The organism is Chryseobacterium sp. JK1, from assembly GCF_050632815.1.
In the GTDB taxonomy this organism is placed as follows: Bacteria; Bacteroidota; Bacteroidia; order Flavobacteriales; family Weeksellaceae; genus Chryseobacterium.
Genome location: NZ_JBODRU010000001.1, coordinates 346029 through 461371 on the forward strand (window position 1 = coordinate 346029; position 115343 = coordinate 461371).

The 115343-nt window shown below is 35.9% G+C and carries 113 protein-coding genes, 1 pseudogene and 1 riboswitch (2 of these 115 cut by a window edge); of the genes and pseudogenes, 70 read left to right on the plus strand and 44 right to left on the minus strand.

Annotated elements, in window-relative coordinates; genetic code table 11:
• Positions 1–668: the 5' portion of an AraC family transcriptional regulator gene (locus ACQ76T_RS01580; protein WP_431341599.1), read on the minus strand. Its footprint begins 115 nt before the window's first position; only the first 668 of its 783 coding nucleotides appear in the window; it begins with the start codon at positions 666–668; the stop codon falls past the left edge of the window.
• 75 nt (positions 669–743) lie between these two features.
• Between ACQ76T_RS01580 and ACQ76T_RS01585 the strand changes: the two genes are divergently transcribed.
• Positions 744–1898: an MFS transporter gene (locus tag ACQ76T_RS01585; protein WP_431341600.1), complete on the plus strand. Its 1155-nt coding sequence runs from the start codon at positions 744–746 to the stop codon at positions 1896–1898.
• Positions 1899–2015: 117 nt separating this feature from the next.
• Here ACQ76T_RS01585 and ACQ76T_RS01590 read toward each other — a convergent pair whose 3' ends face one another.
• Entirely contained in the window at positions 2016–2822 is an 807-nt protein-coding gene (locus ACQ76T_RS01590) for a DUF4197 domain-containing protein (RefSeq protein WP_431341601.1), read from the minus strand.
• Between the two features lie 192 nt (positions 2823–3014).
• Between ACQ76T_RS01590 and ACQ76T_RS01595 the strand changes: the two genes are divergently transcribed.
• From ACQ76T_RS01595 to ACQ76T_RS01670, 16 genes are all read left to right on the plus strand, one after another.
• Positions 3015–5264, plus strand: a complete 2250-nt coding sequence (locus ACQ76T_RS01595; protein WP_431341602.1) for a glycoside hydrolase family 20 protein — start codon at positions 3015–3017, stop codon at positions 5262–5264.
• Positions 5265–5282: 18 nt separating this feature from the next.
• Positions 5283–5915: a Crp/Fnr family transcriptional regulator gene (locus tag ACQ76T_RS01600; protein ID WP_431341603.1), complete on the plus strand. Its 633-nt coding sequence runs from the start codon at positions 5283–5285 to the stop codon at positions 5913–5915.
• Between the two features lie 165 nt (positions 5916–6080).
• Positions 6081–6644, plus strand: a complete 564-nt coding sequence (locus ACQ76T_RS01605) for a YeeE/YedE family protein (RefSeq protein ID WP_431341604.1) — start codon at positions 6081–6083, stop codon at positions 6642–6644.
• 25 nt (positions 6645–6669) lie between these two features.
• A complete protein-coding gene (locus tag ACQ76T_RS01610) occupies positions 6670–7158 on the plus strand; it encodes a DUF6691 family protein (RefSeq protein WP_431341605.1) in 489 nt (162 codons plus the stop codon).
• Positions 7159–7281: 123 nt separating this feature from the next.
• Positions 7282–8274 carry an isoaspartyl peptidase/L-asparaginase family protein gene (locus ACQ76T_RS01615; protein WP_431341606.1) on the plus strand — a complete coding sequence of 331 codons (993 nt, stop codon included), beginning with the start codon at positions 7282–7284 and terminating at the stop codon, positions 8272–8274.
• A 61-nt stretch (positions 8275–8335) separates the two neighbouring features.
• Positions 8336–8893, plus strand: a complete 558-nt coding sequence (locus ACQ76T_RS01620) for a hypothetical protein (protein WP_431341607.1) — start codon at positions 8336–8338, stop codon at positions 8891–8893.
• Positions 8894–8921: 28 nt separating this feature from the next.
• Positions 8922–9584: a copper homeostasis protein CutC gene (locus ACQ76T_RS01625; protein ID WP_431341608.1), complete on the plus strand. Its 663-nt coding sequence runs from the start codon at positions 8922–8924 to the stop codon at positions 9582–9584.
• Positions 9585–10866: 1282 nt separating this feature from the next.
• A complete protein-coding gene (locus tag ACQ76T_RS01630) occupies positions 10867–11253 on the plus strand; it encodes a GxxExxY protein (protein ID WP_431341609.1) in 387 nt (128 codons plus the stop codon).
• Entirely contained in the window at positions 11246–13714 is a 2469-nt protein-coding gene (locus ACQ76T_RS01635; protein WP_431341610.1) for a beta-mannosidase, read from the plus strand. The genes ACQ76T_RS01630 and ACQ76T_RS01635 overlap by 8 nt, the downstream gene beginning before the upstream one ends.
• A gap of 154 nt (positions 13715–13868) precedes the next feature.
• On the plus strand, positions 13869–14729 hold the full coding sequence (locus ACQ76T_RS01640) for a hypothetical protein (RefSeq protein ID WP_431341611.1): 861 nt from the start codon (positions 13869–13871) through the stop codon (positions 14727–14729).
• Positions 14730–14801: 72 nt separating this feature from the next.
• Positions 14802–16073, plus strand: coding sequence for an SPFH domain-containing protein (locus ACQ76T_RS01645; protein WP_431341612.1), 1272 nt, complete (start codon positions 14802–14804; stop codon positions 16071–16073).
• Positions 16074–16078: 5 nt separating this feature from the next.
• A complete protein-coding gene (locus ACQ76T_RS01650; RefSeq protein WP_431341613.1) occupies positions 16079–16426 on the plus strand; it encodes a hypothetical protein in 348 nt (115 codons plus the stop codon).
• A gap of 186 nt (positions 16427–16612) precedes the next feature.
• Entirely contained in the window at positions 16613–17521 is a 909-nt protein-coding gene (locus ACQ76T_RS01655) for an AEC family transporter (RefSeq protein WP_431341614.1), read from the plus strand.
• Positions 17522–17793: 272 nt separating this feature from the next.
• Entirely contained in the window at positions 17794–20241 is a 2448-nt protein-coding gene (gene priA, locus ACQ76T_RS01660) for a replication restart helicase PriA (RefSeq protein WP_431341615.1), read from the plus strand.
• A 162-nt stretch (positions 20242–20403) separates the two neighbouring features.
• On the plus strand, positions 20404–21873 hold the full coding sequence (gene dacB, locus ACQ76T_RS01665) for a D-alanyl-D-alanine carboxypeptidase/D-alanyl-D-alanine endopeptidase (RefSeq protein ID WP_431341616.1): 1470 nt from the start codon (positions 20404–20406) through the stop codon (positions 21871–21873).
• An 83-nt stretch (positions 21874–21956) separates the two neighbouring features.
• Positions 21957–23888: a M1 family aminopeptidase gene (locus ACQ76T_RS01670; RefSeq protein WP_431341617.1), complete on the plus strand. Its 1932-nt coding sequence runs from the start codon at positions 21957–21959 to the stop codon at positions 23886–23888.
• 49 nt (positions 23889–23937) lie between these two features.
• Here ACQ76T_RS01670 and ACQ76T_RS01675 read toward each other — a convergent pair whose 3' ends face one another.
• Complete coding sequence (locus ACQ76T_RS01675) at positions 23938–24816, minus strand: cupin-like domain-containing protein (protein ID WP_431341618.1); 879 nt, start codon at positions 24814–24816, stop codon at positions 23938–23940.
• A 156-nt stretch (positions 24817–24972) separates the two neighbouring features.
• Here ACQ76T_RS01675 and kbl point away from each other — a divergent pair, with 156 nt between their 5' ends.
• The 5 genes from kbl to gldG all read left to right on the plus strand — a co-directional run bounded on the left by kbl (position 24973) and on the right by gldG (position 30396).
• Positions 24973–26169 (plus strand): glycine C-acetyltransferase, encoded by a 1197-nt coding sequence (gene kbl / locus ACQ76T_RS01680; protein WP_431341619.1) that lies wholly within the window; start codon positions 24973–24975, stop codon positions 26167–26169.
• A gap of 481 nt (positions 26170–26650) precedes the next feature.
• A complete protein-coding gene (locus ACQ76T_RS01685) occupies positions 26651–27301 on the plus strand; it encodes a hypothetical protein (protein WP_431341620.1) in 651 nt (216 codons plus the stop codon).
• A 93-nt stretch (positions 27302–27394) separates the two neighbouring features.
• Positions 27395–27946, plus strand: coding sequence for a CopD family protein (locus ACQ76T_RS01690; RefSeq protein ID WP_431341621.1), 552 nt, complete (start codon positions 27395–27397; stop codon positions 27944–27946).
• 46 nt (positions 27947–27992) lie between these two features.
• A complete protein-coding gene (locus tag ACQ76T_RS01695) occupies positions 27993–28721 on the plus strand; it encodes an ABC transporter permease subunit (RefSeq protein ID WP_431341622.1) in 729 nt (242 codons plus the stop codon).
• Positions 28722–28725: 4 nt separating this feature from the next.
• Entirely contained in the window at positions 28726–30396 is a 1671-nt protein-coding gene (gene gldG / locus ACQ76T_RS01700; protein WP_431341623.1) for a gliding motility-associated ABC transporter substrate-binding protein GldG, read from the plus strand.
• 43 nt (positions 30397–30439) lie between these two features.
• Here gldG and ACQ76T_RS01705 read toward each other — a convergent pair whose 3' ends face one another.
• Positions 30440–30811, minus strand: coding sequence for a helix-turn-helix domain-containing protein (locus ACQ76T_RS01705; RefSeq protein WP_431341624.1), 372 nt, complete (start codon positions 30809–30811; stop codon positions 30440–30442).
• 200 nt (positions 30812–31011) lie between these two features.
• Here ACQ76T_RS01705 and ACQ76T_RS01710 point away from each other — a divergent pair, with 200 nt between their 5' ends.
• The gene (locus tag ACQ76T_RS01710; RefSeq protein ID WP_431341625.1) at positions 31012–32409 is read left to right on the plus strand and encodes a phosphatidylinositol-specific phospholipase C; all 1398 of its coding nucleotides are present in this window, start codon (positions 31012–31014) and stop codon (positions 32407–32409) included.
• Positions 32410–32463: 54 nt separating this feature from the next.
• Here the strand turns inward: ACQ76T_RS01710 and ACQ76T_RS01715 are convergent, their stop codons facing one another.
• The 3 genes from ACQ76T_RS01715 to ACQ76T_RS01725 all read right to left on the minus strand — a co-directional run bounded on the left by ACQ76T_RS01715 (position 32464) and on the right by ACQ76T_RS01725 (position 34497).
• Positions 32464–33282, minus strand: a complete 819-nt coding sequence (locus ACQ76T_RS01715; RefSeq protein ID WP_431341626.1) for a DUF2314 domain-containing protein — start codon at positions 33280–33282, stop codon at positions 32464–32466.
• Positions 33283–33320: 38 nt separating this feature from the next.
• Complete coding sequence (locus ACQ76T_RS01720) at positions 33321–33959, minus strand: hypothetical protein (protein ID WP_431341627.1); 639 nt, start codon at positions 33957–33959, stop codon at positions 33321–33323.
• 109 nt (positions 33960–34068) lie between these two features.
• Positions 34069–34497 carry a DUF4268 domain-containing protein gene (locus ACQ76T_RS01725; protein WP_431341628.1) on the minus strand — a complete coding sequence of 143 codons (429 nt, stop codon included), beginning with the start codon at positions 34495–34497 and terminating at the stop codon, positions 34069–34071.
• A gap of 261 nt (positions 34498–34758) precedes the next feature.
• Between ACQ76T_RS01725 and ACQ76T_RS01730 the strand changes: the two genes are divergently transcribed.
• The 3 genes from ACQ76T_RS01730 (at position 34759) to ACQ76T_RS01740 (ending at position 36565) form a co-directional block, all read left to right on the plus strand.
• Positions 34759–35166, plus strand: coding sequence for an RrF2 family transcriptional regulator (locus tag ACQ76T_RS01730; RefSeq protein WP_431341629.1), 408 nt, complete (start codon positions 34759–34761; stop codon positions 35164–35166).
• 132 nt (positions 35167–35298) lie between these two features.
• Complete coding sequence (locus ACQ76T_RS01735) at positions 35299–36186, plus strand: sulfite exporter TauE/SafE family protein (RefSeq protein WP_431341630.1); 888 nt, start codon at positions 35299–35301, stop codon at positions 36184–36186.
• A gap of 88 nt (positions 36187–36274) precedes the next feature.
• Positions 36275–36565, plus strand: coding sequence for a putative quinol monooxygenase (locus tag ACQ76T_RS01740; protein WP_431341631.1), 291 nt, complete (start codon positions 36275–36277; stop codon positions 36563–36565).
• 126 nt (positions 36566–36691) lie between these two features.
• Here the strand turns inward: ACQ76T_RS01740 and ACQ76T_RS01745 are convergent, their stop codons facing one another.
• Both ACQ76T_RS01745 and ACQ76T_RS01750 read right to left on the minus strand, forming a co-directional pair.
• Positions 36692–37978, minus strand: coding sequence for a T9SS type A sorting domain-containing protein (locus ACQ76T_RS01745; RefSeq protein ID WP_431341632.1), 1287 nt, complete (start codon positions 37976–37978; stop codon positions 36692–36694).
• A gap of 272 nt (positions 37979–38250) precedes the next feature.
• The gene (locus ACQ76T_RS01750) at positions 38251–39063 is read right to left on the minus strand and encodes a T9SS type A sorting domain-containing protein (protein ID WP_431341633.1); all 813 of its coding nucleotides are present in this window, start codon (positions 39061–39063) and stop codon (positions 38251–38253) included.
• Positions 39064–39156: 93 nt separating this feature from the next.
• Between ACQ76T_RS01750 and ACQ76T_RS01755 the strand changes: the two genes are divergently transcribed.
• From ACQ76T_RS01755 to ACQ76T_RS01800, 10 genes and pseudogenes are all read left to right on the plus strand, one after another.
• On the plus strand, positions 39157–41271 hold the full coding sequence (locus ACQ76T_RS01755; RefSeq protein WP_431341634.1) for a TonB-dependent receptor plug domain-containing protein: 2115 nt from the start codon (positions 39157–39159) through the stop codon (positions 41269–41271).
• Positions 41272–41282: 11 nt separating this feature from the next.
• Positions 41283–42368, plus strand: coding sequence for an HmuY family protein (locus ACQ76T_RS01760; RefSeq protein WP_431341635.1), 1086 nt, complete (start codon positions 41283–41285; stop codon positions 42366–42368).
• Between the two features lie 31 nt (positions 42369–42399).
• On the plus strand, positions 42400–43278 hold the full coding sequence (locus tag ACQ76T_RS01765; RefSeq protein ID WP_431341636.1) for a heme/hemin ABC transporter substrate-binding protein: 879 nt from the start codon (positions 42400–42402) through the stop codon (positions 43276–43278).
• Positions 43262–44302, plus strand: a complete 1041-nt coding sequence (locus tag ACQ76T_RS01770) for a FecCD family ABC transporter permease (protein WP_431341637.1) — start codon at positions 43262–43264, stop codon at positions 44300–44302. The genes ACQ76T_RS01765 and ACQ76T_RS01770 overlap by 17 nt, the downstream gene beginning before the upstream one ends.
• The gene (locus tag ACQ76T_RS01775) at positions 44302–45075 is read left to right on the plus strand and encodes a heme ABC transporter ATP-binding protein (RefSeq protein ID WP_431341638.1); all 774 of its coding nucleotides are present in this window, start codon (positions 44302–44304) and stop codon (positions 45073–45075) included. The genes ACQ76T_RS01770 and ACQ76T_RS01775 overlap by 1 nt, the downstream gene beginning before the upstream one ends.
• A gap of 2 nt (positions 45076–45077) precedes the next feature.
• The gene (locus tag ACQ76T_RS01780) at positions 45078–45728 is read left to right on the plus strand and encodes a class I SAM-dependent methyltransferase (protein WP_431341639.1); all 651 of its coding nucleotides are present in this window, start codon (positions 45078–45080) and stop codon (positions 45726–45728) included.
• Positions 45729–45732: 4 nt separating this feature from the next.
• Positions 45733–46761 (plus strand): hemin-degrading factor, encoded by a 1029-nt coding sequence (locus ACQ76T_RS01785; RefSeq protein ID WP_431341640.1) that lies wholly within the window; start codon positions 45733–45735, stop codon positions 46759–46761.
• A 149-nt stretch (positions 46762–46910) separates the two neighbouring features.
• On the plus strand, positions 46911–47783 hold the full coding sequence (locus tag ACQ76T_RS01790; protein ID WP_431341641.1) for a ChaN family lipoprotein: 873 nt from the start codon (positions 46911–46913) through the stop codon (positions 47781–47783).
• A gap of 614 nt (positions 47784–48397) precedes the next feature.
• The gene (locus ACQ76T_RS01795; RefSeq protein WP_431341642.1) at positions 48398–49027 is read left to right on the plus strand and encodes a peptide deformylase; all 630 of its coding nucleotides are present in this window, start codon (positions 48398–48400) and stop codon (positions 49025–49027) included.
• Positions 49028–49244: 217 nt separating this feature from the next.
• A pseudogene (locus ACQ76T_RS01800) lies at positions 49245–49547 on the plus strand (peptide deformylase); the annotation flags it as partial.
• A gap of 11 nt (positions 49548–49558) precedes the next feature.
• Here ACQ76T_RS01800 and ACQ76T_RS01805 read toward each other — a convergent pair.
• The 5 genes from ACQ76T_RS01805 to ACQ76T_RS01825 form a co-directional block, all read right to left on the minus strand.
• Positions 49559–49993, minus strand: coding sequence for a hypothetical protein (locus ACQ76T_RS01805; protein WP_431341643.1), 435 nt, complete (start codon positions 49991–49993; stop codon positions 49559–49561).
• A gap of 294 nt (positions 49994–50287) precedes the next feature.
• The gene (locus tag ACQ76T_RS01810) at positions 50288–50887 is read right to left on the minus strand and encodes a hypothetical protein (protein WP_431341644.1); all 600 of its coding nucleotides are present in this window, start codon (positions 50885–50887) and stop codon (positions 50288–50290) included.
• A 202-nt stretch (positions 50888–51089) separates the two neighbouring features.
• Positions 51090–51515 (minus strand): organic hydroperoxide resistance protein, encoded by a 426-nt coding sequence (locus ACQ76T_RS01815; RefSeq protein WP_431341645.1) that lies wholly within the window; start codon positions 51513–51515, stop codon positions 51090–51092.
• Complete coding sequence (locus ACQ76T_RS01820; RefSeq protein WP_431341646.1) at positions 51516–51950, minus strand: MarR family winged helix-turn-helix transcriptional regulator; 435 nt, start codon at positions 51948–51950, stop codon at positions 51516–51518. It abuts the gene before it with no gap.
• A gap of 31 nt (positions 51951–51981) precedes the next feature.
• Positions 51982–52614, minus strand: coding sequence for an NAD(P)H-dependent oxidoreductase (locus ACQ76T_RS01825; RefSeq protein WP_431341647.1), 633 nt, complete (start codon positions 52612–52614; stop codon positions 51982–51984).
• 208 nt (positions 52615–52822) lie between these two features.
• On the opposite strand from ACQ76T_RS01825, the gene ACQ76T_RS01830 reads away from it, so the two are divergent.
• Together ACQ76T_RS01830 and ACQ76T_RS01835 are read left to right on the plus strand one after the other, a co-directional pair.
• Positions 52823–54049, plus strand: coding sequence for an MFS transporter (locus ACQ76T_RS01830; protein WP_431341648.1), 1227 nt, complete (start codon positions 52823–52825; stop codon positions 54047–54049).
• Positions 54050–54137: 88 nt separating this feature from the next.
• Entirely contained in the window at positions 54138–54890 is a 753-nt protein-coding gene (locus ACQ76T_RS01835) for an SDR family oxidoreductase (protein ID WP_431341649.1), read from the plus strand.
• Between the two features lie 20 nt (positions 54891–54910).
• Here ACQ76T_RS01835 and ACQ76T_RS01840 read toward each other — a convergent pair whose 3' ends face one another.
• The 14 genes from ACQ76T_RS01840 to ACQ76T_RS01905 form a co-directional block, all read right to left on the minus strand.
• Positions 54911–55222, minus strand: a complete 312-nt coding sequence (locus ACQ76T_RS01840) for a hypothetical protein (protein WP_431341650.1) — start codon at positions 55220–55222, stop codon at positions 54911–54913.
• 66 nt (positions 55223–55288) lie between these two features.
• Positions 55289–56248 carry a protein-glutamine glutaminase gene (locus ACQ76T_RS01845; RefSeq protein ID WP_431341651.1) on the minus strand — a complete coding sequence of 320 codons (960 nt, stop codon included), beginning with the start codon at positions 56246–56248 and terminating at the stop codon, positions 55289–55291.
• Positions 56249–56491: 243 nt separating this feature from the next.
• Entirely contained in the window at positions 56492–57625 is a 1134-nt protein-coding gene (locus tag ACQ76T_RS01850) for a DUF4932 domain-containing protein (protein ID WP_431341652.1), read from the minus strand.
• Positions 57626–57701: 76 nt separating this feature from the next.
• Positions 57702–58430: a lipoyl(octanoyl) transferase LipB gene (gene lipB / locus ACQ76T_RS01855; RefSeq protein ID WP_431341653.1), complete on the minus strand. Its 729-nt coding sequence runs from the start codon at positions 58428–58430 to the stop codon at positions 57702–57704.
• A gap of 31 nt (positions 58431–58461) precedes the next feature.
• On the minus strand, positions 58462–59196 hold the full coding sequence (gene trpA / locus ACQ76T_RS01860) for a tryptophan synthase subunit alpha (protein ID WP_431341654.1): 735 nt from the start codon (positions 59194–59196) through the stop codon (positions 58462–58464).
• A 73-nt stretch (positions 59197–59269) separates the two neighbouring features.
• Positions 59270–60448 (minus strand): tryptophan synthase subunit beta, encoded by a 1179-nt coding sequence (trpB, locus tag ACQ76T_RS01865; RefSeq protein ID WP_431341655.1) that lies wholly within the window; start codon positions 60446–60448, stop codon positions 59270–59272.
• A 4-nt stretch (positions 60449–60452) separates the two neighbouring features.
• Positions 60453–60998, minus strand: coding sequence for a GNAT family N-acetyltransferase (locus ACQ76T_RS01870; RefSeq protein ID WP_431341656.1), 546 nt, complete (start codon positions 60996–60998; stop codon positions 60453–60455).
• Complete coding sequence (locus ACQ76T_RS01875; protein WP_431341657.1) at positions 60995–61507, minus strand: hypothetical protein; 513 nt, start codon at positions 61505–61507, stop codon at positions 60995–60997. Before ACQ76T_RS01875 ends, ACQ76T_RS01870 begins: the two co-directional genes overlap by 4 nt.
• Positions 61508–61521: 14 nt before the next feature.
• A complete protein-coding gene (locus ACQ76T_RS01880) occupies positions 61522–62196 on the minus strand; it encodes a phosphoribosylanthranilate isomerase (protein ID WP_431343704.1) in 675 nt (224 codons plus the stop codon).
• Between the two features lie 52 nt (positions 62197–62248).
• Complete coding sequence (gene trpC, locus ACQ76T_RS01885; RefSeq protein ID WP_431341658.1) at positions 62249–63022, minus strand: indole-3-glycerol phosphate synthase TrpC; 774 nt, start codon at positions 63020–63022, stop codon at positions 62249–62251.
• A 49-nt stretch (positions 63023–63071) separates the two neighbouring features.
• Positions 63072–64058: an anthranilate phosphoribosyltransferase gene (gene trpD, locus ACQ76T_RS01890; RefSeq protein ID WP_431341659.1), complete on the minus strand. Its 987-nt coding sequence runs from the start codon at positions 64056–64058 to the stop codon at positions 63072–63074.
• A 38-nt stretch (positions 64059–64096) separates the two neighbouring features.
• The gene (locus ACQ76T_RS01895) at positions 64097–64699 is read right to left on the minus strand and encodes an anthranilate synthase component II (RefSeq protein WP_431341660.1); all 603 of its coding nucleotides are present in this window, start codon (positions 64697–64699) and stop codon (positions 64097–64099) included.
• Between the two features lie 60 nt (positions 64700–64759).
• Positions 64760–66184: an anthranilate synthase component I family protein gene (locus ACQ76T_RS01900; RefSeq protein WP_431341661.1), complete on the minus strand. Its 1425-nt coding sequence runs from the start codon at positions 66182–66184 to the stop codon at positions 64760–64762.
• 252 nt (positions 66185–66436) lie between these two features.
• Positions 66437–67081, minus strand: coding sequence for a hypothetical protein (locus ACQ76T_RS01905; RefSeq protein WP_431341662.1), 645 nt, complete (start codon positions 67079–67081; stop codon positions 66437–66439).
• Positions 67082–67318: 237 nt separating this feature from the next.
• On the opposite strand from ACQ76T_RS01905, the gene ACQ76T_RS01910 reads away from it, so the two are divergent.
• The 4 genes from ACQ76T_RS01910 to lysS all read left to right on the plus strand — a co-directional run bounded on the left by ACQ76T_RS01910 (position 67319) and on the right by lysS (position 70712).
• Positions 67319–67537: a hypothetical protein gene (locus tag ACQ76T_RS01910; protein WP_422691574.1), complete on the plus strand. Its 219-nt coding sequence runs from the start codon at positions 67319–67321 to the stop codon at positions 67535–67537.
• Positions 67537–67914 (plus strand): c-type cytochrome, encoded by a 378-nt coding sequence (locus tag ACQ76T_RS01915; protein WP_431341663.1) that lies wholly within the window; start codon positions 67537–67539, stop codon positions 67912–67914. Before ACQ76T_RS01910 ends, ACQ76T_RS01915 begins: the two co-directional genes overlap by 1 nt.
• A gap of 3 nt (positions 67915–67917) precedes the next feature.
• Positions 67918–68817, plus strand: a complete 900-nt coding sequence (rlmF, locus tag ACQ76T_RS01920) for a 23S rRNA (adenine(1618)-N(6))-methyltransferase RlmF (protein ID WP_431341664.1) — start codon at positions 67918–67920, stop codon at positions 68815–68817.
• Between the two features lie 197 nt (positions 68818–69014).
• Positions 69015–70712, plus strand: coding sequence for a lysine--tRNA ligase (lysS, locus tag ACQ76T_RS01925; RefSeq protein WP_431341665.1), 1698 nt, complete (start codon positions 69015–69017; stop codon positions 70710–70712).
• Between the two features lie 36 nt (positions 70713–70748).
• Here the strand turns inward: lysS and ACQ76T_RS01930 are convergent, their stop codons facing one another.
• The 3 genes from ACQ76T_RS01930 to ACQ76T_RS01940 are packed head-to-tail and all read right to left on the minus strand — an operon-like array spanning position 70749 to position 73618.
• Positions 70749–71264, minus strand: a complete 516-nt coding sequence (locus ACQ76T_RS01930) for a ClbS/DfsB family four-helix bundle protein (RefSeq protein ID WP_431341666.1) — start codon at positions 71262–71264, stop codon at positions 70749–70751.
• A gap of 9 nt (positions 71265–71273) precedes the next feature.
• Complete coding sequence (locus ACQ76T_RS01935; protein ID WP_431341667.1) at positions 71274–72278, minus strand: cytochrome d ubiquinol oxidase subunit II; 1005 nt, start codon at positions 72276–72278, stop codon at positions 71274–71276.
• Positions 72275–73618, minus strand: coding sequence for a cytochrome ubiquinol oxidase subunit I (locus ACQ76T_RS01940; RefSeq protein ID WP_431341668.1), 1344 nt, complete (start codon positions 73616–73618; stop codon positions 72275–72277). Before ACQ76T_RS01940 ends, ACQ76T_RS01935 begins: the two co-directional genes overlap by 4 nt.
• Before the next feature lie 378 nt (positions 73619–73996).
• Here ACQ76T_RS01940 and gyrB point away from each other — a divergent pair, with 378 nt between their 5' ends.
• The 7 genes from gyrB (at position 73997) to ACQ76T_RS01975 (ending at position 84281) form a co-directional block, all read left to right on the plus strand.
• Positions 73997–75931 carry a DNA topoisomerase (ATP-hydrolyzing) subunit B gene (gene gyrB / locus ACQ76T_RS01945; protein WP_431341669.1) on the plus strand — a complete coding sequence of 645 codons (1935 nt, stop codon included), beginning with the start codon at positions 73997–73999 and terminating at the stop codon, positions 75929–75931.
• Between the two features lie 82 nt (positions 75932–76013).
• Positions 76014–76427 carry a DUF5684 domain-containing protein gene (locus ACQ76T_RS01950; RefSeq protein ID WP_431341670.1) on the plus strand — a complete coding sequence of 138 codons (414 nt, stop codon included), beginning with the start codon at positions 76014–76016 and terminating at the stop codon, positions 76425–76427.
• A 285-nt stretch (positions 76428–76712) separates the two neighbouring features.
• The gene (locus ACQ76T_RS01955) at positions 76713–78635 is read left to right on the plus strand and encodes a transglutaminase domain-containing protein (RefSeq protein WP_431341671.1); all 1923 of its coding nucleotides are present in this window, start codon (positions 76713–76715) and stop codon (positions 78633–78635) included.
• 5 nt (positions 78636–78640) lie between these two features.
• Positions 78641–80533, plus strand: coding sequence for a DUF3857 domain-containing protein (locus ACQ76T_RS01960; RefSeq protein ID WP_431341672.1), 1893 nt, complete (start codon positions 78641–78643; stop codon positions 80531–80533).
• 2 nt (positions 80534–80535) lie between these two features.
• Entirely contained in the window at positions 80536–82467 is a 1932-nt protein-coding gene (locus ACQ76T_RS01965; protein ID WP_431341673.1) for a DUF3857 domain-containing protein, read from the plus strand.
• 94 nt (positions 82468–82561) lie between these two features.
• Positions 82562–83386 (plus strand): DUF3298 domain-containing protein, encoded by an 825-nt coding sequence (locus ACQ76T_RS01970; RefSeq protein WP_431341674.1) that lies wholly within the window; start codon positions 82562–82564, stop codon positions 83384–83386.
• 43 nt (positions 83387–83429) lie between these two features.
• The gene (locus tag ACQ76T_RS01975) at positions 83430–84281 is read left to right on the plus strand and encodes a diacylglycerol/lipid kinase family protein (RefSeq protein ID WP_431341675.1); all 852 of its coding nucleotides are present in this window, start codon (positions 83430–83432) and stop codon (positions 84279–84281) included.
• 127 nt (positions 84282–84408) lie between these two features.
• On the opposite strand, the gene ACQ76T_RS01980 is transcribed toward ACQ76T_RS01975, so the two are convergent.
• Both ACQ76T_RS01980 and ggt read right to left on the minus strand, forming a co-directional pair.
• Entirely contained in the window at positions 84409–85689 is a 1281-nt protein-coding gene (locus ACQ76T_RS01980) for a dicarboxylate/amino acid:cation symporter (protein WP_431341676.1), read from the minus strand.
• A gap of 194 nt (positions 85690–85883) precedes the next feature.
• Positions 85884–87572 (minus strand): gamma-glutamyltransferase, encoded by a 1689-nt coding sequence (ggt, locus tag ACQ76T_RS01985; RefSeq protein ID WP_431341677.1) that lies wholly within the window; start codon positions 87570–87572, stop codon positions 85884–85886.
• Between the two features lie 317 nt (positions 87573–87889).
• Between ggt and ACQ76T_RS01990 the strand changes: the two genes are divergently transcribed.
• The 8 genes from ACQ76T_RS01990 (at position 87890) to ACQ76T_RS02025 (ending at position 95003) form a co-directional block, all read left to right on the plus strand.
• Positions 87890–88711, plus strand: coding sequence for a tetratricopeptide repeat protein (locus tag ACQ76T_RS01990; protein WP_431341678.1), 822 nt, complete (start codon positions 87890–87892; stop codon positions 88709–88711).
• A gap of 55 nt (positions 88712–88766) precedes the next feature.
• A complete protein-coding gene (locus ACQ76T_RS01995; RefSeq protein WP_431341679.1) occupies positions 88767–88940 on the plus strand; it encodes a hypothetical protein in 174 nt (57 codons plus the stop codon).
• 63 nt (positions 88941–89003) lie between these two features.
• On the plus strand, positions 89004–90173 hold the full coding sequence (locus tag ACQ76T_RS02000) for a hypothetical protein (RefSeq protein ID WP_431341680.1): 1170 nt from the start codon (positions 89004–89006) through the stop codon (positions 90171–90173).
• Complete coding sequence (locus ACQ76T_RS02005) at positions 90170–90889, plus strand: methyltransferase domain-containing protein (protein WP_431341681.1); 720 nt, start codon at positions 90170–90172, stop codon at positions 90887–90889. The genes ACQ76T_RS02000 and ACQ76T_RS02005 overlap by 4 nt, the downstream gene beginning before the upstream one ends.
• A gap of 9 nt (positions 90890–90898) precedes the next feature.
• Positions 90899–92263, plus strand: a complete 1365-nt coding sequence (locus ACQ76T_RS02010) for a methyltransferase domain-containing protein (RefSeq protein WP_431341682.1) — start codon at positions 90899–90901, stop codon at positions 92261–92263.
• A 311-nt stretch (positions 92264–92574) separates the two neighbouring features.
• Positions 92575–93540, plus strand: a complete 966-nt coding sequence (locus ACQ76T_RS02015; protein WP_431341683.1) for an NAD-dependent epimerase/dehydratase family protein — start codon at positions 92575–92577, stop codon at positions 93538–93540.
• A gap of 84 nt (positions 93541–93624) precedes the next feature.
• Positions 93625–94377, plus strand: coding sequence for a polysaccharide deacetylase (locus tag ACQ76T_RS02020; protein ID WP_431341684.1), 753 nt, complete (start codon positions 93625–93627; stop codon positions 94375–94377).
• Between the two features lie 2 nt (positions 94378–94379).
• Positions 94380–95003: a hypothetical protein gene (locus tag ACQ76T_RS02025; RefSeq protein ID WP_431341685.1), complete on the plus strand. Its 624-nt coding sequence runs from the start codon at positions 94380–94382 to the stop codon at positions 95001–95003.
• Between the two features lie 23 nt (positions 95004–95026).
• Here the strand turns inward: ACQ76T_RS02025 and ACQ76T_RS02030 are convergent, their stop codons facing one another.
• Both ACQ76T_RS02030 and ACQ76T_RS02035 read right to left on the minus strand, forming a co-directional pair.
• The gene (locus ACQ76T_RS02030; RefSeq protein WP_431341686.1) at positions 95027–96232 is read right to left on the minus strand and encodes a metallophosphoesterase; all 1206 of its coding nucleotides are present in this window, start codon (positions 96230–96232) and stop codon (positions 95027–95029) included.
• 66 nt (positions 96233–96298) lie between these two features.
• The gene (locus ACQ76T_RS02035) at positions 96299–97366 is read right to left on the minus strand and encodes a 3-oxoacyl-ACP synthase III family protein (RefSeq protein WP_431341687.1); all 1068 of its coding nucleotides are present in this window, start codon (positions 97364–97366) and stop codon (positions 96299–96301) included.
• A 101-nt stretch (positions 97367–97467) separates the two neighbouring features.
• Here ACQ76T_RS02035 and ACQ76T_RS02040 point away from each other — a divergent pair, with 101 nt between their 5' ends.
• From ACQ76T_RS02040 to ACQ76T_RS02075, 8 genes are all read left to right on the plus strand, one after another.
• A complete protein-coding gene (locus ACQ76T_RS02040) occupies positions 97468–98037 on the plus strand; it encodes a hypothetical protein (RefSeq protein ID WP_431341688.1) in 570 nt (189 codons plus the stop codon).
• Between the two features lie 3 nt (positions 98038–98040).
• Positions 98041–98772 carry a bifunctional demethylmenaquinone methyltransferase/2-methoxy-6-polyprenyl-1,4-benzoquinol methylase UbiE gene (ubiE, locus tag ACQ76T_RS02045; RefSeq protein WP_431341689.1) on the plus strand — a complete coding sequence of 244 codons (732 nt, stop codon included), beginning with the start codon at positions 98041–98043 and terminating at the stop codon, positions 98770–98772.
• A gap of 3 nt (positions 98773–98775) precedes the next feature.
• Entirely contained in the window at positions 98776–99558 is a 783-nt protein-coding gene (locus ACQ76T_RS02050; protein ID WP_431341690.1) for a porin family protein, read from the plus strand.
• Positions 99551–100000, plus strand: a complete 450-nt coding sequence (locus ACQ76T_RS02055) for a hypothetical protein (RefSeq protein ID WP_431341691.1) — start codon at positions 99551–99553, stop codon at positions 99998–100000. Before ACQ76T_RS02050 ends, ACQ76T_RS02055 begins: the two co-directional genes overlap by 8 nt.
• Complete coding sequence (locus ACQ76T_RS02060) at positions 100000–100287, plus strand: cell division protein ZapA (RefSeq protein WP_422691596.1); 288 nt, start codon at positions 100000–100002, stop codon at positions 100285–100287. Before ACQ76T_RS02055 ends, ACQ76T_RS02060 begins: the two co-directional genes overlap by 1 nt.
• Before the next feature lie 231 nt (positions 100288–100518).
• Positions 100519–102084, plus strand: coding sequence for a ribonuclease Y (gene rny / locus ACQ76T_RS02065; protein WP_431341692.1), 1566 nt, complete (start codon positions 100519–100521; stop codon positions 102082–102084).
• A gap of 73 nt (positions 102085–102157) precedes the next feature.
• Positions 102158–103399, plus strand: coding sequence for an MFS transporter (locus ACQ76T_RS02070; RefSeq protein ID WP_431341693.1), 1242 nt, complete (start codon positions 102158–102160; stop codon positions 103397–103399).
• Positions 103400–103577: 178 nt separating this feature from the next.
• Positions 103578–103751, plus strand: a complete 174-nt coding sequence (locus tag ACQ76T_RS02075) for a hypothetical protein (protein WP_431341694.1) — start codon at positions 103578–103580, stop codon at positions 103749–103751.
• Positions 103752–103831: 80 nt separating this feature from the next.
• Here the strand turns inward: ACQ76T_RS02075 and ACQ76T_RS02080 are convergent, their stop codons facing one another.
• The 4 genes from ACQ76T_RS02080 to ACQ76T_RS02095 all read right to left on the minus strand — a co-directional run bounded on the left by ACQ76T_RS02080 (position 103832) and on the right by ACQ76T_RS02095 (position 108130).
• Positions 103832–104767, minus strand: coding sequence for a YeiH family protein (locus ACQ76T_RS02080; RefSeq protein ID WP_431341695.1), 936 nt, complete (start codon positions 104765–104767; stop codon positions 103832–103834).
• A gap of 199 nt (positions 104768–104966) precedes the next feature.
• Positions 104967–105842, minus strand: coding sequence for a LysR substrate-binding domain-containing protein (locus ACQ76T_RS02085; RefSeq protein WP_431341696.1), 876 nt, complete (start codon positions 105840–105842; stop codon positions 104967–104969).
• A gap of 230 nt (positions 105843–106072) precedes the next feature.
• Entirely contained in the window at positions 106073–107380 is a 1308-nt protein-coding gene (locus ACQ76T_RS02090) for a voltage-gated chloride channel family protein (protein WP_431341697.1), read from the minus strand.
• 30 nt (positions 107381–107410) lie between these two features.
• Positions 107411–107478, minus strand: a riboswitch (Fluoride riboswitch).
• A gap of 184 nt (positions 107479–107662) precedes the next feature.
• Complete coding sequence (locus tag ACQ76T_RS02095) at positions 107663–108130, minus strand: acyl-CoA thioesterase (RefSeq protein ID WP_431341698.1); 468 nt, start codon at positions 108128–108130, stop codon at positions 107663–107665.
• 121 nt (positions 108131–108251) lie between these two features.
• On the opposite strand from ACQ76T_RS02095, the gene ACQ76T_RS02100 reads away from it, so the two are divergent.
• Both ACQ76T_RS02100 and ACQ76T_RS02105 read left to right on the plus strand, forming a co-directional pair.
• A complete protein-coding gene (locus tag ACQ76T_RS02100) occupies positions 108252–108605 on the plus strand; it encodes an arsenate reductase family protein (RefSeq protein ID WP_431341699.1) in 354 nt (117 codons plus the stop codon).
• A 4-nt stretch (positions 108606–108609) separates the two neighbouring features.
• Positions 108610–109059 (plus strand): hypothetical protein, encoded by a 450-nt coding sequence (locus ACQ76T_RS02105; protein ID WP_431341700.1) that lies wholly within the window; start codon positions 108610–108612, stop codon positions 109057–109059.
• Between the two features lie 78 nt (positions 109060–109137).
• On the opposite strand, the gene ACQ76T_RS02110 is transcribed toward ACQ76T_RS02105, so the two are convergent.
• The 4 genes from ACQ76T_RS02110 to idi form a co-directional block, all read right to left on the minus strand.
• The gene (locus ACQ76T_RS02110; RefSeq protein WP_431341701.1) at positions 109138–109668 is read right to left on the minus strand and encodes a hypothetical protein; all 531 of its coding nucleotides are present in this window, start codon (positions 109666–109668) and stop codon (positions 109138–109140) included.
• Between the two features lie 96 nt (positions 109669–109764).
• Positions 109765–110841: a glycine cleavage system aminomethyltransferase GcvT gene (gene gcvT / locus ACQ76T_RS02115; protein WP_431341702.1), complete on the minus strand. Its 1077-nt coding sequence runs from the start codon at positions 110839–110841 to the stop codon at positions 109765–109767.
• Between the two features lie 9 nt (positions 110842–110850).
• Entirely contained in the window at positions 110851–111321 is a 471-nt protein-coding gene (locus ACQ76T_RS02120) for a hypothetical protein (protein WP_431341703.1), read from the minus strand.
• Positions 111322–111323: 2 nt separating this feature from the next.
• Positions 111324–111833, minus strand: a complete 510-nt coding sequence (gene idi, locus ACQ76T_RS02125) for an isopentenyl-diphosphate Delta-isomerase (protein ID WP_431341704.1) — start codon at positions 111831–111833, stop codon at positions 111324–111326.
• A gap of 324 nt (positions 111834–112157) precedes the next feature.
• Here idi and ACQ76T_RS02130 point away from each other — a divergent pair, with 324 nt between their 5' ends.
• Together ACQ76T_RS02130 and ACQ76T_RS02135 are read left to right on the plus strand one after the other, a co-directional pair.
• Entirely contained in the window at positions 112158–112568 is a 411-nt protein-coding gene (locus ACQ76T_RS02130; RefSeq protein ID WP_431343705.1) for an LNS2 domain-containing protein, read from the plus strand.
• Between the two features lie 100 nt (positions 112569–112668).
• The gene (locus tag ACQ76T_RS02135; RefSeq protein WP_431341705.1) at positions 112669–113628 is read left to right on the plus strand and encodes a D-2-hydroxyacid dehydrogenase; all 960 of its coding nucleotides are present in this window, start codon (positions 112669–112671) and stop codon (positions 113626–113628) included.
• A 74-nt stretch (positions 113629–113702) separates the two neighbouring features.
• Here the strand turns inward: ACQ76T_RS02135 and mscL are convergent, their stop codons facing one another.
• On the minus strand, positions 113703–114083 hold the full coding sequence (mscL, locus tag ACQ76T_RS02140; RefSeq protein ID WP_431341706.1) for a large conductance mechanosensitive channel protein MscL: 381 nt from the start codon (positions 114081–114083) through the stop codon (positions 113703–113705).
• A gap of 223 nt (positions 114084–114306) precedes the next feature.
• On the opposite strand from mscL, the gene ACQ76T_RS02145 reads away from it, so the two are divergent.
• Positions 114307–115343, plus strand: partial view of an NAD(P)H-hydrate dehydratase gene (locus ACQ76T_RS02145; RefSeq protein ID WP_431341707.1) — the 5' portion only. It continues 481 nt past the right edge of the window; 1037 of the gene's 1518 nt are visible here — the first part of the coding sequence; it begins with the start codon at positions 114307–114309; the stop codon falls past the right edge of the window.

The following is a 115343-nucleotide window of genomic DNA, read 5'->3' on the forward strand; positions in this document are numbered from 1 at the left end:
TTTCCGTCCACTAAAAGCTCTATTGATCTCTGAAGCCGCCACTGCTGCCTCCATTCCTGATAAGAAAGCCCTGTCTCTCTCTTGAAAATGCGGGTAATGGTTTTTTCAACCCCTCCGATTTCTTCTGCAAGTTTTTTTAACATAGGAGGCATCGAAATGCGTTTCGTCCAGTTTTCTGCTGATCTTTTCAAACGCTTATCTTTTGGCATCATAAGTGAAAGATTTTCTTCAGGGGCAGCATTGATCTCATCCCAAAGAACATTGATAATATGCTCCTGATCTTTACAGAAAGAATTCCAATCCCAGAAACATATTCTTTCAATAACTTCTTTTAAGAGTGGATTTACGTTCAAAACCTTAAGCCCTGAATGTACATATTTTCCAGAAATACTTTCATCAAAATAAATAGACCTATAAGCAACAATATTCCTGAAATTCACTCTATGAACTTCACAAGCCGGGATCCACAGCATTCTGAATGGAGGTAGTACAAATTGCCTGTCAGAAGTAGTCACTGTCATACATCCTGATGGTGCGTAAAGGAGCTGTGCTTTCGTGGTGTGATGATGAAATCCGGAGTCGTGCATGATCATATCAGAAGCAATTCCTACTACTTTTTCTTTCATTGAATCTGCGTCGAATTCTTCGTTCTGCTTCAATATAGCCATGTCTTATTTTTGATGTTTTTTGTTTTTATATCATTATAAATATACATCAGAAATTTCAAAACTTTGCAGAAAAAAATGAAAAAGACAAATCCTATCTGGTTACTGACGCTGCTCGTGATGCTTCCCCAGTTTGTAGAAACTATTTACAGTCCTGTCTTGCCGATGGTACAGGAGCGATTTGGAGTGAATGAAGAATCTACTACACTTACAATCAGTTTATATTTTATTGCATTTGCTCTCGGTGTAGCATTTTGGGGTGTACAGTGTGACAGAATCGGAAGGAAGAAGGCGCTGGAATATGGATTAATCACGTATGGAATAGGAACTCTAGCCGCCGTTTTTGCTCCATATTTTATGATTCTTCTTAGTGCTAGAATTATTTCTGCATTTGGAATTTCGGTGGGTTCTATCGTAACGCAGACCATTTTAAGAGATACTTATGATAAGGATAATATCAGCAAAGTGTTTTCCTGGATCGGGATTGGTTTATCCATCAGTCCGGTGGTAGGGATGCTTACTGGCTCGATATTGGGCTCTTCTTTAGGGCATCAAGGTGTTTTTATAACACTTTGTTTTTTGGGAATATTCTTTTTGATCCTTTCTAAACAAAAAATTTCAGAAACCCATCATTGGAGAAAACCCATTAATATTAGCGTTTTGACGGATCTGCTAGGACGAATGCTTCGTGATCATGCGATTATTAAATGCTGTTTGCTGATTATGAGTTTTAATGTTCTATTGTTCTCCTATTACTCATTGGCTCCGTTTATTTTTAAACAACATCATTACTCTTCTTATGTCTTCGGATACAGCAGTATTGTACTGGCTGGCGGAACTTTCGCAGGAGCAAAACTTAACAGATACTTGCTGTTGAGAAATACTGATCCCGATATTTTAATAAAAATAGGAGTATTAGGAGCTTTTATTTCCTCTTTTTTTGTGTGGATATTATTGCGTTACGGAATAGCCTTTCTGATTCCTTACTTTTTTATTGTAACAGCATTCAGTATTACGATTCCGAATATTTTAAGCACTGCATTAATCAGATATAAAGAGGAGACAGGAAGTGCCGGGGCTTTGTTCGGACTAATGTATTATATATTGATAGGAGCCGGATTGATAAGTATAGGATATATACAGAATTTAGGAATTTCCTGCCTTATTTTTTCGGGAATTGGAATAGGAGCTTTATGCATGATGAATCCAGGGGAAAAAAAATCAACCACTTAAAAATCATGCTTTTTCGATAAAATAAACTTTTTAAATAATGCATAAAAATAAACAGCTGCCTCGCAAATGAGACAGCTGTTTACTATACCTATTTTATCTGAATTTCACCTTGTGAAATTATTTTCCATCCTGAGCTCCAAAGACTTTCTGAAGAATACTTGTGGTTCTCATAGCAGGAGTATTTCTTATTCCGCTTTCTTTATCAGCAACCATCTTGAAGACCCCATTGATGGTCTCTGTTGTAACATACTCATTAAGATCAGTTGTTACAGATTGTCCCGTGAAGGTGTTGTATTTTGAGATCAGATTCTTCCATACCGTGTCGGCACCTACTTTTCCAAGAGAAGCTTTTACTTTAGGTTGAAAAGCGGTGAACAGTTGACTTTGCGTTTTGCCCTGTAAATAGGAAGTAGCGGCATTGTCACTGCCTAATAATATATTTTTGGCATCAGTAATGGTCATGGAAGTGATAGCTTTGGTGAAAATAGGAGCGGCTTCTGTTACAGCATCTTCAGCGGCTCTGTTGAGAAGTTTTACACCTTCATCAGCAAGGCTTCCCATTCCGATAGAACGTAGCGTAGTATCTATTTTCCTTAATTTTTCCGGCATGAGAATCTTTACCGCCTCATTTTTTAGAAAGCCATCCGTAACAGCCAGTTTCTTTACTCCATCTATAACACCAATATTTAGCGCTTCCTTTAATCCTGATGAAATTTGGGAAGACGTAAGATTGCCTAAATTGGCAGATGAAATATTAGAAGATGTAGTAGGTGAAGGAGTTGTCGTAGTTCCTTTTGTTTTTACCGGGGTATTCAGATCTACACCTGTTTTGTTTTTAACAGTAGACTTTATCATGTCTAATAACTGTGCCTGTGTAGAAATGGAGAACAACAGTCCGGTAGCCAAAAAAATGCTTTTTCTCATCGTATTTTTTTTTGCAAATTTAAAACTAAATTTTTTAATCGGCATATCCTTAGCAAAAAGCAAACCACAAAATTAATTCCCTGGAAAAGCGATTCCAGATTGATCATATTTTGTATATCTCAGTTTTAATAATCCAATATGAGTTATAGGTTTTAGAAAATAATTATCTTAGCTAAACCTTAATCTCATCTCATGATACGGACCTTTTTATTATTTTTTGTATTGATTTCGAACGTAATTTTTGCCCAAAATAAATTGAATGTAATCCCTTATCCCCAAAAAGTTGAATTTTTGCAGGGTGAATTTACCATTCCTGAAACCCTGATGCTAAGCGGAAATTTACCAAAAGAAGAAACAGAATATTTCAAAAAACGTCTGGGATCTGCTTTGAAGTTTCAAGATGTTAAGAAAAATGAGGAAGCTCAATTGAGTCACTCCCTAATCTCCGGTGCCGAACAGAAAAAAGAATATTATTCGTTGGAGATTTCTCCTAAAAACATTCAGATCAGATCTTATACCCCACAAGGATATTTTCTTGCCCTCCAAACTCTGATTCAAATTATGGAACAGTATAAAGAGACAAAGAAAATTCCGGCCATGAAAATTGAAGACCAGCCAAAATTTGCATGGAGAGGAATGCATCTTGATGTTTGCCGACACTTTTTCACAGTAGATGAAGTAAAGCAGTATATTGATTATCTGGCCATGTATAAACTGAATACTTTTCACTGGCATTTAACAGATGATCAGGGATGGAGAATTGAGATTAAGAAATATCCAAAACTTACTCAAATAGGTTCAAAACGTAAAGAATCCATGATTGGAGCTTATGTAGACAATACCTTTGATGGAAAACCGTACGGACCTTATTTTTATACTCAGGAACAGATAAAAGAGGTGGTGAAATATGCACAGAAAAGACATATTACTGTCGTTCCTGAAATCGAAATGCCGGGACATGCTTTGGCCGCATTATCAGCTTATCCTGAATTGGCCTGTACCAAAGGACCTTTTGAGTCCGCTACAAAATGGGGTGTTTTTGATGATGTGTTTTGTCCTAAAGAAGAAACATTCAAATTTCTTGAGAATGTTCTGGATGAGGTCGTTCAGTTATTTCCTTCACAATACATCCACATCGGTGGCGATGAATGCCCGAAAACCCGATGGAAAGAATGTGCGCATTGCCAGGAACTGATCAAAAAAAATAATTTAAAAGATGAACATGGCCTGCAAAGCTATTTCATCCATAGAATTGAAAAATATGTCAACAGTAAAGGACGAAAAATCATCGGTTGGGACGAAATTTTGGAAGGAGGACTGGCACCCAACGCCGCTGTAATGAGCTGGACAGGCGTAAATGGAGGTATTGAAGCGGCAAAGTCAAAACATTTTGCAGTAATGACTCCGGGTGCATACTGCTATTTTGATCATTATCAGGGAGATCCACAATCGGAGCCTAATGCTTTTGGTGGTTTTACCCCGCTGGAGAAAGTGTATTCTTACAATCCTATTCCATCAGAATTGAATGAAGAACAGGCAAAATACATCATGGGAGTTCAGGCCAACTTATGGACTGAGTATATTCTGGACTTTAAGCAGGTACAGTACATGATTTTTCCTAGATTGCTGGCTCTTTCTGAAGTAGGATGGGGAACATCAGATCCTAAAAACTACAAAGAGTTTGAAAACAGAGTGATCAATCAATTCAAAGTTCTGGATAAAATGAATGTAAACTATGCCAAGAGTATTTATAACATCTCAGGAAAAGTAGTTCCGGCTTCCAATGGTATTGCTTATGAACTTTCTACCTCACAAAACTTAGACGGGATCAGATATACCTTAGACGGAACCGTTCCAACAATCCATTCAAATATCTATAAAGCATCTGTTCCCATTCCTAATTCTCTGACGATAAAATCAGCTTATTTTGAAGATGGCAAACTGAAAAGTGCGGTCTCTTCACAACCGTTTATCATTTCAAAGACGACCGGAAAAAATATAACCTTAGAGCAACAGCCAAGCGAAAATTATTCTTTTGGTGGAGCTTTCACCTTAGTAGATGGGATTATTGGAAACAGTAAGCAACTTGGAAAAACATGGTTGGGCTTTCAGGGAAAAGATGTAGTGGCTACAATAGATTTCGGGCAGAAAACAGCTTTTACAGAAGTGTATTTCAATACCCTGGAAAATAAAGGAAGCTGGATTCATCTTGCTAAATCAGCCAAAATTTTTGTTTCTGATGATAATAAAAACTTTAAACTAATTAAAGAAATAGGGAAAGACGAAATTCAAACCGCTCAAGGAAAAATTAAATTGAATGTAGGAGTGCAAAATGCAAAATATATCAAGGTAATGATTGAAAATGCAGGTATCATTCCGGCAGGAAATCCGGGAGCAGATTCCAAAGCATGGTTATTTGTTGATGAAATTGGCGTAAACTAGTACAATACACTTTATATAATGCAGGATTCTATTCTTTTTTCAGAGTTTTCCTCTTCACCAGATCTTGTTGAAAAGCTATACCAGTATGGAATCACAAAGAACTATCCTGAAGGAGATATTATTTTAAACGAAAATGCTTCCATACGTTCTATTCCTATAGTGATGAAAGGAATACTGAAAGTGATCAGAACAGAAGAAGACGGCCGTGAAATTTTGCTGTACTACATCAAAGCTGGAGAAAGCTGTATTATGTCTTTTCTTGGCGGAATGCACAATGAAAAAAGTATCGTAAAAGCTGAAATAGAAGAGGATGCAGAAATCCTTTTTCTACCTGTTGATAAGGTTTCATTATTCATCAAGGAGTACCCCGAATGGCTGGATTATATTTTCAGGCTTTACCATAAACGTTTTGAAGAACTTCTGGACATCATCAATGCCATTGCTTTCAAAAAAGTAGATGAAAGGTTGCTGAATCTTCTTCAAAAAAAATCTGAACTTACCCATTCCGATACCATTAACACGACCCACGAGCAGCTTTCCAATGAACTGGGAACAGCAAGAGTCGTAGTATCGAGACTTCTCAAACAGCTTGAAGAAGAAGGACGATTGAAACTTGGAAGAAATAAAATTAAGCTTCTGAAAGATATTTAATTATAAAATGAACTTCATTTCATTAACGATCTTCAAATTCTCTTTTTTCTGAAAGGGAAGTTCTGTTTATATTTAAACGTTCTCCTTATGTAACAAAAGTAACTGTACCTTCAATAAAATATCATTTTGTTTGCCGGACTATATTTCAAATATAATAAATACAACATGTTAGAACTCATAAAAGAACCATGGCCATGGTATATTGCAGGTCCGTTGATTGGTCTTACCGTTCCCGCGTTGCTATTGATGGGAAACAAATCCTTTGGAATAAGCTCTTCGCTGAGGCATATCTGTGCAGCCTGTTTACCTGCCAATATCAATTTCTTCAAATACAACTGGAAAAAAGAAGCCTGGAATCTGTTTTTTGTTTTCGGAATTTTCGTAGGAGGAGTTATTGCAGCCAATTTTTTGATCAATCCCTCAGAAATTGTAGTTAATCCTCATCTGAAAAATGAATTGGCCGGCTATGGAATTACAGATTACAGCAATCTTGTTCCAACGCAGCTTATGAATTTTGAAAGTCTTTTTACACTCCGGGGATTTATTATGATGATTGTGGGTGGTTTTCTGGTAGGCTTTGGAACCCGTTATGCCGGGGGCTGTACAAGCGGTCATGCTATTATGGGACTTTCCAATCTGCAATGGCCCTCATTGGTAGCTACTATATGCTTTATGATAGGAGGATTTTTAATGGCCAACCTCATATTACCTGTCATTCTTTCCCTGTAAATTTAATTTTAAAACCAATCAAGAAATGATAAAAGAAAGAAATGAATTTAATGCTGATATAGATACTATTTGGATCAATAAAGAGAATTCTCAAAATAAATGGTACCATCAATTAAAATATCTTGCAGCAGGAATTATCTTCGGAATTATTTTTGTGAAGGCTGAAGTGATCAGCTGGTTCAGAATTCAGGAGATGTTCCGTTTGCAGTCTTTTCATATGTACGGAATCATTGGAAGTGCTGTATTGGTAGGTATGGTTTCAGTATGGATTATTAAAAAGTTTAATATCAAAACAATTTCAGGCGATCCCATTACTTTAGCTCCTAAAAAATTCAATAAAGGCCAGATTTATGGAGGGTTGATATTCGGTTTTGGCTGGGCCATTACCGGAGCCTGTCCCGGACCACTCTTTGCGCAGATCGGTACGGGGGCATTAGCCGTTTCTATCACCCTTCTGAGTGCTGTAGCTGGAACCTGGGTGTATGGATATTTTAAAGATAAACTGCCTCATTGATAGGGAACTTATCTCATTTTTAAATTCGGAAAAGTAAAAAAAGACTGTGGAGATTGATCCACAGTCTTTTTTACTTTTCTACCCGCTGAAAAATCATTAATTTGTGAGCCTAATCAACCTGATATGCAAAGTAGACGAAACTTTATAAAAAAAACAGCAGCAGCTTCTCTTGCCCTTGCTGTAAATCCTTTAGATGTAATGGCTTCCGGATTACCAGATGATAATAAACTGGCCAATAAACCCATTGTACTTTCCACCTGGAATTTCGGTTTAAAAGCCAATGAAGAAGCCTGGACTGTTCTTGGAAAAGGAGGAAAAGCCCTGGATGCCGTAGAAAAAGGAGTTCGTCTCGTAGAATTAGACCCAAAAGAAAGAAGCGTTGGGTATGGAGGACGCCCCGACAGAGATGGAAGGGTAACCCTTGATGCCTGTATTATGGATGAAAATTATAATATAGGTTCAGTAGCTTGCCTTGAAAATATCAAAAATCCAATCTCCGTGGCAAGGGCTGTTATGGAAAAAACACCACACGTGATGTTGGTTGGGGATGGAGCCTTTCAGTTCGCCATTTCACAAGGCTTTAAAAAAGAAAACCTTCTTACTCCCGAATCTGAAAAAGAATGGAAAGAATGGCTGAAAACCAGTCAGTATAAACCTATTGCCAATATTGAAAATCATGATACGATAGGAATGATCGCTTTAGATGCCCAGGGAAATTTATCCGGAGCATGCACAACTAGCGGAATGGCATTTAAGATGCATGGGAGAGTAGGAGATTCTCCTATCATTGGAGCCGGCTTGTTTGTAGATAACGAAGTAGGGGCAGCAACGGCAACAGGTCATGGCGAAGAAGTCATAAGAACAGTAGGAACTCATCTCGTAGTTGAATTGATGAGACAGGGCCGCAATCCACAGGAAGCTTGCAAAGAAGCGGTTGAAAGAATTGTAAAAATCAATCAGAGAAGAAACAAAAATCTGAAAGATATTCAGGTAGGATTTATTGCTTTAAATAAGAAAGGAGAATATGGTTCTTACTGCATTCAGGACGGCTTCAACTTTGCCGTGTACGATCAGAAAGGAAACCGCCTTGAAACACCTGGATTTGCTTTAAAGTAAGCTGCAGACTGAAAATATAATATTGAAAACACCCAACTTCAAAAATAGAAAGAAACAGAATATGAAAAGAACGATTATCGCATCATTATTTTTGATTATAGCCTGTAAGGAAGAAAAAAAGGAAGTTCAGTCTATTGCTGAGCCACAAAAGATAGAAGAAAATATAGGGGAATCAAAACCTGAAGATAATGAGTCCGAGCAAGCGAAAAAATGGCTGGAAAAAAGTATTGTAGACTATTTTAAAGCAGATCTTGGAAACCTGGATAAAGCGATGCGAAAAATGACAACCAAAGGCTATTATGACTACAAAACAGATGCTACGAATGTAGATCTGGATGTTGATGGAAGTCTTACAGAAAAAGAATTTGAAGATAAATGGAAAAAGAAATTTGATGTTTCAAAAGCAGGAATCGGGATAGGATTTCTTATTTCCGCGCAGGATTGGAATCATATTGAAGTGGGGAGCTGTGAGTTAAAATCATCTTCGGGAAATGAATATATTTTCAATGTCGTTCTTACGGATAACGATTTTAAAGCTAAATATCCATCCGTTATAAAAGTCATAAAAGATAATGGTTCTTTTTTAATTGCAGACGTTTTGCAGGAAGAGCCTAAGTAGAATACAATAGAGAATAAAGAATAATAGAATGTCAAAAATAGAAATAGCCTGCTTCAATTCAGAATCAGCAATGATTGCTTTTGAAAACGGAGCAGACAGAATAGAACTATGTGATGGACTAAGCGAAGGAGGAACAACTCCAGACTTTACAATCACTCAGCAACTTAGGAAAAAAATAGATATTCCTGTTTTTGTGATGATTCGCCCGAGAGGAGGCGATTTTACCTATTCAGAATCGGAGTTTGAACAAATGAAGAGCGATTTGGTTCATTTAAAAACCTTACAGGTAGATGGTTTTGTTTTTGGGATTCTGGACAAAAATGACGGAGTAAATATAGAACAGAATAAAACCTTGGTAGAGTTGGCTGCTCCTCTTCCCTGTACTTTTCATCGGGCTTTCGATCGTGCTCGGACATTGGAAGACTCCTTAGAGAAAGTAATACAATGCGGTTTTAAAACGATTCTTACTTCAGGTCAGAAGCCGAATGTATCCGAGGGAAAAGAGAATTTGAAAAAACTGGTTGAACAGTCTAATGGTAGAATCGAAATCCTTGTAGGCGGAGGTCTGCGTTCCTCAAACATCGACGAATTGAGGGGATTTACTAAGGCAAACTATTTTCATTCCTCTGCAATTACTGATGGTGGAAATTATGCTAATCCTGCCGAAGTGATTGCTCTGAAGAATAAGTAGCGATTATTTAAACGCAAAGTTTATTAAAGTAAATTAAAATAATAAGTAGCAAAGATTGATCAATAAATTGATTGTATAAAGCATATGTATATGGGGCTTAAGCGACTTGTTCGCTATTCTTTGCCTCTTACAAGTAGGAATAAAAAATATAATCTTTGCGTTAAAATTAACTATCAACAAAACACAAAATTGCTTATTGAAAAAAGTATACATTTGCTTTATATTGAGAAGAAGCTTACTTTGGAAATACATCTAGTTTTTTATTCTCAAGTTTAATTATTTTAACGCAAAGTTTATTAAAGTAAATTAAAATAATAAGTAGCAAAGATTGATCAATAAATTGATTGTATAAAGCATATGTATATGGGGCTTAAGCGACTTGTTCGCTACTCTTTGCCTCTTACAAGTAAACATAAAAATATAATCTTTGCGTTAAAATTAACTATCAACAAAACACAAAATTGCTTATTGAAAAAAGTATAGATTTGCTTTATATTGAGAAGAAGCTTATTTTGGAAATACATCTAGTTTTTTATTCTCAAGTTTAATTATTTTAACGCAAAGTTTATTAAAGTAAATTAAAATAATAAGTAGCAAAGATTAATCAATAAATTGATTGTATAAAGCATATGTATATTGGGCTTAAGCGACTTGTTCGCTATTCTTTGCCTCTTACAAGTAAACATAAAAAATATAATCTTTGCGTTAAAAATTAACTATCAACAAAACACAAAATTGCTTATTGAAAAAAGTATAGATTTGCTTTATATTGAGAAGAAGCTTACTTTGGAAATACATCTAGTTTTTTATTCTCAAGTTTAATTATTTTAACGCAAAGTTTATTAAAGTAAATTAAAATAATAAGTAGCAAAGATTAATCAATAAATTGATTGTATAAAGCATATGTATATTGGGCTTAAGCGACTTGTTCGCTATTCTTTGCCTCTTACAAGTAAACATAAAAAATATAATCTTTGCGTTAAAAATTAACTATCAACAAAACACAAAATTGCTTATTGAAAAAAGTATACATTTGCTTTATATTGAGAAGAAGCTTACTTTGGAAATACATCTAGTTTTTTATTCTCAAGTTTAATTATTTTAACGCAAAGTTTATTAAAGTAAATTAAAATAATAAGTAGCAAAGATTGATCAATAAATTGATTGTATAAAGCATATGTATATGGGGCTTAAGCGACTTGTTCGCTATTCTTTGCCTCTTACAAGTAAACATAAAAAATATAATCTTTGCGTTAAAAATTAACAGCAAATAAAAACACAAATGACAGAAAATGAATTATCCTATAAAATTATAGGGGCTGCTTTAGAAGTTCATAGAAACTTAGGCGTTGGTTTACTGGAAAACGCTTACGAAGTTGCTTTAGCTTATGAATTAAAAGAACTTGGTTTTAAAGTCGAAAGTCAATTAACACTTCCTTTAAAATATAAAAACGAATTAATCAAAAACGCTTATAGAATTGATTTGATTGTAGAAGATAAAGTTATTATTGAAATAAAATCTGTTTTGGAAATCCATCCAATTTTTTATTCGCAGGTTTTAACTTATTTAAAATTGACCAATATTAAACTCGGTCTTCTCATTAACTTCAATACCCCTTTAATTAAAGATGGAATCCACAGAATTGTAAACAAAATTATTGATGAATAAATCTTTTCTTTTTGCTCTCCTTCTCGTTCAGAACATCCTTTTTGCCCAAACCTCAGAACGAAATTTATCTTCTGAACACTGGATTTTTAAAAACAGTAAAGATCAAAACTGGCTGCCCGCAAAAATACCGGGAACTGTTCATCTGGATCTCATGAATAACAAGGTCATTCCGGATCCTTTTAAAGATGAAAACGAAAAAAAAGTACAGTGGATAGAAAATGAAGATTGGTACTATCAGACTGAATTTACGATTTCAGCTCAGGAATTGAAAAATGATAATATAGATTTGGTTTTTAATGGATTGGATACATTTTCTGAAATTTATCTTAATGATAAGCTGTTGAAAAAAACAGACAATATGTTCCGGACATGGAATATTCCGGTGAGACCATTTTTAAAAGCAGGAAATAATACGTTAAAAATCAGGTTTATTTCAGCTGTAAATACAGGAAAGGAATTGGCGAAAAAAGTTCCCTTTACGATGCCGGAATCGCCAAGAAGTTTTGTGAGAAAAGCTCAGTATCAGTTTGGATGGGATTGGGGACCAAGATTGGTAACAGCAGGAATATGGAAAGAGGTACAACTGGAATTCTGGAATAATGCTAAAATTATTACGGTTAAAGATATTCAGAATATGTCGGCGGAAATCTTTAATGATTTCCATTTTGAAGTAGAAATCGAAGCCCAAAAGGAAGGAAAGTACGCATTGGATATTAATAAAACCCATAAAGAAATTACACTCAAAAAAGGGCGGAACACAATAACTGTTCCTTATGATATTAGCGGAATGAAGCTTTGGAATCCTAATGGCAGAGGAGAAGCTCATCTTCATGAGTTTGCGGTGAGGCTTTCCCAAAACCGTAAAAACGTTGATGCCAGAACTATCAGGATAGGATTAAGAACCATAGAACTGGTTCAGGAAAAAGATGAAAAAGGAAAGTCTTTTTATTTTAAAGTTAATGGAAAACCATTATACATCAAAGGAACCAATTGGATTCCGGCAGATAGCTTTTCACCTCGAATTAGTAAAGAGAAATATCAGAAACTCATTAAGGATGCTAAAGATGCCAATATGAATATGATCCGTATCTGGGGTGGAGGTATTTATGAAGACGATGAATTTTATAAAGCCTGTGACGAAAATGGAATTTTGGTGTGGCAGGATTTTATGTTTGCAGGAAGTTTTTATCCGGCAGACGAAGCATTTCTCAATACTGTAAAAGAAGAAGTAAAAGATCAGGTTAACAGGCTTCAGAATCATCCGTCGATTGCTGTATGGTGCGGAAATAACGAGATTGATGAAGCGATTGTCAATTGGGGATATCAAAAACAGTTCAAATATTCCAAGACCGACTCTTTGCAGGTTTGGAAAGATTATAAGAAGCTTTTTCATGATGTAATTCCTAAGGCACTGTCAGAAAATCTGAAATCAGATAAAAATATGTATTGGCCAAGCTCTCCATCAATAGGATGGGGGCACAAAGAAAGCCTTACAGAAGGAGATTCCCATTATTGGGGCGTTTGGTGGGGAGAACAGCCTTTTGAAATCTATAATGAAAAAGTAGGACGTTTCATGTCCGAATATGGTTTTCAGGGAACTCCAACGATTGAAACAACAAAATCAATGTTTTCCGAAACTCCTGATCTGAGTTTGCAGAATCCCACAATCCGGGCCCATGAAAAACACGCCAGAGGATGGGAGATCATCAACGAATATTTGAAACGTGATTATAAAATTCCTACAGATTTTGTTCAGTATAATTACCTTTCACAGGTATTACAAGCAAGAGGGATGCAAATCGCTATTGAAGCCCATCGTCGTGCAAAGCCCTATAATATGGGAACGTTATATTGGCAGCTTAATGACTGTTGGCCTGTGGTTTCCTGGTCTTCCATTGATTATCTCGGAAATTGGAAAGCCTTTCACTATCAGGCTAAAAGAAGTTTTGAACCGATACTTGTATCTGTTGCAGAGCGGGACAAGAACTATGATATTTACCTGATCAGTGATCTGATGAAAGAATTAAAAGCCGATGTTACATTTGAATTGATTGATTTCAAAGGAAAATCACTTTGGAAAGCCAGTCAGACAGACCATATAGAAGCTGATATAAGTACCAAAATAAGAAGCATCAGTACATCAGAACTGGCTCCGTTTGATTTGTCTGCTGCTGTTTTAAAGATCAGTGCTGACAAAGATGCCCACTTTGAGAAACTCTTCTTTTTTAAGAAACCTAAGGAACTAAAACTTTTAAAACCTGAAATTAACATTAAGAAAATATCACCAACAGAAATTGAAATTTCAACAGATGTTCTTGCAAAAGAAGTTTACCTGATTGGAGATGCACATTTTAGTGATAATTTCTTCGATCTGTTACCAGGAACATCAAAAAGAATAACTCTTTCGAAATCTCTTGGAAAAATTGATATTTTGAGCCTTTGGGATGTGATGAAAAATTAGAAAGATATATTGAAGAAATTTTTAGTACAAAAAAGGATTGGCTATTTGCCAATCCTTTTTTGTTGTCTTATGAATGAAAGTCTGATTACGGGAACCCGTAAAAATTCACAAAGGCTTTTTTATAACATTGTAAAAAATTACTAATATCTATCGTATGTATAACGAAAAACTGGAAAGACTTATTGAACTGGCTTTAGCTGACGGAGAATTAACCGAAAAAGAAAAACAGGTACTTTTTAAAAATGCCGAATCTGAGGGAATAGACCTGGACGAATTTGAAATTGTTCTGGAAGCCAGACTATTTGAAAAAACCAATGATAAAAGCGCAACCTCTGTAGCCCCTCATTCTGATAAACTTGGAGATATCAGAAAATGCCCTGCCTGCGGAGCCATTGCTGAAAGTTTTGCTACCAAATGCTCAGATTGTGGAACAGAATTTAGAAACATAGAAGTTTCAAGCAGTGTGATCAAATTTTTTGAAAAACTGGATGAAATAGAAGCAACCAGAGATGGTAATTTCTATGCACAGAATGTTTCAGGAAATATCGGTCTTTTCACCATTATTACCTGGCTGTTTTTTTGGCCGGTACTTATATTTTTCAAAGGGCTGCAATTTATCATCAATAAATCCAAACCTGGTAAATGGTCTACCACCGATGCCCGAAAAGAAGAACTGGTTCTGAATTATCCTGTTCCGGTTTCTAAAGAGGCAATACTTGAGTTCCTTACATTATCAGCAAGTAAAATAGATACAGCGTCTTATTTCTCTTTGTTTTCTGAACATACAAAGTATAAAAATGCATGGAATAGAATATGGCTTAAAAAAATAGAGCAGATTAATTCCAAAGCATCTATTTCTATGAAAAGCGATACAGAAACTTATAATGAAGTACTGGGTATTGTAGAAAACGCCAGAAATATTAATAAAGAAAATGACAGAAGGGTTTTCAAAGTATTGGGATCAGTGGTTGCCGTAGTGATGATACTTTTTATTTGGGGAAGTATTTTTAGTTAAAAGGTTTACTGTTGAAAATAACAATCATTCAAAGACTTTGAAAATATATACTTATAAAGCTTAAAGAAAATCATGAGACTATTTGGAAATAAAAAGGAAGGCAGTATGATGGATGTAATCCGTTGTGACGAACAAGAATACCTGGTATGGAAATGGAGACCCTCCGGAGATGCCAATTCTTCCCATAAAGAAAACAGCATTCGCTATGGGAGCAGTTTACGCGTAAAAGAAGGTGAAATGGCTGTATTTTTTTATACACAAAATAACGGAACCATTCAGGATTTCATACATGGCCCCCACGATCAGACGATTCAGACGGCAAACTTTCCGGTACTTTCCGATATTGTAGGAACGGCATTCGGAGGAGGATCACCGTTTCAGGCAGAAATTTATTTCATTAACCTTTCCGGAAATATACAGATCAAATTTGGAGTTCCTTATTTTGACATGTACGATCCTAGGTTTATGGATCTTGGCGTTCCATGTGCTGTAAGGGGGACATTAACTTTTAATCTGACTGACTACAGGAATTTTATCAAATTAAACCGTTTAATCAATTTCAATCTGGATGATTTCAAAGCGCAGATTAAAGATTTTTTTCAGAGAAAGATTAAATCGGTACTTATCAGCGCTCCGCAGGAGTATAACATACCTGTCATGCAGGTTGAAAGAAAAATAGATGAGGTAAGCGATATTATCCAGATTAAATTGAAAGCAGAGTTGGAAGAATATTTTGGTGTTAATCTGAAACGTCTGGATATAGGAATGATTGAACTTGATAAAGAACATCCACACTACAAGCAGCTTAAACGAGCAACCGCAGATCAGCAGACGAAATTTACCGAATTCAAAACAAATATTGAAATTGAAAACCTTTCTGAAGTAACCCGAATCCAGCGAAAAGATATGGAGTTGGGAGTGGAAGGGAAGCATTTTGCCGTTCATCAGCTGAATCAGCACGCAGATGTTCTTAAAACTGCAGCCTCCAGTTTGGGAAACATGGGCCATGTAGATATGGGTCACGGAGATGGACTCAATGCAGCCGGGCTGATGGTGGGAATGGGCGTAGGAGCTTCTATGAGAAACCAGCTTGGAGGACTTATGGAAAATATGACCAATATGCCACCTCCTGTTCATTCAGAACCCATGTTTCATATTGCTTTAAATGGTCAACAATCCGGGCCATACAGTACGGACGCTCTTAGGCAGCTGGTACAGTCGGGACAGTTTTCTATGAACCATCATGTCTGGAAAGAAGGAATGTCAGGCTGGGAGCTAGCTGGAAATGTTCCTGAAATGACCAGAATATTTAATGTAACACCACCACCACCTCCATCAATTTAATAATTATGAGATTTGATTTTGTAAAAACGATCATAGCCATTGCTGTCAGTTGCTTGATTGCCTATGGATTTTATTCTTTAGATACCAACCATAATAAAGAACTGTTAACTGTCGGCAGTTTGATTTTTCTGATTCCCACATTAATGCTGACTATCGGAATCCAGTTTAATCTGCCCCGAACAACTTCGCTGATCAAAACTATTTCCGGAGTTTTTTTTGGAGTAGCCATAGTGAGCAACCTCGCTTTTTCATTGATAAGTTTCAATGATCCGGCATTGTATATTATAATATGTGGTGTTTTGTTCCTGGTTTATACCTTAATTGCTTATTCGATCACGAAGGCAGCACAATAAATTAATGCATCTTATAACATTGTATTCAATGGATAGAAAAGCAAATCAACCTTATAGGCTTCAAAAACCTATAAGGTTTGAAAATAAGAAACTCAATTTTAAAACAAATCGTACCTAAAAAAATATAAATTTTACCGTTCCAACTCAAAAATCAGCCGTAACTTTGCCTTATATTTCTTTAACGTTATGGTAAATTTTGTTCTGATTGCAGTGTGCATAATTGCAGGAATGATATTCAAAGCAACAAAATCTATCCACCCCGATGCCCATAAAGGGATCAATACCTGGATTCTTTATCTTGCTCTTCCGGCAGTTTCATTCAAATACCTGCCCAAAGTACATTGGACCATGGAAATGCTGTTTCCTATTGTGGCCACATTCCTAATTTCAGTGTTCTGTTTCTTCTTTATGATGTTGTATAGCAAAAGCAGAGGATATTCAAGGCGGTCCAGAAGTACTTTAGAATTGGCAAGCGGGTACAGCAACACTTCTTTCATCGGATTTCCTCTTATCAGTGCATTTTACGGAGAGGGGCTGTTAAGCATTGCCATTATCTGCGATCAGACGATGTTTTTTACTCTTTCCACTCTGGGAATTATTGCAGCCGTAAAGGGAGGCAGCAAATCAGGAAAAGTAAGTGCTATGTTTATTCTTAAAAGATTGATTACATTTCCTCCCTTAATTGGATGTATCTCCGCTTTAGTTTTATCTCAATTTATAGATTTCACAGCAGCAGAGCCATTTTTTGATAAACTGGCAGCCACCGTAAGCCCTTTAGCTTTATTTTCAGTAGGATTGCAGCTGAAGTTTAACGGGTGGAAAAAGCTCATTCCACAAATGTCGATGTCAATGCTTTACAAACTGATTTTGGCTCCGGCAATTGTTCTTGGCCTAGCGTTATTATTGGGAATAAAAGGAGATGTGGCCAAAATTACCATCTTTGAAGCGGCAATGCCTACCTTGGTCACTTCAAGCATTATTGCAGAACAGTTTAGGCTCAATACAAAATTAACCAACCTGATCATTGGAGTCAGTATTATTGTAGGGTTCTTTACCTCTGCGTTTTGGTATGAGATGACGCAATTACTTTTTTAACCATTTATGAATACTTTCTGAATTTGTGCTGTTCTTTTATCCACACGCTTTGTCATTCCATAGGAATCCGGCCTGTAATATTATTGTTTTTGATCAATAAAATTCTAGACAGTAAAATATCTGAATGGTTTAGATCTTAGGGAATGGACAAAAGAAAATAGAGAATACAATACAGTTTTTGGTTTCCAGGCTTTGTTAAACATCGTGAAAGAACATCTGTAAAGTTGCAATTCTGTAAAGAAAAATCTAATTTTACACTTTAAATATTACCCTTGCAGTACGCCCAAATTGTTTTACCCCTGAATTTAAAAGGATCTTTCACCTACAAAGTTCCGGAAGAACTAATCCCTGAAATTCAACCTGGAATGCGGGTGCTGGTACCATTTGGCGGAAAAAAAATCTATACAGGAATTGTATTTGATCTTCATGATGATGCACCGGATAATTTCGTTGCAAAGGAAGTCATTAGTATTTTGGATGATAAAGCCATACTTCCTGAAGAGCAGATCAACTTCTGGAACTGGCTTTCAGACTATTATTTGTGCAACCTTGGTGAGATCTACAGATTTTCATTTCCTTCTTCCTTAAAACTGGAAAGTGAAACCTATTTAAAGCTAAAACCAGGAGCCGTCATTGATTTTGAAAATCTTGATGTGAGTGAAATGTACCTGATTCAGGCATTGGAAGTAAGACAGCTGATCAACCTTACCGATATTGAAGCATTTATTCCCAAAAAAGAAATTATAAAGACCATCAATTCTCTTATTGATCTTCAGTATATTGAGATTGATGAGAAAATTGCTGAAAAATATAAAGCCAAAGAAGTGGCTTATGTCAGAATTCATGATGAGGTTTTGAAAAATCAGAACCTTACAGACATTCTTTTAAAATTAAATAAAGCTCCGAAACAGAAAGATCTTTTTCTTTTTATCATTGAAAAACAGACCGAGCATCCGGATACTCCTATAAAAAAAGCAGATCTGTTTGAAGATGGCTACTTCGGAAGCTCCCATTTTAGAGCTCTTGCAGATAAAGGCCTTGTAGAGGAATATTATATGCAGAAAGACAGAATCGAAAGCTATGAAGGAGAAATAGAAGAGCTGGAAGAACTGTCTGAACAGCAGAAAATTGCCAAATCGGAAATTGATGAAGCTTTTGAAGAAGGCAAAAATGTCCTGCTCCACGGAGTTACTTCTTCTGGAAAAACTCATATTTATTTAGAAAAGATTGAAGAATGTATTCAGGAAGGGAAAAATGTTCTCTTTTTACTTCCTGAGATCTCTCTTACCAAGCAGATTACTCAGAGGTTAGAAAAGAAATATGGTAAACAGCTCGGTTTTTATCATCAAAAACTGACTGATTTTGAAAGAGTGGAAGTCTGGAAAAGAATCAGACAGAATGATATCCGTATTTTGATTGCAACACGAAATGCTTTGTTTTTACCGTACCAGAATCTAGGACTTATTGTTGTAGATGAAGAGCACGATTCTGCTTACAGACCGAGAGAGGTTACCCCTTACTTTAATGCTAAAGATGCAGCCCTGGTTTTGGGTGGTTTTTATAACGCCGGAGTTATTTTAGGCTCTGCGACGCCTTCCGTGGAAAGTTATTATCGGGCCAGAAAAGATAAGATGAAATACGTTTTCCTGACCGAAAGATTTGGAAACGTAAATCTGCCGGAATATGAGCTGATCAATTTCAAAGAAGCTCAGGAATCTAAAAAAGTGTCCGGAAACTTCTCTTTACATCTGATTGACGAGATCAAGAAAACCGTAGACGAAAAAAATCAGGCTATTGTATTGCATAATCGTCGTGGGTATTCTAATGTAATAGAATGTGAAAGCTGTGGCTACGTTAATTACTGCTCCAATTGTGATGTGGTAATGACTTATCACAAAGCTGCCAATGAAATGAAATGCCACTATTGCGGGCAAAGAGCTTCCAAACCGAAAACCTGTCCGAAATGTTATTCCGAAAACCTTAATGAAAGAGGAGTCGGTGTAGAACAGATTCACGAAGAAGTTTCTAAACTGTTCCCTGAAAATGAAGTGGACAGAATGGATGTGGATTCCATGCGTAAGAAATTTGCCTACGAAAAACTTTATGAGAAAATTGAGGAAGGTGAAACAGATATTGTGGTGGGAACTCAGATGATTTCTAAAGGGCTGGATTTTGACCATATCGAACTGGTTGCGATCCCCAAAGCCGATTCTTTATTATATGTACAGGATTTCAGAGCCGAAGAAAGAGCTTATCAAATGATTACCCAAGTCTCAGGAAGGGCAGGAAGAGTTTCCGGTAAAGGAAAAATCCTGATTCAGACTTATAATCCTGAGCATTCGGTATTTCAGCTGATCAAGATGAATAATCCTGCTAAAATTTATAAATATATCCTTACAGAACGTCAGAAATTTCATTATCCGCCTTTTACCAAGCTGATTATGATTGAAATGAAACATATAAGAGATGATAAAGTAGACCGCGCTTCTCAGTTTCTGGGATCTATCCTGAGAAAATACCTTCCCGAAGAATGTGTTTTGGGACCGGAAAGAGCTCAGATTGCAAGGTTGAATAATCTCTATCAGTTCCAGATTTTACTTAAGCTTCCGAGGGGGAAAAACTATGAGAAATTCAAGAGCATGGTTTTAATAAGTCTAAAAGAATTTGATGAAATCACTGCTTATCAAAGCATTAAAAAAGGCGTTTTTGTAGATTTTTAACAATTTTTAACAAACTTTACACTCTTTTATAAGACTGCCATAGTCCGTTGTATTACAATAATTTCTACTTTTGATCGTTGATTAAGTGTTTGGCTTTTTAATGTAATGATTTAACCTATCATTTTTTATACAGTCAAAACCTATAGAACAAAAAGAAAATACATGGTAAATTTCAGAAAATATATTTCTAGCGCAGCGGTGTTGGCTTCTGGTCTTTTCCTGGCACAATCTACCGTTTCTACCGTTCTTTATTCTCAGAATTATGATAACCAGAAAAGCAGTTTAAATCTACCTTCGCCCATTAGTTCGGTGGTGGAAAAAACCGTTTTGTCTGCAAAAGAACTGGTAGATATTAATGTGAACACAATGATAGCAGACCCGGTGCTGAAAAATGCAACCTGGGGATTCGTTGTGTACGATCCGAAAACGAAGAAAGTAATCTCTTCGTACAATGAAAATACGCCTCTTGTTCCGGCTTCTACAACAAAGTTACTGACTACAGAAACAGCAATGAATCTGTTGGGAGAGAACTACCGTTGGATGACTCAGCTGGAATACTCAGGAACTGTTGATGAAAATGGCGTTTTAAACGGAAATCTTTATGTCATAGGAAGTGGAGATCCTTCTTTAGGAACCAATAAGGCGGGTGCTTCATCTTACAGAGATATTATTTCAGATTTCATTGGTGGAATTTCCAGAGAGGGAATCAAAAAGGTAAATGGTGATATTATCATTCAGACAGCGCTTTTCAAAGGCAATATTTCAATGCTTCCGGAAAATGTTGTATGGTTGGAAAATAATAATTATTACCTACCTGCAGGAACAACCCGAGGAATAAACCCGGCCAATGAAAAACTGATCGTTAAAAAAGCAGGTTTCTCTACCGATAAGAAATTTTTCTACGTGTCTCCGTATGCTCATCAAATGGTATATGCTGAAAAATATGAAGGAGACGGCGCTTTAACAACAAAACTTCCTGATGCACCGGCTTATCTTGCCAATTCTTTCAGAACAAGTCTTGTAAAAAGCGGAATTCCTGTAACTGGAAAAGTAACCCCGAAAATAACGGATGCTGCTCCTGAAAACAGAAAAATGCTTGCCGCTTACAAATCCCCAACTTTAGGTGATATTATTTATTATACCAACCAGCACAGTGATAACTCTCTGGCAGAGGCTTTGCTGAGAACCGTAGGATTCCAGAAAATGGGTGATCAGACTGCAGAATCGGGAAGAGTAGTGGTTACAGACCATTTGAAGAATGCCGGTTTTGATATGATGGGTCTTACCTATATGGATGGGAGCGGTCTTTCAAGAAGCAATAATGTAACCCCAATTTCTCAGGTGAAATTCCTTACCTCTTTAATGGGAGAGAAGTATTATCAGTCTTATCTGACTTCTTTACCAATCGGAGGACAATCCGGTACATTGAAAAGAATGTTCAATGTAGGAGGTAACGGACAGGTTTTTGCCAAAACAGGAACTCTGAACAAAGTGAAAACATTGGCAGGTTATCTGAAAACAAACACAGGAAGAACTTTAGTGTTCTCTTTAATGGTAAACAATTATTCCGGATCAGTAGATATGGTTAAAAAGAGAATGGAGAAAATTCTCGAACCTGCACTGGATCTTTAATTCTGTTTTATTTTATATATTATAACAGCCTTTTAATCATTGATTAAAAGGTTTTTTTTATCTTTGATTAAATATTTGCAAGAATGAGAAAATTGTACCTTCTGGGGATTTTGTTTTTGATAACGCAGCATTTCTATGCACAGAAACAAGACCTGAATACGGATATGAAAGGCTTGAGAGAAAAGGAGAAAAAATCTTTTACCCAAAAAATGAATATTGGTAATGTGAATGCCAATACATTGAATTACGATTTGCAGTACCAAAGAATGGATGTTACCCTTAATCCATCAGTGTATAATATTTCCGGTTCGGTTACCTCACACTTTAAACCCAATCAGAATATGGGAAGTATCTATTTTGATCTATCCAATACACTGACGGTTTCTCAGGTAAAATATCACGGAACCAATATCACCAGTTTTCAGCAGCTGCCTTCAAAAGAATTGAAAATTGATTTTCCGGCTTCTATTCCTGCAAATACCTTAGACTCTCTGACGATCTATTATTCAGGAGCGCCTTCTACAGCTAATGATGCCTTTAAAACAGCTCTTCAGAGCGGAACTCCTGTGCTTTCAACTTTAAATGAGCCTTATGGTGCCCAGGATTGGTTTCCAACAAAACAAAGCTTAAATGATAAGATTGAAAGGTTTGATTTTAAAATTACAACTCCACAGAATTATAGTGTAGCTGCCAATGGAAAACTGATGTCTGAAACATTTCCTACAGGAACCACAAAACTTACTTTTTGGAGAACCATGTATCCCACGCCTGCTTATCTGATTGCGCTATCTATTACCAACTTCGTGAAGCTGACAGATACTATCGGTAACCCTCCGTTTCCATTTGTGAATTACGTGTATCCGTCTACGAATGCTGATGCGACAAGTATGAGTAATATCCAATGGACGAAACAGGTTATGAATACTTTTGAAACCTATTTTGGAGAATATCCTTTCCGTAATGAAAAATATGGTCACATGGAGTTCATGTATGGAGGAGGGATGGAACATCAGACCATGTCTTCAATGGGAGGCTGGAGTAAAATTCTTATTGCCCATGAGCTTACCCACCAATGGTTTGGTGACAAAGTAACCTGCGGTGCATGGAATGACATCTGGCTGAATGAAGGTTTTGCTACTTTTGGAGAGCATGTTGCCAACGAAAAGCTTTTGATGCCTAATGTAGACTTTATGAACTATCTGCTGGGTCAGATCAATTATATTACAAGCAGTACATCTGGAAGTGTTTATGTTCCGGATTCAGGGCTTTCCAATATCAACAGAATCTTTGACAGCAGGCTTACTTATGCAAAAGGAGGTTACGTTTTAAGAATGTTGAAATGGATTTTAGGAGATGCCGTTTTTTATCAGGCACTTAAAGATTATCATGCAAGACCTGCTTTGGCTTACAACTATGTAAGAACCTCAGATTTTAACGCTTCGTTGCTTCAGTCTACGGGAAAAGATTTTACAGAATTTTTTAACGATTGGGTAACAGGAGAAGGATATCCTACTTATGCTATAAAATGGCAGCAGTCGGGAAATCAGACTTTATTTAAGGTTTCTCAGACACAAAGCAGCCCAACAGTAAGCTTCTTTGAAATGCCTTTACCAATAAAAGTAACAGGAACAGCTGGTCAAACTGCATATTTGGTGCTGAATAATACTTCAAATAACCAGTACTTTCAGGAATCCGTTTCTTTCCCTATTGCAAGTGTTCAGTTTAATTATGAATACCAGATTCTTGAGAAAAACTCTACCGTTACTCAGGACAATACATTAAGCGTTTCTTCCGTTGAAAAAGAAAATTTTGGTCTGTATCCTAATCCTGCGAAGAATGAATTGTACTTAAAAGGAATCAACAGATCAGCAGATTTCACTATTCATGCTTTAGATGGAAAATTAGTGACAAAGGGAACCTATCAGCCAGGAAAAGCGATTGGAATCTCAGAACTGGTTCCGGGAGGTTATATCTTTACGGTTGATGAAAAGAATATTAAGTTTATCAAGCATTAAAAAAGTCTACCGGATAATTTTGAAAATAAAGAACAAACAAAAGAAGCTTTCAGATCTGAAAGCTTCTTTGTCTTTTTATCGCTCTATTGGCCTTTCTTTTGGCTTTTCCTACTTTAAAATCAAACCATTTCTGTCCTAATATATTTCGCATAACATTGTCGAAACTTCGGATCATCACGAGATTCTTGAAACCTCTCCATTTTTCCAGCCAGCTTGAAGGAAGTGCCCGTATGGAAACAGAATATCCTTCCGTTTCATATTGTATATAATGCCACCATCCCGACGGAATATAAAGTGTTTCTCCTGGTTTAATGATGGCTTCGTAACCATTCACATATTTCAATCCCGGAAATTCTTCATAATCCGGTTCTTTAACATTCGTGATGCTATGGAAATTATAAGGAAGTTTGTAAAGCAAATCCGACTGCTCCCAGGGAAAGAGCCAAATTCTTTTGACGCCCTGAAACTGAGTGATAAAAACATGAGACATATCAATATCAATATGATTTCTTGTAATAGAACCTTCTCCTCCAAAAAACATAAAGGGAAGCCATTTTAAAATTTTTCCTTTCGTTACATCGTTATAATAAATATCATTTTTAAGTTCGGGCTTTATACTTAACAAATTGAATAAGAAAAGACGATGTTCCGTAGGAGAGGAAGTAATCAAATCCAAATATTCCGAAAAAGTACTGTTTCCTATGGGTTTACTGGCTACTCTGTCCAGAGATTCTATTTCACTTCCGTAAATGTTCACTTTTTGCTCGCCTGCAATTTCTTTGAAATATTCGTAATTCCATTTTTTGAAAGCAGGACTTTTTGCACTTACAAAATCGTCAAGAATGATAGGTAGCCTTGGTTTCATATGGCTTTTAATAAAGGTTTCTGAACTTATCATCTTTACTTTCTGTACCGGTTCTAATCTCATACTTTCAAATTTTAAGCAAATATAAATATTATCCTACTAAAATTATAGACTAATAATGTTAAAACTGATTTTAAAACTGAATTTTTAGAATTAAAGGATAAAAGGTTTTATTTTACGGCCTTTTTAGTAAATTAGCACATCTAAAAAATTACTAAAATGATCTCTGAAAAATACCTTCAACATTTACAGAATGAACTTCAGAATATTGAGAATGATGGACTTTACAAAAGAGAAAGAATCATTACTTCTCAACAGAGTGCAGAAATAGAAGCCAATGGGAAAAAACTATTGAACTTCTGTGCCAACAATTATCTGGGATTATCCAATAATCCGGAAGTGATGAAAGCTTCTCAGGAGATGATCCAGTCTCACGGATATGGAATGTCATCGGTACGTTTTATCTGCGGAACACAGGATATTCATAAGGATTTGGAGAAAAAAATCGCAGATTTCTTAGGTCTTGAAGATACCATTCTTTATGCTGCAGCTTTTGATGCCAATGGTGGAGTTTTTGAACCTTTGTTCACAGAGGAAGATGCTATTATTTCAGATGAACTGAACCACGCTTCTATCATCGACGGTGTTCGTCTGTGTAAAGCGGCAAGATACAGATATAAAAACAATAATATGGCTGATCTGGAAGCTCAGCTGATTGCGGCTTCTGAAAAAAACCACCGTTTCAAAATTATCGTTACAGACGGAGTTTTCTCTATGGATGGAATTGTTGCTGACTTAAAAGGAGTTTGTGACCTTGCTGATAAATACGATGCTTTAGTAATGGTTGACGATTCTCACGCGACAGGATTTATCGGAAAAACAGGCCGTGGAACTCACGAAGCAAATGAGGTAATGGGTAGAGTGGATATTATCACTTCAACATTAGGAAAAGCTTTGGGAGGAGCTCTGGGAGGATTTACTTCCGGTAAAAAAGAGATCATCGATATGTTGAGACAGCGTTCAAGACCTTACCTGTTCTCCAACTCTCTGGCTCCAGGTATTGTAGGAGCAGCTTTAAAGGTATTGGATATGATCTCTGATGATACTTCACTTCGTGATCAGGTAATGGAAAATGCCGATTACTTCAGAACAGAAATGAAAGCGAAAGGTTTCGATATTCCTGATGGAGATGCTGCTATTGTTCCGGTAATGCTTTACGACGCTCCACTTTCTCAGAAAATGGCTGAAAAGCTTATGGATGAGGGAATTTATGTTATCGGATTCTTCTATCCGGTAGTTCCAAAAGGTAAGGCAAGAATCAGAGTACAGCTTTCTGCCGCTCATACCAGAGAGCATTTGGATAAAGCCATAGCTGCTTTTGAAAAAGTAGGAAAAGAATTAGGAGTGATCTCTTAAGATAAAAAGATCTACATTTATAGCATAAAACAGGATTTCTTACATGTAAAGAAATCCTGTTTTTTTTATGAAAAAAATATTCACGATCATATAGAAAGGACAGACCAGACCCGAATTTTTTTAAGATGAACGTTGTTGGTTTATTTAGAGGAATGAAAATAGTATGACCATTACTAAAAATTAAAGGAGGCTATATACAATTTTACATTACTGTCATTCTGACGAAGGAAGAATCTCGTAATATGGCTTAGATTCTTCATTTCACTTCGTTACATTCAGAATGACAGAGTCATCATAATAAGATAACCGCATTAGTGTAAAATGTATGTAATTGCCAAAATTAAAATACGTTAACAATATGGCAATAAAACAGCGATTTTCAGTGTTATTTTAGTGATTGAATTAGAATAGTTGAAAAAGTACTATTGCTGAATAGATGATAATATAATATATTTGAAACACTAATACTAATAGCCGTTTTGTGAAAAAAAAATTACTTCTTTTAGCTTTTTTTAGCTTTTTTAAAACAGTGTATGCTCAATCTGATGATTACAAATCAATACTTACTGTAAGTGCTTTTGCTCCTTTTCGTGACCAGCGTTATAATGTAGGTTATATGCGGAAAATAAATGAAAGATGGTGGATTGGAGGTGAATTGGCATATGGAACTGGCAAAATTACTCCCGTAAATATTGGAAATTTTGAAGGGAAAAACAGAATTTTTGAAATAAAACCGGAAGTTTTTTATAGCTTGGCTCCTCAATCGAGATTAAAACATTTCGTATCAGCAGAAGTTTTTTATTTAAAACAAACAGGAAAAGATATTTCTGGAACATATTATGACGAAAATGATGTTTATTATTCTTTTAGCTCAGCAGATTATAAAAGAACCAAATATGGAGTAAATATCAACTACAGTATTTTGCTTCATAAAGAATCTTCATGGTTTGGCTTTATGCCTAAAATCGGCTTTGGCATTAGACAGAAAAATATTTCTTATGCTAATATGACAGGAAGGGAAGAAATTGATGCTCCTAGAGATGGCCTTCCTTTTGACTATCATTTAAATCAGCAGGGCTCCAATCTGCGTTTCAATTTTAATGTGGATATGAAAATTATTTTCAAATTTTAAAAAATTCCTAATCTTTATTATTTTAAGCTAAAGATTTTAGATTAAATTCTCTTTTTTTCCGAAATAAACTATCTTTGCAAACAAATTTTTAGGATGCTGTATACCATCATCAAAGCTTTACATATTATCTTCATGGTAAGCTACTTTGCGGGGATTTTTTATCTCGTGAGAATTTTCGTTTACTATAAGGATACCGATGAATTTTCTGAAGAAAAAAAGAAAATTCTGAGAGAACAATATACCTTTATGGCCAGAAGGCTGTGGAATATTATCACCGTTCCGGCAGGTGTAATCATGGCAGTTTGTGGATTGGTCATGATCTTTTTAAATCCGGGACTGATGAAAATGGGATGGTTTCATCTGAAACTGACTTTCCTTATTGGATTAGCCATTTACCACTACTGGTGCTGGAAGAAAGTACTTCAGCTGAAGGATTTAAGTGGAAATACTTTACCAATTGCCAATATCAAACTGAGACAGGCAAACGAAATTGCGACCTTTATTCTTTTTCTGGTCGTATTTACAGTGATCTTAAAATCTATGGTAATTGAATATTGGTGGCAATTAATTGCTGGATTTTTCGTTCTTGTATTTCTGATTATGATGACAGTGAAACTCGTTAATAAAAATAAAAAAAACAAATAATTGTGGAGTAGGATATCCATCTTTTCTACACTTTACTAAAAAAACTATGATTGCAATTTTAAAGAAAGAACTTTGGAGTTATTTCGGAAACTGGAGCGCATGGATAATCATTGCCGCTTTCAGTCTCATTACGACTCTTTTCCTGTTCTTTTTCGACAACGATTCTAATATTTTTGAGATCGGAATGGCTTCTATGCAGAGTTATTTTGTATTGGTACCATGGCTGCTGATGTTTATCATTCCAGCACTTTCCATGAAAACTTTCGCAGAAGAACAGCAGACGGGAACCCTGAACTGGCTTTTTTCACAACCTTTAAAAGTTTCAGACCTGGTAACAGGAAAATTCCTTTCTGTTTGGGTGGTAGGTGTTCTATGCCTTATTCCTTCTTTAATTTATCTTTATACAGTATATGTGCTGGGAGTTCCTGCAGGAAATATTGATATGGGAATGACCTTCGGAAGTTATATAGGGCTGATTATGCTGATTGCTGCATTTGCGGGAGTAGGAATTTTAGCCTCTTCTTTATCTCAGAATCAGATTATGGCTTATCTGCTTGGTGTTTTTATGTGTTTCATTATGTATTTTGGAATTGAACAGCTGGCTAGCTATAAATTATTAGGGGGAGCAGATTTTATTCTTCAAAACATAGGTTTTTACCAGCATTTCTTAGGCTTTACAAGAGGTCTTATCGACTTTAAAGATGTGGCCTATTTTATACTGGTTATCGGCGCTTCATTAGTATTGTCCAATCATTTTATTAACAAAAAGAAGTAGAATTATGAAGAAGATCAATGCTAAATCTCCACTGGGAATTTTCTTATTTGTAATTATTCCCTTAGTTATTATCCTGGTATATTCAGGAATCAGATTAGACTTAACAAAAGAAAAAAGATATACCCTTTCTGAGAGTACAGTAAAGGTACTGGAATCTGTTAAAAAACCACTAACAGTAGATGTATATCTTGAAGGCGACTTTCCGGCAAGCTTTAAACAGCTTCAAAGTGAAACCAAATTTATGTTGGAAGAGTTCAGAAAGATCAATCCTAAAATTGATTTTAAATTCATCGATCCTATCAAGACAAAAATGTCTCAGGATACTTTGATGGCGATGGGAATGCAACCTTCAATTCTTCCGGATGTAAAAGATGGAAAGATCTCTCAGATTACTCTTTTTCCTTATGCCGTGATCAAACATGGAAATAATGGAGTTTCTATTCCGTTGGTTGTGCAACAGGCTGGTATCGATGCAGATCAGCAGCTTACGAGATCGATCGAAGGATTGGAATACAACCTGGTTTCCAACATCAAAAATATTGCATCTGATAAGAAAAAGAAAATAGGAATTTTGGTCAATCATGATGAGCTGAGCCCGGATGAATTCCAGGGATTCGTGCATCTTGCCATGGAAAACTATGACGCCGGACCTATTATTCCTAAAAATCAAACTGAGCTCTCATTGGAAGATATTCCGCTTTTGAAGCAGATGAGCGCTTTAGTTATTGCAAAACCCAGAAAAGCTTTTACAGACAATGAAAAAGTAATTCTTGACCAATACATCATGAACGGAGGTAAAACTCTTTGGATGATTGATGCGGTAAATGCTGAAATGGATACGCTTACAAGAGCCAAAAAAGTAATGCCTTTCCCGGTTGACCTTAATATGACCGACTTCTTTTTCAATTACGGAATAAGAATCAATCCTGCTTTGGTAAAAGATGTGAAAAAATTTGCTCTTTTAAGACTAGTTACAGGGGAAGTAAGCGGAAATCCACAATATACAAGTTTACCTTGGCCATATTATCCGCTGGGAATTGCTGAAAACAATAATCCGATCACTAAAAATATCAATCCTGTAAAATTTGAATTCCCGACTTCTATCGATACACTAGGTGGAAGAAAGAATATCAAAACAAAAGTCCTTTTCGAATCCAGTGAGAGAACTTTGTTGAAGCAGGTGCCAAATTATGTGGATCTGAAAGAAATTGCCAGTGTAGACAGTCTTGGACAAATGGAAAAACCAAGTACTCCAAAAATCTTTGCTGTAGCATTGGAAGGAAAGTTTAATTCTGCTTATGCTTCAAGAATTGAAAGAAAATCTTACCCTGGATTCAAAGAATCAAGTCCGGAAAATAAAATGATCGTTATTGCTGATGGAGATGTGGGAAGAAACAAAGTGATTAAAGGAAAACCACTTCCATTAGGAGTAGATTTATTGACTAACGAGCAGTTTGGAAACGAACAGTTCCTTAGAAATGCTTTAGATTACCTTTTGGATGACAGTAATCTGATGGAACTGAGAAACAGAAACATTGAAGAAAGACTTCTCGACAGACACAGAATCACCGAAGAGAAAACCAATTGGCAGTGGCTGAATTTATTGCTTCCACTGGTAATTATAGGGTTGATTGGAGGATTGTTCTTCTGGTTGAGAAAGAAAAAATTTGGATAAATAAAAAGAGAAGCAAAAGCTTCTCTTTTTATAGTTTTAGTTTTTATCTTTTAGACTTCAATTTTCTATTCTCTTCTTTCAAAGTTTCCACTTGTTCTTGCAAAACCTTGATATAACTCTGTAAATTTTCTACAATAGAATCAGGAATACTATGGAAATGGTTAAAATAACTACCAGCATTGTCATTAAAAGTGGTGTTATCATGATTGTTGTGCACTACTGCTGTTTTTCTTTCCTCTTTTATTTCTTCTACAGGAACATCGAGTGCCTTAGCTAGCTTTTCCCACTCATCATCATATATTCTTACTTCATCATTCTCCTTTCGGGAATAATTAGATACGTCTGTTGCAATGATTTTAGACATATATTCTTGGGTATAACCTCTTTGTTTTCTTATACTTCTTAGCTTTTCCATAATGACTTTTTATTTGTGTCTTTGTACAAATATAAAGAAAATGATTTTTTTATCATTACCATATACAAATATAAAAAAATAGTGGTTCCTTTCCAGAAACACCTATTCTCTAAAATCCGTATTTCTACGCTAGGAGCATCTTTTGTTTCTCTCTAGTTTTGTAGGGGAAGTGTAAATAAATATCACAAAATCATACGATTATGCCAACGAAACAACACAATAGGTTTCTCCTTCATATGATGGAAGGAGTAAGTAATGTACGGATCGTAATTACCGATCATAGTATTTCTTCAGGAGAACCTTGGGAAAATACAGCGGATATCATTCAGAAGTCGGGCAATACTTGGGAAATAGATGTTCAGGCAGGAAGACATGGTACTGATACCGTTGCACAGTGGTTTAAAAGTAAAATATCTGGTGGCAATGCCATTGGATGCAGTTCTAATGATGCGCTGCCTGGTAAGCTGAATTTTGCCTTTACCTGTACTTTAACGTTTGATTATCATAACAGACATTGTGAACTGCGCGACATCCAAATCGGGCAGGGACATAATTCAAAATCGGAGAACAACTGGTGGATTGGAAGCAGGAATCTGAAAAAGATTTCCGGAATCTATATTTTGGAGACAGATCAGAATATCACTTTCAAATGCAATGTTTCTGTGTCGGGAGTCAACGAGTTTTATATGAATATCAATGCTTCAGAATGGATGAGTAAGGTTAATCAGAGTACTTCACTGAAGGCATTGAGCATTCCCGGAACGCATGATTCCGGTACTTATAAAATTTCTTCGGCCGCTTTCGGAGCCCGCTGCCAGAATTATGATATCAGGCAGCAGCTTGAAGATGGGATTCGTTTTCTGGATATCCGATTGGTGAATGCCTCCAATTCTTCAGATCCTTTGAGCTTGTATCATGGAATTATTTCATGCGATGTTACCTTTGGTGAAGTATTAAACGCCAGTCAGCAATTTCTGAGAGATCATCCTTCCGAAAACATTTTGATGTGTGTGAACAATGAAAAAAGCGGTCAGGATATCTCTGAAAACTTTATTTATTATCTTAAAAAATATAATGGTCTGTATTATCAGGGGAATACAATTCCCGAATTGGGACAGGTAAGAGGTAAAATTGTGTTTTTTTACAGGTTTGATCTGAATACGGGAAATTCAGGAATAGATAAGAATAAAGTTGGAGTTAGATTTGGCCCGTGGGAAGATGATAAAAGCTTTGAAACTAAAAATTCATTGGGGCAGAAGTTCTATATAGAAGATAATTATCAAAGCTATGACACGCACAAAAAAGTAAAATTCGTACAGGAAAACCTGGAGAAAGCCCTAAAAAAAGGGTCTGAAAATGAATCGATCTTATACGTAAGTTTCAATAGTATTGCTTTTGGGGCATTCCATCATACTCCTTATCAATATGCCTGGGGTGGAATAGGGGTAGATCCTGCGATGAATCCATGGTTGAAGCAGTATACCAATTATTCTGGACAAAGACGTTTGGGAATTATTCCCCTTGATTTCTATAATAATGGCGGTGGAAACCCTATTGAAAATGGGCTGGTAGGAAATATTATTCAATCAAACCACTAAAAATAAAAAAGAGAAACCTCGCGTTTCTCTTTTTTATATATGATCAGTGATCTTTTAATCTTCTAAAACAGGGATAATATGTTCCCATTTAAATGCCTTCGCATAATCTAAAGCTGTTTTACCTTTTCCGGATAGTATGCTTTTGTCAGCTCCTGCATTCAAAGCGGCCTGTACAATGGTAAGATTCCCGGCGATAGTTTCCCGGTGTAAAAGCGTTAATCCATCCTCATCAACATTTGCAATTTCTTCAGGATATTGCTGCAAGAATTTGACAAATTCATCTTTCATATTTTTGCTCATCGGATGCTCAATGAGGTTTTCAGGATATTCTCCCTGTTGATTAACCACATGAATATCATTGTAGTCTCCAAAATCAAGCTGCCAGGCATTATCATGATCTTTTCTTTCAGCTTCTGACATATCGGCACGCATTTTTTGAATGGTAAACCCTCCATAGGCTTTGGGAAGCGAAGGAGATGAGGAAGAGAAAAGTTTGGAAAGGCCTTTAGGTTTTGGAGTACTTGGAGTAATAGCAAAAAGCCAATCTGTCAGGTGGCTCAGAGGGATTTCTACATAATCACCAATCTGTATATTCTTAAGACTATTAGGCTCATTGATCAGGTATCCCTTTACGTGGTCACCATCAAAGGAAACTTCGTTGATCCACATATGTTCCGCGAGATTTTCACCGGTTTCTTCGTCCTGTTCCTCGAAAAGAGTTTTCACGCAGGCAACATTAAGTCCAGGGATAATTCTTCTGTATTCCCACGACTGTTCACGCCAGAAATATTTAAAGGTTTCCTGTGCTTTTTGATAGGCTTTTATCATTTCCGGATCGTTTCCATCCGCAAAGAAAATAGGATTTTCTTCCATAGTAATAGATTGTGATTAGGTGATTAAAAGGAGTTTATTTATTGCTGATAAGCTTCCTTGGGCAATAGTGCTGCCGTTTTATAATAGCTGATGTCTATAGGTAATTTATCCTGTAGTTCCTGGAAGGTGTCATAATCATAATGGGTCCAGTTTTCTTCATGTTCAGGGTCGGAAGTTTTATCAATGGCAAGTTCCAGTTTTCCGTCTTCCTGATAGCTGCATTCTATAGCTGCATATTTTTCTCCGTTTTCATCTGTAGTATACCAGCATTTTACGGTTTTTTCAAGTTGTGGTTTTGTTGTTTCGTTGTCGATAACCTGGGAACAGATGAAGTTCTCGGAATCATCTATTGTAAAAACAGTTTTGGAGATGAGGGGAAGGTCATCTACAGACAAAGAATACAGTTTATTGGTAGAAATAATATATCCTTCGGCCGTTTCTCTTTTTTCGATATCGAAAAAATCGGATTTTTCTTTCAGGTAATCCAGTATTTGCTCTTCATCGTCATTATCGTTTAGGAAATAATTGATGTTGTATATGCTGTCTTCACTGATGAATTCAATTTCCTTCAGTACATCTGTGTTGCTTTCATAATAATACAGATGATACTCGTTTAGTTTCACAGCATTGCTTTTGGAGATAATTTCTCCAAAAATGTTTTTGTACACTTTTCTCATTTTTAATCACGTTAGTTAGTTTCATTTATTAGTTTAAGTGGTATAGCAAAGATAAGTTTCTTTTTTCTCTTAATCCTAACTGTAATTGAGTATTATTTTCGTAATAATATTAAACGTCCTTTATAAAATCCTCATATTCGTAATAAAACATTTCAAATCCATTCATTTTATCATAAAAGAATTCAAAAATTTCCTGCCATGTATTTTTATTAAACACAGAAACTCCAGGCTTTTGTACCCATATTCTGCTGATTATCTTTCCATTCTCCAGGCTGAAATGCTCTTCTTTGTGAAATTCTCCAATAAAATCTTTCAGAATATCTTCCAGTGACCAGATCTTTTCATAATAAGCATTCCTGAAGATTTCATCTTTCATTTCTATATCTAATGAAACTTCTGCTTTTTTGTTATCTACCGAAAATTTGAATGCCATATCCTTGACTTTGGTATCATAGAGAATCCATTTCCTTGGAAAAGATTTTCCAAAAGCTGTCCAAAAGTCCTTTTTTAGCTGTTGCGCTTCTTGTTTACTGAACATAGCACAAACTTAATGATTTAATAGGAAAAAGGCAAAATAGCGGAAAAGATAAAGAGTTGAGTAGACTGAAAAGATATTCTGAGAAGGTCAAGAATTTTACATTTTTTGAAAAATGATTTTGGAAATATCAAGCCATTTTCACTTTATTAGCCCATCTGATTAGCCTCTTTTAAATCTTTATTCATCTCTTCTTTTGCTTTATTAGCTTTCAGGAATTTCTCCTTTTTTCAAATATTAAACAATTTTCTTATTTTTGCTGTAATGCTTTCAAAAAAATCTCAATATGCGTTTAAGGCACTTTCATATCTTGTAGAAAAAAGAAATGAAGGGCCTGTTCTTATTTCCGAAATTGCGGAACACAAAAAGATTCCTTTAAAGTTTTTGGAAAACATCCTGCTTGAACTGAAAAAAGCGGACATTCTAGACAGTAAAAAAGGAAAAGGAGGAGGATATTTTTTAAAAGAAAATCCTGAAAATGTAAAACTTGCTAAGATTATTCGCCTTGTAAACGGTCCTATAGCCATGCTCCCTTGTGTAAGTCTTAATTTTTACGAAAAATGTGAAGACTGTAATGAGGATCACTGCGGATTACATGACGTTTTGATTGAAGTTCGGGATGCTTCTTTGAATATTTTAGAGAAAAAAACTTTAATGGATCTGGTGGACTGACCTGATCCTTTTTTTTGAATTAGTAGTCTATCTTTTTGGTAGGATAATTATTTTATCAGATATTTGCAATGCTTCAAACAGGAATGCTTTCATTCTGAATGAAGATACAAATACACCGAAACGATATTATTTATGGTAATTTCAAGAAAGATTCAGGTAAGGCTTAATGTACTTTTTATCACTGCTGCAATTTTGGGGACTGCTGTTTTCTCTATGTATGAATTGGGATACCTTGATGAGCTTCTGAATATTCTGGCAAAAGATCATTATATTTTCTACTGGATGCTTTTGGTGGGAGTATTTGCCGAAATCGTTGCAGGATCTATGGGAATGGGATACGGAGTAATTTGTACAACCACACTGATGCTTCTTAACATTCCTCCGCATATTGTGAGTGCAAGTATTCATTCTGCAGAAAGTTTTACTACAGCTGCTGGAAGTATAAGCCATGTTAAACTTAAAAATGTAAGCAAGAACTTAGTAAAAAAGCTGGCCATTCCGGGAGTAATCGGAGCTATTATAGGAGCGGTTTCCCTGACTTATTTTGGAGAGTATTATGCTAAAATTACAAAAACTTTAATTGCATTTTACACCTTGTATCTTGGAATACAAATACTTTCTAATGCTTTTAAGAAAAAACAAAGTAAAGCATTGAAAAAGAAAACCAATCTGACAAGGCTTGGCGTGATCGGAGGTTTTATAGATTCATTTGCAGGAGGGGGCTGGGGACCGTTGGTAACCGGAACTTTAATTAAAAACGCATTTACCCCCAGATTTGCCGTTGGAAGTTCTACTGTTGCCAAGTTTATCCTGACCATTACTGCTACGGTTACCTTCTTCTTTACACTCGGAATTCAACATTGGAATATTATTTTAGGTCTTTTGATAGGAGGAATTATTACTGCTCCCTTTTCTGCAATGCTAACTGCTAAGCTTCCAGTGAAGAAAATGTTTGTGATTATCGGCACATTGGTTATTGTAATGAGTTCTATAACTATTTATAAATCAGTTTTTAATTAAAAATATCATCAGGTATTTAAAAATAAAAGCACGAAAAAGATATTTGGTTTTGAAAATATTTTACTTTTACACTACTAAATATTAGAACATGAATTTACATATCATTGCACTTTTTAAGTTTAATGAAAATTATCTGATGGAAGCAGTGGAGCTTTTTCAGAAACTTGTGAAAGAAACAAGAAAAGAAGAAGGCTGCCTGCAGTATGATCTTATTGAAGATAAAGATAATAAGGGAACTTTCTTCCTGATCGAACTATGGGAAAGTGTGGATCATCATAACATGCATAACGGACAGGATCACCTTTTGGACTTCCGAAAAGACGCTTCCAAGATGATGGAAAGCTCTATTGAAGTTTATAAGGGTTTTAAAATTTACTAGTATAATTTATAAAGATTCAAAATGATTATTGTGAATCTTTATTTTTTTTGAATATATAAAAGGCGGTTTCAACAATCTGAAACCGCCTTTTTATTAGAAAAAATAGAAAGTATTAAAAAAAATTGTTTATTTCACGATGAGCTTTTTCGTTTCCGTGTTGCCACCGTAAGTGATTTTTACAAGGTAATTCCCTGAGCTAAGGTGAGACAGGTTTAAATCCTGCTTGTAGAATCCTGTCTGATTAGATAATTCTGCAGTGTAGACCTGTTTTCCGGTAAGATCATACACCTCCACATTCCCTTTGTTGCTTGCTTTTTCTTTAACATCAAATAAAACAGTCACTTTCTTGTCTGCTGTAGTCGGGTTAGGGTAAATTCCGAAAGAAGCTTTTTTACCAACCTCTGTAATACCTAGAGTTTCAGTGATTTTTTTATATTTGAAATACATGTCTCCTGTAGTTGCTCCACCATTGGTTGTGAAGTACATTCTATAGTAGTCACTGCCTTTTTTAACATAATAAACCACATCATTATAAACATTTCCGATTCCTTTCCATGAGTGACCTACCGTAGTAATAGCAGATGAAAAGCTTGCATCAGCAGGAACAGTATAAGACGCTGTTTCCTTCGTTTCAGGCTGCACTTTGGCTACTTTGATATTAGGACTCTGGATTGCTCCGGAAAGTGGATACATCTGTATTCCCATATAGAAGGTAAAATATTTCGTAAACATCAGGTCCCACGCCGTTTTTGAGGGCTCCATATTGGGAACTTTCGCACCGGTGTCAAAAGAAAAATAGTTGAAATAAGCATCGTCTGCTCCATTCGCAATAGTGCGGGTTTCAGTAGCCCCCCATGAACTTCCGTTCCATTTCGAATACTTGAAAGTATACCCGGCAAATGCATCCTGAATAGCGAATTTAATATAGGTCCCTGAAGGATATTTTAAAACAAAAATAGCTTTTCCATCAATATGGTGACTGGTAGTATTATATACTCCCCATCCTGTAGAAGGTAGGAAAGGATCTGTGATGGGGCCTTGTTCGAAAGCTCCCTGACTCCAGTCCGTGGTCTGATCTGGATTATATAGAGGAGCACCCCATGAGGATTCATTAGTTATATTGATATTATCCCAGTCTGCAAGGTTGGATGACGCTGTATACACTTTAATTTCCTTTGCATCATTGATTCTTGATCCAAAAGCATAGTTTGAATTTCTATAAAAAGCTACATCCCAGCTATTGGCTGGCTGAGAGATCATGTTGCCATCTGCCAGATTAACAAATACACGGTTTTGGTATCCACTTCCCATAGTCATATTTACTTGCGTATACCCTAATGCATCAGTTTGCGCTATAACAGTCTGTTGAACAGTAAGGGCAAACATCGAAGCCAAAAATAGTTTTGTTTTCATAATTTATTTTTTAAATCCTTATTTAGAATTATTCTACAAAAGTATATAATTATTTTTAATGATTCTAAATAAAAACATGATTTTTATCTGGTTTTATTTTGAATTCATAGTTTCAATATCGATGTATGGCTAGATATAAGGTATTTTTAAGTGATGGAGAGATCTATGTATTGCATTTCGACCTTCAATAAGTTGGATCATTATTCTATAAAAAAGATCCGGCTGGAAACTTCCAGCCGGATCTATAAAGGCATATAATAGTCTAATAAATTTTACTTTTTAATAAACTTAGATTGGATAACAGCTCCTTCAGCCGTTTCAATAAGAACATAATATACTCCTGTTTGAAGCGTACTGATATCAAATCTTTGTCCGTTAAGTTTCCCTTCAGTAGCTTTTTGCCCTGTAGCAGAGTAGATCTGAATGCTTTTTGGAGCCTTCACCGAAACAAACTCTAATGCTGTATTTTCTGAATTAACAGCAAATTGAACATTGTCTTTCTTTTTAGCATTATCTGTTACTCCTAGTGTAGAAGCAGAAGTTAATACCACATCATCCAAACGCAATGCTACGTGAACAGTAGATGCTGTAAACTTAAATGCAATATACTGGTAAGCAGATTGCTGTACGTTAAATGTTGTAGTAGCATCTGTGCTTGAAGTAAGGTTCACAACAGTACCGATAGGAGTAAAGGTAGACATATCGGTAGGGCTTGCGACAAGACCTACTTCAAGAGTACCGGTTCCACCGGGAGTACCTCCAATAAGTGCTGAACTGAATGATAAAGTCTGAGTTCCTGTTGGAGCAACAATTTGTGGAGTGATCAGATAAAAAGCTTTACTTCCTGCAAAGAACGAGTAAGCTTGAACAAAGTTATTTCCAGCAGCAGGCTCAACAGTAAGCATAGGTACCCAGCTCGGGTTATTTGGATTTGATGAAGCAGGAATTACTGTACTCCATCCATTTTGAGGCAATGAACCTGTACCTGTAGTAAATGAATTAAAATTTTCGTTTATAGACGATACTTGTGCATTTGCTGTGAAAGCCGTAAACATTAATGTTCCTAAAAGTAGTTTTAATCTCATGATATTATTTTTATTTAGAATTATTCCACAAAAATAAGTATTAATTTTTAACTATTCTAAATAAAGCATTATATTTGCCAAAATTTTTACTCTATGAAGAAGAAGGTGCTTTCCGTTCTATCATTATCCATTGCCTTTTGGATGAATGCACAAGAAAAAGATTCTCTTAATCAGAAGAAAATAGAAGAAGTTGTCGTTACAGGGCAATATACTCAGCAATCTATAAATAAATCGATCTATAAAGTTGAAGTCATTGATGCAGAACAAATTAAAAGGATGGCTGCTACCAATGTAGCCGACGTTCTGAATCAAAGTTTAAATGTTCTTATTACATCAGACCGTAATTCGGGAAACTCAACAGCAAGTCTTTTAGGACTTGGCGGGGAGTATACTAAAATTCTTATAGATAATATTCCAGTAGTTGGAGATATTGGTTTAGGAAATAATATAGACCTTACTAAAATTAATATCAATAATGTTGACCGTATTGAAATCGTAAGAGGGTCTATGGGGGTAGACTATGGTAGCAACGCGGTGGCAGGAGTTATTAATATTATAACAAAGAAAAATAGTAATAAAAAACTGACTCTGAATGCTTCTGTACAGGAAGAAACCGTAGGAAAAGAGTATAATTTATACAAAAAAGGAGAGGGAAGGCACGTACAAACATTAAACATAGGGTATAATATTGATGAGCACTGGTACGTAGGAGCCAATATTAACCATAACGACTTTCAGGGATTCAAAGGAACTCAGGAAGGATATAAATATTTTGGTCAGGATAAAAAAAGAGGATATCTATGGCAACCTAAAGATGTTCTAAATGTGGATGGTATTGTAAGATACTCCAAAAATAAAACCTCTATTTTCTATAAGTTTGGTTTTGTAGATGAAAAACTTAATTTTTACAGTCCTATTGTAGGAGAGATATATTTGGGAGAAGGAAACAGAACATATGTTTCCACAGATCGTGATTATCTTACCAGAAGATATTTGAACCAGCTTAATATACAGACCAAACTTGGACCCATCAACTATACAGGAGATTTTTCTTACCAGACTCAGGACAGAAAATACAGAGATTTCATGTATGACATTCCAAACCGTCAGGTGAGAGGTGATAAGAATGAGTACCAGTCGTATAATAAAGCAGATGTTATCTATTCGAGAGGAGTTTTCAGTAATTTCCTGAATAATGAGAAAATTGATTTCCAGTTAGGGTACGAATTAGATCATACATCGGGTTATGCCGGATCTATTGCCGGAAACTTTGCTGGAAACAATGTTCAAAGAAAGATATTTAACTATGCCAATTTCATTTCTGCAGAATGGAATGCTACAAAATGGTTATCCGTTCGTCCCGGATACCGTCTTGCGGTAAGTGATAAATTTGATACACAGCATAATTACTCCTTAACGGTAAGAGGAAAAGCGAATGAATCAACAAATATTCGTTTGGTGGTAGGAAGTGCCAATAGATTTCCCAATTTTGACGAATTGTATACTTATTTCGTAGACAGTAATCACGATATCCGTGGAAATGAAAACCTAAAACCTGAGGAAGGTTTTACCGCCTCATTAAATGCCGATAGAAAAATCAATACTTCTTCGGGATGGAACCTGAAAGTAGGAGCAAGTGCTACTTATATGAAGGTGAAAAACAGAATTGAAGAATCAATTATTAATTTACAGCCTTTAAAATATCAATATATCAACATAGATAAGTTCAGGTCTTATATATTGGAAGCTAATTTTAATGCTCAAAAAGATCAGTTTACTTTATCTGCAAATGCTTCCTATTACGGAATTTCAAAAGAATTATCTTCAGGAACAATAACTTCACCTACTGATTTCTTCTACACATTTGAAGGAAAAATTGCGGGGAGCTATACTTTACCTAAAGTCAATACCAACTTCTCGTTATTCTACAGATATGTAGGAGCGCAACAGGTATATGTTCTCGTTCCGGATCTTGCCAACCCTTATTATGAAGTAGGAAAAAGAGGAGACTTTAATATGATGGATTTTGTGGTTTCACAGCCTTTCTTCAATAGACATCTTGAAGTAAGCGCGGGGGTTAAAAATATCTTTGACATATCATCAGTTAGTGATACTACAATTCCTGGTACGGCTCACGGTGCCGGAGATCCAAATTCTAATTTGTTCTATGGCAGAAGTTATTTTGCCAGAGTAAGTTATAACTTCTAAAATTTAAAAAAATGAAAAAAATACTGGTTTATCTTTTAATAGGTGTATCATTTATATCTCAGTCTTGCATCAATGATAATGAAGATCCAATAGCAATACCTAAAACAGATGGTTATGTAGTTGATCCTACCGTAGGAGGACCTAGCCAGCCTAATCAGGTGTGGTTCGATCTGGGAACCAATACTCAGATGGTTACCAAAAGAACAGATTGGGACCTTGGTTTTTATTCAGGAAGTGAATTTAAAGTGATTCTGAATCCATCCATTGCGATGGGTGCCGGGAAAATTGCCAATGCAACCAACATAGACTTAGTGAAGGAATCAGACGTTACTGCCTTAATGAATCAGGTACAGGTAGCTAACTTTAATCCGGCCAATACCATTTATATAGATGATGTTACTGGAAACTTTCCATCTGGTTACACTGCAATAGATGGAATTAAAGCAAATGAAGCTGATAACCCTATTTATCTGGTTAATATGGGTAAAAGCGTTTTTACAGGAACAATTCCTTTAGGTACGGTTACTACAGGAGGTGATGCCAGAGGTTGGATGAAGGTACAGGTGGTAAGACAGGGAGATGCCTATAAAGTAAAATATGCAGAACTTAATGCTACTGATCATAAAGAGGTAATTATCAATAAAAATGCAGCGTACAATTATAGTTTCTACAGCTTGAAAAATAATACAACAGTTACTGTACAGCCGGAGAAGAAAAATTGGGATATTTGTTTCTCAGTATTTGTTAATTCAATTGCAGGAGCAGGAAGTTATATCTATGCAGACTTTACAATGCTTAATAACCTGGGAGGAGCTGGAGCTTATGAAGTAAAAGTAACAGGAACAACAACAGGAGCAGAGGCATTTACGAACTTTAAGCTTTCCGATGTTGATAAAACGAAATTTGTTTACAATGATCAGCGAGTAATTGGTGGAAACTGGAGAGAAGTAGGACCAGATGGATATCAGGTGAAAGGAAATGTTTTCTATGTGATCAAGGATGCGGAAGGATATTACTTTAAACTGAGATTTACAAGACTTACGAGCGAAAAAGGTGAACGTGGATTCCCGCAGTTTGAATATAAACCTTTATTTTAATATCAATTTAAGAAATCAATAATAGTATATCATGAAAAAATTCATCCTTGCAGCTTCTGTTCTTATTGCAGTATACTCATGCAAAAAGACAGAAGGAACAACGAAAGAAAATACAACCGAAGCAACTTCTGAAGCTCCGAAAAGCAATAATAAAATAGTAACCTTAAACGGCGGAATTACAGAAATCGTAAGCGCTTTAGGTCACGAAAAAGAAATTGTAGGAACAGACGTTACCAGTACATACCCGGAATCATTAAAATCTACTGCCAAAAACTTAGGACACGTAAGATCAATTACGATAGAACCTATCATGGCAGTAAGCCCAACTTTAGTTTTAGCGTCAGATAAAGACTTGAACCCTGAACTATTGGGTAAAATTAAATCCTCAGGAATTAAAGTAGACGTTTTCAAACAGGAATATACTGTAGACGGTACCAAAAAACTTATTGAACAAGTCGCAAAAGCGATCGGAAATACAGACTATCAGAAACTGAATGATAAGATTGATACTGATCTTAAACAAATTCAGCCCATTGCTAAAAAGCCTAAAGTATTATTCATCTATGCCAGAGGAAATATGCTGATGGTTTCAGGTAAAAATACACCGATGGCAGCATTGATCAACCTTGCAGGAGGAGAAAACGCTGTGAACGATTTTGAAGATTTCAAACCATTAACTCCTGAAGCTGTGGTAAAAGCTAACCCAGATGTACTATTCTTCTTCGAATCAGGCCTACAGGGAGCTGGTGGAAACGAAGGCGCACTTAAAATGCCGGGAGTTTCCCAGACCAACGCGGGTAAGAATAAGAAAATCATCGCAATGGACGGAGGTTTAATATCAGGTTTCGGACCAAGACTAGGAGAAGCAGCAGTAGGATTAAACAAATTATTAGTTGAAAGCACAAAGTAAATTATACTTTTACATGACAATATGTACCATACTGCTTGCCCTTATAGCAGTATGGTCTATTAATACAGGTGTTTACGACTTTGGTGGTAAATCTGCATTTGAAGTTTTAGGAAAAGTAATACAGGGAGATTCCGGATTATCATTAAGTGATAAATATGTAGTTTGGGATGTACGGGCAGCCAGAATTATCATGGCTATCTTAATAGGAAGTATGTTGGCGGTTTCAGGAACAAGTCTTCAGGGACTTTTCAAGAATCCCCTGGCAACAGGAGATTTAATAGGACTTACATCAGGAGCAACACTACTCGCTGCAATTGCGATTGTTTTAGGAGGACATTTCAAACAATATCTTCCTGAGGCAGTACAATTTTCACTGGTGGGAATTTCTGCTTTTATAGGATCCTTTTTATCAATGATGCTGGTATACAGAATTTCTACTGCCGGAGGAAAAACAAATGTTGTAATGATGCTGCTTACAGGAGTTGCCATTACAGCCATTGGTTTCTCTATTACAGGTTTCCTGATTTATATTTCCAAAGACGAACAATTGAGAGATTTAACATTCTGGAACCTCGGAAGCCTTGCTGCAGCAACATGGACGAAGAATATCATTCTAGCCATTGTTTTAGCGATTGCTTACATCATTCTGCTTCCAAAAGGAAAAGCTCTGAATGCCATGATGTTGGGAGAAAAAGATGCACAGCATTTAGGAATTAATGTAGAAAGACTGAAGAAGCAGATCATTATCATGGTAGCATTGATGGTGGGAAGTTGTGTGGCATTTTCAGGAACTATTGGTTTTGTAGGCCTTATTGTACCTTATATTTTAAGACTTTTGTTCAAATCCAATTATACCTTTATTCTGCCTTTATCAGCCTTATGTGGAAGTATTTTACTCTTAACGGCAGATACATTCAGCAGAAGCATTGTAGAACCTTCAGAATTGCCGATCGGAATTCTGACTGCTTTAATGGGAGGGCCTATTTTTATTGCTATTCTGGTTAAATTTAAAAAGTCACTGTAATGATCAAAGCACATCAGATTAATTATAAACATAAAGAATTCCGTATTCTGGATGGGGTAGATGTCTCTTTAGAATATGGTGAATTTTTAGCCATTGTAGGTCCCAACGGAGCAGGAAAGTCAAGCCTTCTGAGTGTTTTGGCAAATGAAGTAAAGACGGGAAAACAGAATGTTTTATTGAAAGATAAACCTATTCAGGACTGGGATGTAAAAGAACTCTCAAAGCATAAAGCTAAATTTTCTCAACACAACAGCAACGACATTCCACTGGAAGTAAAAGATGTGGTCATGATGGGAAGATATCCCTACTTCGATGCTCAGCCGGGAAAAGAAGACCTTGAAGCCATGAATAATATGATGTACGAAACAGATATTTTTCATCTTAAAGAAAGAGAATACAACACCCTTTCAGGAGGTGAAAAACAACGTGTACACCTTTCAAGAGTAATGGCACAGCTTGAAAATGATATTGCCCATAAGCTGGTTTTTCTGGATGAACCTTTGAACAATCTGGACATCAAACATCAGTACAAAGCGCTGGAAATCATCAAAAAATTTACCCAAAAAGCAAACAGTGCCATTGTCGTTTTACATGACCTGAACCTTGCCGCACAGTTTGCAGACAAAATTTTACTCATGAAATCAGGTAGAGTTTCCGCGTATGGAACCCCGCAGGAAGTCTTTACAGCAGAAAATATAAGCGAAGCCTATAACTTTCCCTGCACCATCTGTGGACACCCTATTACTAATAACCCAATGATCATTTTTGGATAACCATGGAAAAAGAAGAATTAAAAATCCTTGCTCAAAACCTTGCCAATCCTCAGGGGGAAAAAGGCATCGAAATCGGTGAAATGATGAATGCTACAAACATCGGAATGACGTTAGAAAGCATCAGAACATTACTGATAGAAGATGACGAAAATATCCTTGAAATAGGACATGGCAATGCAGGACACTTGAGAAACATAATAAATCTGGCTAAAAATCTGAAATATACAGGAATTGATATTTCAGAAACCATGTACAATGAAGCCAGAAAACTGAACGAAGAATTCAAAAACCAGGCAGAATTTATTCTGTATAATGGTACAGAAATTCCTTTTGAAGACGAAACATTCGACAAAATATTTACAGTCAATACTGTCTATTTCTGGGAAAAGCCGGTTGAATTTTTAAATGAAGTTTACAGAGTTTTAAAAGATGACGGTACTTTCGTTCTCACTTTCGGACAAAGAGATTTCATGGAAAAACTTCCTTTCACAGAGTACGATTTTACACTCTATAATAACACTGAAATGGAAGAACTGATCTCCCAAACCCACTTCAAAAGAATGAAAATTTCTGAAAAAGAAGAAAATATCAAAAGCAAAACAGGAAACGAAACAATACATAGAATTTATACAGTTTTAACCATAAAAAAGTAAAATAATGAGCACATTAGTTAATAATTTAAAGGAAAAATGGGAAGCTCTGAAAGCAGAAAATCCACATATAAGAATAAGAAATGCTGCAGAACAATTAGAAGTAAGTGAAGCAGAATTACTGGCAACAAACATCGGTAAAGAAGTAACTGTTCTGAACCCGGATTTCCAAGGTATCCTTACTGAAGCGGAGACATTAGGCAAAGTAATGGCACTTACCCGTAATAATGAATGTGTTCATGAAAGAAAAGGAACATACCTGAATAGTGATTTCAGCAGCCCTCACGCACAGCTTTTCGTAGGAGAAGACATTGACTTGAGAATTTTCCTTAACCACTGGAAATTTGCTTTTGCGGTAGTAGAAGGAGATAAAAAAAGTCTACAGTTCTTCGGTAAAGATGGATTGGCTCTTCATAAAATTTACCTGACTAAGGACAGCAACGAAGAAGCTTTCAATACTATTGTTGAAAAATTCAAAGCAGACGACCAGAATCAGGTACTTACTTTTGAAGCTGTTGCTCCAAAGCAGGCTGAAAAAGCAGACGCTGAAATTGACGTTGAAGGATTCAAAAAAGCCTGGACTGAGCTAAAAGATACTCACGATTTCTTCATGATGACAAGAAAATTCGGAGTAAGCAGAACACAGGCGTTAAGACTGGCTCCGGAAGGTTTCACTAAGAAAATCGATAACGCAAAAGTGGTAAGTGTTCTTGAAGATGCTTCTGAAAAAAACACACCAATCATGGTTTTCGTAGGAAACAGAGGGATGATCCAGATTCATACAGGGAATGTGAAAAAAACACTTTGGCACCAGCAGTGGTTTAATGTAATGGACCCTGATTTTAACCTGCATTTAGATGTAACGAAAATTGCAGAAGCATGGATCGTTAAAAAACCAACTGAAGACGGAGAAGTTACAGCTATTGAAGTATTCAATACCGAAGGTGACTTTATCGTTCAGTTTTTCGGGAAAAGAAAACCTGGAATTCCTGAACTTCAGGAGTGGAAAGATCTTGTTGCAGCATTAGAGCAATAATAATTAGATGATTTGAATGAGACCGTTTTGTTTATAAAATTCAAAGCGGTCTTTTTTATTGTAACAGGATGATTCCAAATATTTTGAATTGGCTCTTGCAATGAGAATAGTGCCAAAATATTTATGTAATTTGTGTCTAAATAATTAAAATGAAAAATGTATTCATAGCGATTTTGCTTGCAGGTTTCTGTTCATTAAGTGCACAGGATTTTAAAGCGTATCAGTTTTATGATAAAAAAGGAAAGGAAGTTAAGACCGATAAACTGGTAAAAGAACTTGCTGATTATGATGTTGTCTTTTTTGGTGAAAATCATAACAGTTCTATTAATCATTGGCTGCAGCTTAAGATTACGGAAGCTTTGTATCAAAAGAAAAATGGACAGCTTATTTTAGGAGCAGAAATGTTCGAAAGAGATAATCAGCCTCAGTTGGATCAATATCTGAACGGAAAATTTGATGCCAAAACATTCAAAGACTCTGCCCGTTTATGGAACAATTATGAAACAGATTATAAGCCGCTCGTAGATTTTGCGAAAGATAAAAAACTGAGTTTTGTAGCAACCAATATTCCCAGAAGGTATGCTTCTCAGACCTCAAAAGAAGGATTGGAATCTTTGAATAAGCTTAGCGATAAAGAAAAAAAATATATTGCTCAATTGCCTATTAAAGTAACTCTGGATACACCAGGTTATCCGGAGATGAAAAAAATGATGGGCGACCACGCTGAAGGAACAAAAGTGATGAACTTTATTTCTGCACAGGCAACAAAAGATGCAACAATGGCAGAATCTATCCTTAGGAACATTCAGTCTGGGAAAACTTTCATTCATTACAACGGAAACTACCACAGCAAAGAATTTGGAGGAATTTACTGGTACATCAAACAGAAAAATCCAAATCTGAAAATGGCTGTAATCTCTGTATTTGAAGCAGAAGATCCAGAATTAAAAGTGCCGGCAAAGGATTATATTCCAACCGATTTTAATCTGATCATTCCAGCAGATATGACGAAGACTTTTTAATTTCTTGATCATAAGATATTCATGAAGATAAAGGACTCGGGCCGGGCTAAAGCCCGGCCCGAACATGTTTTAATAAAACATCCAAAACCTTTAATCTCAAATGATAAACTATACCATTTTCAAAGCAGATTAGTTTATTATCAAAGCTGTTTAAACTTTTTTATTAAACCGTAAAAGTCACAAAAGCTTTTTTAAACACTTAAGCTATTGAAGTTATATACTTTGGGTATAAGAAGTACACCAAATTTTTATTGAAAATCAAGGATTTTCATCCTCTATGAAATTCATTGTGCGGTATTCCTTATCCTTTTTAAAGTGTTTGAAAACTATATAATGTTTAGATTCCTACGGAATGACAAAGTGTACGGATACACTCAACGTCATGTTTGTCATTCCGTAGGAATCCAGCCTTAGAAATTATCATTCTTTTATGTGTTTTTATTAAACCAAAAGTCGAAGATTCAATGAATTTAAACGCCACAAAAGATTGAAACATTTTAAGTGAACTTAAGAGAATATCCTGGCACAGAATAAGTCCACATATAAGTTTAAACAGACTTATCATTAATGAATTTGATATCATAATCTTTACCTTTGTAAGATATTCCATCAATATGAAGAAATTATCCATTCTGTTTATTCTTTTTGCGGCATTTCTCAATGCTCAGAAACTGACCTCCAATGAGGTTGGTATTATCAATCAGGGAAATATCAATACAGCATTGCCGATTTATCAGACTACAGATACTCATCAGCATAAAACATTGCTGAGCATTTCTTCAGAAATAGATCCACTTGATCCCAATACTGCCATTTTGGTGAAAAGGATGAAGGAATCACTTCTAGCAACCGATGGTGGAGTAGGAATTGCAGCTCCACAGGTAGGAATCAACCGAAAAATTATTTGGGTACAGCGTTTTGATAAAGAAGGGTTGCCATTAGAATATTTTATTAATCCAGTCATTGTCTGGAGATCTGACCTTCAGAATCTTGGTCCGGAAGGAGATCTTTCTATCCCGGATTTCAGAGATCAGTTCTATAGAAGTAAAGTGATTCAGCTGGAATATGTAGATTTGAAAGGTCAGAGATATTCTGAGATTGTAGAAGGATTCACAGCCGTTATTTTCCAGCATGAAATAGACCATCTTTTCGGAATTCTGATTTCTGATAAAAAAGAAAAAGAAAAAAATGATTCTTATGGAAAAGTAGATGCTTACCAGAAAAGTGATTCAACAAAGAGATAACGTAAAAACACTCTATTAATATCATATTTAAAAATTAAACTTTCTCGCTCTCCATATTTTAACGGCCTGAAATAAATATAAAAATTAACAGTTTCAAATATCCCCAATCATCTGTTTTAATCTGTGCAATCTGTGGTCAAAATAAAAAAACTATTTCAACAAAATCAACCGAAAAATCATCTGAGTACAGCATTTTGATAAAGAAAAGCTACCATTAGAATATTTTATTAATCCAGTCATTGTCTGGAGATCTGACCTTCAGAATCTTGGTCCGGAAGGAGATCTTTCTATCCCAGATTTCAGAGACCAGTTCTACAGAAGTAAAGTCATTCAATTGGAATATATAGATTTGAAAGGTCAGAAATATTCAGAAATTGTAGAAGGATTTACCGCAGTGATCTTCCAGCATGAAATAGACCATCTTTTCGGAATTCTGATTTCTGATAAAAAAGAAAAAGAAAAAAATGATTCTTATAGAAAAGTAGATGCTTACCAGAAAAGTGATTCAACAAAGCGATAAAGTAAAAATCTCTATTTATATTTTAGAATAAAATCTTCTCCATCATTATAGTCTGCAGGATTAACATAAGAAACGACTCCAATATCAGATTGTAAAACTTCTTTGAGCAAACTGAAATACTTTTTTTCAGTTTCTTGATTTCCATCAACAGTTAGGCTGATAATAAGTTGATCATCATCAGTGATGTTTGCCCCTACCATTATTTTGTCTGGATTATCATGATACTTATTCCAGTAAAATGTTTGGTTGATGGAAGGTGTTTCTATGAAATAATTGATCATTTCATACTCAGTTTTAAAAATATAATCCTTGTTACCCTCTGGATAGGTGTAATCCAGATCTAATTTTTCATAACCGGGAATAAATGTATCCAAGACTAAATCGATAACTCTTTTTGATTTCTGTCCTGCATAAACCTGACAAATGATATCAGTAATTATCTCCATTATAAATTGTAATTATGTAAATTTAGATTGCTTTTAATTGGGATGGGAACAAATATAAAAATTAACTCTTTAAAATATCCTCAATCATCTGTGCAAATCCGTGCAATCTGCGGTTAAAAATAAAAAGGAGCTGTTTCCAAAAAAACAGCTCCCCTCGCTATAACTATGCTTAAAAAAATTGGATTAATTATTATTAATCACTGAAAGCCCCTCAATATTATTTTTAATCACATTAGAGAAAGAACAGGCCAAGTGTAAAAGTAAGCACTCATCAGAAGTTCTAAAATTTAATAATTATTGTTGAGATACTTTTCTTAACTCATATTCATTCATCCTTCTTATAGTATAAGAATTCATTCCATTCCTTTCCATAAAACTTATAATGCCATACATGCTTGAACCTTTTAAAGTATTATCCTTTAAGGCGAAGGAAATCATCAATGGATTATTATTCTCTGTATTTACGATAGAATTTCTATTTTTTTTGAGCAAATTAATAATATCTGTTGTTTTAATAGGCTCGGCTTTATCAATCAATCCATTTTCTTGCTCTATAAGATAAATTGAATCCTGCTTTGAAAAAGGAGCAGTATTTAGACACATCGAAAAGTTGGATTTCAAGCTTTTTATTACATAAAACGACTTATTTTTATCAATGATTAAAAAGTGAATAGAGCCTGATAAATAATTTTTATTGAATCTCTTATCAAATTCGTGAGGCATAATTATTTTTAAAGAATCATTTTTATAAGCCTGCTTCAGGCTGTCTATTTTCTTGTCAAAATCCGATACGCTAAAATCATTTTCAGGAATTAGTAATCTATCTTCCTTTTCCTTTGTTTTGGAACAGTTGAAAAGTAAAACAAAAAATAATATGCTAATGATAAACTTCATGCTTACTGATTTAATGATCAAAGAAAAGATTTTTTTCTGTAAAAAAATTTATTTTTATTAAGAAAGGACTAACATAATTAATTAAGCCTTTAAATATCCTCAATCATCTGTGCAAATCCGTGCAATCTGCGGTTAAAAATAAAAAGGAGCTGTTTCCAAAAAAACAGCTCCCTTCGCTATAACTATGCTTAAAAAAATTGGATTAATCGTTATTAGTTACTGAAAGTTTCACCTCGATATTATTTCTGGTCGCATTAGAATAAGGACAGATCTGGTGAGCTTTCTCAGTTAAAACTTGCGCTTCTTCAAGAGAAACTCCCGGAATATTGACATCCAGTTCCGCAGCCAAACCAAAACCCCCATTCTCAAGTTGTCCGATACTTACCTGAGCCGTAACAGTTGTTTCTCCCGTTTTTACTTTAGATAAACTGATTACCCGGTTCAAAGCGCTGTCGAAACACGCAGAATATCCCGCTGCAAAAAGCATCTCAGGATTGGCAAAATCATCATTGGCACCTCCTAATCCTTTTGGCATTCTTACTTCTAGGTCCAAAACTCCGTTTTCACTTTTTACATGACCATTTCTCCCTCCTTGGGCAGTAACCTGGGTTGTATATAATGTTTTCATTTATTTTTCTATTTTGTTTAAGATTTTTAATACTGTTTCTTTAAGCTGTAACAGTTCCTCTGGCTGTATATCAATTTTCTTATGAATTTTTCCGGGAATTTCACAAGCCTTTTGACGTAGCTGTTGCCCAGCTTCATTTAAAAATACTTCAACCACTCTTTCGTCTTCTTTTTTTCTTTTTCTTATGATCAGCCCTTTTGCCTCCAGCCTTTTAAGAAGAGGAGTTAAAGTTCCACTATCCAGAAACAGTTTCTCACCAATATGAGTTACTGTAAGCCCATCACCTTCCCAAAGAACCATCATGACCAGGTACTGAGGATAGGTAAGATCAAGCTCATCAAGAAAAGGACGATAAAGCCCTGTAATCTCTTTAGCGATCACATATAAAGGAAAGCAGATTTGGTTTTCTAATTTGGGTGTTTTAGGATTTTCCATAAGTTGGGGTACGAAAGATTCGATGAAGGTATTACTTTTTTATGATAAATTCATCCATTGGAATTCGGACTTTTTTCATAGAAGATAGCCAGTCATTGGCTTCATCGCGATATCCAAGGTATAAAAGACTTACGCTTTTTAATCCTAAATCTTTTAATCCCAGTACTTCATCTACAATCTGATTACTGAATCCTTCCGCAGGAGTACTGTCAATTTTAAGCTCGGCAGCCTGTGCCAGGGCAATTCCCAAAGCAATATAAGTCTGGCGTGCAGTATGTGCAAAATGCTCTTCAGGAGTCTGTGCTCCGTACATTTCTTTAATTTTATCCGTATAACTACCAAAACGGCCTCTTGGAAGCGCTCTTACATCGGTATGATAATCGTAAACTTTGTCAATTTTTTCATTAGAATAGCTGTCCCATGCTGCAAAAACAAGTACGTGGGAAGAATCTCTCATTACCTCAGGGTTTAAAGCTCCTGCTACCATTTTTTCTTTCAATTCCTGATTTTCCACTACAATAATACGGAAAGGTTGAAGCCCGGATGAAGTAGGAGCAAGTCTTGCGGCTTCTAAAATAGTCTGAAGATCTTCTTGTGAAACTTTTTTGGTTGGATCATATGCTTTTACAGCGTGTCTCCAGTTTAGGTTTTCTATTAATGACATTTTTTTGTTGTTTTTAAATTAAATTATTTGGCGATTATTAAAACCCTTATTTAAATTCTATGAAGTCATAATAACAATGCAAATATACAACTTTTTAAATTGTGCGCAATTTAATTTTAAAAAATTTTATTGTGAGCTTTTAATTATTTAAACAACTTTTTAGTTGTTTTATTGTTTTTTGATTTACCTTTGCAATAAATAAATGAGTATGATGAATAGTCAGTGGAAGAAAAGGATAACTATCTTATGGATCGGTCAGTTCTTTTCCTTAATAAGCAGTTCTGCAGTGGGTTTTGCCATTATTATCTGGTTGAGTTTAAAGACAGGTTCAGCCGAAATTTTAGTCTTTGCAGCCATTGCCGGTTTGTTGCCTCAGGCTTTGATCGGTCCGTTTGCCGGAGTATATGTGGATCGCTGGGATCGTAAAAAAACAATGATTTTGGCAGATGGCTTTGTGGCGGTTTGTACATTAGTAATGTCTGTCAGTTTTTACATGGGATATGAAAACATTGAGTTGGTGTACATCATACTGGGATTACGTTCTGCTGGTTCAGCGTTTCATATGCCGGCAATGCAGGCTACAATACCATTACTGGTTCCTAAGGACGAATTGTTGCGTATTGCAGGAATCAGCCAGATTATAAAATCTGTATCAAATATTGCAGGCCCTGCGCTTGGGGCTTTGGCGATTGGTATTTTGTCAATTGGAAATGTATTGTTGTTGGATATTGCAGGAGCAATCCTGGCTATCTTTTCCTTATTTTTTATTTATATTCCTTCACCACGGCCGGAAAATAAAAGTTCATCCAGCATTAAAATGGTAGGAGAGGATATGAAAATTGGATTCATGGAAGTCATTAGAAATAAAGGGTTAAGCTTTCTTTTTCTGTATTCAATTATTGCAGGATTTTGTATTATGCCGATTTCAGTTCTATTTCCATTAATGACTATAGAGAACTTTCATGGAGGAAAATTTGAGATGAGTGTTGTAGAAAGCACCTGGGGAATTGGAGCTCTGCTTGGAGGCGCAGTATTGGGAATATGGAAGCCTTCAGTACGAAAGGTTATTATTGTCAATATCTCGCATCTTATAATAGGCCTTTCCTTTTTATGTTCAGGTTTGCTGTCATCAGAAAAATTTGTCTTTTTTGTGATACTAACAGGTGTGGGAGGAATTGCAGCTTCATTTTATAGTTCAGGATTTACCGCTACCGTACAGGAAGAAGTTCATTCCGGGATGTTGGGACGTGTTTTTGCAATGTATTTCAGCATAGAAGTATTACCTACTATGCTTGGACTTGTTTGCACAGGATTTATAGCAGATTTAATTGGGATAGGTTCTGTTTTTGTCATCTTGGGTTTTACCATTTTTATCATAGGAATTATATCTTTCTGCACTCCTTCTCTAATGAACCTTGGTAAAATAAAAAGCTAGAAAAAGAACAGCAGAATTTCACAGGATTCGGATTTTTTCAGATGGAATAGTTTCCAATCTTTGCTAAAGAAATATAAACTTAAAAACAATGCAAAGATTTAAAAACAAAATAGCTCTGATTACCGGAGGAACCAACGGAATGGGCTTTGCCACTGCACAGCAATTTATACAGGAAGGAGGAAAAGTAATCATCACAGGTAGAAGTGAAACTACGGTAAAAAATGCTTTGAGCAATTTAGGAGAAAATGCCTCAGGAATTGTATCAGGTGCCGGGAATATGAAAGATCTGATGGGTTTGCAGGAGGAAGTGAAAAAATATTCAGAACATATTGATGTTCTTTTTGTAAATGCCGGATATGGAAGATTTGCTCCTATTGAATATGTTGACGAAAACCATTTCGACGAACTTTTCAATCTGTTGGCAAAAGGACCTTTCTTCACTGTTCAGCAAATACTGCCACTTATGAAAACAGGCAGTTCTGTTATTTTTAATACTTCGGTAGCTACCGAGATTGCTATGCACAGTTTTTCAGTATACTCAGCAGCAAAATCTGCAGTACAGTCTTTCATCAGGACTTTTGCCTTAGAACTTACAGAAAAAGGAATTCGGGTGAATGGGATAAGTCCCGGGCACATTAAAACTAATATTTTTAATAATACCGGTCTTTCTGCTGAGCAGATTGAACATGCCGTTCAGGATATTATTCCTACCATACCTTTAAAAAGACAGGGAGAACCATCAGAAATTGCCAATGTGGTAGTATTCCTTGCTTCAGAAGAAGCTTCCTATATTCACGGTGCAGAAATAAAAGTAGATGCCGGAATTTCTGTAATAAGGTAATGAGAAATGCTTTCAGCAGATTATTTGATTTCATTGATCTGCCTGATAATATTGGTGTTTTTCTCAATACCAATATTAAAGGCCTTACTTTTCTGAAAGCTCAGACTGGCTTTTTCCATTATGGTTTTGTAGTCAGAAGATTTTTTTGAAATATAAAAAACCTGTGCACTGATTCCAATAGACACACGTTCAAACTCTTCAGGTTTTTCGGGATCCTTTTCAATATTGGAAATAACAGAATTATTATACCAGGTAAGGTTTTGAGAATTGGAGTTGCCGGAGCAGGATACAATCATAAAAAATAGTAATAAAAAATAAGACCAGGCTTTCATAAGATCAGAGGTTTGGTAAAAAGCACCTGCAATACTTTGAAATTGCAGGTGCTATATGAAAAAGAATTAAAATCCACAGTGTCCTACACTTGGTGCAGGAGAAGGCGAACATCCTGAAAGTCCTGAAAATGTAGTCAGTACACAATTGGTGTTCACATAGTTGTTATCATATAATAAAGAACCTGATGGGCTTCTGTAATATACATTTCCAGCCGTATTGGCAAATGAAGAAACTGAAGCTGAACCACATGATGTATTGGTACATGCCGCTCTCCATGCCGCATCTGTTACCGGTCCGCTTGAGAATAATGAAGGATCTATAATCCTTTTTTCAACAATACCGGAAGCGTTTTTGAAACTTACCAATATAGCAACGTGGTATACCCATGATACGCAGCAGGTCCCGGTAGAAGCTCTCAGGTTTCCATACACAAACTGCTTTTCGCAATCGTATCCGGCATTCAGAAGGATTTGTCTCATTTTGTGGGCCCTTGCATAGCATCCGTCTACAGGATATCTGAAAGTAATGCAGGGAGAAGAAGCTGTAGAAGTTCCGCACGCCTGGCTTTTGATCTGTGCAAATAGACTGTTTAAGGTCGCTAAATCGGGAATAACAGTAGAAAGTTTGGCAGCATCTCCTTTTTCTTCCTTGTTAAATATAGACTTGAAATAACGGGCATCTTCATCTGTTGCTTTTTCAACTTTTGCAATTTCAGAAGTGTTATTCTTAAGGAAAATATGAACCGGTGATTCTTCTTTCACAGCCTGTCTGATCATAGAAATATAGGTTGCATTTTCTTCGGTATCCTTAATTTCATAAGGCTGAGCCGAAACCATGAATGAAACTCTGTATTTCCCGTTTTCTTTATCTATCCCTACCGGGACAGTTCTGCCGAAATCTTTCATCACAATTTGTGAAGACTCATTAGCAGTGAGGTTTTGATCCTGGCTGGCATTTGAATCTGCGCAGGAATTGAATGAAAGTATCGTCATTGATACCATCATGGATAAAATGAATTTTTTCATAATTCTCATAGTTTGTTGGTTGTGGTGTTTTTAAATGAACTACAAACAATAGTTCACTATTTTGTGATAATAAAAGTATGAAAATTTGAAATACATGCAAATATTTTTTCATAAAAATTTGATATTCTTGTAAAACTGATAATCGGCAAAGATTTAGAAATCACTATTTAAAAGGACTTTTCAATAAAAAACACCAATTCCAACATAGTGAAACTGGTGTTTTTGTATTATTAATAAAGTGCTTTATTGCATTTTGCACCATTGAAGTAAATCTGGATACAGGTCTTCAATTTTTTTGGTAGGGTATTTTTTCCTTAAAGACAGAAGCTCATCATTGAACTCTTTCATCTTGATAAAGCCTCTTTGTTTCATAATTTCATTAACATCCCGATAGGCATAGGCAACCGTTGGGCTGTCGTCTGCATATTTGTCTGCACAGTAAAGATAAAACACGGCAAAAGTCATATATTCATCAAAAACACGAATCGGATTAGGATAGTATTCTATACCTTCCTGTTTTACGTTCACCCATTTTTCTCTTTCTTTAAGGGATTCGTTGATTAATTCAGTATACTTTTTCAGTGGAGCTCCAGTATAATTATGATCAACTTCCGTGAACATTACTCTCGTATTGTAAACTGTATTTTCTTTTTCTGTACGGCCCTGTGGCTCATCGAGAGGAGGCAATACCATCAAAATCTGCAGAAAACCGTTATCATGATAGCTGGTTGTATAGTTCAGGCTATTGATCAGCGGAGAAGTTAATACAGTGTAGTTGTTTACCCTTGTATCAAAGTTCTTTTCAAGCCATTTCCATTGTTCATCCAAATTAGCTGTTGTATTATACTGAGAAATCAATGTTTTATAATAAGGAATATGTTTCTTGTAAAAAGCTCTGAACCCTGATTTTTCTGCAAAATTTTCAATATCAGATTTCCAGGTTTTTATAATATTGGTTTTGACTGTTGTATGAGATGAGACACTCTGTGCAGGAAAAATGTAGTTTTTATCAGGGACCAGTTTATTTCCTTTAAAATCATAGCTCATTCCGTTTCCGGTAATAAGGACGTAGTTCACGGCATTTGCTTTTATCAGCGAATCAAATTTTCCGATTATTTTTTCATTCTTAAATGTTTTGAACTGTTTCAGGACATCCTGATAATAGGTTCCTGACTGCTGCACCATATCATCATTTTCCAGACCTACTTCTGTGATTGCGATCATAATATGCAGAAGTTCTTTCACTTCATGGATCTCTACTTTGGTTTTTCCCTGATTTTCTTTTTTGAATTGTTCGTCGAAGTTGACCTTTTTCTGCTCTTGAGCATAGGCACTACTCATTATTAGTAAAAGAACTAATAAGAATGTTTTTCTCATGTTATAAAAGTATAGTTATTAGATAAAAGTATCCCTATACAATCTGTTTTTCATGTATAGGGAATGTATATAAATATTATTTGTAGATTAATTCAGCCTGGAAAACGTCTGCAAAATGCTTTCTGATCTTAGCTTTAATGTCTTCCATTTCCTCCGGTGTCAGATCTCTTTCAAGTTCTCTTTTTAAAGAAGTTACCTGCTTATCTTTAATACCGCAAGGAATGATGTACTCGAAATACCTCATGTCTGTATTCACATTCAAAGCAAAACCATGCAGAGTTACCCATCGTGAAGCTTTTACTCCCATTGCACAGATTTTTCTTGCATAAGGTTTGCCTACATCCAGCCAAACACCGGTTTCTCCCTGAGAGCGTTCACCTTTAAGGCCATACTCAGCGATGGTTCTAATGATCACCTCTTCCAGATTCCTCATATAAAGATGAATGTCTGTAAAGAAGTTTTCAAGGTCCAGAACGGGATATCCAACAATCTGACCATACCCGTGATAGGTAATATCGCCGCCACGGTTGGTTTTTACATAAGTTGCTTCAAGCTCTTTCAGTTTGTCTATTCCGGCAAGCATATTTTCTTCATGTCCACTTTTTCCTAAGGTGTACACGTGTGGATGTTCTACCAATAGGAAATGGTTGGAAGTGGTAATGTGCTCTTCAGCAGGCAGATCACGGTTTTTTATTTTGGTATCAATAATATCTTTCATCAGTTTTTCCTGATATTCCCAGGCGGGCTGATATTCTTTGATTCCTAAATCTTCAAATTCTACTGCTTTATTCTGATTTGTATTCATTTCAATTTTTGATATACAAATTTAGTGATTTTTACGCTTTTATGGAATGGATAAAATCTATAGCATTTTTCTTCCAGTCTTTATCCTGAAGTAAAATATTCACAAAAGCAGTTCCGATAATTCCTCCATCCGCTTTTTCCGTCACATTTTCAAAATCTTTTCTGGATTTGATTCCAAAACCAATCATTACCGGATTTTTAAGAGGAAGAGATGCTAATCTGTTGAGATAGTTTTCATTTTTCAAAACAGCAGTGTCATTTCCTGTTGTAGATGAAGAACTTACGGCATAAAGAAAACCAGAGCTTAAAGAATCAAGGTAGATGATTCGTTCATCGGAAGTTTCGGGAGTGACCAAAAAAGTGAAATTAAGATCATATTGCTTTAAAATTTGCTGATAGTTTTTCTTAAATTCAATAGGCGGAAGATCCGGAAGAATCAATCCGGAAACACCGCTTTCCGAACATTCCTGGCAAAACCTTTCGAATCCGAAACTTAGGACCGGATTGATATAGCCCATTAAAATAACAGGAATTCTGATGTTATCTTTGATGGTTTTTAACTGTGAAAAAAGTTTTTCAATGGTCATTCCGTTCTGTAGAGCCTGTTCGTGAGCTTTTTGAATGACAGGTCCGTCTGCCACCGGGTCTGAATAAGGCATCCCGATTTCTATCATATCTGCTCCGGAATCCTGAATCAGTTGTATAATATCTGCAGTATCTTCCAGCTGTGGAACACCTGCTGTAAAATATATGTTGAGTTTTTTCATTTTTTTATTGTATTAAAGTAAAATGTAGAGCATATAAGACTTGAAATACATTGTACATTTTAGATCCGACTTTTTACAGATTTTTCAAATACGTTTCCATATCCTTATCTCCACGTCCGCTCAGGCAGATTACGACAATATCATCTTCCTGGAATTTCTTTTTATCTAATACCGCAAGAGCGTGAGAGCTTTCCAAAGCAGGAATAATTCCTTCCAGCTTGGTAAGTTCAAAGGCACATTTCAGGGCTTCATCATCATTAATACTAAAAAATTCTGCCCTTTTTTCTTTAAAAAGATGTGCGTGAAAAGGTCCGATTCCCGGATAATCCAAACCTGCAGAAATAGAGTGGGGCTCAATAACCTGTCCATCCGCCGTCTGCATAACGAGACTTTTGCTGCCATGAAGTACCCCAAGGGTTCCTAAAAAAGTAGTTGCTGCGGTTTTCCCTGAATCGACTCCCAAGCCTCCGGCTTCAGCTGCAATAATTTTCACTTCAGGTTCTTCTACAAAATGATAGAATGTTCCTGCAGCGTTACTTCCACCACCCACGCAGGCAATTACGTAGTCGGGATTTGCTCTTCCGATTTTTTCCTGAAGCTGCTCTTTGATCTCTTTTGAAATAATGCTTTGAAATCTCGCCACAAGATCCGGGAAGGGATGGGGACCTACCACACTTCCAATCACATAATGAGTGGTAACGGGGTTATTGATCCAGTCTCTTAAAGCTTCATTTACAGCATCTTTTAGCGTTTTTGATCCAGAGGTTGCAGCAACAACTTCAGCACCAAGCATTTTCATTCGGGCAACATTGGGAGCCTGTCTCTGGATATCAATTTCGCCCATATAGACAATACATTCCAGGCCAAGTAATGCACAGGCGGTAGCAGTGGCTACTCCGTGCTGTCCGGCTCCGGTTTCTGCAATGATTCTGGTTTTTCCAAGACGCTTGGCTAAAAGAACCTGCCCCAAAGCATTATTGATTTTATGCGCTCCGGTATGGTTAAGGTCCTCTCGTTTTAAATAAATTTGGGTACCGTATTTTTGGCTTAGGTTTTTAGCAAAATATAAAGGTGTTGCGCGGCCTACATAATGGGTAAGGAGATCCTGATATTCATTCTGAAAATCTTCAGATGCTATGATTTCGAGATAGTTTTTTTGCAACTCTTCTACATTGGGATATAGCATTTCTGGCACGAAAGCGCCGCCAAATTCGCCATAATATCCGTTTTCATCGGGATTTTTATAATTCATTTCTTTATTCTTTAGTGATTAAATAAGCATTATTCTGAGCACTCAACTGATTGAGTCGTTTTTTTCTTTCTTCAGAAACATTGAAGATTAAAATATCATCATCCTCAGCGTTGATCCATTCTGAATCTACATTTTCTTTGATTGCTTTGGCTTTGTTGTATAATATTTCAATTTTACATTTTTCATAAAACGGACGGAGTTCGTGGTGGCAGAATCCGATGGTTTCTATATTTTTTTGAATAACATATTCCGTAAAATACCCAACCAACTTATTTCCATACCCTTTTTTCTTTTGGGCAGCAACAAGCCCAACAGCTTCTGCAAATGCGATTTTCTCGCCCATAATCTCCAGGGTAAAATCAAAATTCAGACGGATAATGGCCAGTATATTTTCCAGGTTATCCTTCAGAAAATGAAACTCAGAATCTTTGAAGAAGTAGTGAAAATCGTGAGTCGTCATTGTCTTCCAGGCCGGAACTTCCCAAAGCTGAAGGATATGTTCAATTTCGTTTTCTGCGAGTGTTTTTGTCTGTTTTATCTGATATTTCATAGGCTTAAACTATTAATAAAAGTGAGATGGTGATCATATTGTTGTTTGGTGATGAGTTTTTTATAATACATGAGCTCAATTTTATGAGTCAAGTCAATTAATGTTGCTTTGTCTATTTTGGAACTATACATGATAATGGCAATTTCCAGATTATCAATCAGATAATAAGGATCTGTGTCTTCATAGAGCAGAAATATTTTTGTATAAATTAAACCTAAATCATATTTTACATTTGCTTTGACACAAGGCTCCAGGAATTTATCAGAAATAATAACAAGGTAATAGCTGTTCCACAATCTGATTCTTTCAAAAAAATACTGAATGTCTGCTTCTGTGAAGTCTTTAATAATAGAAATAAAATCAGATAATAGTCCTCCGATTTCCCAATGTCCTATATTGCTGTCATTCTGTGAAACAAAATGATAGAGGGTCTGTATTTTTTCATTTCCGAATTTTGGTGGAAATAATGTTTTGTAGAATGTTTTTTTTAGCAAATGTATATTCATCATTGTGTGTTTTTAGGTTATATATTCTGCTGGTATAAGGTTTTAAATTGTTCTATTCTGCTGATATTTTTATTTCCTGGCTCCCATTCAAATTTTGAATTGATATCTAAAGCAAAAGGCTTTTGATTCAGCAGGGTTATGTTGTCAATATTTTCTTCCGAAATTCCACCGCTCAGAAAGTAGGGAAGTGGAATATCAAATTCGTTCAGTAATTTCCAGTCGAACTGTTTTCCTGTCCCGCCAAAGGCTTTGCTGTCTGTATCAAATAAATAATAGCTTACAGGTTGTGCGGTATGGCTTTCTGGTATATTGAAAATCTCTGCAATTTTATTCCGGTTCTCAAAAGTATTGTCTCCTATTCTTATTACTTTGATGATTTTAATATCAGACTGTAATTTTTCTCTTACTTCAAGAATAAAATCGTTTGTTTCATCACCATGAAGCTGAATAAAGTTCAGTTTTGCCTGACGAGCGATCTTGGCGATTTTATCTGCTTTTTCATTCACAAAAACACCTGTTTTGCCAGGATGGTCGATCTTTGAAATATCTTCTAAAGTCAGACTATTTAATACGTATCTGGGTGATTTCTCATAGAAAATGAATCCCAGGAAATCAACTTTCATGGCAATAAGCTTTTGAATCTGCTCCGGTTTTGTAAGGCCACAGACTTTGAGGCAGGGTTGCTGGTTCATGTTGGATGTTAATTGACTACTCATTCATTTTTAATTCTCAATGGAATAATTTTTAGATCTGTTTGGTAAAATCTTCAAACGCTTGGGCAGGATCTGTATTTCTCATAAAATATTCTCCCATCAGAAAGCTGTTGAATCCCTGTTCCTTTAAATAACTGAAGTCCTGAAGAGTATAAATTCCACTTTCTGCAACGGACAAAACATCTTTTGGAAGAAGGTTTTTCAACTGTACAGAATGTTGTAGATCTACTTTGAAATCTTTTAAGTTTCTGTTGTTGATACCCACCAGATCCATGTCTTTGTGACAGTGTTTCAGCTCTTCTTCTGTATGGATTTCCAATAAAACCTCCATATTCAGTTCGTGGGCGAGATGCGTAAATTCCTGAACCTGATTGGTAGAAAGGCAGGAAGCAATCAGTAAAACAACATCGGCTCCCATACTTTTTGCTTCATAAAACTGATATTCATCAATCATAAAATCTTTCCTTAAAACAGGAATATGAATATGATTTCTAACACTCAGAATATCGTTGAAACTTCCTCCGAAAAAATCCTTATCCGTTAAAATAGAAATTCCGCTGGCTCCAAACTTTTCATAAGAAGAAACCACTTCTAACGGTTGAACCCGATCATTGATGATTCCTTTTGAGGGAGACTGTCTTTTAAATTCTGCTATAATTCCGTTTTTTTCTTTAACTGATTCTTTCAGAGAATAAGTGGTTCTTTTAAAAAACTCGGTGTCTTTTAACTGCTCAAGAGAGGTATTGAGCTTGGCTACAGCAATTTCTTCTTTTTTTCTTTTAATAATTTTATCTAGTATGGTCATTTCTTGTTCTTGGAGGTTAAATGGTGGAACAATTGTTTATTGACATTCATCAGTTAATAAGAAGTTCAAGGCTTTTTAAGGCTTTTCCACTTTCCAGACTTTCTTTGGCTAAAAGCAGGCAGTCATCATACGTCCCGAATTTATGAGTATGATACAATGCTACAGATGCATTGGCCAATACTACAGAATTTTGCGGCTCGGTACCGTTTCCTTCAAGAATGTTTCTGAAAATTTTTGCGGTTTCCTGGGCTGTATTTCCCGCTTGGATATCCTCCAGATGTACAGGATTGAACCCTAAATCTTCTGCAGAATAAATATCCTCTCCTTTTTTGGTAATGATCTTACTGTCATGGGTCAGACTGATTTCATCATAACCATCCAATCCGTGAACCAGAATAAACTCAGGATCTTCTTTTTGAAGCAGGTACTGATAGATTCTCGCAATTTCGAGATTGTATACTCCGATCATTGAAAACTGAGGTTTTACAGGGTTTACTAAAGGGCCTAAGAGATTAAAAAATGTTCTTAGTCCCAATGATTTTCTTAATAAACCAACAGATTGTAAAGCTGGATGGAAGTAAGGCGCGTGCAGAAAACAGATATTGGCTCTTTCAAGATCTTCATTCAACAGATCTGAATTGTTTTTGAACTGATACCCAAGTTCTTCCAGTACATTGGATGAACCTGTAACGGTAGAAGCTCCGTAATTTCCGTGTTTTGTTACTTTCTGTCCGGCTCCGGCTACTACAAAGCTGGCCAGTGTTGATATATTGATCGTATTTTTCCCGTCGCCTCCTGTTCCTACGATATCTATGGCATCACTGGCATCTACATTTACAGGCACCGCCATCTGAAGGAGAGCTTCTCTAAAGCCTTCCAGCTCTTTCAGTGTGATATTCCGCATCAGGAAAACGCTGATGAAAGCGGTAACTTCTGAGGCATTGAATTTATTCTGTGCAATTTCGATCATCATGGCTTTCGCTTCAGATTTCGACAGCGTATGATGATTGAAAAGGTATTGTAATATGTCCTTCATTTGGGGTGTTTTTAGGGTTGAGGGTATTTCTGTTGCTATCATTGTAGAAGAAAATTTTTAATAATAACTTCTCCTTCGGGAGTCAGAATGCTTTCGGGATGAAACTGTACAGCATGTACATCGTACGTTTTATGCTGCAAAGCCATGATCATTCCGTCTTTATCTACTGCTGTGATTTCGAGTTCTGTTGGGAAATCATCAGGATTCACTGCCCAGCTGTGGTATCTTCCCACTTCAATTCCTGAGCTCAGGTTTCTGAATAGTTTTGTATTTTCTTTTACAAGTTCTGTGGTGGTGGCTACGCCGTGAAAAATCTCAGAAAGATTGATCAGGCTTCCTCCGAAAGCTTCAGCAATAGCCTGTTGGCCAAGACAAACTCCCAGGATACTTTTTGTAGGAGCATATTCTTTAATCAAATCCAGCAGAATGCCTGCCTCTTCAGGAATTCCCGGGCCTGGTGAAAGAATGATTTTATCGTACTGATCGACTTCTTCAAGGGTTATTTTATCATTTCTTACGACATCTACTTTCTGATTCAGAATTTTTTCAATGATCTGAACAAGATTATACGTAAAGCTGTCATAGTTGTCAAAGACAAGAACTTTAGATTGGGTTTGCTGGGTGTTTATATTGTTGTCCATTTTTATTTTTTTTGTTGGGAATGGTTACGTTTATGACCTGTTGCTGTAATTGGAATAATTTTAATTTTCTACCAGCTTTTCTGCTTTCTCTACTGCTTTCTTTAAGGCATTTAACTTATTGTTTACTTCCTGAAGCTCGTTTTCCGGGATAGATTTTGCAACAAGTCCTGCACCGGCCTGATAATAGAGTGTATTGTTCTTGCTTAAGAAGGTTCTGATCATGATGGCCTGGTTGCAGGTTCCGTTTAATCCTATCATTCCGATGCATCCTCCGTAATAGCCGCGGGAATCTTTTTCATATTGATCAATAAGCTGAAGCGCTTTATGTTTTGGCGCCCCGCTTAAAGTTCCCTGAGGAAAAGTGGCAGAAACCATTTCTAGAGGATTGATGCCTTCCGGCAGCTCAGCTGTCACTTCACTTACCATATGGATAACGTGAGAGAAAAGCTGTATCTCTTTAAGTTTGGTAACCGTTACATTTTTACCCAGTTTTCCCAAATCATTTCTTGCCAGATCTACCAGCATGGTGTGTTCTGCATTTTCTTTAGGATCGGCTTTTAATGCTTCTATAGCCTGAAGATCTGCTTCAAAATATCCTGTTCTTCTTGCGGTTCCTGCAATGGGATGAATGGTCGCTTTATTGTTTTTTATAATTAATTGGCTTTCAGGACTTGATCCGAAAAGTTTATAACTTCCATAATCAAAGTAAAACAGGTAGGGAGATGGGTTGATGTTTCTCAATGCTCTGTATACGTTAAATTCATCCCCTTTAAATTTCTGTTCAAACCTTCTGCTGAGTACCAATTGAAAGACATCTCCTCTCATACAGTGTTTTTGAGCCGTTTTTACCAGTTCAATATATTCTTCATTGGTGATGTTGGATGTTTCCTGACCGTTCTTTTCGAAAGGATAAACGGGAGTATTCTGATTTTTGATGAGGTTTTCTAATAAATGAAGTTCAGATTTAATTCCACTGATTTGATTTTCAATGATGTACATCTCGTCATTAAAATGGTTAACAGCAATCACATACTGATATAATCGATATCTTAAAATAGGAATTTCTACTTCTGGGCTTTGTGCTTTTAAATCAATATTTTCGAAGAACTGTACGGCTTCAAAACTTGTATAGCCAAAAAGGCTCTGAGCCGTCTGCTCTATAGGATCATTGGTTTTCTCACACTCAAATACTTTGCGGAAATTGTCAAATATCTCGGTGATATTTTGTTCCATGATAAACTGTTTTACCGGAGCCGAATCGGGAAATTTAACTTCAAATTCAGTAAGGTTTTTCACTTCAATTCCGGCAATGGCATTGATGGCAATGAAGGAAAAATTATTATCAATACTTTTTGAATCAGAACTTTCCAGAAGAATCGTGTCACGGAATTTATCTCTGATCTTCAGATAGATATTCATAGGAGTGTGAAGATCTCCAAGTGTTTTTTTCGAAACGGTTTTTATTTTGATTGTATCAGTAAACATCTGTTGTTTTATTTTTTTTGAGATTAAGGAATAAAAAAGGCTTCAACGTTATCCGTCAAAGCCTATATATTGTTTATTTTAATTATTTCTGCTGTACTACTAACAACATGACAATACTTCCAGACCCGACGAAGAGTTTGAAAGCCACCACCAAATATTGTTGCTCATATTAAACATGCTACAAAAGTAGAAAAATTTTTAATACAAAAAATAAAAAAGTGAAAAATTAAAAAAACTTAACATGTACTCAGATTATTTCAACTGCTTAAGCTCTTCTCTGAGTTCTTTCAGCTCTGCTTTATAATTTCCATCATCATAAGATTGGGTGTAATCTTCTAAGGCTGAGATGTATTCCTCAATAAACTCTCTGTTGGTTTTATCTGCTTCATACTTTATTTTTGCCGAATTGACCGGAGCCAATTTTGAGTATTTAAGCTCCTTTTGGCCCTGTTCCGACTGGTTATAAAGGATCACAATATTCTTCTCATATCCTGGAATATATTTTACAGGAAATGGGAAATCTGTCCGTGGGATTCTAATGGCGTTTTCAATCGGATATATGGATGCAGTAGTTGTTGAAAAGAATGTTGAGGTATATTTTCCATCCTGTTTTTTTACAATGGCTTCATAATCGTGGATATACATTTCATTCAAAGTAGAGTTGGTTTCTATATCCGAGGTGATGATAGCTGTACTTTCTGTTCCGTATTGATTTAAAAACCATGCATTTATAAATTGCCCGCCAATGCCATTGACAATCGCCAGAGGAATGATAGGAATCAAAAACCAGATTTTTTTTGTTAAATAAGACACTAGCACAAAGAATACGATGAGCAGGATCACAGTATAAAAACCATGATGGCTGGTAAAAAATAGAATCTTTGAAATTAAAACCATGGTTTAAAGTTACTGTTTTAATATAAAAGTTGGAAAAATATTCCATTCCAAGTTACAAAATATGAAATACTTAAGAATATACTGCATATCCAAAAAATCTTATTTCTAAGAAATGGCAGATACATCATATAAGTGCATTCAATATAAATGCTCATCTTTAAAATTTCAGTTAAAGAGAACATTTATCATAAGTTTAAAACTTTATTTTTTATATTTTTGCTGTCAAATTAGAAAACAATGAAAAAAGTATTAGCAATTGCATTTATCGGAGGTTTATTAGTGGTAAACTGTTCTAAAAAAGTAGATCATTCATTACAAGACAGCAACACCATGCTTGAAGAGCCAGAAGCAACTACAGTAGTAGATTCTACGGCAAAACCTGCTGCTCCAGCTGCTGCAACTCCGGCTACACCTGCTCCTGAAGCTGCTAAAACAGATTCTACAGCGAAAAAATAATGAAAAAAATATTTTTGGCAGGGGCATTAGGATTCCTGATGTTTTCCTGTTCTAAAAAAGAAAATACAGCAGAAGTATCTTCCTCTTCTTCTGAAACAACTGCTGTTTCAGAACCTGCAAAATCTAATCTTTCCGGTGACCAGATCATGGAAACATTAGACTGCTCAGGATGTCACTCTGTTAATGAGAGAATGATAGGACCTTCTTATAAGGAAATTGCCGGTAAATATTCTGAAAAGGATATAGAACTGTTGGCTTCCAAAATTATAGAAGGAGGAAGTGGAGTTTGGGGAGGTGTTCCTATGGCTGCCCATCCACAGGTGTCTAAAGAAGATGCCAAAAAAATGGTTGAATATATTTTAAGTCAGAAGAAATAAAATATGTCCGATGAAAAATCCAGTCTGCACACAAGAAACCTGCATCGAAATCCCTATGATTTTGAGCAGCTTATTTCTTGTGTGCCGGAACTGAAACATTACGTTTTTGTAAATGCCTACCAAACGGTAACCATCAACTTCAGCATTCCTGAAGCGGTTAAACTTCTCAACAAGGCACTCCTTTTACACTTTTACAGTATTAAAAATTGGGATATTCCTGATACCAATTTATGTCCCCCAATTCCGGGTAGAGCCGATTATGTGCATTATATTGCAGATCTTCTGGCGGATAAAGAAAATCGTCTTTCTGAAGGAAGTTCTGTGAAAGGATTGGACATAGGGGTAGGAGCTAACCTTGTGTACCCGTTAATTGCCCACAGATCTTACGGATGGCAGATGACAGGAACAGATATTAACGAAGATTCTTTGAAAAATGCACAGCAGATTTTGGATCAAAATCCTGATTTAGAATCCGCAATTCAGTTGAAACATCAGCCAGATTCAAACCATATTTTTAAAAATATAATGGGTCCAGATGAGAGATTTACTTTTTCTATGTGTAACCCTCCTTTTCACGATTCTGAAGAGTCTGCTATAAAAGGAAATCTCAGAAAAACAAAAAATCTTAAAAAATCAAAGTCTAAGCAACCTCAGTTAAACTTCGGCGGACAGCAGACCGAATTGTGGTGCGAAGGAGGCGAAATTGCTTTTATTACAAAAATGATCAATGAAAGTGTTTTGTATTCATCTCAGGTTCTTTGGTTTACGTGCCTGGTTTCTAAAAAGGATAATCTTCCTAAACTGACTGCTCTTCTAAAGAAACTTAAAGCCAACTTCAAAATTATAGATATGGCTCAGGGGCAAAAAGTAAGCAGAATTCTGGCGTGGACTTTCAAGTCTTAACCGAAAATAAGAGTGTCTTTCATAAAGTATTTTAGCTTGTAAAGTTACCGGTGATGATAGTGTGACTTTCAATTTTCAATTCCCGACTTTTCCGTAGTAATTCCATTGTTTCGCTTTTCATTTTAAAATTTCTGAAAAAATCAATTGACGGTCAACTCAAAAATGCCTAAATTTGTACGCTTTTAGAAAAATAAGAAATGCAATTATCAGAACAAGAAATCATTAGAAGAGAAAAGCTGAATAAGCTTACTGAAATGGGGATTAATGCGTTCCCTGCGGATGAGTATACAATTACAGATACTACAGAATCTATAAAACAGGACTTTTCTGAAAGTAAACAGGTGAAGATCGCTGGTAGATTGATGTCACGCAGAATTCAGGGGAAAGCTTCTTTCGCAGAATTGCAGGATTCTAAAGGAAAAATCCAGGTTTACTTCAACAGAGACGAGATCTGTCCGGGTGAAGATAAAGAACTTTATAATGAAGTATACAAGCACCTTTTGGATATCGGTGATATTATCGGTATCGAAGGAGAATTGTTTACCACTCAGGTAGGAGAGAAGACAGTTTTAGTGAAAAACTTTACCCTTCTTACCAAAGCTTTACGTCCTCTTCCTCAAGCGAAGACCGATGAGAATGGAGTTGTACATGACGGGTTTACAGATCCGGAATTAAGATACAGACAGCGTTATGTAGATCTAACGGTAAATCCACAGGTAAAAGAAATTTTCGTGAAAAGAACAAAATTGTTCAATGCCATGAGAACTTTCTTTAATGATGCAGGATATTTTGAAGTAGAAACTCCAATCTTACAGTCAATCCCTGGTGGAGCAGCTGCGAAACCGTTTATCACGCACCACAATGCATTAGATATTCCATTATATTTAAGAATTGCTAACGAATTATATCTGAAAAGATTGATCGTAGGTGGTTTCGACGGAGTATATGAGTTCTCTAAAAATTTCAGAAATGAAGGAATGGACAGAACTCACAACCCGGAATTTACCGCTATGGAAATCTATGTAGCGTACAAAGATTACAACTGGATGATGGATTTCACTGAGAAATTATTGGAATTCTGTGCGATTCAGGTAAACGGAACTACAACGGCTACATTCGGAGAACATAATGTAGATTTCAAAGCTCCTTATCCAAGAGTTTCTATGACAGAAGCGATCCTGAAATTTACAGGTTTCGATATCACCGGAAAAACTGAGAAGGAATTATACGATTTCGCGAAGTCTATCGGTATTGAAGTGAATGAGACGATGGGTAAAGGGAAATTAATTGATGAGATCTTCGGTGAGAAATGTGAAGGAAACTTCATCCAACCGACATTCATTACAGATTATCCGGTTGAAATGTCTCCATTAACGAAAAAGCACAGAAGCAAAGAAGGCTTAACAGAGCGTTTTGAATTGATGGTGTGCGGTAAAGAAATTGCCAACGCTTATTCAGAGCTTAATGATCCTATCGATCAGAGGGAGCGTTTTGAAGCACAGATGGCTTTATCAGAAAGAGGAGACGACGAGGCAATGTTCATCGATCAGGATTTCCTAAGAGCTCTTGAATATGGTATGCCACCAACTTCAGGATTAGGAATTGGTATGGACAGATTGATCATGTTCTTAACGAACAACGCTTCTATCCAGGAAGTATTATTCTTCCCTCAGATGAGACCAGAGAAAGCAGTTCCTCAAATTGAACTGGGAGAGGATGAAAAAGTTATTCTTGAAATCCTTAATTCTCAGGAAGAAGCAATGTCTTTAGCTGAAGTAAAGGAAAGAAGCCAGTTATCTGGTAAGAAATGGGACAAAGCGTCTAAGACTTTGACAAAAAATAACATTGTGAAAGTAGAGAAAATTGACGAAAATCTTTTGATGAAATTGGCATAAGATTTCTCATAAGGTATACATATAAAAGGTACAGAATTATTCTGTACCTTTTTCTTTTTTCCATTTCCGAAGCGGTGTCCTGAAATTTTTAAACGGTGCTATGGTATTGATGTGAATCCATTTCCAGACCGGCCATTTTACAGGCGTTGTGGCCCATTTTCTCTGTTCCGGTAAAAATAAGGTTTCATGATCCAAGGATTCTATCCATTCTATAATTTCGTTCACCTGCTTTTTCAACAGATTTCTCTGTTGAGCAATGCTGAAAGCTCCATATTGATTGTAAAAAGATTCGTATAAACCTTTTAAATTATTCCACTTATAATCAGGAGTTGGTGTTTTTACATCAATGCCTTTCTTTTCATCAGATTCCCATTGAAGAAGTAATTCTGTCCATCCGATCTGATAGGAGAGATTCTGAGAAGGTGTTTTATCAACTCCGGATTTTAATAGATCTTTGTCTTCTTCTTTTATATCTTTAAATTCCTGATCATACAGAAGATATCTTTTCCTGATTTCTTCAATAAGCTCGGTTTTATCCTTATAATTTTGCATTACGTATGGTTATTTTCTCAACTTACTGAAAGAAGCCATCAGATAAAATAAAAACGGAAGAATAAATAGTGAACCGAGCATGAGTGCCCAACCCAAAGCAGAAATAGTTTTTGCCGGTGCCATATGTTCTAAAAGAGAAAGATGTTGCCCATTGCCTAAAAGAATAATGTTTGGATTATGCTGATAGGTAGCGGCTACAAGGATCATCACCATCTGAAATCCTGCAAGTGCACGTACTGGAAGCAACTTCTGACGGTTCAGAGCCCGAAGAATAAGAAGTAGGGCAATCGTAGCAAAAGCAATCGCCATAATTCCTAAAGGTTTTGAAAACACCCACATTAAGAGTGGAATATCTGAAATATAGGCAGTAGCAAATACAAGAATTCCGGTAATAACCACGAAGATCATGGTCTGTTTGGATTTTCTGATCATTAATAAAAGCTCAGACTTGTCTTTGGTTTCTCTCAACGAAAAAATAGAGGCAAGATAAGCACAAAGCGCTACCGTAAATAAACCAACGGATACTCCAAACCAATTTAACCAACTGTAAATATACAAATCCAGGAAATTGGTGGCATCCGGATTGATGGAATGCGAAACGGTTGCAGCTGCAATTAATCCTAAGAAGAAAGGAGTCAGAAGACTGGCATAGTAAAAAATATGGGTATACAGAACCTGCCAGTTATCTTTTACAGCATCATAATGTCTGAAGGTAAATGCGGTTCCTCTTGCAATGATCCCTACAAGCATTAATACCAGCGGAATATGAAGATAGGTAGACATTGTAGTATAGATTTCGGGAAACCCTACAAAAAGAATTACAATCGCAATGATGAGCCACATATGATTAGCTTCCCAAACAGGAGCAATAGATTCATACATGATTTCCTGGGTTTTGTGACGGGCCTTTTTATTGGTAAAAAGTTCTACAATACCAGCCCCGAAATCTGCTCCGCCCAGAATAATATAAAGACAGATGGAAAGCCAGAGAAAGCCTATAACAATGTAAATCATGATTTCTTGTTTTTATCGTTAAACTGAGAGTCGGTAGGGTCGTAAAGTTTTGGAACCATTTGAATCTGTCTCTTTAAAAGGAAAACAAGAATCAATGATAAGGATATGAAAATAGCCGTAAAGAAATAGAAAGAATACTGTATTCCCGGCATTGGAGTTACTGCATCAACTGTTCTCATGATTCCGTAGATAATCCATGGCTGTCTGCCTACTTCTGTTACCGTCCATCCCGCTTCCAGTGCAATATATCCGAAAGGGGTTGCTATTAAAAAGGTTTTGAGCAGCCAGTGTTTACTCAGCCATTTTTTTCTGAAGAAGAAAGCATATAAGTAAACAGCTCCAATACCAATCATCACCACTCCGAAGAAAATCATGATTTGAAAAGCATAATGCACAACTGCAACCGGAGGCCATTCATCTCTTGGAAAATCTTTAAGTCCTTTTACTTCTGCATTAAAATCATTGCTTACCAGGAAACTTAAAACTTTAGGAATCTTAATAGCATACTTTATTTCTTCGTTTTTTTCATCTGGAATACCACCGATAACAAAAGAAGCTCCTTTTTCTGTTTCAAAATGTGCCTCCATAGCGGCCAGTTTGATGGGTTGCCTTTGTGCTACGGACTTTGCAGCAACATCCCCGCTCAAAGGGGCTCCAAATGCTCCGATCAAGGCAAAGCCTACAGCAATTCTAAAAGCTTTGGTATGAAATTCAACATTCCTTTTTCTCATAATCATAAAGGCATGAACTCCGGCCACAGCAAACCCGGTTGCACAAAATGCGGCTACCGTCATATGAAGCGCTTGTGGAAACCAGGCGTCGTTGAGCATCGCTTTGATAGGGTCTATATTGAGATATTGCCCATTAATATAATCAAAACCGGAAGGAGAGTTCATCCATGAGTTAGCTGCTACAACCAGAATACCAGAAGCAAGACCACTTATACCTACAAGAAATCCACAGAACCAATGAAACCATTTATTGAATCTTTCCCAACCATATAAGAAGAATCCTATGGCGATTGCTTCAATAAAAAAAGCCGTCCCTTCCAGAGAAAACGGCATCCCGAATATAGGTCCGGCGTGTTTCATAAATCCGGGCCACAGAAGTCCAAGTTCAAAGGAAAGCATAGTTCCGGAAACAGCACCCGTTGCAAACAGAATAGCAACTCCTTTGCTCCAGGCTTTTGTAAGACCTTTATATACTTCATTATTTGTTTTTAAGTATTTCCAATGGGCAAAAGCCATTAAAAAAGGCATTACCATACCTACACACGAGAAAATGATATGGAAGCCCAGAGAAAGGGCCATCTGCGCACGGGCAGCAATAAAATCATCCATAATACCAACTTTTGAGTAAATAAATTTACGTATAAATTATTGATCCCAGGTATGATTTAATACAGTATGACTTGATGAAAAGAATTTTAACTTTGTTTCCTTTATTTCTAAATAACAGCCCTCAATCAAGATTTTGAATGACAAAATAGGCCTGTTTAAAATAGTATAGGTTCCAAGATCATTACTTTCAAAAAATGATAAAAAATTGATTTTGAATTTATAATGATTTAAATTGATTACTCTAAAAATACAGATAGGTTTCTTTTGGCGTTTTTTATTCTTATATCAATGCTTTTTTGACATTATTTAACTTTTATACCTCGAAAAAAATCACGATATTTGTAGGTCTTTGCATATGGCAAGATTTTAATATTTGATATGAGTCAGAAACAATATACAGCTAGTAGTATTCAGGCATTGGAAGGAATGGAGCACGTTCGTATGCGTCCTTCAATGTACATTGGTGATGTAGGAGTCAGAGGACTTCACCACTTGGTTTATGAAGTAGTAGATAACTCTATTGACGAAGCGTTGGCAGGATACTGTGATACGATCTTCGTAAGCATTAAAGAAGGAAACGGAATTGAAGTAAGCGATAATGGTAGAGGTATTCCGGTAGACTTCCACGAAAAAGAACAAAAATCAGCCCTTGAGGTTGTAATGACAAAGATAGGTGCCGGAGGTAAGTTTGATAAAGATTCTTATAAAGTTTCCGGTGGTCTTCACGGAGTTGGGGTTTCTTGTGTGAATGCACTTTCCAACGAAATGATCACTACTGTTTACAGAGACGGGAATGTATACCAACAGATCTATTCAAGAGGAAAAGCTCAGACAGGAGTTGAAGAGATTGGTCACAGTGAAATAAGAGGGACCAAGCAGTTTTTCCAGCCGGACGATACAATATTTACAGAATTAGTTTACAATTACGATACATTAGCAAGCCGTTTAAGAGAACTTTCTTACCTTAATAAAGGAATCAATATAACGCTTACTGATGAGAGAGAGAAATTGGAAGACGGTTCTTTCAAATCAGAAATTTTTCATTCTGAGGGAGGATTAAAAGAATTCGTTGCTTACATCGATGGAAACCGTGAGTCTATTATGGAACATGTGATTTTCATGGAAGGAGAAAGAGATGATATTCCTGTAGAAGTGGCGATGCGTTACAACACTTCTTTCAATGAAAATCTTCACTCTTATGTTAATAATATTAATACCCACGAAGGGGGAACCCACCTTGCAGGTTTCAGAAGAGCTTTAACAAGAACTTTAAAGAAATATGCTGACGAATTGGGCCTTCCAGCGAAAGAAAAAGTAGAAATTACCGGTGATGACTTCCGTGAGGGATTAACAGCTGTAGTTTCTGTAAAGGTAATGGAACCTCAGTTTGAAGGGCAGACCAAAACAAAATTAGGGAACTCTGAAGTTTCAGGAGCTGTAGATAAAATTGTAGGGGAAATGCTTACCAACTTTTTGGAAGAAAACCCTAATGAAGCTAAAATAATTGTTCAGAAAGTTGTTTTAGCAGCAAAAGCAAGACAAGCCGCTAAAAAAGCTCGTGAAATGGTTCAGAGAAAATCTCCAATGGGAGGTTCTGGTCTTCCGGGTAAATTATCTGACTGTTCATCTAAAGATCCGGCAGAATCTGAGATCTTCCTTGTAGAGGGGGATTCCGCAGGTGGAACGGCTAAACAGGGACGTGACAGACACTTCCAGGCTATTCTTCCTTTGAGAGGTAAGATTTTGAACGTAGAGAAATCTATGCTTCATAAAGTTTACGATAATGAAGAAATCAGAAATATCTACACCGCTCTTGGAGTTTCTGTAGGTACGGAAGAAGATAGCAAAGCATTGAATATGGCTAAGCTGAGATACCATAAAATTGTAATCATGACCGATGCCGATATTGATGGTTCTCACATTTCTACCCTGATTCTTACCTTCTTCTTCAGATATATGAAGGAACTTATTGAGAACGGATATATCTATATCGCTCAACCTCCTTTATATTTATTAAAGAGAGGAAACAAAAAAGTGTATGCTTATAACGAAAAAGAACGTGAAGAGTTTACACTGGAAATGTCTCCGGACGGAAAAGGAGTAGAAGTACAGCGTTACAAAGGTCTTGGAGAAATGAACCCTGAGCAGCTTTGGGAAACAACACTTAACCCAGAACACAGAATACTGAAGCAGGTAACCATTGATAATGCAGTGGAAGCAGACAGTGTTTTCTCAATGTTGATGGGAGATGAAGTTCCACCAAGAAGAGAATTCATCGAAAAAAATGCGAAATATGCAAAGATTGATGCATAATCGTTTTTAAAAATATAATAAAAAAGCTTCTAATTATTTAGAAGCTTTTTTTATATTTGGACAAATCAAAAAAAATAATACTATGTTAACTCTTTTACAAGCAGACCCTTATGAAGGGATGAATGGCGCTGCTGCTGCAGGACTTGGGATCGGAACAATGTTCTTCGGTTTAGTGTGCTATATTTTTTACGGATACTGTATGTATAAAATTTTCCAAAAAGCGGGAAGAGAAGATGCATGGGCCGCTTTTATCCCTATTTATAATGGGATCGTACTCCTGGATATCGTGAAAAAACCAATATGGTGGATCATTCTTTTCTGCATTCCATTGGTGAATATCTATGCTTATTGGGTTGTGTATGACAGACTCGCTAAAGGTTTTTCCAAGGAAACTCCATTGTACACCATTCTGATTCTAATTTTTGGATTTATTTTTATCCCCGTACTAGGATTGGGCGGTGATACATTTGATAGTAAGAAAATTCCAAATGATTAAAAAAATAAAAAAATTAAAGGCTTCAGAAATGAAGTCTTTTTTTATACCTTAATGTCTTAATATTATTGAATGACAATGCTTAATTGCATTTATGTGATTGATAATCAGGTTTTTAAATTTATTTTAATATTATTTTAACAATAATTAAGATTTTCTTATGTTTGCAGAACTTTAATAATCGTGATGAAAAAAATATTTACTGAAGATTTATAAGCACTCTCTTACTTCAATTCACAATCTCTTTGTAGGCAATTATCTTTCAAAACTAATAAAAACATAAAAACCATGAACAAGCTACCTAAGCTTACTGTAGCTGTAAGTTGTCTGGCATTTAACATTTTTTTTGCTCAAAACAAATTTCTTTCCCCACCTCCCTTTGACGAAGCAGATCTGAAAAAGATGAATTCTTTAATAGAAAAAAATGCTCCTGCTGAAATTCTCTATAACAGCATGAGGTATAATGTATTGAATGATAAGTCTTTGGAGAAAGAATACTATTCTAAAATCAAGATATACGATAAAAAACGATCGGAAGATTGGCTAAACATCAACATTCCTTTACAAACGGATGAGTCGCTAAGTAGATTTGAGGCCAAGATTTATAATCTTTCCAATAATAAGGTGGAAAAAATTGTCATCGATAAAAAAGAACAACTGAAAGAAAATTTTACAAAAGGGTTGAATATTTATAAACTAGCCCTCCCTAATATTGCAGATGGATCGATAATAGAATACAGTTATAAGGTAACGAGCCGGAACATTCTGAATCCTGTTTATTTCCTGGAATATAATATTCCCGTGGTTTACGAGGAGTATAATCTGGAATATCCCGACGAAGCCATTACCTATGTTTTCAATACAACAGGAAATCTTATTAAACCTAAATACCATATTTCAAGCACTGAAGATAGATTGGGTTCCTTATATAATGTATTCAGATTCGGGTATGAAAATATAAAGTCGATCCAGAAGGAAAAGCATGTAAAGGATCTGGATAGATTTAGAGGGAAAATAAAGCCTGAACTGAAGAGATATTCTTCCAAAAATTTTGTGTATGATGGTTTCAAGGACTGGAATGATGTTGCAGTGAAATTCCGGAACTATGATGACTTCGGAGGATTTTTGAAAAGCAATATAAAAGATGTACTTCCTGAAAACATTAAAACGTATTATGAACCTTCAGGAAGAGCAGATAAAATTTTCAATTTTGTAAAAGAAAATTATAAATGGAACAGAAATGATGGAGTAATCGCTTCCCAGAGTTTGAAACAGCTTCTCAAAACAAAATCAGGGAACAGTGCTGATATCAACCTTCTTTTGATTATGTTGTTGAGAGATGCCGGAATTGAGGCCAACCCATTGCTGATTTCTACGGTAGATAATGGAATTTTAAATATTATTTCTCCGAATTTCAATAATCTAAACTTTGTATTGGCTTCTGTTAAAATCAATAATCAGATTTATTTTTATGATGCAACATCTCCTAATTCTAAGGTCAATTTACTTCCTGAAAGAGACTGGAATGATTTCGGAATCCTGTTGGAAAAAGATAAAGGAACATCCATTTCATTCTCCAACACCAATGTAAGTAAGAAAGAATTCGATATTAAAGCGACCTTAGATATTGAAAATAATACGGTAAAAGGAACTTTTGTACGAAAAGATAATGGGATGTACGCTATTGATTCCTACGATGAGTTTGAAATGAACAAGGAAAAATATAAACAATCTTTTCCTGCTCAATACAATTTAGATAGTAAGAATGTAGAGTCAAAACTGCTTGCAGACGGTGATTTTGAAACGAAACTGGTGTTTTCAGAGAACAATTTAATGGATGTTGTCGGAAATAAAGTGATCATCAATCCACTGCTTTTTCTTAATGCAGATAAAGAATCCTTCGACCAGACAGAGCAGAGAGTACATCAGATAGATTTTATTTCGGCCTTTAATAAGGAAAAAAGGATAGAGCTTGAAATTCCGGAGAACTATAAAGTAGTAAGTCTTCCGAAAGATAAAAAAATAGCAACAGATGATGAAGAGATATCCTTTAATTATAAGGTTGAGAATGTAGGCAACAAAGTAATAATTACCTCCGGTGTAAAAGTTGCCAGCCAGAATTATCCCAAAGAATACTATCCGTTTTTCAAACAGATCTGGAAGATTGTTTCCGATACAGAAAACCAGGTGATCAGTTTAGTGAAAAAATAACAATAATGATGAAATTTTTAATAGTAGGGGCTTTATCTACAGCCTCATTGTATTTCGCACAGAATTTTCCGGCTTCTGCAATTCCGGAAAACTTAAAGAAGAACGCAGATGTTGTGATCAGAAAAAACTTTACAACCGCTCAGATCAACAAAATTGATGAGATCAGGTATCAGTATAATAAAGTGACAACTGTTCTTAATAAAGATGGAGATTCCAAAGCGGCAATCTATATCCCTTACCAAAAAGGAGACAATATTTCTAATGTAAAGGTAACCATCTACGACGAAGCAGGCAAAAAAGTGAAAAGTTTTTCAAAATCTGATTTTAATGACTTTGCCAATAATCCTCAGGGAATATTCTATTCAGATAACAGGGTTTTAGCATTATCTTATACTTCAGCTTATTACCCTTATACGATAGACTTTTCTTATGAGCTGACGGATGAAAATACCGTTTTTATTCCGGATTTTGTACCCTTTTCTTCCAATAATACTTCCCTGGAAGAAAGTCAGCTTAAGATCATTAATAAATCAGGAATTGAACTTAAAACTAAAAATTATCCTTCAAAATATAACTACACCTCAGTTATAGAAAGTGGGAATAGTACAGAAAAAACATATTCTTACAAAAATGTTCCGGCTATTGATGACGATTTTATGGTACCGGAACCCGTGAAAATTTTACCTAAAGTGGGCTTTTCATTGGTACAGTTCAATCTGGCAGGAAGAAAAGGAACTTTAAACAATTGGAAAGACTTCGGAGTTTGGTATTACAATAACCTTGTGGAACCGGTTGCTGTTTCCACACCAGCTATTAAATCCGAAATTGCTGCATTGAAACTGGAAGGATCTACAGAAGATAAAGTGAAAAAGCTGTTTCAGCATATGCAGTCAAAGACGCGATATATATTTGTAGGATTGGGAATAGGAGGATGGCTTCCTATGATGCCGGATGAGGTGAATAAAAAAGGATATGGAGACTGTAAAGGTCTTACCAATTATATGAAAACCCTTTTGAATGAAGCTGGGATTCCGTCTCACTATTGTATCATCAATTCCAGTGCATCACAGGTTTCTTTTGATCCTGATTTTCCTTCTATGGGTGGTAATCATGCCATTCTGATGGTTCCTACGGAAAAAGGAGATATATGGCTTGAAAACACTTCTCAGCAAATTGCTTTCAATCACCTAAACTATAGTACTACCGACAGAAATGTACTGGCTGTAACGCCAAAAGGTATTGAACTGATCAATACGCCGGTTTATAAAGCAGAGCAGAATAAAGAAAAGCAGTTGCTGAAGGTTAACCTTAATGAAGACAATAGCATTACAGGAGAAGGAAACTTTTACTATACTGGAAGTCAATACGACTTTAACTTAGGATTTATCAATCTGGATCCGAAAGAAAAAAATGAAGCTTTGAAACGAAGATTCAAAACATTGAATTTTGAAAAAGTTGAAATGAAAAACTTTATCAATGACAGAGACAAAGCATTGATAACATATGATATAGATTTTAAAACCAATAATTTCTCCAAAAAAGTGGGCAGCAGCCTTCTGTTCAGAGCTGTTCCGATTTTCACGGATGATGTTTACAAAACCGACGAGAGCCGCGAACTTCCATTTGAGGTAAGACAATCTTACGAAGACGATTATGAAATTGCCTTTACCCTCCCTAAAGGATATAAAATAGACGAAACGCCTACAGATTCCAACATCACTTCAGAATTTGGTTCTTATAAGATAAGCTTTGTAAAAAGTGATGCTCAGGTGAAAGTAGTAAGAAAAATACAGATTATTAAAGGTATTTATCCAAAAGAAAAATATAATGAATATGTGAGTTTCAGAAAGAAGATCATGAATATGGATAACTCAAAAATTCTAATTACAAAAATATAACGATGAAAAAAATATTCTTACTGTTGGTTTGCTCCACAGGGACATTGCTGGTGAACGCTCAGAAATATGCCTTTCTAAACCCTCCCAAATTTAACGAAGCAGATCTTTCCAAGGCAAAATCTTTATTGGATGAAAACGCACCCGCAGAAATTCTGTACAAGTCTATGCACTTTATGGTAGATACTTCTACAGGAAACATGAGTAAAAAGTACTTTTACAGGGTGAAAATCTACGATAAAGACAAAGCTGAAGACTGGTTGAACCTTGAAATTCCTCTTTACAGTTTTAATAGCGAGAGAGAAGCATTAGGAAAATTCAAAGCATTTACCTATAACCTTGAAAACGGAAATGTAGTTCCCGTAAAAGTAGAAAAGAGCTCCCAGTATAAAAGTAAAGAAAGTAAAAATGTTACGGTGAACAAATTCGCTTTTCCCAATGTGAAGAACGGATCTGTTCTGGAATATCAATACGAAGTGATCTCCCCATTCTTATTCATCGTTCCGGAAATGCTGATAGAATCTGATATCCCATCTCTAAATACAGAATATGTTTTGGATGCTCCGCTGAGTATCGCTTATAACATCAACTATACAGGAAGTATCCCACCAAAATACAGGGAAATTGAAGACCGAAATATGTATGGAACTCAGTATAAAACATTTAGATTTGCCTATGAAAACCTGAAAGGATTCAAAACTGAGAAATGGGTAAGAAATGATAAAAATTTCCGTACTAAAATTAGCGGTGAGCTGAATTCAACTAACTTCAAAGAGCTTAAACTGTACTCCTCTTCCTGGGATCAGATCGGGAAAAGACTGTACCAGAACGAAGACTTCGGCGGAGAATTGAAAAAAACAAAACTGGCCAAAGAAAGCATTCCTGCAGGTGTTTTGGAAATGAAAACAGATCTTGAAAAATCCAACGCGATCTTTTCATATGTTCAGAAAACATTCAAATGGAATAAAGACCGTGGCATTTATACAGAAGATGGAATCAAAAAACTATTGGATACCAAAGTAGGAAATACAGCAGAAATCAATCTTTTCCTTGTGATGATGCTTCGTGAAGCAGGAATCAAAGCAGATCCTCTTATTATTTCTACTGTAGACAACGGGGTGCTAAACCTGGTATCTCCCAATGTTTCTAAAATGAATTTTGTATTGGCCAGCGTAGAAATTGATGGAGCTTTACATATCTATGATGCTACCCACAAACAGTCCTCTATAGATGAAATTCCTTTAGGTAATTGGAATGAATACGGAGTGGTGGTCACTAAAAATAAAGCGTTGCTTATTAAAATGATCAATCAGAAGGAAAGCAACACATTCCTTACTGTGGATGCAAAGATCAATGAAGATGGAAGTGTTTCCGGAACTTATTCAGATCGTGATACCGGGGCATTTGCCATGTATGTGAAAGACAGTTATGATGAGAATCCTGAAAAATATAAGAAACAGTATAAAGATAACTTCTCAATAGATTTTACCGGGATAGAATCAAAAGTTCTTGAAAACGGAGAATTTGAAAGCAAAATGAATTTCTCTTCTTCAAATCTGATTGATAAAGTGGGGAAGAAGATGATTATTAACCCAATGCTGTTTTTAAGTAAAAATTCCAACGAATTTGATCAGATTGAAGAAAGAAAATATCCGATTGATTTTGGAACTCCTTCTACAAAAACCAAAAAGGTCATCCTTGAAATCCCGGAAGGATATGTAATTGAAGAAATGCCGAAAGAAAAAAAGATAGTCACTGAAGATAAAGAAATTACATACAGCTATTCTGTTGTGCAAAAAGGCAACAAACTGGAAATTACTTCTACATCAAAAATAAGCAGTCCGGATTATCCTAAAGAATATTACCCTGCCTTTAAACAGATTTGGGGCGTGGCTTCAAAATTTGAAAACCAGGTGATCAGCCTTGTTAAAAAGTAGTTGATTCATCAGAAATAATTTATTTCGTAAAAATATTTTTCAAAACCATTCAATTTTTGAATGGTTTTTGTATTGTTATCAAAAAATTAAAATTATGAAAAATACGATCGCTGTTTTAGCATTGTCTTCATTCCTTGCCATTACGGCTTGTAAAAAAGGAGAACCAAAAGGAGAAACGACCGAAAAAACAGATAATAAATCTGCTGAAGCATTGGTTGTAGACTCTGTTAAAATAAATGATTCCGTTACAATAACAGATTCCTTACGGGCCTCTTTTACCTCCAAACTATTGGTCTTTCCTACTTTAAAAGACAAAAAACTCTTAGACAGTATCTATTTTCATAACGAAAAAATCAAGGACTTTTCCAAAGCCGGTCTTCAGGCGTATCTTGAAAGTGAAAAAAACAACTATTTCAAGTCTATGAAGGAAGATGACGATTCATATTCTGATATTACCTATGCCCAGAAATGGTATTCGGACTCTTATATGAATTTGAAATCCAATAATAATGGATATATGCATATTCAGTATACAGGAAGCTCATACATAGGAGGAGCTCATGATGAATATGGTTTTTCCGAAAGAGTCTTTGATCTTAAAAACAGTAAAAAACTTGAACTTTCAGACATTACTTCAATGCCTAAAAATAAAATTGAAGTAATTCTGATGAAGAATATTGATAAAATTAACAGCGGAACTACAGACAGCGATGGGGAAGTGAAAAACTCTGAAATGCTTTTAGTTGATAAAATTCCGGCATCCGACAACTTCTATTTCGATGAGAAAAACCTGTATTTCCATTATAGTCCTTACGAAATTGCTGCTTTTGCAGCTGGAGATATCACAATTCCTGTTTCCTGGGAAGAATTAAAAGGTACTTTAAATGCAGAATTTAAAGAAAGAATGAAAATTAAGTAAATTAATGCTTACTATTCAGTAAGCATTTTTTAATTTTGCGGTGATGAACAAAGTAGCTTTTATTATCAATCCCTTTTCAGCCAAAAAAAATTACCAGCCGTTTTTAAATGAGCTTACAGCGAAGGTTGAAAATCCACTGTATTACATTTCGGAATCTATTCCGGGAACTGATGAATTTATTCAGACGCACTTTAATGATGTGGATATTTTTGTAGCCATTGGAGGAGATGGTACCATTTCTACGGTAGCCAAAAATCTTATCAATACAGAGAAAGTGCTTGCGATTTTCCCTGCCGGTTCAGGAAACGGATTTTCTAATGAAACCCAATTCAGTAAAAATCTTGACGAACTTCTAGAAAAAATAAAAGCAAAAAAATCCAGAAAAATAGATACGTTTACGGTAAACGACAAGCTTTCCATCAACGTTTCAGGAACAGGATTTGACGGAAAAGTGGTGAAGGAGTTTGAAAAAACAAGCCGTGGATTCAAAAACTATATCAAAGTTTCTCTGAAGACCTTTTTCAATTATAAACCGATCAAGGTGAAGTTCTTTGATGAAAAGTATCAGCAGTACAACGGTAGATACCTTATGCTGAATATTGCTAATACCCGACAGTTTGGAAATAATGCTTACATTGCTCCCAAAGCAAGTAAAAGTGACGGTTTGGTAGATATGGTTTTGGTGAAGAAATTCCCGTTGACCTATTCTGCGCTATTTGCTTTCAGAATGTTTACCAAGCGCCTGAAAGATGATGAATACGTTACTTATCTTCCAGTTTCTGAGATTTCATTCAAAGTCAATACCAAGAACTGGCATCTTGATGGGGAATTCAATAAAATTCAATCCCCAGTTCATGTAAAAGTACAGCCAGCGAGTCTGAATATTTTGGTTTAGAGTTTCGGGGTGCGAATTATTTGTTGCTAGTTGCGCGGGATGAGATGTGGATTGTTTTTCTTTCTGGTCACCCACAACGTTAAACCCTCCGATTCAAAATCCCTAAAACCTACCATCTACCACTTATCTATGCTTCCAGCTTTTTCTCGATTTCCTGAGGATGATCTAAACAGTAAAGGAGCTGTTCTTTATCAAGCTGCTTTTCCCAATTGGCAACCACCACTGTAGCTACGGAATTTCCAATAACGTTTGTCAAAGCACGGCACTCGCTCATAAATTTATCAATTCCCAGAATTAATGTCATTCCTGCAATAGGAATCTCAGGAACAACAGCTAAAGTTGCTGCAAGGGTAACAAATCCGGCACCGGTGACTCCTGCTGCACCTTTTGAACTGAGCATTGCCACGAGAAGAAGCATCAGCTGTTTTTCAATAGGAAGATGGATATTCAGTGCCTGTGCGATAAATAATGAAGCCAGAGTCATATAAATATTGGTTCCGTCCAGATTGAAAGAGTAGCCTGTGGGAACCACCAGACCAACTATTGTTTTTGAACAGCCTGCTTTTTCAAGTTTCTGCATCAATCCGGGAAGAGCCGATTCTGAAGAGCTGGTTCCTAAAACAAGAAGCAGTTCTTCTTTAAGATAGAAAAGGAACTTAAAAATATTAAAACCATTATACCAGGCAACCGCGCCTAGAACCAATACCACAAAAAGAATAGAGGTAAGATAAAAGGTAGCTACCAGAAATATCAGGTTCAATACAGAATGAAGGCCATATTTTCCTATGGTAAATGCCATTGCTCCAAAAGCTCCGATAGGCGCCAGTTTCATCAGGATATGAACAATTTTGAATACCGGTGTTGAAAGATCCTGTAGAAAATCTGTAACTCTCTGGCTTTTCTCTTTGGTAAGAACCAAAGCTACTCCCATCAAAATGGCAACCAGAAGGACCTGAAGAATATTATCACCCACTAAAGGACTGAATAAGGTCTCCGGGATAATATTCATAATAAATCCGGTAAGGGTAGATTCGTGAGCTTTTGCCTGATATTGTGACACATCCCCTGAAAGTGTGGAAGGATCTATGTTGAGACCGTGCCCGGGTTGTAAAATATTTCCAACAAATAACCCGATGATTAAGGCAAGCGTTGAAAATGTAAAAAAGTAAATCATTGCTTTTATGGCAATTCGGCCTACTTTTTTTAGATCCGTCATGTGGGCAATTCCTAAAGTAAGGGTAATGAAAATTACCGGAGCAATAATCATTTTTACCAGTTTGATGAAGCCATCCCCCAGTGGTTTCATTTTTTCTCCCAGTTCAGGATAAAATTTTCCTAAAAGTATCCCTGTAATAATGGCGATGATCACCTGAAAATAAAGCTGCTGGTAAATCTTTTTTGCTTTCAATATAAATGATTTTTGAGAAGGCGAAATTATGATTTTTTTTTAAAAATATGACAAAAGTCATTACATTTAATATAAAGATACAGTGGTGTGGATAGGGAGTAGGTTTTTTCTGAAAAACTGCTGATTAATAGTGATAAAAAAGGACCGAAAGCTTCAATTCGGTCCCATTTATATCTTATGTCTTGAAAATTATACTATTCTGTAGCTACAGAGTCATCTCCACGACCATCTGCAACAGCATGGATATTTCCTTTTTCGTCCAGGACGATCATTTCTGTTTTGCCGATATATTTTGTTTTTTCAATGACGTAATTTTTGCTTTTCAGCTCAGAAATGGTACTTTCCGGGAAATTGTTTTCTACAGTAATGGTTTCTGGCAGCCATTGATGATGGAACTTGGGTGCGTTCACTGAAATGTTGGCATTCAGTTTAAAATCAACAACATTTACAATAGATTGATAAACAGAGGTTGGAATAGTAGTTCCTCCCGGTGTTCCTACAACCATGTAAGGTTTTCCATTTTTAAGAAGAATCGTAGGGGTCATGGAAGAAAGCATCCTTTTATTAGGTTGAATAGAATTGGCTTCTCCGCCAACAGCTCCAAACATATTCGGAACTCCGGGTTTGATGGAAAAATCATCCATTTCATTATTCAAAAAGAATCCGGCTCCTGAAACCAGAACTTTACTTCCGTAATATCCGTTTAAAGTAGTCGTTACAGAGGCAGCATTTCCATCCTTATCCAATACGGAAATATGGGTAGTTTGGGTAGATTCTTTTGGCTGTGCAATGATTTTTCCCACTTCTGCACTGGGAGTGGCTTTATCAAAACTGAAGTTTTTCCATCTCTTTTTAAGATATTCATCTGAGATCAGGTAAGGTGTTTTATCCTTAATAAAATCTGGATCTCCCATATATTCTGCACGGTCAGCAAAAGCTCTTCTTTCTGCTTCTGCCATAATCTGCACCGCTTTTGTAGAATTCTGCTGATAGTTTTCCAGATTTTCGAAACTCGCCATTCTCAGCATCTGTGCTAAAAGAAGTCCTCCGCTTGATGGTAAAGGCATGGTAACAACATTGTTTCCTTTATACTCAAATTCCAGTGCTTTTCTTTCAGCAACTTTATAATTTTTTAGATCTTCCAGCGTGATGATTCCATTACCTCTTTTCATTTCAGCAACAAGAAGATCAGCTGTTTTCCCTTCATAAAAACCTTTAGCACCCAATTTCTGAATCAGCTTCAGGGTCTCAGCCAGATCTTTTTGAATTAATAAATCTCCAGCTTTCCATGGAGCATCTTTTACAAAAATAATAGATGATTTATTATGTTTCTGGAATTTTTCTCTTTGGTTATTGAGCATTTCTGCTTCTTTATCTGTAATGGCAAATCCTTTTTCTGCAAGTTCAATTGCAGGCTGGATAATCTTTTCCATAGGGAGTTTGCAGTATTTCAGTGTTGCAAAGAATCCTGCCACACTTCCTGGAATACCTACGGCCAGTCTTCCGTTTTGAGAAAGGTCGGTATCTGCTTTTCCGTTTTTATCAAGATACATATCTCTGGAAGCTTTTTTGGGAGCAGTTTCTCTATAGTCCAGTGTAAACTTTTCACCATTGTTTTTAACTCCCACTAAAAATCCGCCGCCACCAATGTTTCCCGCCTGAGGATAAACTACTGCTAATGCATATTGGGTGGCTGTGACTGCATCATAAGCATTTCCTCCCATCCTTAGTATTTTTGCTCCTGCTTCACTGGCCAGAGGATGTGCAGAAACTACAACTCCTTTATTCTTTACCTGAACTTCCTTGATTATGGTGATGTCGGTAAATTGTGCCCAGCTTAATTGACTGGCCAGCAGTACTGAAACAATTAAAAACTTCTTCATATGATTTTCTTTATAACAAAAATAAAGAATTTTTTGCCTAAAAACATCGTCGATGGGAATGATATGATCTGTGTATTTTATTTCAATTTTTATCACATATGTGAGATTTATTTTTCGGACTTATTCAAGAAAATTAGAATTAAAAACTGTAAAGTGTCTATTCATGGTGAATTTCTTTAAGTTTTTATTTTTCGTTAAAATAATAAATTCGCAGTATTTATTTAACATAATAAAATATTATTAAATAAATATTAAATTATTTTGTTATTTCATTAAATATATCTAACATTGTTGATATAAAAACGAATAACCAAATCATGCTTTTCTTCAGAAAAATAATTTATTTATCATATATATTTATATGTTCAATAGCATTTTCTCAGGATCTCACTCAGAGGCAAAAGGATATTCTTACAAAATATCTTGATCATGGAGCATATAAATACCATTATCTGGAGCAGGGTTGGGAAGACAATATTAAAAATGCAATAAAAGAAGATTCAACGATCGCATTACTATGGCAAAGGAGAGCATTACCCTACTGGAAAATAAGGAAATATACCATCGCGCTGGATTACTACGACAAAGCAGTGAAGTATGACAGGCAGGGATACTTGGGAAGAAGGGGATATCTGAACTGTATATTTTCCAAAGATTATAAGAGTGCGATTAAAGACTTTGATCAGGCATCTGCTGAATTTGGGGAAGGTTTTGAAAATGACCATACATATAATTTTTACAGAGCACTTTGCTATCTTCAATTAAATCAATACGAAAAAGCTGAGAAGTACATTAATCTGGATTTGGATTTTATAGAAAAAAAATTCGGGAAAGATTGGATCTCACCCTCATCTTATTTCTATCTGGGAATTATAAAGTACGAGAAAAGAGAATATAAAGAGGCAGTATCTGCCTTTGATAACGCGCTGAAATTACAGCCTAAATTTTCTGATGCTCTCTATTATAAAGCAATATGCTTACAAAATATACATAAAGACAATCAACAGTTTAAATCTTTAATGCAAGATGTGGCAACATATTATGCTTCCGGCAATTCTATCAATGAAAACGGAGCCTTATATGAGAAATATCCTTATCAGGTAGGGATATGGGAAATAGAAGCCTTTATGAAAAAATAATGGGGGAAGCCGAAAAACCAGACAAAGAGTAGGCACAATTTAAAATTTTTATATCATGAAAACAAAAAAAAGATTATCTCTGGATCAGTTTGAGCAAAAAGCTGTAAAAAGTGAAATGTTAAACAAGATCAATGGTGGAGCCTTGACTTTACAGCAGTATTGTCACCCAGGTTATACAAAAGTTGTACTTGCACCAGCTCCGGCTCCTGGAATTAAAACTCTTGGTTAATAAGCCATAAAACAGGGCTGAATTGAAAAATTCAGCCTTTTTTCCACACATAACTATACCACCATGAAAATCGAACAACAATATTTTGAAACCCTTTTAGAAGAGGGAAGTGAGGAATTTGAGCTTATCTTCCGTAGTTTATTCAAAGAAAAACATGAGAATCTGTACGCTCTTTTAGATGATACGGATGCCTTTAATGAACCTATGGTCTGCTCTGCTTTCAGTACGGGGATTACAATTCCTGTTGAGCAGATGGTTTCCGGGTTTCTGGATCCTGTACCATCAAAGATTAAAGCTGTTTCTAATAAACATGGTGTTGTTCATGTTCCTAAAATAGGATATTTTTATACCAGCGAGCCCAATCAGAATGTTGAGATTAGAATCAAAGACGATAATTCCTATGGTGTTTTTAAATCTGATGAAGAAGTTGAACTTGTTTCCTTCAAGGAAGAAGTTTACATCAATGACACCGATATCGAGATATGCAGATCTGAAGATGAAAGTATCATCCAGTTTTTTCCGGACCAGACTGAAAATATAGATTTAGAAACTGGTCTCGAAAAAAGTGTATTGCATTTAAATAATGCCTTTCACTTGATCAGAAAGCATACTCCTTTCTATGCCGACTGGCTTAATTATTCTATGAGAAGGATCGTTTTATTTACCAGTAGTCAGCTGAATTCTTTTGCTTCTATATGTACTCTGAATAATGCATATGTTAATCTGATTAACGAAAAAGTTTCTGATATTTTCTTTTTGGAGGAAATTACCCATCAATGTGGTCATGCTTTGTTTTATCCGATGTCTATAGATCGGGATAGATTGTTTATTATGGATTATACAACCCCGATGTCTCATTTTTCAGGGATTGAAACTGATGATCGTGATCTTATTAATGCCTTTTATTCATTCTTCCCTCAGTACTCTGGGAATTATATTTTTGATGTTATTCTTGATCATGAAGAAAATCTGGATGAAGATTCAAGGTTGGAACTGATAGGAAGATATGCATTCAGAATGTATAAATACGGATTGGGAATCAATCAGTATCAGCAGTATTCTGACCAGATATTAAGTGAATACGGAAAAGAAATGTTCGCTATATTCTGTGAGGGATATGAGAAACTCTATGAAAAAAGAAAAGAACTATTTGATTCTTTAGATATAAAAGATCAGGTATATGTGTTTGATCTTGATAAGTTTAAATCTAAAAATCTGCAGAAAGCGTTATGAAAAGTATCGTAGGAAACAATATTGTGTCGATAGAATCCAACTGGAAATTTTCAGGATCTGTAGCCGAAAATTTTGATGAACATGTGAAGTTATCTGTTCCTTATTACAATCAGGGACATGATCTTATATGCTCTCTGTCTGATTTTTTTGTGAATAATGGATCCCATATTTATGAAATTGGCTGCAGTACCGGAACCTTACTGGAAAAAATACACCATCGGAATCATGATATGGAAAAGCAGATTAAGATAACAGGAATTGACATTGAGCAGGACATGATTTTTCAGGCGCAAAAAAAGTGCGCAGATTTCAATAATGTTAATTTGATCTGCGACGATATCATTAACCTGGAGTTGGAAAAATCTGATCTTATTATTTCATATTATTCCGTACAGTTTATCAATCCCCGGGTACGCCAGCTGGTCATTGATAAAATTTATAATTCTCTTAACTGGGGCGGGGCTTTTATCTATTTCGAAAAAGTACGCGCTTGTGATGCCCGGTTTCAGGATATCATTTCTACCTTATATATGGAGTACAAGCTGGACAGAGGCTATACTCCTGAAGAGATTATTTCGAAACAGCGGAGCCTGAAGGGGGTTTTAGAGCCCTTTTCTACCAACGGAAATTTAGACCTGTTGAAAAGAGCAGGCTTCGAAGATGTTACCTCTGTTATGAAATACCTTTGTTTTGAAGGTTTTTTAGCCATAAAATAATTACCCTTAATGAGTTTTATCTGTGTTAATTGCAAGAATTCTTTAGAAATCGATTCTGAAGATATTACCTGTGCATCATGTTCAAGTGTTTATCATACGGTTAATAATACACCGGTTTTAGTAAACGACAGTTCTTTTTTTCTGTCTGAAGTTTTCTTCAGTATAAAAAATCATAGTAAGAACGTAACCCATTATCTTCAGCAGAATAAAGAGTTGTCAAAATTCCAGGCTGATCGTGCAGAGATCATCAATAGGATTATAGCTGCTTATCAAGAAAACTTGCTGATCTATGATAAAATGCTTGATCCTATAAGAAAATACGTTCAGGCGGATCATTTTCAGTATATTACCTTAAGCCATGATCCGGTTGTAGGGAAAGAACTTTTATATTTGAAAAGGGACTGGTCATATCTTCCGGAATGTGAAAAGGAATTGAATATCATCATCACAGCAGTCAAAATGCTGATTGATAAACATTCTGATAACCCTGAAAATGTATTTTTTATCGGAAGTGGAACCGGGCGGTTTGCGTGGGAGTTTTCTAAACTTTTATCTGCCACAGTTTACTGTTCGGATTTGTCTTACCGCATGATGTATTTCTTTAATGAAATTGTAAATGAACGCCCTATTAAATTAATGGAGATCAACGAATCCAACATTTATAATATTGATGACTCCTGCATTCCCCATACTATTCAGAAGACTAAAGATTCCTCTTCAGGAAACATTATTCCTTTTATTTCTGACGTTAGAAACCTTCCTCTGAGATCAGCATCTATGGATATCTTGTTGTCAATTTATTTCATTGATGTGATGAATGTGGAATCTTATATTCAGGAGATAGACCGGGTGCTGAAGCCTGGCGGCCTTTTTATTAATTTGGGTCCTGTGGGATATCCTTATGATAATTTTGCACACAAGTTACTGCCCTCAGAAATTAAAAAAGTCTTTACTGGCTTCGATTTTGAAATAATAGACGAAGACTTTGTAGAAACACCTTATATGAGTTCTGATAAGCATCTTTCAACGATTGTTCATAAAAATTGGGCATTTGTCGCAAGAAAAAGAATAAGTAATACGATAGTATCACTGAATTCAGTTCTGGGTATTTCCCAGCCTTTATTTGTAAACCGTGAGTTTACAATAACCAATATGGGAGAAACTGATTACAGGTCCGCCTTCTTTACCAAACAAGGGTTTCAGTATGAAAATGCAGACTTTATGATTGAACTTCTTTCAAGAATTGATGGAACAAAAAGTTTACAGTTCATTCTTGATGAGATACAGTCTGAATTTGAAATTGATTATGATTTACAGGATTTGTTGAATAATATCAACAGCTTAATAAATATTAAAGTATTGAAAATAAGTTGAAAATAACTTTGAACTAATATAGAATAATGTTAAAAGGGTAGGGCTTTCCTATCCTTTTCTGTTTTCCGGATAATTTTTTTTGAGGATACAAAGGTTTTGATATAGAACTTCAAATTTTTTCGGTTATAGAGTATTGAAGCGCCTTTTTGAAAAATGAAAAGTTTTACTGACCTTACTGAAAACCTGTAAGAAGAGAAACAAAATTTATTAATAATTTTCTACGTCATCCTTGATGTATTTTTAAATACACCTTTTCTATTATGATAAGCATGATTTTTTTACTTTTGTACAATTCTAAAAAAATCTGAAAAATGGAATCCTATACGGAAAGAATACTGATCACGGGTGCCTTGGGTCAAATCGGCACTGAACTTACCAACAGACTTGTTGAAATTCATGGAGCAGACAATGTTGTTGCTTCAGGATTGGATAGATGGCAGGAAGGAATTACGTCTGCCGGACACTACGAAAGAATGGACGTTACTAATACGCAATTAGTAAGACAGGTAATTAAAGATTACGATATCACGACAGTGTATCACTTAGCATCTTTACTGTCTGGAACTTCAGAAAAGCAGCCTATTTTCGCATGGAAATTAAATCTTGAACCATTGCTTCAATTTTGTGAAATGGCGAAAGAAGGGCTTCTTAAAAAGATTTTCTGGCCAAGTTCTATTGCCGTATTTGGAAAAGGAATTCCAAAGCATGATGTAGGGCAGGATGTAGTACTGAATCCAACAACGGTTTACGGAATTTCTAAAATGGCGGGGGAAAAATGGTGTGAGTACTATTTTGATAAATATGGAGTAGATGTAAGAAGTATCAGATATCCTGGATTGATCTCATGGAAAACTCCCGCAGGAGGTGGAACAACAGACTATGCTGTAGAGATTTTCTATAAGGCGATAGAGGAGGGGAAATATACAAGCTTTATTTCTGAGAACACAGGTATGCCTATGCTGTATATGGATGATGCTATTAATGCAACATTGAAATTAATGGATGCTCCAAAAGAAAGTCTTACAGTTCGTTCTTCTTATAACTTAGGTGGGATGTCTTTTACTCCGGCAGAACTGGCAGAAGAAATCAAGAAAGAAATTCCCGACTTTTCTATCGATTACAACCCGGATTTCAGACAAGCAATTGCCGATTCATGGCCTGCTTCTATTGATGATTCAGTAGCGAAAAAAGACTGGGGATTAACGTATGATTTCGGAGTTTCTGAAATGACGAAAGATATGATCAAGAATCTTAAAGTAAAATTAGCGAAAAATTAATCAAGTAAAGTAATGCTTTATGTAATTTTTTAATTAACATCTGATTTTTAATTAATTATATTTTTTATCTAAAATTTAATTGAAATGGTTTTATTGACTTTTAATCTGACTAATATAGAAACTGAATGCAAAAACGGCTTCCAGATCAGTGATGAAGAAAGACTCAAAATCACCGAAAAGAATACCAAAGCGATTCTTAGAATTTTAGATATGCATGATACAAAAGCCAGTTTTTTTGTGGAGATCTCTCTTACTGAAAAACTGCAGAATCTTATAAAAGCAATTTCATCCAAAGGGCATGAAATTGCTTTTTATAATAAAGACTCCAATCTGGAAGAAATAGAAAATGCCAAGAAGAATATCCAGGAACTTTTGGAGAAACAGATCCGGGGAATTCGTCAGAAAGACGTTACAATTTCACAGGAAGATCTGAAGATGCTGGAGTTTAATTATGTCTCCAATATAGATAATGCCAATATTCTTTTCCCTTTCAAACGTCTGAAGAGAGATACTGAAATTACAGAAGAAGATGGATTGAGTATCGTTCCCGAAAGTATCTCACCTTACAGCCAATTGCCATATAATGATTTTGTATTTCAGATTTTGCCCATGAAATATTACCAGAATATGGTCTTGGAGACATTGCAAAATGAAGAATTCGTACTGATCTATCTGAACACATGGCAGTTTACAGACTTTAATAAATATCATTTCCATGTTCCCTTTTACCGAAACTTATTCTCGGGAAAAAAAATGGAAGATAAATTAGAGGCGCTGCTTACTTTTTTCAACGAAAGAGAAATGGCTACAGCCCGAATGAAAGATTATATTTTTTGATTATGACAAAACCATCATTAGAACTGCCAACAACCATCAGATTTTTACATGAAGATGAAATTCCGTTGAATAACCCCTCGGTTTTAAAAAGATGGCAGGAAAGTAAGACCGCAAATATTGTTCAGGGTTACACGCTCACCGTTAAAGATGATGATAATGATTCCTTAGGTTTCAGATTTTATTCTGAAATTAATATTGATAATTCAAATCTATGGAAGCTGATCATCGCACTTTCAAAAACCCTTCCTGATATAGCCGCTTTTTTATTTGGATATATAGATTTTGATCTTAACTATGGCCGTTATGTAGAAAAAGAAAGCCTGCTGGAATATATAGCTCAATATAAGAATGAACTTGCACAGGATGCTTTTATTAATTTTGGGCTCATTTATAATGATGAAGAAGTCCTTATTGAAATTTTTATAGATGAAAGCAAATATATAAAATATTGGGGGGTAGATGAAGAGCAATTTAAGGTTATAATGAATGAATTCGGATTGGAAGAGATTGAGAAACTCGAATTTATTGATGAATATCCGAAAGTACGTGAAGTCTTAACTAGATTAGATGATAAAGCACTTGATTCAAAAATACTTATTGAATTATTCGCTCAAAAATATCTTTAAATCAAATGCTTTTACTGTTGAAATCAGGATAATTCAAAAAGCGTAATTTCCGGCAATACACCTACTCTTCCCGGATACCCTAATACGCCGAATCCTCTGTTCACATACAGTAATTTTCCTTCACTTTCATAGAGGTCTGCCCATTTCGGATAACGGTACTGAACCGGTGACCACTTTATATTTTTAAGATCCAGACCAAACTGCATCCCGTGTGTATGCCCAGACAGGGTTAAATGAATGTTTCCAGGGTGTTTTTTTACCACGTAATCGAAATGGGTAGGATCATGGCTCATTAGGATTTTTGTGGCAGATTCAGGAACGTCTTTTAAAGCATCGTCTATCTTACCGAACTGTGGGAAAGGTTTTAGTCCCCAATTTTCAACCCCAAGAATGTATAATTTTTCACCGTTTTTTTCAATGACTCTGTGCTCGTTTCTCAGCATGTCAAAACCAGCCTGTTTTTCGTAATCGATCAGAGTGTCAAGGTTGTCTTTTTTAGCTTTAGGAGATTCCCAGTTGACGTAATCTCCGTAATCGTGGTTTCCAAGTACGGCAAGCTTACCATCTTTAGCTTTAATTTTTGAAAATAAAGGAATGAAAGGTTTGAACTCTTCAGCTACGTTATTTACCATATCTCCGGTGAATAATACCAGATCAGGATTTTGTTCGTTGATCAAATCAATAGCGTGTTGCAATTTGCTTGGATCCGAAAAACTTCCACTGTGTACATCTGAGATCTGAATGATTTTATAGCCTTTGAAGCTTTTCGGAAGATTATTGAAATTCACTCTTACTCTTCTCACTTTATGACGGTATTTCCCAAAGGTAATTCCATCAATAAACAGAGCTGAAAGCACTCCGCTCATTCCCAGTCCTACTAAGCTTAAGAACTTTCGCCTTTCCGGGAAGAAGTTTTCCGTAGGTTTTGCAAAGCCGATCAGATAGCCTCCTGTTCGGACAATATCATCTATCAGGAGGAATAAAACCACAAATATTTTTGGGAGAATAAAAATAAGGAACAGGGAAATCATAATCTGAGCCCTTACCATGCTTTTGTCCGATCTTTGGTAATGAGTGACCTCATAAGCGAAAATAGCATATACGGCTAAGGAAATCACCCAATAACCGACTCTGATCCATGAGTTATCAGTAAGCGTTCTGATAGCTTGATAAATGTATACTTCCAGAAAAAGGAAGATCCCGGCGATAATTAAAAAGTTCTTTTGCATAATCTCAAAAAAAAGCACAAAGAATAACTTCCCTGTGCTTTTATATTTTTTGTTATTGTAAATATATTAAGGAAATCTATAAACGATAGCATTGATGTTCATTCCGGCTCCTACCGAAGTCATTACAATGTTACCTTTATCTTTAAACGTTTGACCCTCCATTTTTCCTTTAATAATTAGATCATACATCGTAGGAATAGTTGCTACAGATGTATTTCCGAAGTCCTGGATCGTCATAGGAGAGATCGAGTGGTCGTATTCTTTAATGTCATAAAGCTTGTGAAGTCTCTCAATCATAGCGTAATCCATTTTAGCATTCGCCTGGTGAATTAAGATTTTGTCTATATCTTCAATAGAAAGATTAGCGTCCGTAATCGTGTCTTTAATGGCCACAGGTACGTTTTTAAGAGCGTACTCATAGATCTTTCTTCCCAGCATTCTTACATAAAGACGCTTCTGATCAACCTCTTTGTTGATGGAAGGAGCATTTTCAAGATAATTAAGTTCCGGGCCGTTATCACAAATTGTGTTGTGAGCTATGATTCCCACATTTTCATCATCCGTTGCTTTTACAACTACAGCACCTGCTCCGTCTGCAAAGATCATTCTGTTTCTGTCATGTGGATCTGTTACTCGGCTTAGCGTTTCACCTCCGATAACCAAGATCGTTTTAGCAACTTTAGCTTTAATTAGATTGTCAGCCAGGATCATTGCTTCAACCCATCCCGGGCATCCGAAAAGCATATCATACGTTACGCATTTTCTGTTTTTAATACCTAGTTTGTTCTTTACTCTTGCTGCCATTGTAGGCATGAAATCAGCATATCCGTTTTCGGTAACTTCCCCAAAATTGCTCGCATAGATGATATAATCCAATTCTTCGCCGTCTACTTTTGCATCTTCAATGGCAATTTTTGCGGCTTCGTAACCGATTTGTGAATTGGAAAGATCGTCCTCAATGAATCTCCTGTTTTCGATTTCTGTAATCTCTACAAATTTCGCAATAGTTTCTTCCACAGGCTTTTCAATCTTTACTCCATCCTCTGTGTAGAACTCGGAATTCATGAAATAATCCCTACCAATAACTCTGTTTGGAATATAAGATCCAGAGCCAATAATGATCGTATTCGGCATTCGTTTATATGATTTTTTTAAAGTTGCAAAGTTAATAATTAATATTAATAACGGAGAATTAAAAATATTATTAAATTTGCAAAAATTGTACTTTACAATCTATGAAAAACAATTCATCCTTAAAAGGCTTACTTATTGCAGCTGTGGCGTTTATCGTTGCCTTTGGGATCTACTTCCTTTTTTTAGCCAAGAAGAATTATTATGTTGTAGATAATCCTACCCCGAATACGTATTACTTTAAAATCAATAACGGTTCTGAAGGAATCATTTCATCGGGGCAGTATGTGCATGTGGATTTGAATAAAGGGAAAAACTCTATTCAGGTTTTTGATCAGAATAAAAAAATGCTGTATGATTCTGCATTCGAAGTGAATAAACTTCGCGGTCTGATTAATATTACACACCAGGATTATTATGTCAACGACCAGTATTACGGTTATAATCTTAAAAAAGATTCGTTACTGGCGAAACTCGGTAAAACGGTTATTGACGGAAAAGATTACTATGGAGGAGCAAGACGCTTCAATAAGCTTTACACAGAAGATTTCTATTACAATGTAGATGAAGACTATGACCAAGTGATCAAGAATATCCAACAGGTGGAATCAAGATCCAAAATCTTCAGAAAGCAGGATTACCTAAATTATTATAAAGAATATTACAAGTTTTAAGTTTTGACAAAAGATATCACCAAAGTTACTCCCTACAATTCAGAGGCTACAAAAAAAAGCCAGGTAGAGGATATGTTCGACAACATTGCACCGAAGTACGACCTTCTGAACCATGTTTTATCCATGAAAATTGACGTTCTGTGGAGAAAAAAACTGGTAAGATGGATGAAAAATGATAACCCGCAGGAAGTGCTGGATGTGGCTACAGGAACGGGAGATCTGGCTATTACCATTGAAAAAGGAACCGGTTCTAAAGTAGTTGGTTTAGATTTATCACAACAAATGCTGAATGTTGGCGTTATTAAAATAAAAAAACTTAAATTAGACGGCAAAATTTCAATGCAAAAAGGGGATGCTGAAAATTTACCTTTCGAGGACAATAGATTTGATGCTGTTTCCGTTGCATTTGGAGTAAGGAATTTTGAAAACCTAACCAAGGGTTTGGCAGAGTTAAGAAGAGTAGTTAAGGATAACAAGAGTGTTTATATACTGGAGTTTTCAAAGGTTGAGGGGTTTATGGGGCCATTTTATATGTTTTATTTCAAAAATATATTACCTGCAATAGGCAGACTGGTTTCCAAAGATAATAGGGCGTATACATACCTTCCGGATTCTGTGAATGCTTTTCCTTTCGGGGAGAAGATGAAACAAATTCTTTTAGATACGGGATTTAAGAAAGTTGAATATAAAAAATTAAGTTTAGGTATAGCCACAATTTATAAAGCAACAAAGTAACCTATGAATAAATTTCTATTAAAAGCACTGGTTTTAACCTCAGTAAATGTTGCCGTTTTTGCAAACGCGCAATTCAGAACCCGAAACAGAATGGATAAGTTGGAAGACTTTGACGAGCAGAAATTCAGTTGGGGGTTTTATTTGAACGGGAACAGACTGGATTACCGCATCGTACTACATCCAAAATACGGGATGAACGAAAATGAAAACCTTGTAACCTCTAAGGAAAGTTATAGTTTCGGTGCCGGGCTGATTGCAAAATGGAGACTGAACGACTATCTGGACGTAAGAATAGAACCGGGTTTACAGTTTGCTCAAAGACAGTTGACTTTTAATACACAATCTAATGACATCTATGCTGGTGGATCTTTAACCAATCCTCCTTTCATGCCGTTCCCTTTACAGGACAAAGATAAAGTAAGAGAAATTAAATCTACTTTGATTGATATTCCCGTGCTTTTAGAACTTCATGGGCAAAGATGGTACAATTCTAGGCCTTACGTTGCAGCAGGGGTAAACTATGTGGTAAACCTTCAGTCTAATGCAACTTCCACAGATGACAATATGCAGGGAATCTACAGATCTACTACGCACAACTTTGCGTGGTCCGCAGAAATGGGGATTCAGTTTTATTTCAACAAATTTAAACTTACACCAGCCATCAGAGGAACATTTTTCATGAATAACGAGAAAGTTGCCGATAATGCAACGACACCTCCGTACTGGGCATCTGCCATTTCTACATTACAGACCAGAGCCGTGATGTTTGTTCTTAAGTTTGAATAAGAAAAATATCCCGTTAAAAATACATAGGAGGTGCTTTGCATCTCCTTTTTTGTTGAGATATCAAAATATAGAGCGTTTTATTTTTGTTAGTGTTATTATTTTTTTATTTTTGCTTCTAGTTAGAATATACAAACCTGAAATGCTTCAAGATTTAGAAAACAATTTTTCAGAATTAGAGAGAAAGATTTCGACTCTGCAAAAGAACTATAAAAATCTTACGGAAAATTTAAAAGAACTAAGTGTTGAGCATGAAGAATTGAAGAAGAAGTACGATGAGGAAAGACGAAAAAATCAGGTATTAGCAGAAGAACAAAAAAATATAAAGCTTTATTCAGCAATATCAGGAAATCCTGAACACAATAGATTAATGAAAAACCATATCAACAGATTGGTAAAAGAAATTGATTTCTGTATTGCTCAGCTTCAAAACAGTGGACTATAATGGAGGTAAGGAGAATAACCGTCAACATTGCAGGAAGAGTGTATCCGCTGAACGTACCGGCAGCAGAAGAAGAAACTTTGCGTAAGGTGGGGAAGCAGATCGAGAATATGATTAAAGATTTTGAACAGAACTTCGATGTAAGAGATAAACAGGATGCCTTGGCGATGTGTGCCCTGAAATTGGGAACCAACGCTGAAGTTGTATCTCTTAACTACGAGAAAAATATTAATTCTACCAACGAAAGATTAACGCAGATTAATCAAACGTTGAATGAAATTGGGAAATAGATTTTTTTTCCCTTACAGACTGCCTACAATAATTCTAACACATTAAAGGTAAACTCAACGCTAAACAATTACCGAACAAATGTCCATCGAATGGCGTGCCGGATTTCCGGATTACAGACAGTGGAAATCAGTTCAAATCGTGTTGATTAGGAGTTTACTCTCAATCTCTGGATTATTGTGGGCTTTTTTATTTTTAAAGGATATGAATACAATTAAAACTCAAGATAAATTATGATAGAAGTTATAGTCGGTGTTGTTTGTTTAGTAATCGGGGCAGTCGTGGGAATGTTTTTCTCCAGAAGCTCTCTGAATACTAAAGCAAAATTCATCATAGATGATGCTAATAAAAATGCCGAAAACCTTATAGAAAAAGCTAACGTACAAGCCGAATCCATAAAGAAAGAAAAGAACCTTCAGGCTAAAGAAAAATTTCTGGAGCTAAAATCACAGCATGATGCAGATATTCAGTCACGTGAAAAGAAAATGCAGGAGGTTGAAAAAAGAACCAAAGATAAAGAGCATAAGCTGAATGATGAACTTAGCAAAGTAGGAAAGCTTGAAAAAGATTTGGATAAGCAGATTGCAGACTATTCTAAGAAGAACGAAATTTTAGAAAAGAAACAGCACGAATTAGACACTGCAACCGCTAAGAAAGTTGAAATTCTTGAAAAAATTTCCAACTATACAGCAGATGAAGCTAAGGCAGAATTGGTAGAAACTATGAGAGCTGAAGCAAAAACAAGAGCTCAGGCACACGTTCAGAGCATCATGGAAGAAGCTCAGATGAACGCTAAAAACGAAGCCAGAAAAATCGTTATTCAAACCATTCAGAGAATTGGAACTGAGCAGGCTATCGAAAACTCCGTATCTGTATTCAATATTGAGTCGGACGAAGTGAAAGGTAGAATCATCGGTAGAGAAGGTAGAAATATCCGTGCTCTGGAAGCAGTAACAGGAGTTGAGATCATTGTAGACGATACCCCTGAGGCAATTCTTCTTTCATGCTTTGATCCGGTAAGAAGAGAAATCGCGAGATTATCCCTTCACAGATTGGTAACAGACGGTAGAATTCACCCTGCAAGAATCGAAGAAGTTGTAGAAAAAACAAGAAAGCAGATTGAAGAAGAAATCATTGAAGTAGGTAAGAGAACCATCATTGATTTAGGAATTCACGGGCTACACCCTGAATTGATCAAAATAGTAGGTAGAATGAAATATCGTTCTTCTTACGGACAAAACTTACTACAGCACTCAAGAGAGGTGGCAAACATTGCTGCAACAATGGCTGCTGAATTAGGATTAAACGTAAAACTGGCAAAAAGAGCAGGTCTTTTACACGATATTGGTAAAGTTCCGGAGCAGGAATCAGAACTTCCACACGCTTTATTAGGTATGCAGTGGGCTGAGAAATATGGTGAAAACCCTGAAGTAGTCAATGCTATTGGAGCTCACCACGATGAAATCGAAATGAAGTCATTACTTTCTCCAATTATTCAGGTTGCCGATGCAATCTCAGGAGCAAGACCGGGAGCGAGAAGACAGGTACTTGAATCTTATATCCAGAGATTGAAAGATCTTGAATCTGCAGCATTAAGCTTTGATGGAGTATCAAGTGCTTACGCAATCCAGGCTGGTAGAGAACTAAGAGTAATGGTAGAGAGTGGAAAAGTGAATGACGAAGTAGCTTCTCAGCTTTCTTACGATATCTCAGAAAAGATTCAGAATGAACTTACTTATCCAGGACAGGTAAAAGTAACCGTAATCAGAGAGACAAGAGCCGTAAATATTGCAAGATAATAATCGGAAAAAGATATTTAATGAAAACCTTTCAAGAAATTGAAAGGTTTTTTATTTTTATCAAAATTTAAAAATGCAAGAACTTTCTTTGTCTGCAAAAGCAAGACTTATCTTCTCTATTCCTGTTATTATTGCTGCTTTAGGCTATTTTGTAGATATCTATGACCTACTGCTGTTTGGAATTGTAAGAATCCCCAGTTTAAAAGCATTGGGGCTTAATCCTGATGCCGACGGAACCTTTATTCTGAACTGTCAGATGATTGGTTTGCTGCTTGGTGGTATTTTCTGGGGTATTTTCGGAGACAAAAAAGGAAGATTATCCGTATTATTCGGATCAATCCTAGTGTATTCTCTGGCGAATATAGCCTGTGGATTTCTTCCTTATTTCCCAAAAGCGCATTTGGTGTATCAATATGCTGGTCTGAGGTTTATAGCAGGTGTTGGATTGGCTGGTGAGCTTGGAGCCGGAATTACACTGGTTTCTGAAAGTCTGCCGAAGAATTTAAGAGCTATCGGAACCTCTGTTGTAGCTGGCTTTGGATTAATGGGGGCTGTTGTGGCTCAACTCACGGTAGAACTGGCCGGAGGTTGGAACATTTCTTACATCATTGGCGGAATTATGGGAATTCTGTTGCTCATCTTGAGAGTAAGTGTCTCCGAGTCTGGGATTTATAAAAATATTGAACATAAAAATGTCTCCAAAGGAAACTTTCTATCCTTTTTCACCAATAAAGACAGACTGATAAGGTATTTAAAATGTATCGCTGTGGGATTACCCACCTGGTATTGCATAGGGATTCTTGCAGTTTTAGCCAATCAGTTTGCTCCTGAAATGGGAATAAAGGACCTCAATCCAGGAAAGGCAATTATGTGGGCTTATATCGGTATTTCTGTAGGTGATCTCACCAGTGGTTTTATTTCCCATGCTTTAAAATCCCGTAAAATGGCCATCTTTTATATGCTTCTTTTCACTTTGATTGGCCTAGCAGTGATGCTTTTCGGGGATACCAATACAGAAACAAAGTACTATATGTTCTGTGTATGGCTTGGTTTAGGTACCGGCTATTGGGCTATGTTTGTTACTCTGGCCGCAGAACAGTTCGGAACCAATATCAGAAATACAGCCACTACCACGGTGCCCAATATGGTAAGAGGATTGGTACCTGTAATGATTCTTGCTTTTGATTCTCTGAAAGGGAGCTTTTCCGTATTGGAAAGTGCTGCAATTGTAGGAATCGTCGTATTTGGGCTTGCTTTTTATTCTTCACTTACCATTTCGGAAACGCACGACAAAGATCTCGAATTTACAGAATAATTTAATTTGTTTAAATAATATTGATGAATGGTTTATGTCTCAATTTGGATTAATGAGGTTAAAATCAATATATTATTTAAATTTATATTAAATTATGTTGTGAGTGTTTAATATTTGTTTAACTTTGGAAGGTAACAAAAACTATAATATTAAATCAAAACCAAATCACGTGAACATTATGAAAAATGCTAAAAAACTAAACAATCGGGACCTAAAAAGTATTACGGGAGGAATTGGCGGTACTCCGGATTTATCTCAGTGCGGATGCAGCTGTTCAGGATCAGTAATAGGTCCTAAATACTGTCCTCAATATATCGCTTGTCCACAAGTATATACTTGCGGAGAGGTTTAAAAAAATTATTTCACTTGAAATAAACATTTCCACATTTAATATGCAGAACCCTTTTGATTATTGAAAGGGTTCTGCTGTTTTTAATGGAGAATATAAAGAAGGCTGCCGATACTGATGGTCACCCAAAGAATGACAGCCGTAAGTAATGGTTTTAGGCCTATCGTTTTCAAAGTCTGGATAGAAAGGGTAGAACCGATAAAAAATAAAGTCAGATTCAGCCCGGATTTTGCCAAAACAGTGATCAAGCTGCTGAAACGGTCAAGAACCGGAAAATAAGTATTCAAAAGAATCGCTACAATGAAATACCCAATGAACCACGGAATCTTTATTTTGGAATCTTTGCTTTTAAAAACGAACATGGTGATCAGAGAAACGGGAATGATCCATAAAGCACGCGCCAGTTTCACAGTAGTTGCTATTTTCAGAGCGTCATCCCCGTATTTGCTTGCAGCCCCCACTACAGAACTTGTATCGTGAATACCCACCGCACACCATAGTCCAAATTGCTCCTGAGAAAGATGCAGTAGATGTCCAATCGCAGGATAAACGAATAAAGCAATTGAATTCAACGTAAAAACAATGGCCAAAGCCAAAGAAATCTGCTTCGTACTGGGTTTGATAATTGGGGAAACCGCTGCAATGGCACTTCCGCCACAAATAGCAGTTCCGGCAGAAAGAAGATAAGAGAGCGGTCTTTCCAGTTTAAATACTTTTCCTAAAAAATATCCCAAAACCATTACCGTAACAATACTCACAACTGTTAGCATAAGCCCTGTTTTCCCGGCATGAAGCGCTTCGTCCAGTTTTAACCCAAAACCTAACCCAACAATAGAGATCTGAAGGAGCAGATGAATATATTGATGAAGATTTTTTTCAAAAGGATTTCCGATGAGAACGGCTAAACCAAAACCAAGAGCCAGAGCAATCGGAGACGAAATTAACGGAGTTAAACATACAACCGCCAACCCAATGAAGACTACTTTCCGTGTCATTTCATCTTGAATGAAATTTTTCATAATGCGAACTTTTAAAATCTGCATCAAAATTCCGAAAATTAGTATTACGAAGTAAATCGTATTTTGTTATATTGGATAACTATAAGTTATAACTGATAAAAGATCTTATCGTTAAAATTTACTATTCGCTTGATTAGATCAATAGGGTTGGGATTTAGCCCATCCAAATAAATTTTAAAAATTCCATATCATAAGAGAATTATTCTGTAAATCGTAAAAAAAGTTCAATCAGTTCAGACTGTTCTCCTTTGGGAAGAATAAAGTGAAAGTCCCTTTCAATGCTGAAATTTTTGATATCAACAACCGTCAGAATATTATTTTTCAGTTCAGTAAGAATTGTGCTGATGGACAGAAAAGCCATACATTCGGAATGAAGAAGGTAGTTTTTAATACTCTCGCTGCTTCCAAGTTGAATGACGGTGTTCAATTCATTGATATTAATTTCCTTCTCTTTTAATCTGTTCTGTATAAACTCTAACGTTCCCGAGCCCTGTTCCCGGAAGATAAGGTCTAATTGATACAGGTCTTTCAGATTCAGTGTTTTATGGGCTGAAGGATGATCGGATTTTGCAGCCAAAACAATTTCATCAGATTTGAATGTTTTATAATCAAAATAAGAAGACTGTGATTCTCCTTCAATAATTCCAAGATCAATTTTTTCCTCCTTCAGTAATGTTGAAATGGCTTCGGTATTTCCTGTTAGAAGTTCAATTTTAATATCTTTATAATAGGCATTGAATTTGGCTAAAATTTCAGGTAAAATATATTGGGCGACCGTAGTGCTTGCTCCGATAATCAGTTTTCCTTTATGCTGTTGGTTGATCTGGCTGATTTCAAATTCAAGATCACGGTACATATTTCTTGTCTTTTCAGCATAATCATAAAGGATCTTTCCGCTTTGGGTCAGTTGGATGGATGTTCCTTTACGGTTGAACAATTTGGCTCCTAACTGAGTTTCAATTTCTTTGATGTGCTTTGTAACAGCAGGTTGAGAAATATGCAGTTCTTCCGAAGCTTTAGTGAAGCTAAGCCTTGAAGCCACGGTATGGAAAACTTTTAATCTGTAATCAAACATGAGGTAAAATTACGAATTATAGTTGGAAACCGAGAAGGAGAGTTGGAGCGTTTGAGAGTGGGAGTATTTGAGAGTTTAAAGTTTAGTGGTATGGATAACCAGTAAACAATATTACCAGAAACTAGGAACTCGAAAAAAGACTATTATTCTGTAACCAGCAACAAAAAAACAATCAACAAAAAAAACCAACAAAAGTCGACTCGCGCCAAGAATCTCGCAACCTGCACTCCTTATAAAAACTCCGAAATCGAACGGTCCTGCTGACTTTCATATCTTCTGTTTTTGGCTTCTCCGATTTTCTGTTTTGTGTAAATGCTGTTGTGCCCCGATAGTAAATACGATACTACGCAGGCTATGGCAACATACACTCCGCATTCTGCCCCGAAAAGTTCAATTCCCATCAGCATACATGCCAGAGGAGTGTTGGTAGCACCGGCAAATACGGCTACAAAACCCATTCCGGCCAATAAGCCAAACGGCAGAGGAATCAATAAAGACAAAGCACTTCCCAACGTGGCTCCAATGAAAAATAAGGGCGTTACCTCACCTCCTTTGAATCCCGCAGATAGAGTGATGATGGTGAAAATCATTTTTAAAGCAAAATCATATAACGGAAGTTGCTTTTCAAAAGATTCTACAATAACAGGAACACCCAGCCCAATATATCTGGTAGTTCCCATCGCAAAAACAGCTACAGCAATGATAATTCCCCCTGCTACAGGACGAAGCGGTGGATATTTAATTTTTGATTTAAAAAGGAAACCTGCCTTATGAATGAATTTACTGAAGGTTGCGGCACAGATCCCAAAAACAATTCCCGCCAGAATGCTATATAAAATAGGCAAAAACTCAAGCTTAGGAATAATATCAATATGATAATGAGTATGTTTTACGTTCCATAAATTGGTTGCATAATCAGCTAATATAGCAGAAGCAAAAGCCGGAAATATAGCATTATAGCGAATTCTTCCAATCAGAAAAACTTCAAGTCCAAAAACAGCTCCGGCAAGTGGAGTTCCGAATATGGAACCAAATCCGGCAGCAATAGCCGAAATAATCAGAATTTTTCTATCACTTTTATCAAGCTTGAAGGGCTTGGTGAATTGATCAGCAATAGCGCCTGCCATTTGAAGAGCTGTTCCTTCGCGTCCCGCCGATCCTCCAAAAAAATGAGTGACAATGGTTCCCAGATAAACAAAAGGGGCCATTTTGAACGGTATCGTTTCTTGGGGATCATGAATATTATCGATCAGAAGATTATTTCCTGCTTCAACATCTTTCCCCCAATAGTAATAGAGAAGTCCAATAAGCAGACCTGCAACAGGAAGAAAGGCAATGATCCAGATATGATGCTCTCTGAAATCAGTTGCCCATTCCAGCGATTGAAGAAAACCGGCAGATGCCGTTCCTACTAAAGCTCCAATAATAATACTGATCGATAACCATTTTATAATATAAGGAACAGCTGGAAATTTTCGGAAGAAAAAGTGAGTGTGAAAAATTGCTTTTTTACCCGGTGTTCGTTGATTTTTTGACATAATAATCCTGATTAGTTATTGTTAATAATCTCTCAATCAGGCGTCATCAGCTTTTGTAAAGCGGTTGGGTAAGGAAGAACACCATTTCCTTTTCTACGGCAAATATAAAAAGAAGAATCTGTTTTTCAAAAATATTTTTTGTTCCGAGTTGCTGGTTATGTTAGTTGCTGGTTTCGAGCTACCAGTTAAGATCGTATGAGTTGCTGGTTACCCACACCATTAAACCCTCGCACCTTCATACTCTCAAACCCTCCCACTCTCAAACTCAAAACCCCGCATCCCCTACAAAAAAGGTTTCATTTCATCTTCAATCTGTGTGCGAAGTTCCATAAGACGCTTGGCGTATATTTCCTGTTGCTTTTCCTCCTCGGTTTCGGGAACCCACTTGGGTACCGGAAGTTTTTTTCCGTTTTCATCTACTGCAACAAAAACAATAATGCAGTGGGTTTTTTTATCAAAAGTAGGTTGTTTCAGATTTCTTGAAAAAACATTGATAGCGATATGCATACTGGAAGTTCCGGTATAAATCACCTGAGCATCTACTTTCACGACTTCACCGATTTTAATAGGCTCGTAAAAACGAATACCTCCTACATAAACCGTAACAGAATAATTTCCGCTCCAGGTGGTGGCACACGCATAGCCGGCCTGATCAATCCATTTCATCACACTTCCTCCATGTACATTTCCTCCGTAGTTGACATCTGAAGGCTCCGAAATAAACTGAAAAGTAATAGGCTTGTTCTGCATCTTTATAAAATTTGAATAAAGTTATTTAATAATTTCGAAAGTTTTAGATTAAATCCTACTTTTGATAAACGAAACTTTCAATGAAAGAGAATTTTAACAAATAACAGATTTAGAAATAGCAATGAAGAAAGTATTTTATCTCAACACTTGTGATACCTGCAGAAAAATTTTAGCACAATTTGACCTTACAGACTGGGAACTTCGCGAAATAAAGAAAGCACCTATTACCGAAGAGGAATTGGAAGAGATGCATAAAAAAACAAATTCATATGAAGCCTTATTCAGTAAAAAATCTACTCAGATTAAGCTGAGAGGATTGGATGTAAAGGCCTTGACGGAAAAAGATTTTAAGGAATTATTACTGGATCATTATACGTTTTTGAAAAGACCCGTTTTCATTACAGATAAAGAAGCTTTTGTAGGAAATGATAAAAAGAATGTAGAAAAATTACAGAAATTTTTTGGAGTGATATAATCTTATGGGATTTGGACTGGAAATCTATCTTATTTTCGATATAAAAGAATCTTTTGACGAATATTTGGAATTAAAAAACCGATATCTTTTTGATCACAGAAATGGGTTGAATCTGATAATGACCGGAGATGATTATGTTGATGCGGGCGATGAAGAGAGATTATTGAGACAGATTGAGAAGGTTTTGGATGTAGATCTCACTTTGCTGGATTTTTGGTATTATACGGAAGAGTATGAAGGGTTTATCAGTATCGATTCTTTATATGTGAAACTTGTTGAGCTTGAAAATGCACTATCAAAAAATCCTGAATTTTATAAGAAAATATGTTGGGGACACGATATAGAAGAGGAATATTTAAAAGACACTTTTTTAAGGGACGTGCGCTTTCTAATAGAAAGACTTATGTTGAATCTTCAAAACGGAGCCTCTCTTGTGAAATATATTTCAGATTAAAAAAATCCTCTATTAAAATAAAAATCCGCCTGGTAAATTGTACCGGGCGGATTTGTTTTATTAATGATGATATAATTTTTAGCTGAATTTCAGATGATCTATCGTTATTTTTACATTTCTTTCGTACAATTTTACTTTTCTTAGTCCATAATTATTAGAAACCATTAAAGTTGAATTCAGCTTCCAATCCGGAAGATTTTCAGAAAGCTTGTCAGTTAATTTTTCAATACCAGAAGTGTTGTCATCATTGAATTCATACTGTTTTTTATCTGTTATAATCTCTATTCCTGTTTGTTTCCGATGAAGAACTGGAATACTGAATGAATATACTTCTACAATTTCAGTCCATTTTATAAATTCTTTTTTCACATAAAATCCCTCTCCTGAATATCGAAAATCACCATCATTTTGATGTAATTTGTCTGTTTCTTTTTCCACAGATTCATAATCGTCTTTAATGTCTGAAGTGTATAATTTTGCTCCGGCAAAACAGAGAACAACGAAGCCGGAAAAAATAATACTATAAGAGATTCCAATGCTGTTAAATATTGGATACTTATAGAGAACAAATATCAGAATCAAAGCCACTACAAGAATTAATTTTTTCATCCGTAATTTTATATGATGGTAAATATAGAATTAAAATCATAATAAAAAAACCGTGGACTTTTCCACGGTTTTTACTATTTTTAAACTAATATTCCATTATACAAAAGGAGCTTTCACTACTTTTGCAGGAATGTTTTTGTTTCTTACCTGAATGAAGATTTCAGAACCTAGTTTGAAGTGAGGTTTGTCTACATAAGCAAGTCCTAAACCAACTTTTTTCATTGGCGACTGTGTTCCGGAAGTTACTTTTCCAATGATGTTTCCTTCAGCATCTACAACAGGATAATCATGTCTTGGAACTCCTTTGTCTGTAAGTTCGAAGCCAACCAATTTTCTGGTAACGCCTTCTTCTTTTTGTTTGGCGAAAGTATCTTTGGATACAAAATCTTTATCAAATTTGGTAATCCATCCTAATCCCGCTTCAATTGGAGAAGTTGTATCGTCGATATCATTACCGTAAAGGCAGAATCCTTTTTCAAGTCTTAAAGTATCTCTGGCAGCCAATCCGCAAGGAATAATGCCTTCTTCAGCACCTGCATTCATTACAGCATCCCAAAGTTTTTCAGCACTTTCGTTATTGAAATAGATTTCGAAACCTCCACTTCCTGTATAACCGGTATTGGAAATGATGATATTATTTTCTCCTGCTACACTCCCAATAGTAAAGTGATAGTAAGGAATTTCTGAAAGATTCACATCCGTAATCTTTTGAAGAATCTCCGTTGCTTTAGGTCCCTGAATTGCCAATAATGACATCTCATCAGAAGCATTCGTCATTTTAGCTCCGAAAGTATTGTATTTTGAGATATGATCCCAGTCTTTATCTATATTTGAAGCGTTTACAACCACAAAATATTTGTCATCTTCTATTTTGTAAACGATAAGGTCATCTACAATTCCTCCATTTTCGTTGGGAAGACAAGAATATTGTGCTTTTCCGTTTTCAAGAGCATCAACATTGTTGGTTGTTACAAACTGTAAAAGATCTTTTGAACCCGGTCCCTCAATGAAGAACTGTCCCATGTGGGAAACATCAAATAATCCCGCTTTTTCTCTTACTGCAAAATGCTCTTCCGTTACTCCGGAATATTGTACAGGCATTTCAAAACCTGCGAAAGGTACGATCTTAGCTCCCAAAGAAACATGTTTGTCGTACAATGCTGTTTTCTTCATATTTAATTTTTATTTCTTTATTTTAAAACTATTGAAAGTCTCATTGAATAAGGTCATATAGTTTCCGTTCCAGAACTTCTGTCCACAGTTGATGGAAACCAGATATAAGTTTTTGTCTTTTTGAAAAGCTTTGGTAGTCCAGAAAAGTTTCTCTTTTTCATCATAATGCTCATAAGAATATTCTGTATATCCTCTGGACCCCTTTTTCTCTTTTACTTTACTTTCAGCATCCTGAGACTGATAAAGGGCCAGAACAAATTTTTTCATTTCTTCTTTGGGAAGTGCCAAATCGTGGTATTCAGAAATGGTGATGGCTCCAATTTCGCTGGTTGGGAAAATATTGACAATCTCGCTGTCGTTGGTGGATTTCCAGCCTTCAGGAACATTGATGGAGTAGTTAGGACTTTCGTATATTTTTGCTTTTTGGGCAAAAAACAAACTTCCTGACAGCATTGCAGAAAAAAACAGTATTTTTTTCATTATTAAAAATGGTGTTTGTATTCTTCAAGAATGATCTTAAACCACTCTGTAAAGTTTTCAGGATAGGCTGCTATTTCTTTATCCAAATCTTCAGGAGAAATAAATCTTACTTCTTCCACCTCTTCTTTATTAAGGTTGAAATCGGATTCATGATTTCCTGTAAAAACATGATCAAGCTCGTGTTCCCATAAACCGTTGCCAACATCTGCTTTATAAATGAAATGAAATTTTTCCGAAAGCTCAGCTTCAATTCCCAGTTCCTCCCTCAATCTGCGGGTAGCTCCGGCAAGATAGGTTTCTCCCTCTCTTGGATGCGAACATACAGCATTGGTCCACTGATTGGGAGAATGGTATTTTCCGGAAGCTCTTTTCTGAAGAAGCATTTCTCCTTTGCTGTTGAACAGAAATACAGAAAAAGCACGATGCAACAGACCATTGATGTGTGCCTGCTGCTTTTCCATCAGACCCAGAACTTCATCTTCAGGATTCACTAAAACTACAAATTCTTCCATTTCTACAAATGTAAGTGTAATAAATGTATTTTGGAAATTTTTAGATAAACATCATGTTTTTTATCGTAAAAGAAAATATCACTGAAGAAGCCGGATTAACAGTTTATTTTTCTTAGCTATTTTACTTATCAGAGTTTTTTCGGCTTTTTGAGTTCTCTGTGTTTTTCTGATCAACGAAAATTTTTAACCATAAGCTTAAAAATAGTTGAAAAATATTAATATTATTCATGAAATAACATTTTGTGTAGTAAAATATTAATATAAATTAAGTTTTATAAGACTGTTAGGGCTAAAAGTCCTAACTTTGTTACTTAATGTTTAATGATGGAATTAGAATACATAGAGCACATTAGCCCGGTCCTTAAGGATGGCGTAAAAAATTACTTAATAGACATAGATGGAACGATTACTGATGACGTTCCCAACGAAGAACCGGAAAGAATGGTTACCTGTGAACCCTATCCGGATGCATTGGAAACAATCAATAAATGGTATGATGAAGGACATCAGATCTGTTTCTTTACCTCAAGAACTGAAAACCTTAAGCAAATTACAATAGACTGGCTGGATAAGCATGGTTTTAAATACCACAGTGTGCTTTGCGGAAAACCAAGAGGGGGAAATTACCACTGGATAGACAATCACCTGGTGAGAGCTACCCGATACAAAGGAAGATTTACAGATTTGGTAGAAAAGCAGGTAACGATTGAAGTATTCAAAGAAGAAGGCGAATAAAAAAAATATAAATCAAAGATTTAAAGATTAAATAACAGGGTAAAGCCCGGAAATGTTTTTAATTTTTAAATCTTTTCAATTTTTAAATATACTTGTATTTATGAAAGTTTTAGCAAACGACGGCCTGGATCAATCAGGAATTGATGCATTAACAGAAAAAGGCTTTGAAGTCATTACGACAAAAGTTCCACAGGAGTTTTTGGTAAATTATATTAATGAGCATAAGATCCGAACTTTATTGGTGAGGAGCGCTACACAGGTAAGAAAAGATATTCTTGACGGATGCCCATCTATTGAAATTATCGGAAGAGGAGGAGTAGGAATGGATAATATTGATGTAGACTATGCGAGAGAAAAAGGGATTCATGTGATCAATACGCCTTCGGCTTCTTCAGAATCGGTAGCAGAACTTGTTTTTGCTCATCTGTTTTCAGGGGCAAGATTTCTTCAGGATTCAAATAGAAAAATGCCATTAGTAGGAGACACAGAGTTTGCAGGACTTAAAAAAGCATATGCTGCCGGAATTGAGCTGAGAGGCAAAACGATCGGAATTGTGGGAATGGGAAGAATCGGGCAGGAAGTGGCCAGAATCGCTTTAGGTCTTGGGATGAGAGTAGTAGCTGCCGATAACAATGTAGGAAGAGCGAGCATCAAAGTGAAGTTTTACAACAACCAGTTCATCAATGTAGATATAGAAACGGAGCCGTTACAGGAAGTTTTGAAGCATTCAGACTTTATTACTTTACATGTTCCCGCTCAGAAAGATGGATATATGATCGGTAAAAATGAATTTGAGATTATGAAAGAGGGGGTTGCTATTGTCAACTGCTCCAGAGGAGGAGTGATTGATGAGACTGCTTTGATTGAAGCATTGGATTCCGGTAAAGTAAGATTTGCAGGATTAGATGTTTTTATTAATGAGCCTACGCCATCTAAAGAGATCCTTACCCATTCAAAAATTTCCCTGACACCGCATACAGGAGCTTCCACTCTTGAAGCACAGGACAGAATAGGACTTTCTCTGGCAGAACAGATTTCAAGTATTCTTCAGATTCATTAATCTGAAATGAGAATTCATCATAAAAGCACCTCGATTGAGGTGCTTTCTATTTTTATACAGTGAAAACAGATTGATTATAAACCGTTTTTGCTTTTCAGTAAATCTCTGATTTCTGTTAATAGTTTTTGATCTTCTGTAGGTCCTGCCGGAGCCGGAGCTTCTTTCTTATTAACCTTATTTGCTATTTTAATGATCCAGAAAAGAACCATAGCGATACATAGAAAACTGATTACCGCAGAAAGGAAGTTCCCATAGGCTACTCCATTCCAGGAAAGCTTGGCAATATTTTCTGCACCTGCAGCCTTTAATGCCGGATTCAAAATCAGTGGAGTAATTACATCTTCTACTAAAGACGAAACAATTTTTCCAAATGCTGCACCAATGATCACACCGACAGCAAGATCGAGAACATTGCCCTTGAAAGCAAACTCTTTAAATTCTTTTACAAATCCCATAATTTATATTTTTTTAATTAGTATACACACAAAAATATAATTTAAAAATGTAAAAAACATTACTTTCTGTAATTTTTTATTCCCAGAAGGTAGAATTTTATTTTGAATTATTGGATAGAAAATCAATCCTTTATTCCTGAATAATAAGGAAGAATTTTTTTATGAAGATCGTACATCACAATAGAAAATGTTTTGTAATTTGCTTAAAACTTCATTCAATAGTATGAAAATATTTACTACCGAACAAATACGAAATTGGGATCACTATACCATTTCTCATGAACCGATTTCTTCCATTCAGTTGATGGAGAGAGCTTCGACAGCTGTTGCCAACTGGATTTCCGAACATTGCAAAAATCATAAAAGAGCAGCTGTGTTTTGTGGGAACGGAAATAATGGTGGCGATGGTCTGGCAATATCGAGGATGCTTTATATGAAAGGATTTGATGTTGACATTTTTATACATGATCCTAAAAGTAAATTTTCTCAAGACGCCGCTGTAAACTTGAAAAGACTTCGGGATATTTCGGGTATTACCATCCGAAATTTCAGTCAGATAGAACAATACGGCTTTGATGATAAAACCCTTATCATTGATGCTCTTTTTGGGATAGGGCTATCCAGATCCTTGAAAGGGGAAAACCGGCATCTTGTGGAACAATTAAACGCAAAAGAAAACCTTACCCTATCCATTGATGTTCCTTCAGGATTATTTGCTGATGGTCTGTTTGAAGATGATGCCGTTATTCTGAAGGCAGATTATACGCTGAGCTTTCAATCTTGGAAAAGAAGTTTTCTTCATCCGGAAACTGGAAAATATACCGGAAAAGTAATAATTCTTGATATTGATTTAAGTAAAGATTATTCGGAAAAAACCGAAGCGGAATACTTTGTAACAGATGACTTCCTGATAGAGAATATTTTTAGGCCAAGACAAGAGTTTTCCCACAAAGGAAACTATGGAAAAGCAGTAATTGCAGGCGGAAGTTATGGAAAGATTGGGGCTGCAGTTCTGGCTACAAAATCAGCTTTAAGGGCAGGAGCAGGGCTTACTTTTACGCTTTCTCCGAATTGTGGCTATGAAATACTTCAGAGTTCCTGCCCCGAAGCAATGTTTATAGAAGCAGGAGGGAAATATATAACCGATTTTGAAAATGATCCCGGCTTTACTTATGGAATTGGACCAGGACTGGGAACCCATCCGGATACAGAGAAAGGTTTGCTCAACTTCCTTGAAAACTATCATCAACCCTTGGTGTT

Bases quoted from the DNA above. Each gene is read 5' to 3' on its own strand.
- ACQ76T_RS01585 (WP_431341600.1), top strand. From the start codon at position 744: ATGAAAAAGACAAATCCTATCTGGTTACTGACGCTGCTCGTGATGCTT.
- ACQ76T_RS01590 (WP_431341601.1), bottom strand. From the start codon at position 2,822: ATGAGAAAAAGCATTTTTTTGGCTACCGGACTGTTGTTCTCCATTTCT.
- ACQ76T_RS01595 (WP_431341602.1), top strand. From the start codon at position 3,015: ATGATACGGACCTTTTTATTATTTTTTGTATTGATTTCGAACGTAATT.
- ACQ76T_RS01600 (WP_431341603.1), top strand. From the start codon at position 5,283: ATGCAGGATTCTATTCTTTTTTCAGAGTTTTCCTCTTCACCAGATCTT.
- ACQ76T_RS01605 (WP_431341604.1), top strand. From the start codon at position 6,081: ATGTTAGAACTCATAAAAGAACCATGGCCATGGTATATTGCAGGTCCG.
- ACQ76T_RS01610 (WP_431341605.1), top strand. From the start codon at position 6,670: ATGATAAAAGAAAGAAATGAATTTAATGCTGATATAGATACTATTTGG.
- ACQ76T_RS01615 (WP_431341606.1), top strand. From the start codon at position 7,282: ATGCAAAGTAGACGAAACTTTATAAAAAAAACAGCAGCAGCTTCTCTT.
- ACQ76T_RS01620 (WP_431341607.1), top strand. From the start codon at position 8,336: ATGAAAAGAACGATTATCGCATCATTATTTTTGATTATAGCCTGTAAG.
- ACQ76T_RS01625 (WP_431341608.1), top strand. From the start codon at position 8,922: ATGTCAAAAATAGAAATAGCCTGCTTCAATTCAGAATCAGCAATGATT.
- ACQ76T_RS01630 (WP_431341609.1), top strand. From the start codon at position 10,867: ATGACAGAAAATGAATTATCCTATAAAATTATAGGGGCTGCTTTAGAA.
- ACQ76T_RS01635 (WP_431341610.1), top strand. From the start codon at position 11,246: ATGAATAAATCTTTTCTTTTTGCTCTCCTTCTCGTTCAGAACATCCTT.
- ACQ76T_RS01640 (WP_431341611.1), top strand. From the start codon at position 13,869: ATGTATAACGAAAAACTGGAAAGACTTATTGAACTGGCTTTAGCTGAC.
- ACQ76T_RS01645 (WP_431341612.1), top strand. From the start codon at position 14,802: ATGAGACTATTTGGAAATAAAAAGGAAGGCAGTATGATGGATGTAATC.
- ACQ76T_RS01650 (WP_431341613.1), top strand. From the start codon at position 16,079: ATGAGATTTGATTTTGTAAAAACGATCATAGCCATTGCTGTCAGTTGC.
- ACQ76T_RS01655 (WP_431341614.1), top strand. From the start codon at position 16,613: ATGGTAAATTTTGTTCTGATTGCAGTGTGCATAATTGCAGGAATGATA.
- dacB (WP_431341616.1), top strand. From the start codon at position 20,404: ATGGTAAATTTCAGAAAATATATTTCTAGCGCAGCGGTGTTGGCTTCT.
- ACQ76T_RS01670 (WP_431341617.1), top strand. From the start codon at position 21,957: ATGAGAAAATTGTACCTTCTGGGGATTTTGTTTTTGATAACGCAGCAT.
- ACQ76T_RS01675 (WP_431341618.1), bottom strand. From the start codon at position 24,816: ATGAGATTAGAACCGGTACAGAAAGTAAAGATGATAAGTTCAGAAACC.
- kbl (WP_431341619.1), top strand. From the start codon at position 24,973: ATGATCTCTGAAAAATACCTTCAACATTTACAGAATGAACTTCAGAAT.
- ACQ76T_RS01690 (WP_431341621.1), top strand. From the start codon at position 27,395: ATGCTGTATACCATCATCAAAGCTTTACATATTATCTTCATGGTAAGC.
- ACQ76T_RS01695 (WP_431341622.1), top strand. From the start codon at position 27,993: ATGATTGCAATTTTAAAGAAAGAACTTTGGAGTTATTTCGGAAACTGG.
- gldG (WP_431341623.1), top strand. From the start codon at position 28,726: ATGAAGAAGATCAATGCTAAATCTCCACTGGGAATTTTCTTATTTGTA.
- ACQ76T_RS01705 (WP_431341624.1), bottom strand. From the start codon at position 30,811: ATGGAAAAGCTAAGAAGTATAAGAAAACAAAGAGGTTATACCCAAGAA.
- ACQ76T_RS01710 (WP_431341625.1), top strand. From the start codon at position 31,012: ATGCCAACGAAACAACACAATAGGTTTCTCCTTCATATGATGGAAGGA.
- ACQ76T_RS01715 (WP_431341626.1), bottom strand. From the start codon at position 33,282: ATGGAAGAAAATCCTATTTTCTTTGCGGATGGAAACGATCCGGAAATG.
- ACQ76T_RS01720 (WP_431341627.1), bottom strand. From the start codon at position 33,959: ATGAGAAAAGTGTACAAAAACATTTTTGGAGAAATTATCTCCAAAAGC.
- ACQ76T_RS01725 (WP_431341628.1), bottom strand. From the start codon at position 34,497: ATGTTCAGTAAACAAGAAGCGCAACAGCTAAAAAAGGACTTTTGGACA.
- ACQ76T_RS01730 (WP_431341629.1), top strand. From the start codon at position 34,759: ATGCTTTCAAAAAAATCTCAATATGCGTTTAAGGCACTTTCATATCTT.
- ACQ76T_RS01735 (WP_431341630.1), top strand. From the start codon at position 35,299: ATGGTAATTTCAAGAAAGATTCAGGTAAGGCTTAATGTACTTTTTATC.
- ACQ76T_RS01740 (WP_431341631.1), top strand. From the start codon at position 36,275: ATGAATTTACATATCATTGCACTTTTTAAGTTTAATGAAAATTATCTG.
- ACQ76T_RS01745 (WP_431341632.1), bottom strand. From the start codon at position 37,978: ATGAAAACAAAACTATTTTTGGCTTCGATGTTTGCCCTTACTGTTCAA.
- ACQ76T_RS01750 (WP_431341633.1), bottom strand. From the start codon at position 39,063: ATGAGATTAAAACTACTTTTAGGAACATTAATGTTTACGGCTTTCACA.
- ACQ76T_RS01755 (WP_431341634.1), top strand. From the start codon at position 39,157: ATGAAGAAGAAGGTGCTTTCCGTTCTATCATTATCCATTGCCTTTTGG.
- ACQ76T_RS01760 (WP_431341635.1), top strand. From the start codon at position 41,283: ATGAAAAAAATACTGGTTTATCTTTTAATAGGTGTATCATTTATATCT.
- ACQ76T_RS01765 (WP_431341636.1), top strand. From the start codon at position 42,400: ATGAAAAAATTCATCCTTGCAGCTTCTGTTCTTATTGCAGTATACTCA.
- ACQ76T_RS01775 (WP_431341638.1), top strand. From the start codon at position 44,302: ATGATCAAAGCACATCAGATTAATTATAAACATAAAGAATTCCGTATT.
- ACQ76T_RS01780 (WP_431341639.1), top strand. From the start codon at position 45,078: ATGGAAAAAGAAGAATTAAAAATCCTTGCTCAAAACCTTGCCAATCCT.
- ACQ76T_RS01785 (WP_431341640.1), top strand. From the start codon at position 45,733: ATGAGCACATTAGTTAATAATTTAAAGGAAAAATGGGAAGCTCTGAAA.
- ACQ76T_RS01790 (WP_431341641.1), top strand. From the start codon at position 46,911: ATGAAAAATGTATTCATAGCGATTTTGCTTGCAGGTTTCTGTTCATTA.
- ACQ76T_RS01795 (WP_431341642.1), top strand. From the start codon at position 48,398: ATGAAGAAATTATCCATTCTGTTTATTCTTTTTGCGGCATTTCTCAAT.
- ACQ76T_RS01805 (WP_431341643.1), bottom strand. From the start codon at position 49,993: ATGGAGATAATTACTGATATCATTTGTCAGGTTTATGCAGGACAGAAA.
- ACQ76T_RS01810 (WP_431341644.1), bottom strand. From the start codon at position 50,887: ATGAAGTTTATCATTAGCATATTATTTTTTGTTTTACTTTTCAACTGT.
- ACQ76T_RS01815 (WP_431341645.1), bottom strand. From the start codon at position 51,515: ATGAAAACATTATATACAACCCAGGTTACTGCCCAAGGAGGGAGAAAT.
- ACQ76T_RS01820 (WP_431341646.1), bottom strand. From the start codon at position 51,950: ATGGAAAATCCTAAAACACCCAAATTAGAAAACCAAATCTGCTTTCCT.
- ACQ76T_RS01825 (WP_431341647.1), bottom strand. From the start codon at position 52,614: ATGTCATTAATAGAAAACCTAAACTGGAGACACGCTGTAAAAGCATAT.
- ACQ76T_RS01830 (WP_431341648.1), top strand. From the start codon at position 52,823: ATGATGAATAGTCAGTGGAAGAAAAGGATAACTATCTTATGGATCGGT.
- ACQ76T_RS01835 (WP_431341649.1), top strand. From the start codon at position 54,138: ATGCAAAGATTTAAAAACAAAATAGCTCTGATTACCGGAGGAACCAAC.
- ACQ76T_RS01840 (WP_431341650.1), bottom strand. From the start codon at position 55,222: ATGAAAGCCTGGTCTTATTTTTTATTACTATTTTTTATGATTGTATCC.
- ACQ76T_RS01845 (WP_431341651.1), bottom strand. From the start codon at position 56,248: ATGAAAAAATTCATTTTATCCATGATGGTATCAATGACGATACTTTCA.
- ACQ76T_RS01850 (WP_431341652.1), bottom strand. From the start codon at position 57,625: ATGAGAAAAACATTCTTATTAGTTCTTTTACTAATAATGAGTAGTGCC.
- lipB (WP_431341653.1), bottom strand. From the start codon at position 58,430: ATGAATACAAATCAGAATAAAGCAGTAGAATTTGAAGATTTAGGAATC.
- trpA (WP_431341654.1), bottom strand. From the start codon at position 59,196: ATGAAAAAACTCAACATATATTTTACAGCAGGTGTTCCACAGCTGGAA.
- trpB (WP_431341655.1), bottom strand. From the start codon at position 60,448: ATGAATTATAAAAATCCCGATGAAAACGGATATTATGGCGAATTTGGC.
- ACQ76T_RS01870 (WP_431341656.1), bottom strand. From the start codon at position 60,998: ATGAAATATCAGATAAAACAGACAAAAACACTCGCAGAAAACGAAATT.
- ACQ76T_RS01875 (WP_431341657.1), bottom strand. From the start codon at position 61,507: ATGATGAATATACATTTGCTAAAAAAAACATTCTACAAAACATTATTT.
- ACQ76T_RS01880 (WP_431343704.1), bottom strand. From the start codon at position 62,196: ATGAACCAGCAACCCTGCCTCAAAGTCTGTGGCCTTACAAAACCGGAG.
- trpC (WP_431341658.1), bottom strand. From the start codon at position 63,022: ATGACCATACTAGATAAAATTATTAAAAGAAAAAAAGAAGAAATTGCT.
- trpD (WP_431341659.1), bottom strand. From the start codon at position 64,058: ATGAAGGACATATTACAATACCTTTTCAATCATCATACGCTGTCGAAA.
- ACQ76T_RS01895 (WP_431341660.1), bottom strand. From the start codon at position 64,699: ATGGACAACAATATAAACACCCAGCAAACCCAATCTAAAGTTCTTGTC.
- ACQ76T_RS01900 (WP_431341661.1), bottom strand. From the start codon at position 66,184: ATGTTTACTGATACAATCAAAATAAAAACCGTTTCGAAAAAAACACTT.
- ACQ76T_RS01905 (WP_431341662.1), bottom strand. From the start codon at position 67,081: ATGGTTTTAATTTCAAAGATTCTATTTTTTACCAGCCATCATGGTTTT.
- ACQ76T_RS01910 (WP_422691574.1), top strand. From the start codon at position 67,319: ATGAAAAAAGTATTAGCAATTGCATTTATCGGAGGTTTATTAGTGGTA.
- ACQ76T_RS01915 (WP_431341663.1), top strand. From the start codon at position 67,537: ATGAAAAAAATATTTTTGGCAGGGGCATTAGGATTCCTGATGTTTTCC.
- rlmF (WP_431341664.1), top strand. From the start codon at position 67,918: ATGTCCGATGAAAAATCCAGTCTGCACACAAGAAACCTGCATCGAAAT.
- lysS (WP_431341665.1), top strand. From the start codon at position 69,015: ATGCAATTATCAGAACAAGAAATCATTAGAAGAGAAAAGCTGAATAAG.
- ACQ76T_RS01930 (WP_431341666.1), bottom strand. From the start codon at position 71,264: ATGCAAAATTATAAGGATAAAACCGAGCTTATTGAAGAAATCAGGAAA.
- ACQ76T_RS01935 (WP_431341667.1), bottom strand. From the start codon at position 72,278: ATGATTTACATTGTTATAGGCTTTCTCTGGCTTTCCATCTGTCTTTAT.
- ACQ76T_RS01940 (WP_431341668.1), bottom strand. From the start codon at position 73,618: ATGGATGATTTTATTGCTGCCCGTGCGCAGATGGCCCTTTCTCTGGGC.
- gyrB (WP_431341669.1), top strand. From the start codon at position 73,997: ATGAGTCAGAAACAATATACAGCTAGTAGTATTCAGGCATTGGAAGGA.
- ACQ76T_RS01950 (WP_431341670.1), top strand. From the start codon at position 76,014: ATGTTAACTCTTTTACAAGCAGACCCTTATGAAGGGATGAATGGCGCT.
- ACQ76T_RS01955 (WP_431341671.1), top strand. From the start codon at position 76,713: ATGAACAAGCTACCTAAGCTTACTGTAGCTGTAAGTTGTCTGGCATTT.
- ACQ76T_RS01960 (WP_431341672.1), top strand. From the start codon at position 78,641: ATGATGAAATTTTTAATAGTAGGGGCTTTATCTACAGCCTCATTGTAT.
- ACQ76T_RS01965 (WP_431341673.1), top strand. From the start codon at position 80,536: ATGAAAAAAATATTCTTACTGTTGGTTTGCTCCACAGGGACATTGCTG.
- ACQ76T_RS01970 (WP_431341674.1), top strand. From the start codon at position 82,562: ATGAAAAATACGATCGCTGTTTTAGCATTGTCTTCATTCCTTGCCATT.
- ACQ76T_RS01975 (WP_431341675.1), top strand. From the start codon at position 83,430: ATGAACAAAGTAGCTTTTATTATCAATCCCTTTTCAGCCAAAAAAAAT.
- ggt (WP_431341677.1), bottom strand. From the start codon at position 87,572: ATGAAGAAGTTTTTAATTGTTTCAGTACTGCTGGCCAGTCAATTAAGC.
- ACQ76T_RS01990 (WP_431341678.1), top strand. From the start codon at position 87,890: ATGCTTTTCTTCAGAAAAATAATTTATTTATCATATATATTTATATGT.
- ACQ76T_RS01995 (WP_431341679.1), top strand. From the start codon at position 88,767: ATGAAAACAAAAAAAAGATTATCTCTGGATCAGTTTGAGCAAAAAGCT.
- ACQ76T_RS02000 (WP_431341680.1), top strand. From the start codon at position 89,004: ATGAAAATCGAACAACAATATTTTGAAACCCTTTTAGAAGAGGGAAGT.
- ACQ76T_RS02005 (WP_431341681.1), top strand. From the start codon at position 90,170: ATGAAAAGTATCGTAGGAAACAATATTGTGTCGATAGAATCCAACTGG.
- ACQ76T_RS02010 (WP_431341682.1), top strand. From the start codon at position 90,899: ATGAGTTTTATCTGTGTTAATTGCAAGAATTCTTTAGAAATCGATTCT.
- ACQ76T_RS02015 (WP_431341683.1), top strand. From the start codon at position 92,575: ATGGAATCCTATACGGAAAGAATACTGATCACGGGTGCCTTGGGTCAA.
- ACQ76T_RS02020 (WP_431341684.1), top strand. From the start codon at position 93,625: ATGGTTTTATTGACTTTTAATCTGACTAATATAGAAACTGAATGCAAA.
- ACQ76T_RS02025 (WP_431341685.1), top strand. From the start codon at position 94,380: ATGACAAAACCATCATTAGAACTGCCAACAACCATCAGATTTTTACAT.
- ACQ76T_RS02030 (WP_431341686.1), bottom strand. From the start codon at position 96,232: ATGCAAAAGAACTTTTTAATTATCGCCGGGATCTTCCTTTTTCTGGAA.
- ACQ76T_RS02035 (WP_431341687.1), bottom strand. From the start codon at position 97,366: ATGCCGAATACGATCATTATTGGCTCTGGATCTTATATTCCAAACAGA.
- ACQ76T_RS02040 (WP_431341688.1), top strand. From the start codon at position 97,468: ATGAAAAACAATTCATCCTTAAAAGGCTTACTTATTGCAGCTGTGGCG.
- ACQ76T_RS02050 (WP_431341690.1), top strand. From the start codon at position 98,776: ATGAATAAATTTCTATTAAAAGCACTGGTTTTAACCTCAGTAAATGTT.
- ACQ76T_RS02060 (WP_422691596.1), top strand. From the start codon at position 100,000: ATGGAGGTAAGGAGAATAACCGTCAACATTGCAGGAAGAGTGTATCCG.
- rny (WP_431341692.1), top strand. From the start codon at position 100,519: ATGATAGAAGTTATAGTCGGTGTTGTTTGTTTAGTAATCGGGGCAGTC.
- ACQ76T_RS02070 (WP_431341693.1), top strand. From the start codon at position 102,158: ATGCAAGAACTTTCTTTGTCTGCAAAAGCAAGACTTATCTTCTCTATT.
- ACQ76T_RS02075 (WP_431341694.1), top strand. From the start codon at position 103,578: ATGAAAAATGCTAAAAAACTAAACAATCGGGACCTAAAAAGTATTACG.
- ACQ76T_RS02080 (WP_431341695.1), bottom strand. From the start codon at position 104,767: ATGAAAAATTTCATTCAAGATGAAATGACACGGAAAGTAGTCTTCATT.
- ACQ76T_RS02085 (WP_431341696.1), bottom strand. From the start codon at position 105,842: ATGTTTGATTACAGATTAAAAGTTTTCCATACCGTGGCTTCAAGGCTT.
- ACQ76T_RS02090 (WP_431341697.1), bottom strand. From the start codon at position 107,380: ATGTCAAAAAATCAACGAACACCGGGTAAAAAAGCAATTTTTCACACT.
- ACQ76T_RS02095 (WP_431341698.1), bottom strand. From the start codon at position 108,130: ATGCAGAACAAGCCTATTACTTTTCAGTTTATTTCGGAGCCTTCAGAT.
- ACQ76T_RS02100 (WP_431341699.1), top strand. From the start codon at position 108,252: ATGAAGAAAGTATTTTATCTCAACACTTGTGATACCTGCAGAAAAATT.
- ACQ76T_RS02105 (WP_431341700.1), top strand. From the start codon at position 108,610: ATGGGATTTGGACTGGAAATCTATCTTATTTTCGATATAAAAGAATCT.
- ACQ76T_RS02110 (WP_431341701.1), bottom strand. From the start codon at position 109,668: ATGAAAAAATTAATTCTTGTAGTGGCTTTGATTCTGATATTTGTTCTC.
- gcvT (WP_431341702.1), bottom strand. From the start codon at position 110,841: ATGAAGAAAACAGCATTGTACGACAAACATGTTTCTTTGGGAGCTAAG.
- ACQ76T_RS02120 (WP_431341703.1), bottom strand. From the start codon at position 111,321: ATGAAAAAAATACTGTTTTTTTCTGCAATGCTGTCAGGAAGTTTGTTT.
- idi (WP_431341704.1), bottom strand. From the start codon at position 111,833: ATGGAAGAATTTGTAGTTTTAGTGAATCCTGAAGATGAAGTTCTGGGT.
- ACQ76T_RS02130 (WP_431343705.1), top strand. From the start codon at position 112,158: ATGGAATTAGAATACATAGAGCACATTAGCCCGGTCCTTAAGGATGGC.
- ACQ76T_RS02135 (WP_431341705.1), top strand. From the start codon at position 112,669: ATGAAAGTTTTAGCAAACGACGGCCTGGATCAATCAGGAATTGATGCA.
- mscL (WP_431341706.1), bottom strand. From the start codon at position 114,083: ATGGGATTTGTAAAAGAATTTAAAGAGTTTGCTTTCAAGGGCAATGTT.